The organism is Mesorhizobium sp. 2RAF21 (genome assembly GCF_052115345.1).
Lineage (GTDB): Bacteria > Pseudomonadota > Alphaproteobacteria > Rhizobiales > Rhizobiaceae > Mesorhizobium > Mesorhizobium terrae.
The window spans coordinates 1-112,392 of sequence record NZ_JBFRGM010000017.1; the positions used below are offsets into that span (position 1 = coordinate 1).

106 protein-coding genes (1 of these 106 only partly in view) are annotated in these 112,392 nt (G+C 64.9%); 66 read left to right on the forward strand and 40 right to left on the reverse strand.

All coding sequences use genetic code 11. The features are described 5' to 3' along the window. Nucleotides 1-164: 2-oxo acid dehydrogenase subunit E2 (locus tag AB4136_RS24705; protein ID WP_441931668.1), on the forward strand; the 164-nt coding region annotated here is incomplete at its 5' end. A 231-nt stretch (nt 165-395) separates the two neighbouring features. Here the strand turns inward: AB4136_RS24705 and AB4136_RS24710 are convergent. Both AB4136_RS24710 and AB4136_RS24715 read right to left on the reverse strand, forming a co-directional pair. Beyond that, on the reverse strand, nt 396-1,070 hold the full coding sequence (locus AB4136_RS24710) for an HAD family hydrolase (protein ID WP_024926431.1): 675 nt from the start codon (nt 1,068-1,070) through the stop codon (nt 396-398). Nucleotides 1,071-1,142: 72 nt separating this feature from the next. After that, nucleotides 1,143-1,784 carry a hypothetical protein gene (locus tag AB4136_RS24715; RefSeq protein WP_024926430.1) on the reverse strand — a complete coding sequence of 214 codons (642 nt, stop codon included), beginning with the start codon at nt 1,782-1,784 and terminating at the stop codon, nt 1,143-1,145. A 188-nt stretch (nt 1,785-1,972) separates the two neighbouring features. On the opposite strand from AB4136_RS24715, the gene AB4136_RS24720 reads away from it, so the two are divergent. The 5 genes from AB4136_RS24720 to ptsP all read left to right on the forward strand — a co-directional run bounded on the left by AB4136_RS24720 (nt 1,973) and on the right by ptsP (nt 6,834). Next, the gene (locus tag AB4136_RS24720; RefSeq protein WP_024926429.1) at nt 1,973-2,410 is read left to right on the forward strand and encodes a transcriptional regulator GutM; all 438 of its coding nucleotides are present in this window, start codon (nt 1,973-1,975) and stop codon (nt 2,408-2,410) included. A 52-nt stretch (nt 2,411-2,462) separates the two neighbouring features. After that, nucleotides 2,463-3,224 (forward strand): PTS glucitol/sorbitol transporter subunit IIC, encoded by a 762-nt coding sequence (gene srlA, locus AB4136_RS24725; RefSeq protein ID WP_024926428.1) that lies wholly within the window; start codon nt 2,463-2,465, stop codon nt 3,222-3,224. A gap of 17 nt (nt 3,225-3,241) precedes the next feature. Further along, nucleotides 3,242-4,255, forward strand: a complete 1,014-nt coding sequence (srlE, locus tag AB4136_RS24730) for a PTS glucitol/sorbitol transporter subunit IIB (RefSeq protein WP_024926427.1) — start codon at nt 3,242-3,244, stop codon at nt 4,253-4,255. Between the two features lie 25 nt (nt 4,256-4,280). Further along, complete coding sequence (locus tag AB4136_RS24735) at nt 4,281-4,661, forward strand: PTS glucitol/sorbitol transporter subunit IIA (RefSeq protein WP_024926426.1); 381 nt, start codon at nt 4,281-4,283, stop codon at nt 4,659-4,661. A 193-nt stretch (nt 4,662-4,854) separates the two neighbouring features. Continuing rightward, nucleotides 4,855-6,834, forward strand: coding sequence for a phosphoenolpyruvate--protein phosphotransferase (ptsP, locus tag AB4136_RS24740; protein ID WP_024926425.1), 1,980 nt, complete (start codon nt 4,855-4,857; stop codon nt 6,832-6,834). A 167-nt stretch (nt 6,835-7,001) separates the two neighbouring features. On the opposite strand, the gene AB4136_RS24745 is transcribed toward ptsP, so the two are convergent. Beyond that, entirely contained in the window at nt 7,002-7,799 is a 798-nt protein-coding gene (locus tag AB4136_RS24745) for a hypothetical protein (RefSeq protein WP_024926424.1), read from the reverse strand. 188 nt (nt 7,800-7,987) lie between these two features. Between AB4136_RS24745 and AB4136_RS24750 the strand changes: the two genes are divergently transcribed. Beyond that, a complete protein-coding gene (locus AB4136_RS24750; protein WP_051504904.1) occupies nt 7,988-8,980 on the forward strand; it encodes a sugar-binding transcriptional regulator in 993 nt (330 codons plus the stop codon). Nucleotides 8,981-9,013: 33 nt separating this feature from the next. On the opposite strand, the gene AB4136_RS24755 is transcribed toward AB4136_RS24750, so the two are convergent. After that, nucleotides 9,014-9,982 (reverse strand): AraC family transcriptional regulator, encoded by a 969-nt coding sequence (locus tag AB4136_RS24755; protein WP_036254693.1) that lies wholly within the window; start codon nt 9,980-9,982, stop codon nt 9,014-9,016. A gap of 74 nt (nt 9,983-10,056) precedes the next feature. On the opposite strand from AB4136_RS24755, the gene AB4136_RS24760 reads away from it, so the two are divergent. From AB4136_RS24760 to AB4136_RS24770, 3 genes are all read left to right on the forward strand, one after another. Next, the gene (locus AB4136_RS24760) at nt 10,057-11,277 is read left to right on the forward strand and encodes an MFS transporter (RefSeq protein ID WP_024926422.1); all 1,221 of its coding nucleotides are present in this window, start codon (nt 10,057-10,059) and stop codon (nt 11,275-11,277) included. 147 nt (nt 11,278-11,424) lie between these two features. Then, a complete protein-coding gene (locus AB4136_RS24765; RefSeq protein WP_024926421.1) occupies nt 11,425-12,480 on the forward strand; it encodes a sugar phosphate isomerase/epimerase family protein in 1,056 nt (351 codons plus the stop codon). A 37-nt stretch (nt 12,481-12,517) separates the two neighbouring features. After that, entirely contained in the window at nt 12,518-13,705 is a 1,188-nt protein-coding gene (locus AB4136_RS24770) for a Gfo/Idh/MocA family protein (protein WP_024926420.1), read from the forward strand. Between the two features lie 9 nt (nt 13,706-13,714). Here the strand turns inward: AB4136_RS24770 and AB4136_RS24775 are convergent, their stop codons facing one another. The 4 genes from AB4136_RS24775 to AB4136_RS24790 all read right to left on the reverse strand — a co-directional run bounded on the left by AB4136_RS24775 (nt 13,715) and on the right by AB4136_RS24790 (nt 16,800). Next, nucleotides 13,715-14,656, reverse strand: a complete 942-nt coding sequence (locus AB4136_RS24775) for a TonB family protein (RefSeq protein ID WP_024926419.1) — start codon at nt 14,654-14,656, stop codon at nt 13,715-13,717. Then, on the reverse strand, nt 14,653-15,111 hold the full coding sequence (gene exbD, locus AB4136_RS24780; RefSeq protein ID WP_024926418.1) for a TonB system transport protein ExbD: 459 nt from the start codon (nt 15,109-15,111) through the stop codon (nt 14,653-14,655). Before exbD ends, AB4136_RS24775 begins: the two co-directional genes overlap by 4 nt. Nucleotides 15,112-15,121: 10 nt before the next feature. Continuing rightward, entirely contained in the window at nt 15,122-16,057 is a 936-nt protein-coding gene (exbB, locus tag AB4136_RS24785; protein WP_024926417.1) for a tonB-system energizer ExbB, read from the reverse strand. A 245-nt stretch (nt 16,058-16,302) separates the two neighbouring features. Further along, nucleotides 16,303-16,800, reverse strand: a complete 498-nt coding sequence (locus AB4136_RS24790) for an Lrp/AsnC family transcriptional regulator (protein ID WP_024926416.1) — start codon at nt 16,798-16,800, stop codon at nt 16,303-16,305. 99 nt (nt 16,801-16,899) lie between these two features. Between AB4136_RS24790 and AB4136_RS24795 the strand changes: the two genes are divergently transcribed. Together AB4136_RS24795 and AB4136_RS24800 are read left to right on the forward strand one after the other, a co-directional pair. Then, the gene (locus AB4136_RS24795) at nt 16,900-18,111 is read left to right on the forward strand and encodes a diaminopropionate ammonia-lyase (protein WP_137901134.1); all 1,212 of its coding nucleotides are present in this window, start codon (nt 16,900-16,902) and stop codon (nt 18,109-18,111) included. Continuing rightward, complete coding sequence (locus AB4136_RS24800; RefSeq protein WP_137901133.1) at nt 18,108-19,265, forward strand: M20 aminoacylase family protein; 1,158 nt, start codon at nt 18,108-18,110, stop codon at nt 19,263-19,265. The genes AB4136_RS24795 and AB4136_RS24800 overlap by 4 nt, the downstream gene beginning before the upstream one ends. Before the next feature lie 288 nt (nt 19,266-19,553). Here AB4136_RS24800 and AB4136_RS24805 read toward each other — a convergent pair whose 3' ends face one another. The 3 genes from AB4136_RS24805 to AB4136_RS24815 are packed head-to-tail and all read right to left on the reverse strand — an operon-like array spanning nt 19,554 to nt 22,007. Beyond that, the gene (locus AB4136_RS24805; protein WP_137901131.1) at nt 19,554-20,345 is read right to left on the reverse strand and encodes an SIS domain-containing protein; all 792 of its coding nucleotides are present in this window, start codon (nt 20,343-20,345) and stop codon (nt 19,554-19,556) included. A gap of 19 nt (nt 20,346-20,364) precedes the next feature. Next, nucleotides 20,365-21,135 (reverse strand): GntR family transcriptional regulator, encoded by a 771-nt coding sequence (locus tag AB4136_RS24810; protein ID WP_137901130.1) that lies wholly within the window; start codon nt 21,133-21,135, stop codon nt 20,365-20,367. Next, entirely contained in the window at nt 21,132-22,007 is an 876-nt protein-coding gene (locus tag AB4136_RS24815; protein WP_137901129.1) for an ROK family protein, read from the reverse strand. The genes AB4136_RS24810 and AB4136_RS24815 overlap by 4 nt, the downstream gene beginning before the upstream one ends. A gap of 354 nt (nt 22,008-22,361) precedes the next feature. Between AB4136_RS24815 and AB4136_RS24820 the strand changes: the two genes are divergently transcribed. From AB4136_RS24820 to AB4136_RS24840, 5 genes are all read left to right on the forward strand, one after another. Next, nucleotides 22,362-23,654, forward strand: a complete 1,293-nt coding sequence (locus AB4136_RS24820; protein ID WP_137901128.1) for an ABC transporter substrate-binding protein — start codon at nt 22,362-22,364, stop codon at nt 23,652-23,654. A gap of 40 nt (nt 23,655-23,694) precedes the next feature. Then, nucleotides 23,695-24,585, forward strand: coding sequence for a carbohydrate ABC transporter permease (locus AB4136_RS24825; protein WP_137901127.1), 891 nt, complete (start codon nt 23,695-23,697; stop codon nt 24,583-24,585). Further along, nucleotides 24,582-25,457 (forward strand): carbohydrate ABC transporter permease, encoded by an 876-nt coding sequence (locus AB4136_RS24830; RefSeq protein WP_024926408.1) that lies wholly within the window; start codon nt 24,582-24,584, stop codon nt 25,455-25,457. Before AB4136_RS24825 ends, AB4136_RS24830 begins: the two co-directional genes overlap by 4 nt. A gap of 465 nt (nt 25,458-25,922) precedes the next feature. Beyond that, a complete protein-coding gene (locus AB4136_RS24835; protein ID WP_024926407.1) occupies nt 25,923-27,674 on the forward strand; it encodes an ABC transporter permease in 1,752 nt (583 codons plus the stop codon). Between the two features lie 19 nt (nt 27,675-27,693). After that, nucleotides 27,694-29,004 carry an ABC transporter ATP-binding protein gene (locus AB4136_RS24840; RefSeq protein ID WP_024926406.1) on the forward strand — a complete coding sequence of 437 codons (1,311 nt, stop codon included), beginning with the start codon at nt 27,694-27,696 and terminating at the stop codon, nt 29,002-29,004. A 43-nt stretch (nt 29,005-29,047) separates the two neighbouring features. Here AB4136_RS24840 and AB4136_RS24845 read toward each other — a convergent pair whose 3' ends face one another. Then, entirely contained in the window at nt 29,048-29,920 is an 873-nt protein-coding gene (locus tag AB4136_RS24845) for an undecaprenyl-diphosphate phosphatase (protein ID WP_024926405.1), read from the reverse strand. 136 nt (nt 29,921-30,056) lie between these two features. After that, nucleotides 30,057-30,584, reverse strand: coding sequence for a DedA family protein (locus tag AB4136_RS24850; RefSeq protein ID WP_024926404.1), 528 nt, complete (start codon nt 30,582-30,584; stop codon nt 30,057-30,059). A gap of 287 nt (nt 30,585-30,871) precedes the next feature. On the opposite strand from AB4136_RS24850, the gene AB4136_RS24855 reads away from it, so the two are divergent. From AB4136_RS24855 to AB4136_RS24885, 7 genes are all read left to right on the forward strand, one after another. After that, a complete protein-coding gene (locus AB4136_RS24855; RefSeq protein WP_024926403.1) occupies nt 30,872-31,912 on the forward strand; it encodes an isopenicillin N synthase family dioxygenase in 1,041 nt (346 codons plus the stop codon). A gap of 58 nt (nt 31,913-31,970) precedes the next feature. Continuing rightward, nucleotides 31,971-33,296 carry an O-acetylhomoserine aminocarboxypropyltransferase/cysteine synthase family protein gene (locus tag AB4136_RS24860; RefSeq protein WP_024926402.1) on the forward strand — a complete coding sequence of 442 codons (1,326 nt, stop codon included), beginning with the start codon at nt 31,971-31,973 and terminating at the stop codon, nt 33,294-33,296. A gap of 69 nt (nt 33,297-33,365) precedes the next feature. After that, complete coding sequence (locus AB4136_RS24865) at nt 33,366-34,391, forward strand: isopenicillin N synthase family dioxygenase (protein ID WP_024926401.1); 1,026 nt, start codon at nt 33,366-33,368, stop codon at nt 34,389-34,391. A gap of 503 nt (nt 34,392-34,894) precedes the next feature. Continuing rightward, a complete protein-coding gene (locus tag AB4136_RS24870) occupies nt 34,895-35,929 on the forward strand; it encodes an amino acid ABC transporter substrate-binding protein (protein WP_024927226.1) in 1,035 nt (344 codons plus the stop codon). Nucleotides 35,930-35,942: 13 nt separating this feature from the next. Further along, entirely contained in the window at nt 35,943-37,133 is a 1,191-nt protein-coding gene (locus AB4136_RS24875; RefSeq protein ID WP_024927225.1) for an amino acid ABC transporter permease, read from the forward strand. Next, nucleotides 37,130-38,209 (forward strand): amino acid ABC transporter permease, encoded by a 1,080-nt coding sequence (locus AB4136_RS24880; RefSeq protein WP_024927224.1) that lies wholly within the window; start codon nt 37,130-37,132, stop codon nt 38,207-38,209. The genes AB4136_RS24875 and AB4136_RS24880 overlap by 4 nt, the downstream gene beginning before the upstream one ends. 265 nt (nt 38,210-38,474) lie before the next feature. Then, on the forward strand, nt 38,475-38,696 hold the full coding sequence (locus AB4136_RS24885) for an endonuclease domain-containing protein (RefSeq protein WP_307419008.1): 222 nt from the start codon (nt 38,475-38,477) through the stop codon (nt 38,694-38,696). A 131-nt stretch (nt 38,697-38,827) separates the two neighbouring features. On the opposite strand, the gene AB4136_RS24890 is transcribed toward AB4136_RS24885, so the two are convergent. The 3 genes from AB4136_RS24890 to AB4136_RS24900 form a co-directional block, all read right to left on the reverse strand. Then, a complete protein-coding gene (locus AB4136_RS24890) occupies nt 38,828-39,997 on the reverse strand; it encodes a trans-sulfuration enzyme family protein (RefSeq protein ID WP_024926104.1) in 1,170 nt (389 codons plus the stop codon). Continuing rightward, nucleotides 39,994-41,382: a pyridoxal-phosphate dependent enzyme gene (locus tag AB4136_RS24895; RefSeq protein ID WP_036254931.1), complete on the reverse strand. Its 1,389-nt coding sequence runs from the start codon at nt 41,380-41,382 to the stop codon at nt 39,994-39,996. Before AB4136_RS24895 ends, AB4136_RS24890 begins: the two co-directional genes overlap by 4 nt. Before the next feature lie 620 nt (nt 41,383-42,002). Next, nucleotides 42,003-42,758 carry an MBL fold metallo-hydrolase gene (locus tag AB4136_RS24900; protein WP_024926102.1) on the reverse strand — a complete coding sequence of 252 codons (756 nt, stop codon included), beginning with the start codon at nt 42,756-42,758 and terminating at the stop codon, nt 42,003-42,005. Between the two features lie 632 nt (nt 42,759-43,390). Between AB4136_RS24900 and AB4136_RS24905 the strand changes: the two genes are divergently transcribed. The 7 genes from AB4136_RS24905 (at nt 43,391) to AB4136_RS24935 (ending at nt 51,300) form a co-directional block, all read left to right on the forward strand. Beyond that, nucleotides 43,391-44,182 (forward strand): cyclase family protein, encoded by a 792-nt coding sequence (locus AB4136_RS24905; RefSeq protein ID WP_024926101.1) that lies wholly within the window; start codon nt 43,391-43,393, stop codon nt 44,180-44,182. Between the two features lie 15 nt (nt 44,183-44,197). Continuing rightward, complete coding sequence (locus AB4136_RS24910; protein WP_024926100.1) at nt 44,198-45,766, forward strand: phytoene desaturase family protein; 1,569 nt, start codon at nt 44,198-44,200, stop codon at nt 45,764-45,766. Continuing rightward, nucleotides 45,763-46,248, forward strand: a complete 486-nt coding sequence (locus AB4136_RS24915) for a MarR family winged helix-turn-helix transcriptional regulator (protein WP_024926099.1) — start codon at nt 45,763-45,765, stop codon at nt 46,246-46,248. The genes AB4136_RS24910 and AB4136_RS24915 overlap by 4 nt, the downstream gene beginning before the upstream one ends. Nucleotides 46,249-46,304: 56 nt before the next feature. Further along, a complete protein-coding gene (locus AB4136_RS24920) occupies nt 46,305-46,901 on the forward strand; it encodes a VOC family protein (protein ID WP_024926098.1) in 597 nt (198 codons plus the stop codon). 11 nt (nt 46,902-46,912) lie between these two features. Next, nucleotides 46,913-49,066, forward strand: coding sequence for an indolepyruvate ferredoxin oxidoreductase subunit alpha (locus AB4136_RS24925; protein WP_137901126.1), 2,154 nt, complete (start codon nt 46,913-46,915; stop codon nt 49,064-49,066). Then, nucleotides 49,063-50,634: an indolepyruvate oxidoreductase subunit beta family protein gene (locus tag AB4136_RS24930; RefSeq protein ID WP_024926096.1), complete on the forward strand. Its 1,572-nt coding sequence runs from the start codon at nt 49,063-49,065 to the stop codon at nt 50,632-50,634. Before AB4136_RS24925 ends, AB4136_RS24930 begins: the two co-directional genes overlap by 4 nt. 153 nt (nt 50,635-50,787) lie before the next feature. Continuing rightward, nucleotides 50,788-51,300 (forward strand): MarR family winged helix-turn-helix transcriptional regulator, encoded by a 513-nt coding sequence (locus AB4136_RS24935; RefSeq protein ID WP_024926095.1) that lies wholly within the window; start codon nt 50,788-50,790, stop codon nt 51,298-51,300. A gap of 85 nt (nt 51,301-51,385) precedes the next feature. On the opposite strand, the gene AB4136_RS24940 is transcribed toward AB4136_RS24935, so the two are convergent. From AB4136_RS24940 to AB4136_RS24950, 3 genes are all read right to left on the reverse strand, one after another. Then, complete coding sequence (locus tag AB4136_RS24940; RefSeq protein ID WP_024926094.1) at nt 51,386-52,309, reverse strand: ABC transporter permease; 924 nt, start codon at nt 52,307-52,309, stop codon at nt 51,386-51,388. Nucleotides 52,310-52,314: 5 nt separating this feature from the next. Then, entirely contained in the window at nt 52,315-53,094 is a 780-nt protein-coding gene (locus AB4136_RS24945) for an ABC transporter ATP-binding protein (protein WP_024926093.1), read from the reverse strand. A gap of 176 nt (nt 53,095-53,270) precedes the next feature. Next, on the reverse strand, nt 53,271-54,257 hold the full coding sequence (locus AB4136_RS24950) for an ABC transporter substrate-binding protein (protein ID WP_024926092.1): 987 nt from the start codon (nt 54,255-54,257) through the stop codon (nt 53,271-53,273). 177 nt (nt 54,258-54,434) lie between these two features. Here AB4136_RS24950 and AB4136_RS24955 point away from each other — a divergent pair, with 177 nt between their 5' ends. From AB4136_RS24955 to AB4136_RS24985, 7 genes are all read left to right on the forward strand, one after another. Then, entirely contained in the window at nt 54,435-55,175 is a 741-nt protein-coding gene (locus AB4136_RS24955) for a GntR family transcriptional regulator (protein WP_024926091.1), read from the forward strand. A 221-nt stretch (nt 55,176-55,396) separates the two neighbouring features. Beyond that, nucleotides 55,397-57,721: a bifunctional salicylyl-CoA 5-hydroxylase/oxidoreductase gene (locus AB4136_RS24960; protein WP_024926090.1), complete on the forward strand. Its 2,325-nt coding sequence runs from the start codon at nt 55,397-55,399 to the stop codon at nt 57,719-57,721. Continuing rightward, nucleotides 57,718-58,497, forward strand: coding sequence for an SDR family NAD(P)-dependent oxidoreductase (locus AB4136_RS24965; protein WP_024926089.1), 780 nt, complete (start codon nt 57,718-57,720; stop codon nt 58,495-58,497). Before AB4136_RS24960 ends, AB4136_RS24965 begins: the two co-directional genes overlap by 4 nt. Before the next feature lie 27 nt (nt 58,498-58,524). Further along, a complete protein-coding gene (locus AB4136_RS24970; RefSeq protein ID WP_024926088.1) occupies nt 58,525-58,980 on the forward strand; it encodes a cupin domain-containing protein in 456 nt (151 codons plus the stop codon). Between the two features lie 64 nt (nt 58,981-59,044). After that, nucleotides 59,045-59,887: an enoyl-CoA hydratase family protein gene (locus AB4136_RS24975; protein ID WP_024926087.1), complete on the forward strand. Its 843-nt coding sequence runs from the start codon at nt 59,045-59,047 to the stop codon at nt 59,885-59,887. 2 nt (nt 59,888-59,889) lie between these two features. Beyond that, on the forward strand, nt 59,890-61,083 hold the full coding sequence (locus AB4136_RS24980; RefSeq protein WP_024926086.1) for an acyl-CoA dehydrogenase family protein: 1,194 nt from the start codon (nt 59,890-59,892) through the stop codon (nt 61,081-61,083). 11 nt (nt 61,084-61,094) lie between these two features. Beyond that, nucleotides 61,095-61,532, forward strand: coding sequence for a RidA family protein (locus tag AB4136_RS24985; protein WP_024926085.1), 438 nt, complete (start codon nt 61,095-61,097; stop codon nt 61,530-61,532). A gap of 194 nt (nt 61,533-61,726) precedes the next feature. Here the strand turns inward: AB4136_RS24985 and kynA are convergent, their stop codons facing one another. The 3 genes from kynA to AB4136_RS25000 are packed head-to-tail and all read right to left on the reverse strand — an operon-like array spanning nt 61,727 to nt 65,375. Next, complete coding sequence (gene kynA, locus AB4136_RS24990; RefSeq protein WP_024926084.1) at nt 61,727-62,563, reverse strand: tryptophan 2,3-dioxygenase; 837 nt, start codon at nt 62,561-62,563, stop codon at nt 61,727-61,729. After that, complete coding sequence (gene kynU, locus AB4136_RS24995; RefSeq protein ID WP_024926083.1) at nt 62,560-63,753, reverse strand: kynureninase; 1,194 nt, start codon at nt 63,751-63,753, stop codon at nt 62,560-62,562. Before kynU ends, kynA begins: the two co-directional genes overlap by 4 nt. A 2-nt stretch (nt 63,754-63,755) precedes the next feature. Then, nucleotides 63,756-65,375, reverse strand: coding sequence for an AMP-binding protein (locus AB4136_RS25000; RefSeq protein WP_024926082.1), 1,620 nt, complete (start codon nt 65,373-65,375; stop codon nt 63,756-63,758). 261 nt (nt 65,376-65,636) lie between these two features. On the opposite strand from AB4136_RS25000, the gene AB4136_RS25005 reads away from it, so the two are divergent. Then, nucleotides 65,637-66,467, forward strand: coding sequence for an alpha/beta hydrolase (locus tag AB4136_RS25005; RefSeq protein ID WP_024926081.1), 831 nt, complete (start codon nt 65,637-65,639; stop codon nt 66,465-66,467). An 8-nt stretch (nt 66,468-66,475) separates the two neighbouring features. On the opposite strand, the gene AB4136_RS25010 is transcribed toward AB4136_RS25005, so the two are convergent. Genes AB4136_RS25010 through AB4136_RS25030 form a run of 5 tightly spaced genes read right to left on the reverse strand, consistent with a single transcriptional unit; the run spans nt 66,476 to nt 70,097 of the window. Beyond that, nucleotides 66,476-66,976, reverse strand: coding sequence for a V4R domain-containing protein (locus AB4136_RS25010; protein ID WP_024926080.1), 501 nt, complete (start codon nt 66,974-66,976; stop codon nt 66,476-66,478). Beyond that, the gene (locus AB4136_RS25015; RefSeq protein WP_024927290.1) at nt 66,973-67,734 is read right to left on the reverse strand and encodes an HpcH/HpaI aldolase family protein; all 762 of its coding nucleotides are present in this window, start codon (nt 67,732-67,734) and stop codon (nt 66,973-66,975) included. Before AB4136_RS25015 ends, AB4136_RS25010 begins: the two co-directional genes overlap by 4 nt. Before the next feature lie 13 nt (nt 67,735-67,747). Beyond that, on the reverse strand, nt 67,748-68,284 hold the full coding sequence (locus AB4136_RS25020) for a flavin reductase family protein (RefSeq protein ID WP_024927289.1): 537 nt from the start codon (nt 68,282-68,284) through the stop codon (nt 67,748-67,750). After that, nucleotides 68,284-69,378: an LLM class flavin-dependent oxidoreductase gene (locus tag AB4136_RS25025; RefSeq protein ID WP_024927164.1), complete on the reverse strand. Its 1,095-nt coding sequence runs from the start codon at nt 69,376-69,378 to the stop codon at nt 68,284-68,286. Before AB4136_RS25025 ends, AB4136_RS25020 begins: the two co-directional genes overlap by 1 nt. After that, entirely contained in the window at nt 69,378-70,097 is a 720-nt protein-coding gene (locus AB4136_RS25030; protein WP_024927163.1) for a GntR family transcriptional regulator, read from the reverse strand. Before AB4136_RS25030 ends, AB4136_RS25025 begins: the two co-directional genes overlap by 1 nt. Nucleotides 70,098-70,361: 264 nt before the next feature. Here AB4136_RS25030 and AB4136_RS25035 point away from each other — a divergent pair, with 264 nt between their 5' ends. The 3 genes from AB4136_RS25035 (at nt 70,362) to AB4136_RS25045 (ending at nt 73,310) form a co-directional block, all read left to right on the forward strand. Then, nucleotides 70,362-71,576, forward strand: a complete 1,215-nt coding sequence (locus tag AB4136_RS25035; protein WP_024927162.1) for a pyridoxal phosphate-dependent aminotransferase — start codon at nt 70,362-70,364, stop codon at nt 71,574-71,576. Between the two features lie 74 nt (nt 71,577-71,650). Next, nucleotides 71,651-72,451 carry an ABC transporter substrate-binding protein gene (locus AB4136_RS25040; protein ID WP_024927161.1) on the forward strand — a complete coding sequence of 267 codons (801 nt, stop codon included), beginning with the start codon at nt 71,651-71,653 and terminating at the stop codon, nt 72,449-72,451. A 184-nt stretch (nt 72,452-72,635) separates the two neighbouring features. Beyond that, nucleotides 72,636-73,310 carry an amino acid ABC transporter permease gene (locus tag AB4136_RS25045; protein WP_024927160.1) on the forward strand — a complete coding sequence of 225 codons (675 nt, stop codon included), beginning with the start codon at nt 72,636-72,638 and terminating at the stop codon, nt 73,308-73,310. A 13-nt stretch (nt 73,311-73,323) separates the two neighbouring features. Here AB4136_RS25045 and AB4136_RS25050 read toward each other — a convergent pair whose 3' ends face one another. Beyond that, nucleotides 73,324-74,079, reverse strand: coding sequence for a YbaY family lipoprotein (locus AB4136_RS25050; protein ID WP_024927159.1), 756 nt, complete (start codon nt 74,077-74,079; stop codon nt 73,324-73,326). A 298-nt stretch (nt 74,080-74,377) separates the two neighbouring features. Here AB4136_RS25050 and AB4136_RS25055 point away from each other — a divergent pair, with 298 nt between their 5' ends. Together AB4136_RS25055 and AB4136_RS25060 are read left to right on the forward strand one after the other, a co-directional pair. Then, a complete protein-coding gene (locus AB4136_RS25055) occupies nt 74,378-75,358 on the forward strand; it encodes a sugar-binding transcriptional regulator (RefSeq protein WP_024927158.1) in 981 nt (326 codons plus the stop codon). An 82-nt stretch (nt 75,359-75,440) separates the two neighbouring features. Beyond that, complete coding sequence (locus AB4136_RS25060; RefSeq protein ID WP_137901125.1) at nt 75,441-77,498, forward strand: bifunctional aldolase/short-chain dehydrogenase; 2,058 nt, start codon at nt 75,441-75,443, stop codon at nt 77,496-77,498. Here the strand turns inward: AB4136_RS25060 and AB4136_RS25065 are convergent, their stop codons facing one another. From AB4136_RS25065 to AB4136_RS25085, 5 genes are all read right to left on the reverse strand, one after another. Beyond that, a complete protein-coding gene (locus tag AB4136_RS25065) occupies nt 77,499-77,843 on the reverse strand; it encodes a metalloregulator ArsR/SmtB family transcription factor (protein WP_137901124.1) in 345 nt (114 codons plus the stop codon). Further along, the gene (locus AB4136_RS25070; protein WP_137901123.1) at nt 77,843-78,472 is read right to left on the reverse strand and encodes an SRPBCC family protein; all 630 of its coding nucleotides are present in this window, start codon (nt 78,470-78,472) and stop codon (nt 77,843-77,845) included. The genes AB4136_RS25065 and AB4136_RS25070 overlap by 1 nt, the downstream gene beginning before the upstream one ends. Nucleotides 78,473-78,689: 217 nt before the next feature. Continuing rightward, nucleotides 78,690-79,745, reverse strand: a complete 1,056-nt coding sequence (locus tag AB4136_RS25075) for a substrate-binding domain-containing protein (RefSeq protein WP_137901122.1) — start codon at nt 79,743-79,745, stop codon at nt 78,690-78,692. Nucleotides 79,746-79,792: 47 nt separating this feature from the next. Continuing rightward, entirely contained in the window at nt 79,793-80,788 is a 996-nt protein-coding gene (locus AB4136_RS25080) for an ABC transporter permease (RefSeq protein WP_137901121.1), read from the reverse strand. Nucleotides 80,789-80,861: 73 nt separating this feature from the next. Then, the gene (locus tag AB4136_RS25085; RefSeq protein WP_137901120.1) at nt 80,862-82,373 is read right to left on the reverse strand and encodes a sugar ABC transporter ATP-binding protein; all 1,512 of its coding nucleotides are present in this window, start codon (nt 82,371-82,373) and stop codon (nt 80,862-80,864) included. Nucleotides 82,374-82,511: 138 nt separating this feature from the next. Between AB4136_RS25085 and mtnK the strand changes: the two genes are divergently transcribed. From mtnK to AB4136_RS25110, 5 genes are all read left to right on the forward strand, one after another. Then, entirely contained in the window at nt 82,512-83,783 is a 1,272-nt protein-coding gene (gene mtnK / locus AB4136_RS25090) for an S-methyl-5-thioribose kinase (RefSeq protein WP_137901119.1), read from the forward strand. Then, a complete protein-coding gene (gene mtnA, locus AB4136_RS25095) occupies nt 83,780-84,880 on the forward strand; it encodes an S-methyl-5-thioribose-1-phosphate isomerase (protein WP_137901118.1) in 1,101 nt (366 codons plus the stop codon). The genes mtnK and mtnA overlap by 4 nt, the downstream gene beginning before the upstream one ends. A gap of 155 nt (nt 84,881-85,035) precedes the next feature. Next, the gene (gene deoC / locus AB4136_RS25100) at nt 85,036-86,049 is read left to right on the forward strand and encodes a deoxyribose-phosphate aldolase (RefSeq protein WP_024927149.1); all 1,014 of its coding nucleotides are present in this window, start codon (nt 85,036-85,038) and stop codon (nt 86,047-86,049) included. 21 nt (nt 86,050-86,070) lie between these two features. Next, complete coding sequence (locus AB4136_RS25105) at nt 86,071-88,446, forward strand: aldehyde dehydrogenase family protein (protein ID WP_024927148.1); 2,376 nt, start codon at nt 86,071-86,073, stop codon at nt 88,444-88,446. A 204-nt stretch (nt 88,447-88,650) separates the two neighbouring features. Further along, nucleotides 88,651-88,998, forward strand: coding sequence for an ArsC family reductase (locus AB4136_RS25110; RefSeq protein WP_024927147.1), 348 nt, complete (start codon nt 88,651-88,653; stop codon nt 88,996-88,998). A 10-nt stretch (nt 88,999-89,008) separates the two neighbouring features. Here AB4136_RS25110 and AB4136_RS25115 read toward each other — a convergent pair whose 3' ends face one another. The 3 genes from AB4136_RS25115 to AB4136_RS25125 all read right to left on the reverse strand — a co-directional run bounded on the left by AB4136_RS25115 (nt 89,009) and on the right by AB4136_RS25125 (nt 91,688). Continuing rightward, complete coding sequence (locus AB4136_RS25115; protein ID WP_024927146.1) at nt 89,009-89,365, reverse strand: DUF488 domain-containing protein; 357 nt, start codon at nt 89,363-89,365, stop codon at nt 89,009-89,011. A gap of 63 nt (nt 89,366-89,428) precedes the next feature. Then, nucleotides 89,429-90,685: an aminopeptidase gene (locus tag AB4136_RS25120; RefSeq protein ID WP_024927145.1), complete on the reverse strand. Its 1,257-nt coding sequence runs from the start codon at nt 90,683-90,685 to the stop codon at nt 89,429-89,431. 82 nt (nt 90,686-90,767) lie between these two features. Next, nucleotides 90,768-91,688, reverse strand: coding sequence for a LysR substrate-binding domain-containing protein (locus tag AB4136_RS25125; protein ID WP_036255187.1), 921 nt, complete (start codon nt 91,686-91,688; stop codon nt 90,768-90,770). A 96-nt stretch (nt 91,689-91,784) separates the two neighbouring features. Between AB4136_RS25125 and AB4136_RS25130 the strand changes: the two genes are divergently transcribed. The 3 genes from AB4136_RS25130 to sbmA all read left to right on the forward strand — a co-directional run bounded on the left by AB4136_RS25130 (nt 91,785) and on the right by sbmA (nt 94,651). Further along, nucleotides 91,785-91,988: a hypothetical protein gene (locus tag AB4136_RS25130; RefSeq protein WP_024927144.1), complete on the forward strand. Its 204-nt coding sequence runs from the start codon at nt 91,785-91,787 to the stop codon at nt 91,986-91,988. A gap of 69 nt (nt 91,989-92,057) precedes the next feature. Further along, nucleotides 92,058-93,224 carry a YbfB/YjiJ family MFS transporter gene (locus AB4136_RS25135; RefSeq protein ID WP_024927143.1) on the forward strand — a complete coding sequence of 389 codons (1,167 nt, stop codon included), beginning with the start codon at nt 92,058-92,060 and terminating at the stop codon, nt 93,222-93,224. Between the two features lie 149 nt (nt 93,225-93,373). Further along, complete coding sequence (gene sbmA, locus AB4136_RS25140) at nt 93,374-94,651, forward strand: peptide antibiotic transporter SbmA (protein ID WP_024927142.1); 1,278 nt, start codon at nt 93,374-93,376, stop codon at nt 94,649-94,651. Nucleotides 94,652-94,672: 21 nt separating this feature from the next. Here sbmA and AB4136_RS25145 read toward each other — a convergent pair whose 3' ends face one another. Further along, nucleotides 94,673-95,674, reverse strand: coding sequence for a polysaccharide deacetylase family protein (locus AB4136_RS25145; protein ID WP_024927141.1), 1,002 nt, complete (start codon nt 95,672-95,674; stop codon nt 94,673-94,675). 253 nt (nt 95,675-95,927) lie between these two features. Here AB4136_RS25145 and AB4136_RS25150 point away from each other — a divergent pair, with 253 nt between their 5' ends. The 8 genes from AB4136_RS25150 (at nt 95,928) to AB4136_RS25185 (ending at nt 102,246) form a co-directional block, all read left to right on the forward strand. Next, nucleotides 95,928-96,593 carry a tetratricopeptide repeat protein gene (locus AB4136_RS25150; protein ID WP_024927140.1) on the forward strand — a complete coding sequence of 222 codons (666 nt, stop codon included), beginning with the start codon at nt 95,928-95,930 and terminating at the stop codon, nt 96,591-96,593. 6 nt (nt 96,594-96,599) lie between these two features. Continuing rightward, complete coding sequence (gene der, locus AB4136_RS25155) at nt 96,600-98,036, forward strand: ribosome biogenesis GTPase Der (protein WP_024927139.1); 1,437 nt, start codon at nt 96,600-96,602, stop codon at nt 98,034-98,036. A 124-nt stretch (nt 98,037-98,160) separates the two neighbouring features. Next, nucleotides 98,161-99,348 carry a cell wall hydrolase gene (locus AB4136_RS25160; RefSeq protein ID WP_137901117.1) on the forward strand — a complete coding sequence of 396 codons (1,188 nt, stop codon included), beginning with the start codon at nt 98,161-98,163 and terminating at the stop codon, nt 99,346-99,348. A 240-nt stretch (nt 99,349-99,588) separates the two neighbouring features. Next, nucleotides 99,589-99,984, forward strand: coding sequence for an AtpZ/AtpI family protein (locus AB4136_RS25165; RefSeq protein ID WP_137901116.1), 396 nt, complete (start codon nt 99,589-99,591; stop codon nt 99,982-99,984). A gap of 75 nt (nt 99,985-100,059) precedes the next feature. Beyond that, nucleotides 100,060-100,821, forward strand: a complete 762-nt coding sequence (locus tag AB4136_RS25170; RefSeq protein WP_137901115.1) for a F0F1 ATP synthase subunit A — start codon at nt 100,060-100,062, stop codon at nt 100,819-100,821. Between the two features lie 63 nt (nt 100,822-100,884). Beyond that, nucleotides 100,885-101,109 (forward strand): F0F1 ATP synthase subunit C, encoded by a 225-nt coding sequence (locus AB4136_RS25175; protein WP_137901114.1) that lies wholly within the window; start codon nt 100,885-100,887, stop codon nt 101,107-101,109. 74 nt (nt 101,110-101,183) lie between these two features. After that, complete coding sequence (locus AB4136_RS25180) at nt 101,184-101,744, forward strand: F0F1 ATP synthase subunit B (protein WP_137901113.1); 561 nt, start codon at nt 101,184-101,186, stop codon at nt 101,742-101,744. A gap of 10 nt (nt 101,745-101,754) precedes the next feature. Further along, nucleotides 101,755-102,246, forward strand: a complete 492-nt coding sequence (locus AB4136_RS25185) for a F0F1 ATP synthase subunit B (RefSeq protein ID WP_137901112.1) — start codon at nt 101,755-101,757, stop codon at nt 102,244-102,246. Between the two features lie 69 nt (nt 102,247-102,315). Here the strand turns inward: AB4136_RS25185 and AB4136_RS25190 are convergent, their stop codons facing one another. Both AB4136_RS25190 and AB4136_RS25195 read right to left on the reverse strand, forming a co-directional pair. Continuing rightward, the gene (locus AB4136_RS25190) at nt 102,316-102,984 is read right to left on the reverse strand and encodes a ribonuclease HII (protein WP_137901111.1); all 669 of its coding nucleotides are present in this window, start codon (nt 102,982-102,984) and stop codon (nt 102,316-102,318) included. Between the two features lie 173 nt (nt 102,985-103,157). Further along, a complete protein-coding gene (locus AB4136_RS25195; RefSeq protein ID WP_024927131.1) occupies nt 103,158-104,312 on the reverse strand; it encodes a PA0069 family radical SAM protein in 1,155 nt (384 codons plus the stop codon). Nucleotides 104,313-104,384: 72 nt separating this feature from the next. On the opposite strand from AB4136_RS25195, the gene AB4136_RS25200 reads away from it, so the two are divergent. Further along, a complete protein-coding gene (locus AB4136_RS25200) occupies nt 104,385-104,963 on the forward strand; it encodes a glycosyltransferase family 2 protein (protein WP_373426392.1) in 579 nt (192 codons plus the stop codon). 15 nt (nt 104,964-104,978) lie between these two features. On the opposite strand, the gene AB4136_RS25205 is transcribed toward AB4136_RS25200, so the two are convergent. Continuing rightward, nucleotides 104,979-106,007 (reverse strand): LacI family DNA-binding transcriptional regulator, encoded by a 1,029-nt coding sequence (locus AB4136_RS25205; protein ID WP_024927129.1) that lies wholly within the window; start codon nt 106,005-106,007, stop codon nt 104,979-104,981. Nucleotides 106,008-106,359: 352 nt separating this feature from the next. Between AB4136_RS25205 and AB4136_RS25210 the strand changes: the two genes are divergently transcribed. The 5 genes from AB4136_RS25210 to AB4136_RS25230 all read left to right on the forward strand — a co-directional run. Continuing rightward, complete coding sequence (locus AB4136_RS25210; protein WP_024927128.1) at nt 106,360-107,718, forward strand: ABC transporter substrate-binding protein; 1,359 nt, start codon at nt 106,360-106,362, stop codon at nt 107,716-107,718. Between the two features lie 162 nt (nt 107,719-107,880). Then, entirely contained in the window at nt 107,881-108,894 is a 1,014-nt protein-coding gene (locus tag AB4136_RS25215) for a carbohydrate ABC transporter permease (RefSeq protein ID WP_024927127.1), read from the forward strand. Between the two features lies 1 nt (nt 108,895). Continuing rightward, entirely contained in the window at nt 108,896-110,050 is a 1,155-nt protein-coding gene (locus AB4136_RS25220) for a carbohydrate ABC transporter permease (RefSeq protein WP_024927126.1), read from the forward strand. A 23-nt stretch (nt 110,051-110,073) separates the two neighbouring features. Next, nucleotides 110,074-111,726 (forward strand): beta-galactosidase BglA, encoded by a 1,653-nt coding sequence (bglA, locus tag AB4136_RS25225; RefSeq protein ID WP_137901136.1) that lies wholly within the window; start codon nt 110,074-110,076, stop codon nt 111,724-111,726. A gap of 28 nt (nt 111,727-111,754) precedes the next feature. After that, on the forward strand, nt 111,755-112,392 hold the 5' portion of the coding sequence (locus AB4136_RS25230) for a sn-glycerol-3-phosphate ABC transporter ATP-binding protein UgpC (RefSeq protein WP_137901110.1). 475 nt of this gene lie beyond the right edge of the window; the window shows 638 of its 1,113 coding nt (coding positions 1-638); it begins with the start codon at nt 111,755-111,757; its stop codon lies beyond the right edge, outside the window.

The following is a 112,392-nucleotide window of genomic DNA, read 5'->3' on the forward strand; positions in this document are numbered from 1 at the left end:
CCGGCGAGGAGCGGGCGGTGGTCAAGGGCGGCGAAGTGAAGATCGCCACCGTGATGTCCGTTACCCTTTCGACCGACCACCGTGCCGTCGACGGTGCGCTGGGTGCCGAACTGCTCGGTGCCTTCAAGCGCATCATCGAAAACCCGATGACGTTGCTGGTTTAGGATTGGCGCGACTCTCCCTTCTCCCCTTGTGGGAGAAGGTGGCTCGGCGCGCAGCGCCGAGACGGATGAGGGGTGTTGGAAGAAACGAGGCGGTGCAAAATTCGCCTCGATACCATCCTAAATTCGGAGAGGTTGCACTCCATCCAGCACCCCTCATCCGACCTCACCTTCGGTTCGGCCACCGTCTCCCGCAAGGGGAGAAGGCAAGAGCGCTTATTCCTTCGCCTAACCCTAAAGCTTGAAACCCAGCCCGTTCAGCGTCTGCGCGATTTCAGTCCAGTTCGCGCAAGCGGCATGCGCGCCTTGCGCCTTCAGCTTCTCGCCATGGCCGGCAAAGGTGTGTCCGCCGCCGGTGTAGCCGATCGCGATCATGCCGGCAGCCACCGCGCCCTGCACGCCGAAGGGCGAATCCTCGATCACCACGCAGTTGGCCGGGGCCACGCCCATCTTCTCGGCGGCGTGGAGAAAAATGTCCGGCGCCGGCTTGCCGCGCTTGACCATGGAGGAGGAAAAGATCGCGTCGCCGAAATGCGGCGCCAGGCTGGTCACGTCGAGGCTGTGATGAATGCGTTCCAGCGACGAGGACGACGCCACGCAGCGCCCCGTCTTCAGTGTGCCGAGGAACGGCGCGATGCCGTCGGTCGGGTTGAGCTTTTCGCTGAACAGGTCGCGGGTCACCGTCCACAGGTCGATTTCCTGCTCCGGCTTAAGGTGATGGCCGGTCAGTTCCTTGATGCGGATGATGATGTCGGCCTGCTTCATGCCGACGCATTGGGCGATGATGCCGGGGCCGACGCCGCTCATGCCATGCTTTTCGTAGACGCGCTCATAGGCTTCCGCGGCCAGCGGCTCGCTGTCCACCAGAACGCCGTCGCAATCGAAGATGATCAACTGTTGTGCCGTCACGCCGTGCCTCTAAGCATCCGATGATTTCGGCACATCGCTATCGGCAATGAGACAAATGTTCAAGCTTTGCGTTCAGGCGCGACGACTGATTTCCGGCTTAGTTTTCGTGTCGAGCGCAGTGCGCATCGCCTGCCTCGACTGCGCGCTGTCGGGCATGATCCAGTTCGGCTCGGCGCCGAGGAAGCGGTCGAGGAAGGCCACCGCATAGGCCGGCATCTCGGTCACGTTCTCGCGATAGGACCACCAGGTGCGCAAATCGTCGGCGCACTGGTCGATGGTCGGGGCGTGCCCGAACTCCTGCTCGTGCACGGCCGCGATCGCCGACACGCAATAGTTGGTGTAGAGGAAACCTTCCGGCCAGAACCGCACGATCTCGGCCATGCCGGCGTCGACCGGCGGCAGGTCGGGCCGTTCGCCGGCGCCGACAACCTTGACCGGGTTCTGGCGGATCAGTTCGCGCAGCACCAGCCCGGCGGCGAAGATGATGAAGTCGGCGCGGTTCACCTCGGCGAAGCGCTTCTGCGCGTCCATGATCTCGATCCAGTCGAGAAAGGCCCTGGTCAGCCTGGTCTCGTCGATCTCGAAACGCAGGCCATAGGTCGCTTCCACCGAATGCGCGTTGGCGCGGAACGTCGCCCTGAACCAGCGCAAGCGCCGCAGCTGATGGCCGAGGTCCGGCATCAGCGCCAGTTCGTCTTTGAATCGCAGGTCCATGCACGTTCGTCCTTTGCCAAAGACAGTAGCACAGGCGCCGGCGTCTCCAAATGTCGTGGATCACCGGCCTTCATGCTTTCTCGAAAAATCATACATATTGACATTAAAGAAAACAAATGTTCTCTAACTTCATCCTGACGCCGGCGTAGAAAGTCGCGGGCTTCAGGGGCTTGGGAGGAGACGTCCTGATGGCAATCTGGCAGTGGGCCTTGCTTTCGCTCGCGCTCGTATGGGGGCTGCAGTCCCTCGGCGTATGGCTGCAGATGCGCCACTATTCGGATGTCTTCAAAGGCATCACCCAGAAATATGCCGACGGCTTCGTCGGCGCCGGCAACCATCGCGGCCGCTTCGCCAGGGGCACGATCGTTCTGGTGGTGGTGACGCCCGACCTGATCGTGCGCCGCCTGCTCGTCATGAGCGGCCGTTCGGTGTTCGCCAAGTTCAAGCGACATGAAGAATATGAGGGCGTTGCCCTCGACCGTATCCGGTCCAATCCCGCGATCAAGGGAGAGGGGGAGCCCGGTGTGGCCGAGGCCGTGAAGCGGGCGATCGAACAGATCGACCGGGCACGGTCGGAGCCGGGAAGGAAGCCGGGTCTCGCCGGCTTGAAGACAGTCAGCGCATAGAGCGAACACCACCGCCGTTGGGGACAGACGGCAGGCGGTCCAAGGAGGAGATATGTCTGTAATTTCATTGTTGGCGCAGCACGCCGACATGGCCGTCCAGCACCTGCATGTCGCGGGTGCTGTGGTCCAGGACGCGGCCTTGCACGGCAAGCTCGCGGTTACCCATGCCAGCGACAATCTCGTCGTTCTGGCGCAGGCCGACGCCGGCCCGATCACGGTCGAGCAGTTCAAGGAAAAGCTCAACGAAGTCGCCAAGGAGGAGCAGCTCGGCTGGCTCACCGCCATCGGCAAGTACTTCATCGGCATCTTCCAGAAGGGCGGCGAGGTCTTCGCCGGCTTCGTCACCGGCATCATCCCGACGCTGGTCGTGCTGATGACTGCCTTTTACGCCGTCACCGAGCTGGTCGGCGAAGAGCGTGTGCACGGGCTTGCCCGCGGCGCCGGTCGCATCGCGCTCACCCGCTACACGGTGCTGCCGCTGCTCGCCGTCTTCTTCCTCACCAACCCGATGGCCTATACGTTCGGCTCCTTCCTCGAAGAGAAGCACAAGCCCGCCTTCTATGACGCGGCCGTGTCTTACGTGCACCCGCCGCTCGGCCTCTTCCCGCACATCAATCCGGGCGAATATTTCGTCTGGGGTGGCGTGCTGGTCGCCCTGCTCGAGCTTGAGAAGAAGGGCGCCGTCGTTGCCGGCTACCACATCAAGGTGGCCATCTGGTACGCCATCGTCGGCCTCGTCGTCATCCTGCTCAAGGGCATGCTGACCGAGCGCATCACCGCCATCATGGCACGCCGCCAGGGCGTCGAGCTGTAAGCGGCGGGGAGGACATCATGGCAAAGACCTACAAGGCCGTAAAAATCTCCAGGGGCTCCGGAGGCTGGGGCGGCCCGCTCGTCATCGAGCCGACCGCGCAGCGCAACAAGGTCGTCTCCGTCACCGGCGGCGGCATCCACCCGATCGCCCAGCAGATCGCCGAGATGACCGGCGCCGAAGCCGTCGACGGCTTCAAGGCGCCGCCGATCGAAAGCGAAATGGCTGTCGTCGTCGTCGATTGCGGCGGCACCGCGCGCTGCGGCGTCTATCCGCGCAAGCGCATTCCGACCGTCAATCTGACGCCGGTCGGCCAGTCCGGGCCGCTCGCCCAGTTCATCCAGGAAGACATCTATGTTTCGGGCGTCAAGCCGGCCAACATCGTCATGGCCGACGGCTCCGAGGCGGTAACCACTGCAGGGGGAGCAGCGGCCATGAATTCGAGCAACAGCAATTCGCCTTCGGCGGCCGCCCGGTCCACCGAGATCGAAAACGGCGGCGGTCTTGTCGGGCTGATCTCTTCGATCGGCCGCGTCATGGGCCGTGTCGTCGGCATCTTCTTCAATGCCGGCCGCCGTACCATCGACCAGGTGGTGCGCAACGTCCTGCCGTTCATGGCCTTCGTCACCATGTTGATCGGCCTGATCCTCTATACCGGGATCGGCGACGTTCTGGCGCAACCGATGGGTCCGCTGGCCAACAACATCGTCGGCCTGCTGATCATCTCGGCCATCTGCGGCCTGCCGTTCCTGTCGCCCATCCTGGGGCCAGGCGCGGTCATCGCCCAGGTCATCGGCGTCGCCATCATCGGCCCGCAGATCGCCAATGGCACGATCTCGCCCGCAATGGCGCTGCCGGCGCTGTTTGCCTATAACACCCAGGTCGGCTGCGACTTCGTTCCGGTCGGTCTGGCGCTCGGCGAGGCCAAGCCCAAGACGATCGAGATCGGCGTGCCGGCGGTCCTCATCAGCCGCCAGATCATGGGTCCCGTTTCCGTGCTGCTTGCATGGGTAGTCAGTCTGCTGGTCCTGTAACGAAAAGAAGGAGTTTCGCCGCATCATGACGGTTCTGTTGGAAACGCGGGTAACCGCAGTTGGACCCGAAGTGGCGGATCTCGCCGAGGGCGGCGTGGTCATCCTGTTTGCGGATGGCTCGCCGCCGGAGCTCGCCGAGGTTTCGGTGATGCATAAGGCCGTACAGGGCCCCAGCGACGGCGCGCCGCAGGTCGGCGCGTCGATCGCCATCGGCGCGGTGTCGGCAACGATCACCGCGGTTGGCTCCACCGCGTGGAGCAAGGTGCGCGAAATCGGCCATGTCGTCATCTCGTTCAACGGTGCGACACATGCCGAACGGCCGGGCGAAATCTGCGCCAGTGCCGTCGATGCCGGCGCGCTCGTCCAGGCCCTGAAGCAGGATGCGCTGATCACCATCGCCGCCTGATACGCCTGGCGTCGCGGCCTGCGCAGGGCTCGCGGCGCTTTTTCTTTTGCTGCGCGCCCATTCCGGGTCGGAGCAATTCCAGGAAAAGTGTGTAGCGGTTTTCCGTCCGGAATTGCGTCAAGACAAGAAGAAGGCGCGTTTCACCGTTTCGGTGAAACGCTCCGGGTCCGGAATATCTGATAGGATTGCCCGTATGGAACGCTCGACCATCGTCAGAGTGCATGAAGGTTTGCACGCCCGCCCCGCCACCCGCTTCGTCAGGCTCGCCAAGAGCTTCGAATCGGAAGTCGAGATCGTGAAGGCGGGCAAGGCGGTCAGCGCCAAGAGCTCGGTCAAGCTGATGCTTCTGGGCGTCAAGGAGAACCAGGAAGTCACCGTGCGCGCCAACGGCGCCGATGCGGTCGAAGCCGTCGAGGCGCTGATCGGCTATCTGGAAAACCCGCGCGCCGGACTTGACGAGGACGATGCCACCAGTGAGCACAAGGAGATGAATGGCGAGGCCGCGAAGCCGGTCGTTGCCACCACCCCGATGCAAGTGGCCGCGCCCGCTGGCGGCCTGCGCGGCGTTGCCGCCAGCGAGGGCGTCGCGGTCGGCCAGGCCTTCGCACATTTCCCACCCGAAATCCGCCCGCAGGCGCGCACACTGTCACCTGAGGAAGCCGAAGCCGAGATCGTGCGTTTCGGCCATGCCGTCAAAGTTGTGCAGGCGCGCATGGACAAGGCATTGGCCAGCGAAGGGCTTGCCGGTGGCGATCGTGGCATTGTCGCCGCGTTGCGTGACCTTGCCGCCGACGACACCTTGATTGGCGACGCCGAGGCGATGATCCGCAGCGGCTCCGATGCCGTCGCCGCCGTCATTGCCACCGCCGCCAAACTCGCCGCCGAATTCGGTTCGGTCGACGATCCTTATCTCAACGCCCGCGCCGACGACGTGCAGGCGGTCGGCCGCCAGATTTGTCTGGCCCTGCTCGGCCAGGACGATGTCAGCCTTGAGGACATTCCGCAGGGCGCCATCCTGATCGCCGACGACATCGGCGCCTGGGACCTGTCGCGCGCGCCGCTGAAACGCATCGGCGGCATCGTCTGCGGCCACGGCGGCGCCACGTCCCACATCGCCATCATCGCTCGTTCGCACGGCATTCCGGCGGTGCTCGGGCTTGGCGCCCGCGTCTCGGAGTTGCGGACGGCGAAGGAAATCGCCCTCGACGGCAATGGCGGCACGGTGGTCGCCGATCCGGCCGATGCGGTGAAGGCCGAGCATCTCAGCCGCATCGAGGAGGCGGCGAAGGAACGCCACGCGCTCGACGTGTTCAAGGACGTGACGCCGAAGCGCGCCGACGGCACCGTCATCGAGGTGGCCGCCAATATCGGCTCGCTGGAAGAGATCGAGGCCGCGCTAGCCGCGGGTGCAATGGGCGTCGGCCTGTTCCGCACCGAGCTCCTGTTCATGCGCCATATGCACCTGCCGTCCGAGGACATGCAGGCCGAAACCTATGCTGCGCTGGCGCGGGCTTTCGCACCGCACCCCGTCATCGTGCGCACGCTGGATATCGGCGGCGACAAGCCGGTCGCCGGCATCGAATTCCCCGAGGAGGAGAACCCCTTCCTCGGCTGGCGCGGCATCCGCATGTGCCTCGACCGCCCGGATATCTTCAAGCCGCAGCTGAGAGCCCTGCTGCGCGCCGCCGTGCACGGCAACGTCAAGGTGATGCTGCCGATGGTGTCGGATATCGCCGAGGTGCGGCGGGCGCGGGCGCTGATCGATGAATGCGCGGCCGAGCTTGCGCGCGACGGCGTGCCGTTCGCCCGTTTCCAGCTCGGCGTGATGATCGAGACGCCGGCGGCGGTGCTGATCGCGCCGGCACTCGCCAGGGAGGTCTCGTTCTTCTCCATCGGCACCAACGACCTTACCCAATATGTCATGGCCGCAGACCGCCTGAACCCGACGGTGGGCGCCCTCAACGATGTCGCCAATCCGGCGGTGATGGTGGCGATCGCGATGACGGCGAAGGCCGGCGTCGAGGCCGGCATCATGGTCGGCATGTGCGGCGAGGCCGCCGCCCGGCCGGACCTGATCCCGGAATTCCTGCGCATGGGCCTGACCGAACTGTCGATGAGCCCGGCCTCGATCTCGCGCGCCAAGAAGCGCATCGTCGAGCTGGGCAAAGCGTAAGAGCCTTCGTCGCGCTGCGTTGAAGCTGCTTCTCTCTCCCTGTTTACGGGGAGAGATGTCCGGCAGGACAGTGAGGGGCAGAGCCAGCTTTTGCTCGCTTCGAGCCGCCCCTCATCCGGCCCTTCGGGCCACCTTCTCCCCGTGAACGGGGAGAAGGGAGAGAGCGCCTACGGCAGATGCGCCAGCAGCGTCGCGAACACCGTCGTCAGCTCGTCCAGCGGATCGTTGCCGTTGCAGGCCGCCAGGATGCGGTCGAGCCGGGCATCGGTGGCGAGCAGCGCGATCTCCAGTAGGTCGGGCTCGGGCTTGGCGCCGGTGTCGACGCTGGAAAGCCCGACCGCCAGCGCTACCGGCGCCAGGCAGGAGATGACAAAGCTGCGCCCCGGGCCGACCGCCGCCGTCGGCGCCTCGCTCTGCCGCAACGGGTCGTGGTTCAGGAATTCGATCAGCAGCGCCGCGCTCAACGCGGCGACCAGCGCCACGCGACCGGCCCAGTCGTCCTCGCGGGCGAGCCTCGAAAAAAGCTCGGCGTGCTGCCTTGCCATGGCGGTGTGGACGGCGGCGAAATTCGCCTCGCGCAGCCGGGCGCCGTCGGCCTTCTTTTCGGCAAGCACCGCCTTGGCCAGGGCGTACATGTCGCGCCGGAAAGCACGTTCGCCGGCAAGCGCTGCCTCGCCGGTCGCGAAATAGGTGCCGATCGGCTTTGGCGCCAGCCCGCTCATGCGGCCGCTGCGCTCGCCCGGCACGAAGGTCTCGGCGATCGACATCATGTCGTCGAAGGCGCTGGCGGCATGGCCGAGCAGCCCTTCGATCTCGCGGATGGGGAAGGGCTGGCGCGCGCTGTCCTCGCCCGGCCGGCCGGGCTGGGCCGGGCTGTCGTGCCGGTGCCTGCGGATGACGCGGCGCACGTCGCGCAGCCGGTCCTTCAGGTTGACACGGACCTCTTCGGAGATTTCACGCAGCATCGTGTGCTCTGCCCCTTATGCTGAAGCCGGTATAGGCGGCATGGTCGTATGAGCCAATTGTTTATATCGTGCAGGACCGGTCAAAAGGCGATAGTGGCCGTATGGCGAATCGCTGAACGGTTCGGCGGCAGCGCATTCGGGGAGGGATTGCATTGGCTAGGAAGCCGCAGCGGCAGGCAGCGTCGGGAATGGCGGCTGGCGGGGCAGCCGAAAACGGAGCAGTGGCGGCCGAAAGCAAGGCCGACCGCCTGCGCATCCGCGCCGCCTGGATGTATTTCATCGAGCAGATGACCCAGAACGAGATCGCCGATGTGCTCGGCGTCGGCCGTGTCACCGTCGTGCGCATGCTGGCCGAGGCGCGCGCCCGCAACGAGGTCAAGATCGCCATCGAGAGCGACTTGTCCGAGATCGTGCGGCTGGAACGGTCGCTGGAAAAGGTCTTCGGCCTCGAACAGGCGCTGGTGGCGCCGTTGTCCAGCCCCGACGCAGACCCCATCCCCGGCATCGCCGCCAAGACGGGTGCCTATCTGTCGGAGGCCATGCGCTCCGGCATGCGCGTCGGCGTCGGTTGGGGCCGCACGCTGTTTTCGACGCTGCCCTTCATCGGCGCCAAGTCGCTCAGCGACTTCAAGGTCATCTCGCTGCTTGGCGGCGTCGGCGTGGCCCGCCGCTACAATCCGGCCGAGTTCGCCTGGCGTTTTGCCCAGGTCTTCCAGGGCGACGGTTATCTGATCCCGGCGCCGGCGGTGGTCGACAGCGTCGAAACCAAGGTCGCGCTGGTGGAGCGCTGCGGCCTGCAGGAAATCTTCGAGATGGCCGACGCGCTGGACGCTGTGCTGTTGTCCATCGGCGGCATCGCCTCGGCCACCACCTTCTATCGCGGCGGCTTCCTCAAGGAGGCGGACCGCGAGGCGCTGGTGGCGCGGGGCGCCGTCGGCGATCTTCTGTTCCACTTCTTCAACCGCAATGGCGACCTCGTCGACGATCCCGTCAACGACCGGGTGATGTCGGTCGAGGTCGACCGCTTGCGCCGGGCGCCGCTGCGCATCCTCACCTCCGGCGGGCAGGAGAAGATCGAGGCGCTGCTCGGCGCCATGCATCTCGTCCAGCCGACGGTGCTGATCACCGACGAGGAAAGCGCGCGCCGCATGCTGGAGATGAAGGTGGCCGGCACACGCTGATCCGAGCAGCGTTTGGACCTCGCTCAGTCCGGTTCAGGCTGCCTCGTCGCCGCGGTAATGGCTGGGCGGCGCGCCGATCACCCGCTTGAAGGCGCGGCTGAAGGCGGCTTCCGATTCATAACCCAGTCGGTTCGCCACCACGGCGATCTTGAGGCGGTCGTGCACCAGCCATTGCCTGGCCTGGTGCATGCGAACCTGCGTCACATATTTGGCCGGCGTCTCGCCGACGATCGTCGCGAAACGTTCGGCGAAACCGGAGCGCGAGGCGCCCATCGTGCGCGCCAGCGTTTCCACGCTCCAGTCGCGGTTCGGTTCCAGGTGGATCGCCGCCAGCACCTTGCCGATCTCGCGGTCGCGCACCGCCGCGATCCAGCCCTTGGAATCGCCGCAGCCGCGTTCCACCCATGACCGGATGATCGAGGCCGCCAGTACATCGGCCAGCCGCGCCACGATGCCGCCGGAGCCGACGCGTTCCATCTTCACCTCGCGCGCCATCGCTTCCAGAAGATGCGGGATGGAGGGCTCGTAGGCTTCGAGTTCATGCGTGCGCATGGCGTCGGGCATCATGCCGAGCAACGGGTGCAGGCTGTCGAGGTTGAAATACATCGTGCCGCAGAACAACAGCGTGCCCGGCGTGCAGCCTTCATTCTTCATGCCATAGACGTTCTTGCAGATTTCGGTGACCTGGTAGCCCTGCAGCGGTGCCGTCGGCACGTCGGGCGCGCTCGCCAGCGCATGCGGCGCGCCGCGCGGCACCAGCACCGCGTCGCCGGCCTTCATCTCGACCCATTCGCCCGACGGCATCCGCATCCAGCACGCCTTCTGGCCGATGAAATAGAAGCGGGCGGCGCTCTGTTTCGGAAATTCCAGCCCCCACGGCTCCTTCATCTCGCAGCGCCCGTACTGGACGCCGTCGAGCCTCAGGCCGCGCAGGATGTCGGTTAGCGCATCGCCGGTCAGGGAAGAGGCGGCGAGGGGAGTTTTGGACGAACGGTCAAGCATAATGGGGTTTCTAGCATGGAAACTCCAGGCGGTCATCTCCATTTTTTGCACTGCAACCAAATCGGAGACTGACTATGACCGACCCCGCGACAGCGGCGCTGGACGCGCCCGTGCTGTCTTCAGCACTGCCCGAGGAACGAACCGCACCGGCCTGGGGAGCCGTCGTCTCGCTGGCGCTCGGCGTCTTCGGCCTGGTGACCGCCGAATTCCTGCCGGCCAGCCTGCTCACGCCGATGGCGCATGATCTTGGCGTCAGCGAGGGTGCCGCCGGCCAGGCGGTGACCGCCACCGCCATCGTCGGCGCCATCGCCGCACCCTCCATGGCGATCATGACCCATAGGCTCGACCGCAAGGTCCTGATGTGGGTATTGACGCTCCTGCTCATCGTTTCAAGCCTCATCGCCGCTTTCGCCTCGTCGCTCACCATGCTTCTGGGCGCGCGCGTCGTGCTCGGCATCGCGCTGGGCGGTTTCTGGGCGATGTCGGGTGCCATGACCATGCGTCTGGTGCCCGCCTACCTGTTGCCGCGCGCCATGTCGATCGTGCTTGCCGGCGTGTCGGTCGCCACCGTCTGCGCCGCGCCCATCGGCGCCTATGTCGGCGACATCTGGGGCTGGCGCAGCGCCTTCCTGATCGCCGCCATCGTCGGCGCCGTCACGCTGCTCGTTCAGGTGGCCACCATTCCCAGCCTGCCGCCGGCCGGTGTCGCCGGACTGCGCACGCTGCTGGACGTGGCCAAGCGCCCCGCCATCCGCGTCGGCCTGCTCTTCATCCTGCTCATCGCGTCGGGGCATTTCGCCGGCTTCACCTATGTCCGCGCCTTCCTCGAAAAGGTGCCGGTGTTCGATGTCGAAAACGTCTCGCTGGTGCTGCTGGCTTTCGGCATAGGCGGCTTCTTCGGCAATCTTGCCGGTGGCTTCCTGGTCGAACGCAGTCTGAAGCTCGCCGCCGGCCTGGCGCCGCTCTTGATCGCCATCTCCTCGCTGCTCTTGCTCGTCTATGGCGCTTCGCCGGCCATGTCGGCCATCGCCGTCACCACCTGGGGCTTCGCCTTCGGCGCGATCCCGGTGGCGGTGCAGACCTGGATGGTGCGTGCAGCGCCCGATCATGCCGAAAGCGCCGGCGGCCTGATGGTTGCCGCCTTCCAGGTGGCGATCGCCATGGGCGCCATCTTCGGCGGCCTGCTCGTCGACAATGCCGGCGTCGCCAGTGCCTTCGGCTATGCCGGTCTCGCCACGCTGTTGGCGGCGGTCACCGCCTTCCTGCTCGGGCCGAAGAAGGGCACCTTCGCCTGAACCTGAAATCGGCGGCGCGGGCACCTGTCCGCGCCGCTTCGGCGTTGCCCTGCCCAGGCGGCGCAAAATCGCGTCATCCTTTGGCCCCGGGCTGGCCCCGCCCGAAATCGAGGTTATGCTGCGGCGCTGAATCAGGGAGAGTGCCGAATGCCGACGACCATGAAGGGGCCAGCGATTTTCCTGGCCCAGTTCGCGGGCGATGCCGCGCCGTTCAATTCATTGGGCCCGATCGCCAAATGGGCCGCCGGCCTCGGTTACAAGGGCATCCAGATCCCGACTTGGGACGCGCGCCTGTTCGATCTCGCCAGGGCTGCTTCCTCCAAGGCCTATTGCGACGAGGTCAAGGGCATGTGCGCCGACGCCGGCGTCGAGATCACCGAACTCTCCACCCATCTGCAGGGGCAGCTCGTCGCCGCGCACCCGGCCTATGACAGCCAGTTCGACGGTTTCGCTCCGGCCGCCCTGCACGGCAAGCCGAAGGCGCGGCAGGAATGGGCGGTCGAGCAGATGCGGCTTGCCGCCGCCGCCTCGAAGAGCCTTGGCCTGAAAGCCTCCGTCTCCTTCACCGGCGCTCTGGCTTTCCCCTATTTTTATCCCTGGCCGCAGCGTCCGGCCGGGCTGATCGAGGAAGCCTTCGCCGAGCTTGGCCGGCGCTGGAAGCCGATCCTCGACGTCTATGACCAGAATGGCGTCGATCTCTGCTATGAGCTCCATCCCGGCGAGGATGTTTTCGACGGCGCCACCTTCGAGTTGTTCCTCGAAGCGGTCGGCGGCCACAAGCGCTGCAACATCAATTACGATCCCTCGCATTTCCTGTTGCAGCAGCTCGACTATCTCGCCTTCATCGACATCTATCACGAGCGCATCAAGGCCTTCCACGTCAAGGACGCCGAGTTCAACCCTACCGGCCGCCAGGGCGTCTATTCCGGCTATCAGGGCTGGCTGAACCGGGCCGGGCGCTTCCGTTCGCTGGGCGACGGCCAGGTCGACTTCGGCGGCATCTTCTCCAGGCTGGCGCAATATGGCTACGACAGCTGGCCGGTGCTGGAATGGGAGTGCTGCCTGAAACATCCCGAGGATGGCGCCGCCGAAGGCGCTCCCTTCATCCAGCATCACATCATCCGCGTCACCGAAAAGGCTTTCGACGATTTCGCCGGCGGCGGCACCGACAAGGCGCAATTGCGCAAGATGATGGGTTTCTGAGCCTAGAGGCGGCGCGCAACGATCAGGGAGGACAAAAATGGTCAGCGGCACGAAGATTGAATCGGGGGCCGGCCCCATCCGCTACGGCATGGTCGGCGGCGGGCAGGGCGCCTTCATCGGCGCGGTGCACCGCATCGCCGCCCGCATGGATGGCGATTTCCAGCTCGTCGCCGGCGCGCTGTCGTCCAGCCCCGAGCGTGCCCGCGTCTCCGCCGCCGAACTCGGCCTCGATCCAGAGCGCAGCTATGGTTCCTATCTCGAAATGGCCAAGGCCGAGGCGAAGCGTGCGGACGGGATCGAGGCCGTTGCCATCGTCACGCCCAACAATGTGCACTTCCCGGCCGCCAAGGCCTTCCTGGAAACCGGCATCCACGTCATCTGCGACAAGCCTTTGACGGCAACCCTGGCCGAGGCCAGGAAGCTGGAGGCGCTGGTCGAGAAGACCGGCAAGGTCTTCGTGCTCACCCACAACTACACCGGCTATCCGATGGTGCGGCAGGCGCGCGAGATGGTGGCCAGGGGCCAGCTCGGCGACATCCGCCTCGTCCAGGCCGAATACCCGCAGGACTGGCTGACCGAGGACCTTGCCGCCACCGGCCAGAAACAGGCGTCGTGGCGCGCTGACCCGAAGCAGTCCGGCGCCGGCGGCGCATTGGGCGACATCGGCACCCATGCCTATAACCTCGCCCGTTTCGTCTCCGGCCTGGAGCTGGACACGCTGTCCGCCGACATCGATGCCTTCGTGCCCGGCCGCCTGCTCGACGACAACGCCCATGTGCTGTTGCGTTTCAAGGCGAAGGGCAAGGAACACCCCGCCAAGGGCATGATCTGGGCAAGCCAGGTGGCGCCGGGCCATGAGAACGGGCTGCGGCTCAGGGTCTACGGCTCGAAGGGCGGTCTCGAATGGGTGCAGGCCGATCCGAACTATCTCTGGTACACGCCTTTCGGCCAGCCCAAGCAATTGCTGACGCGTGGCGGGGTCGGTTCGCTGCCGGCTGCCGGCCGTGTCACCCGCGTGCCGTCCGGCCATCCCGAAGGCTATCTCGAAGGCTTTGCCAACATCTATCAGGAAGCCGCCAGGGCCATCCGCGCCGCCCGCAGGAAGGGTGGCAAGCCGGGCAAGGACGTGGTGTTCCCGACCGTGCAGGACGGCGTCGAGGGCTTGGCTTTCATCGAAGCCTGCGTGCGCTCGGCCAAGAAGAACGGCGCCTGGACGAAGCTATAGGCGCTGCCCCTAACGCCGGCGCATCTCGATCGGTATGTCCAGATTGATGGCCGCGCTGGCGATCGAAGCCGGCGGCGCGGGAACGGGTGAGGCGCGGCGCACCAGCGCCACCGCCGCCTCGTCGACCGCCGCGTCGCCGGAGCCTCTGGCAAGCGAGGCCGATATCACCGTTCCGCTGGAATTGACGGCGAAGCGCACATAGGCGACGCCGCCGCGCCTGATGCCGGACGGCATCCTCAGATAGCGCCGGATATGGGCGACCACCTGCGCATTCCATTGTCTCGGCGATATCGCGCCGCCGCCGTTTTGCGCCGCTCCCTTGCGCTCTGTGGCGCCGTTCTGGGCGGATTTCTGCGCGGCGGCACTGTTGGCCGCCACCTTCTTTTGCGGCTTTTCAACCTTCTGCGGCGTCTCGGCCTTGGCCTGTTTCACCGGTTCGGGTTTCTTTTCGACCGGCTTTTTCTTCTCTACCGGCTTGGCCACCGGTTTCGGCTTTTCCGCCACCGGGCGCGGTTCCGGAATGGCCATCGCCACCTCGGGCAAGGGCTGCTCGACCAGGTCCGGCACGACCTCCTGCGCCGCCTGGTTTTCGGCCACCCGTTCCATCGGTTCCGGCGTCGCCTCGACGGTCTCTTTGGTCGGTTCGGCCGCCTCCGGCTCGATGGGCTTTATCTGTTCCGTGACCTGTTCAGGCGTCTCCGAAGCGGTGGAATCGACGAGATCGGCGGCGTCGAGCGGCACGGCCTCCGGCGCCACGGCCATCGGCGGCAGGTCGATCATGATGGCGTTCTCCGCCGGCGGCGCCGAAAGCTCGATGGGTGCCTGCCGGCCCAGATACCAGCCGCCGGCAGCGTGCAGCGATACCACGACGAGCGCGGCGCCCGACCACAGCGTCAGCTCGCGGCGGCTGATGCCGCCAAGCACGCCGCCAGGCAGGGCCAGGGCCGTCATTGGGCTGCGCCCGGCAAAGCGGGTGCGCCTGCCGGCACCGTCTCCAGCCCGACCAGTGCCACCTTCAGATAACCGGCGCCGCGCATCAGGTTCATCACTTCCATCAACTCGCCATAGACGACGCCTCGGTCGGCGCGCAGGAAGATGCGCCGCTGCTTGTCGCCCTTGGCGATGACATCCAGCTGCTGTTGGAAAGCCGACCGCGCCACCGCCTCCTGGCCGATCGCCAGGCTGAGATCGTCCTTCAGCGTGACATAGAGCGGTTCCTCCGGCCGTGGCGCCGGCGTCGCCGTCGAGGCCGGCAGGTCGACATTGATGTCCACCGTCGCCAGCGGCGCCGCCACCATGAAGATGATGAGCAGCACCAGCATGACGTCGATGAACGGCGTCACGTTGATCTCGTGGTTCTCCTGGAGATCGTCGTCGTCGAACGATTGTTTGATGCCGCCGGCCATCCTGTCGGTCCTAGGCCGCGGTTGCCGGGGCGTGGTGCCCGTTGGCCGATTTGGAGACGGGCAGGCGCTCGATAAGCGCATGCGGCGCGGTGCGGTCGAGATCGCGGCTCACCAGCTGCTGCACGCCGGCCGCCGCATCCGCCAGCCCCTGGCGATAGCCGGTGATCGAGCGCGCGAAGACATTGTAGATAACCACGGCCGGGATCGCCGCCACCAGGCCCACCGCCGTTGCAAGCAGCGCTTCGGCGATGCCGGGTGCGACGACGGCTAGGTTGGTGGTCTGCGCTTCCGAAATGCCGATGAAGGCGTTCATGATGCCCCACACCGTGCCGAACAGGCCGACGAAGGGCGCGGTGGAACCGATCGTTGCGAGCACGCCGGTGCCGCGGCTGAGCCGCCTGCCGGCCTGCGCCTGGATGCGCATCAGCCGGGATTCGACGCGTTCCTTGATGCCGGCCTTGATGTCGGCGACATCGCCGTTCCCGTCATCCTGCCGCGACAGTTCCAGTTCTTCGACGGCGGCCCGCACCAGCACGCCGCCGATGCCGGCATTCTTGCCGAGCACTTGCGCGGCGTCTTCCAGTCGGCGCGCGCCCGTTATTACGCGCAAGGCTTTGCCGAGCCGCGCCTTGGCGCCGGCGACCTCCAGCGATTTGGCCAGCCACACCGTCCACGTCACCAGCGAGGCGAAGGCGAGGCCGATCATCACCGCCTTCACCACCCAGTCGGCCGCCATGAACATGCCCCAGGGCGACAGATTGTGCGGCAGCGTCGCCTTGGCGACCGGCGCGGGGGCGACGGTTTTTGCCACGGGTGCAGTGGCCTGGACGGGAGCCATGGCCGGAGCGGTATTTTTGACGGGAGCGGTCGCGGGCGCCGCCTGCTGCGCTAGCGCCGGGCCGACGATCACCGCCACGAAACCGGCCAGGGCAACGATACGGGCCATCCGGCCGAAGGGGGGCTTCCGGCCGGTCCGGCTCGCAGCATTGGGGCGCATGGCATCTCGCAAGGTCTCGTCTCCCGATTGTGGAACCGGGAGAGCTGGCGGCCAAAGGCCGTCCGTTCGACATCCCGGCTCATACGAGCGAGAGCGGCCTATCATTGTTGACTGCGATTATCAAGAAATAGCGGCTTCACATTTCGCGCCTTTTCCCGGCGAAATGGGTGAACCGCGCGGCCGGGGGAAATTGTTTAAGCCGGCACCGCCGTCGTCAGCGGCACGCCAAGCCCCACCTTGACCCTGTCCATGGCCACGAAAGTGCGGAATTTCTTGACGTTGTTGTTGGCGAAGAACAGGCGCCGCGTCAGCGCCTCGTAATCGGCCATGGTGGCCACGGTTATGACGAGGATGAAATCCGCCTCGCCGGTCACGTAGTAGCACTGCTGCACCTCGGGTGCAGCGGAGAACTCCCGCTTCGCAGCGTCGAGCAGCGCCGCCGTCTCGCTGACCACTTCCACCTCCACGAAGATGGTGATGGCCTGGCCGACCTTGGTGGGGTCGACGATGGCGACATTGGCCTGGATCACGCCGGTTTCCTCCAGCCGCTTGATACGGCGCTGCACGGCGGGCGCCGAAAGGTTGACCGCTTCGCCGATCAACCGCTGCGGCGTGGCATTGTCCTTCTGCAATATGGCGAGGATCGCCAGGTCGAAACTGTCGAGATCGATCTGGGGTAAAGGCTTGGCCATGTCTCGCCTCACGAAAAAAACTTGCGCGCTAACCGCCGGAATACAGCGCAATTTGCGCCGTTGATGCAATACGGTTTCAGCCAACCTGCCGGAGGTGCCATGTTTCTGCTGAACACCCATCCCGACCACAATGCACCGCTAATGCCGGCCGATGCCGATTGCCTCGGCCCCGCCGGCGTCGCACAGGTCGAGCGTTTCCTGGCCTTTCGCGACAATGCCGCCGCGACGCCGATGCCGGCGCTGCCGTCGCTGGCGAAGGCGCTGGGCGTCGGCACCATCCACGTCAAGGACGAGGGCCAGCGCCTCGGCCTCGGCTCCTTCAAGGCGCTCGGCGGCTCCTATGCGGTGATGCGGCTTGTGCTGGAAGAAGCCGCGCGGCACCTCGATTGCGAGGTCGGCTTCGCCGATCTTTCCCGCCCGAGCGTGCGTGCTGTTGCTTCCAGGATGACCTTCGCCTGCGCCACCGACGGCAACCATGGCCGCTCTGTCGCGCAGGGCGCCCAGCTGGTCGGCGCAAAATCCGTCATCTTCGTCCATGGCGGCGTCAGCGACGAACGTGTCGCCGCCATAGCTCGTTTCGGTGCCGAAATGGTCCGTTTCGAAGGCAGCTATGACGAGTCCGTCGCGGAAGCCGCGCGCGTTGCCGAACGCGAGGGCTGGACGATCGTTTCGGACACGTCGTGGCCGACCTACGAGCGTATCCCCGGCCTCGTCATGCAGGGTTACACGGCGATTGCGCACGAGGCCTTGCGCCAGATCGACCGGCCGCCCACCCATGTCTTCGTGCAGGCCGGCGTTGGCGGCATCGCCGCCGCGCTCGCCGCGCATTTCGCGCTCACTCTGGGCGCCGACCGTCCCACCTTCATCGTCGTCGAGCCTTCCCGCGCCGCCTGCCTCCTGGCCACGGCGCGCGCCGGCCGCCTGGCCAAGGTGGCGCATGACGAGCCGACGGTGATGGCGATGCTCGAATGCTACGAGCCGTCCATGATCGCCTGGCGGGTGCTGGCGCGCGCCGCCGACGCCTTCATGGCGGTCGAGGAAGAAGATGCCGTCGCCGCCATGAACCGGCTGGCGCGGCCGCTGGGCGGCGATCCGGCGATCGTCTCCGGCGAAAGCGGCTGTGTCGGCCTCGCCGGCCTGGTCCGCGCGCTCGCCGACCCGGCCCACAAGCGCGCGCTCGGGCTCGACGCATCCTCCCGCATCCTCCTGGTCAACACCGAGGGCGCCACCGATCCCGGCCTCTACGAAAAGCTGGTCGGCATCAGCCCGACCGAGGTCGCCCGCCGCAATATGGAGGTTACGTCCGCATGACCGACCTGAGCACCCTGGAACGCGACATGACGGCATGGCGGCGCCACCTGCACGCCCATCCCGAATTCGGCTTCGAGGAGAAGCGCACCGCCGCCTTCGTCGCCGCCAGGCTACGCGAATTCGGGCTCGACGATGTCACCGAGAGCGTCGGCGGCACCGGCGTCGTCGGCACGTTGAAACGCGGCACCAGCAACCGCGCCATCGCCCTGCGCGCCGACATGGATGCCTTGCGCATTACCGAGCAGGGCGCGGCCGACTACCGCTCCCGGACCGCCGGCACCATGCATGCCTGCGGCCATGACGGCCACACCGCCATGCTGCTCGGCGCCGCCCGGCGGCTGGCCGAGGAGGGCGGTTTCGACGGCACCGTGCGTTTCATCTTCCAGCCGGCCGAGGAATGGGGCAAGGGCGCGCTCGCCATGCTCGACGACGGCCTGATGCAGCGCTTTCCGTTCGACGAGATCTACGGCCTGCACAATATGCCGGGCCTGCCCGTCGGCCATTTCGAAACCCGTGTCGGCGCCTTCATGTCGGCGGAGGACAATTTCGAGATCGTGCTGAACGGCGTCGGCGGCCATGCCGCCCGGCCGCATTGGGGCAATGAGGTGCTGGTCGCCGCCTGCGCGCTGGTCACCAATCTGCAGACCATCGTCGCCCGCCGCCTGAGCCCGACCGACATCGGCGTCGTTTCGGTAACGGAACTGATCACCGACGGCACCCGCAACGCGCTGCCGGGTCTCGCCCGCATCCTCGGCGATGCCCGCAGCTTCCGCCCGGAAGTCTCGGCCGAGATCGAGCGCCAGATGCGCGTCATAGCCGAAGGCACCGCGCGGGCCTACAATGTCGATGCCGAGGTCACCTACTCGCGCGAATTCGTGCCGCTGGTCAACGACGCGGCGCTGGTCAAGGAGGCCTTCGCCGCCGCCGCGACCATCTACCGGCCGGAAGCGATCGCCACGGCCAGCGAACCGATGACCGGCTCGGAGGATTTCGCCCGTTTCCTCGACCATGTTCCGGGCTGCTTTGTCTTTCTCGGCAATGGCGAACAGTCGGCGCCGCTGCACAACCCGACCTATGATTTCAACGACGCCGGTCTCATCCCCGGCACCGGCTTCCACGTCGCCATCGTCAGGCGGCGCCTGGCGGAAAGGTGACGCGGCTGGTTCCCTTCTCCCCTTGTGGGAGAAGGTGGCTCGGCGCGCAGCGCCGAGACGGATGAGGGGTGTTGGACGGAGCGTTGCTTTCCAGGATGGAGTGGTGTCGTTGAACCGAGGCGCTTGTTCTCACACGCCTCGTTTCTTCCAGCACCCCTCATCCGACCTCGCTCATGACGGCTTCGCCGCCATAGGCTCGGCCACCTTCTCCCTCAAGGGGAGAAGGTAAGATGCACGTGCCCCTTGCAGAGAAGAAGGCCGGTCGAACCGGCCTTCTTGCTCTTGCCTTTACTCGCCCCGCATCGTCGCCTGGAAGGTCGGCAGGTGCTTCTTCTGCGCTTCCAGCATGCGCTCGCGATAGACGCCGTAGATGACGTCGGTGTCGTGCAGCGTCACGCCGGCGATGGTCGGCGAGGCGAATACCGGCAGCTCCACGCCGCGCTTCGACAACTGGTCGGCGGTGCGCGCGATCAGTTCATGCGCCAGGATCATGGCCAGCACCGTCGACGAGCCGGAAACCGGGCGGCTCCAGCCGTCGATCGGCACGATCGCGTCCTCGATCGGCGAGCAGGTGTCGATCACCAGGTCGGCGGCGTCGGCCAGCCGCTTGCCGGACGAATGCGTGGCCGGCTTGTCGAGATTGTTCTTCGAGGTCACCGCCACCACGAAGATGCCGCGCTTCTTGGCATAGAGCGCGGTGTCGATGCCGGAAGCGTTGCGGCCGCTATGGCCGAAGATGATGATGGAATCGCCCTTGTTCAGCGGCTGGTGGTCGAGGAATTTCTCGGCGTATTTTTCAGTGCGCTCCAGCCACAGCAGTTCGCGCACGCCGCCGGCGCCCAGCACATTGTGCCACATCACGCGCGGGTCGGTCAGCGGGTTGAAGCCGACATAGGTGCCGTAGCGCGGGAACATTTCCTGGCAGGGCAGCACCGAATGGCCCGAGCCGTAGAGATGGACCAGACCGCCATTCTGCAGCGAATCCGCGAAGCGGCTGGCCGCCTGCTCGAAGGCATCGCTATTTGCTTTCGATGCCTGCTCGATGAGGGCGGCGAGGCGGGGGATGTAGAAATCGGACACTTGGATACTCCTGCTGGTGTCAGTTTCGATTGTTGGCGGCAACGCGGCCGGCGCGCAGCGTCGAGCGGATCTCGTAGCGATCGCCGCGCATCACCGAGACGGTGAATTCGAACGGGCCGCGCTCGTCGGTGGTGATGCGTTCCACGACGAAGGCCGGCATGCCGGCGGCAAGGCCGAGCAATTCGGCGTCCGCGGTGGCAACGGTGCCGACGCGATAGTTCTCGCGCGCTTCGACCGGCACGATGCCGTAGCGCTTCTCCAGCGCTTCGTAGAGCGAGCCTTGCAGCAGTCCGGAATCGAGGAAACCCGGCATGCGCGCACCGGCAAGCAGCGCGGTCTGGATGCCGATCGGCTCGTCATTGCCGAGCCGCAGCCGGCGGATGCGCACCACCGGGTCGCCTTCCTCGATCTCCAGCGCCGCCGCCGCGACCGCGTCCGCCTTGCTCAGGCTGCAGTCGAGCAGGCGCGAGCCGGCGACCACGCCCATATGGCCCATTTCCTGGGTGAAGCTGGTCAGCTCGCGCGTGCCGGCCACCAGCGTTGTCGAGCGCACGAAGGTGCCGCGTCCGTGCTCGCGCCGCAGCAGGCCGCTTTCCTCCAGATTGCGCAGCGCGTGGCGCAGCGTGATGCGGCTCACCCCGAACAGCGCGCACAGCCGGTCCTCGGCCGGTATCTGGTCGCCCGTTGCCCATTCGCCGCTTTTCACGATGGCGCGGATCGCCTCCTCCACCTGGAACCACAGCGGTTCCGGGCGGCGGCGGTCGGGTTGCTGAAAGCTGGTTTCGCTCATCGTATCTGCCTCCACAGAGGACCAGTCGCGCCGGCAAGTGCCGCCCCGGCCAGCCCGGCATGCGAACCGAAGGCGCCGGGCCGGATGTCGATGCCGCGCAGATGCGGCGGCAACTGGCGGCGCAGCGCGGCCAGAAGCGGCTGCCGTATTGTGTCGAGCGCGTCGGCGATGCCGCCGGAAATCAGGATCGCCTGCGGGTCGAGCAGGGCGACCGCGCCGGCCAGCGCGGTGCCGAGGCTGCGCATCGGCGCCTCGAGCGCCGACACGGCCCCGGCGTCGCCGGCTCGTGCCGCCGCGACCAGCGCTGCGCCGTCGGCCAGGCTGAGGCTCCGCGCGATCGCGTCCAGCGCCCGGCCCGACGCGGCGCGTTCCAGCCAGCCGCTGCGGTCCTCGCCCGTGTCGCCAAGGTCGGCGCAGGCCCAGCCGAACGAGCAGGCGCCGCCCTGCGCGCCGGCAACGATGCGTCCGCCGGCCAGCACCGCCGAGCCGATGCCGGTGCCGATGGCCAAAAGCAGCGCGTCGGTCAGCGTCTTCGCGCCGCCTTCCACCGCTTCCGCCAGCATGGCGATCTGCGCGTCGTTGCCGACGGCGACCGTCAGGCCGGCGAACGGCTTCTGCAGGTCGAGGCCGTCGAGATAGGGCAGGTTGGGTATCCAGCGGCAGGTGGTGCCTTCGACCAGTCCCGGCACCGCGAAGCCGATCGCCGCGATGTCGCCGGCCTCGGTTGCCACCGCCCGGATGCGGGCAAGGAAACCGTCCAGCGTCGTCGGCGCCGCCTCGCGCGTCAGCACCCGCATCGCCCGCACGTCGCCGTCATGCAGCGCCGCGCGCAGATTGGTGCCGCCGAGGTCGATGGCCAGGGTGCGCGTCATGCCGGCGTCTCGCTGTCGCGGCTCAATCCCCTGTCGGTTGTCTGTGGCGTGGGACGGATCATTCGGCCTCTTGGCGGAAGGCCTGTTCCTGATTGGCCGCCGCGTCGAACAAGTCATTATAACGACATGCCGCAAATCGCAAGACCTCCGTCGACGGGTTTTCGTCGCTTTCGTATCCGCATGTCCGGCGTAATGGCATTTATCGATATGATTTATAAAGATAATACCTAGAATATCGATTGTTCTCGCGGTCTCGAACACTCCCCGTTTGGTCGATTTCCACGGAAGGGGCTTGCACAGTCGTTATAACTTGTCATAACGTCGCGTCGCTCGGCAAACGATGGGAGGGAGAGAATGTCGTTGGCTTGGACTTCGAAACTGGCGTTGGCCGCGGGCCTCGCTTTTGTGCCCGGCTGGGCTTCGGCCGCGGCGGTGAACATCTCTTACCTGACGCATTGGTCGCCGGAGACAGTCGCGCTCTTGGAAAGCGCGGCGAAGGATTACGCCAAGACCAATCCCGACGTGTCCGTCACCGTGCGCGCCGTGCCGTTCGGCGATCTGTTGACCACGCTGCGCTCGCAAGGCGGCAGCGCCGACGGCCCGACCATCGGCGGCATCTATGATCTCTGGCTGCCCGAACTGGTGCGCGACAAGCTGGTGGCGCCGGCGCCCGAGGCCGTGGCCGCCGAGGTCAAGAGCGCCTGGCCGGCGGGCGTCGTCAGCGCCGCTTCGGTCGGCGGCGCACCCTATGGCATTCCCAACGAGATCGACGTCTACGCGCTGAACTACAACAAGGACCTGTTCAAGCAGGCCGGCATCGCCGCCGCGCCCAAGACCTGGGACGAGTTCCGCGCGGCGGCCAAGAAGCTCACCAACAAGGATGCCGGCCAGCAGGGTTTCGGCATGATCAATTCCTGGGCCGCCGGCGTGGTCCACCCCTTCGCCTCGCTGCTGGTTTCCAATGGCGGCGAACTCGTCGCCGACGGCAAGCCGGTGCTCGACAGCAAGCAGGCGGGCGAAACCTTCGCGCTCTACGAAGGCCTGATCAAGGACGGTTCCAGCGATCCGTCCATGGCCACCGCCGACGCCAACACCACCGGCCCGTTCCTCGACAATTTCGTCTCCGGCAAGACCGGCATGATCATCATGGCCAACTGGTGGGAAAGCGCGCTGAAGACCGGCATGGGCGACAAGTTCTCCAACATCGCCACCGCTCCCATTCCGGTCGGCCCGAGCGGCGACAAGCCGCATTCGATCTCCTATTCCTGGATGACGGTCGTCAACGCCAAGGCGGGTGCCGCCGAGCAGAAGGCGGCGTGGGATTTCCTGGCCTGGCTGAACAGCCCGAAGTCGGGCAAGAACGGCGCCTCGGCCATGTCCGACATCCTGATGTCGATGGGCATCCTGCCGTCGCGCAGCTCCGACATCGAGGCGCACAAGGCAAAGCTCGGCACCGAGTTCCTGGCCGGTTATGTCAGCGTGCTGGCCGACGCCAAGCCGTTCCCGGTGGTGGCCGGCGGACAGGAGTTCTCGGAATCGCTGCAGCAGACGCTGGAAGCGCTGCAATACGGCCAGGTTTCGGCCAGGGACGCGCAGGCCAAGGCGCAGGCCGACGCGGTCTCGATCCTCGAGCGCGCCGCCAAGTGACGGCGGCCGCTGGCAAGCGACGCGCGGCGGAAGGCGGCCGATGAGCAAGGGTTATCGCGCTTCGGCGGGCATCATGCTGGCGCCCGCCGCGACGCTGATCGGCGTCTTCATCCTCGTGCCGATGCTGCTCACCGTCTGGCTGTCCTTCCAGGACTGGTCGACGCAAACGCCGTTTTCCGAAGCGCGTTTCGTCGGCCTCGCCAACTTCCAGGATATTTTCGGCTCGACATCGATCGGCCGCGATTTCAAGGGCGCTCTGGTCAATACGGCGATCTACACCGCCCTGTCGGTCGCCATCATCCTGCCTCTGTCGGTCCTGTTCGGCCTGCTTGTCCATCAACGCGACGTTGGCGGCGGTACGCTGCTCAGGACCGTTCTCTTCTCCACCTACATGGTGCCGATGATCGCGGTGGCGCTGGTCTGGTCAAAGCTCTATTCGCCGAGCGAGGGGCCGTTCAACCAGATGCTCGGCTTCATCGGCATCGGCCCGCAGCCCTGGCTGTCTTCGCCGCGCTCGGCGCTGGTCTCGATCGTCCTTCTCAATGTCTGGCAGCAGGTCGGCTATTTCACGGTGCTGGCCATCGCCGGCCTGACCCAGATCCCCGGCAGCCTCTACGAGGCCGCGACGCTCGACGGCGCCAGCCGCGCCGAGCAGTTCCGCTTCATCACCTTGCCGCTGTTGCGGCGCACGCTTCTGTTCAGCGCCGTCATCGCCATCATCAACGCCGTCCAGGTGTTCGAGCCGGTGGCGCTCATCACCCAGGGCGGCCCGGTCGGCTCCACCAATGTGCTCACCTACCACATCCGCCGCGTCGGCATCGAACGCGCCCAGGGCGGGCTGGGCTCGGCCATGGCGGTGATGCTGATGCTCACCCTCATCGTCGTGGTGTGCGCGCTGTTTGCCTTCATGAACCGGAAGGACGACGAATGAGCGCCGCCGTCCAGGCTGGGTCGTCCAGCGCGCTGCCGCGCCGCCATCCGTCGGGGCGCAAGGCGCTGGTGGTCACGATGATGCTTGTCGTCGCCGTCGCCTCCGCCTTCCCGCTGGTGTGGATGGTGCTGTCCAGCCTGAAGACCGTCGCCGAGAGCATGCAGGTGCCGCCGGTTTGGCTGCCGCGCACGCCGAGCCTCGAGGCTTATGAAAAGGTCGCCGGCGTGGTCAATGTCGGGCGCTCGATGTGGAATTCGCTGGTCATCGCCACCATCACCACGGCCGGCATCCTCATCACCAGCCTGATGGCCGGCTACGCCTTCGCCAAATACAGTTTTCCGGGCCGCTCGCTTCTGTTCTCGGTGCTGATCGCCACCATGTTCCTGCCGCCCATCGTCACGCTCATTCCGCTCTACCGCATGGTCGGCTCCATCGGCCTCGGCGCCAGCCTCGCCGGCATCATCGTGCCCAATCTCGCCAACGCCTTCGGCATCTTCCTGATGCGGCAGTTCATCGCCGGCGTGCCCGACGAGTTGATCGACGCCGCCCGCATGGACGGCGCCTCCGAACTGCTCATCCTGTTCAAGATCGTGGCGCCAACCGTGGCGCCGGCCATCGCGGCGCTGGCACTGTTTGCCTTCGTCTATCACTGGAACAGCTATCTGTGGCCGCTCACCGTGCTGCAGGGCAATGCTGACAGCTACCCGATCGTCATCAGCCTTAGCCGGCTGTTGAGCTACAATCGCGGCGCAATGAACACCGGCCTGGTCATGGCCGGCGCCACGCTCGCCGTTCTGCCGCCGCTCATCCTGTTCGTCTTCCTGCAACGTTTCTTCGTCGATTCCATCGTGAGTTCGGCGGTCAAGGGGTGAGAAGCGGTCCGCGTAGCGGACGAAAAGCCAACTGCTTGGCTTTTCGAGCTTCGAACGCCCGAGGCTATGCGGAGGGCCGGGGCGGCAGTCCGCGTAGCGGACGAAAAGCCAACTGCTTGGCTTTTCGAGCTTCGAACGCCCGAGGCTATGCCGAGGGCCGGGCGGCGGTCCGTGTGGAACTCCGTCATTCCCGACCTCGTGAGCGACCGAAGGGAGCGGAGAGTGTCGGGAATCCATGCCGGAACATGGGCGACGACAAAACCGGTCGAAGCCGGGACACGCAAAGCAAAGAAGGGCATAGCGCCACTGTTCACGATCTTGTGATCGATCCGCCGACGCACTCCGGATCGCGCTGTCACAATGGCGACACACGCTTGAAAATATGGCTTGCTGTAATGCTTCGACGGTGAGACGAAGCGTTTTAACCGACTTCGTCCTTTACCCCTTCGCGCCGGGGGCACCCGCATGGCAGTCCAGAAACACGCTCCGCTGGCCATCCGGCGCTCGGTCCTGCCGAGTGTCTGGGATTTGATGGCGCTTTTGTTGGTGGTCGGCGTCATCGTGCTGATCGCCTATGGCGCGGAAGTCACCACGGCACCGCTGTCGACGCTGGATACCACGCCGCTGTCGCTCGATCCGGCCAATCTGCCGGTCTACGCCTTGCGCACCACGCTGCGCATGCTGCTCGCCATCGTGCTGTCGCTGATCTTCACCTTCATCTACGCGGCGGCGGCGGCCAAGAGCCGGCGCGCCGAGATGGTGCTGATCCCCATTCTCGATATCCTCCAGTCGGTGCCGATCCTTGGCTTCCTGACCTTCACCGTCACCTTCTTCCTCAACCTGTTCCCCGGCAGCGTGCTGGGCGCCGAACTGGCCTCGGTCTTCGCCATCTTCACCAGCCAGGCCTGGAACATGACCTTCTCCATGTACCAGTCGATGCGCAATGTGCCGGGCGACCTCGAGGAGGCGACGCGCAGCTTCCATCTCAGCGGCTGGCAGCGCTTCTGGCGGCTCGACGTGCCTTTCGCCATGCCGGGCCTGGTGTGGAACGCCATGATGTCGATGTCGGGCGGCTGGTTCTTCGTCGTTGCTTCCGAGGCGATCACGGTGGGTAACACCACGGTCACGCTGCCGGGCATCGGCTCCTATGTGGCGCTCGCCATCCAGCAGCAGAACATCGCCGCCATCGCCTATGCGGTCATCGCCATGCTGGTGGTCATCATCCTCTACGACCAGTTCCTGTTCCGGCCGTTGGTTGCCTGGGCCGACAAGTTCCGTTTCGAGACCACGGCTTCCGCCGAGGCGCCGGAATCCTGGATGCTCGACCTTCTGCGCCGGGCCCGCCTCGTGCGCGTCCTGTCCGCACCCTTCGCCTGGGCGATGCGCACGGTGTGGAACCTGCGTCTTCCTTCCTTGCCGTCGCTGCCGTCCTTCGATCTCGGCGGCCTCGGCGGCAGCGATGCCGCCCGCTCGCGCCTCGTCGACCGGCTGTGGATCGGCCTGATCGCCGCCGGCGCCGCCTACGCCGCCTATGTCTCGATCTCCTATCTGCGCACCGGCATCGGCTGGTCGGACGTGCCCGTCGTCGTCGGCGACGCCTTCATCACGCTGTTGCGCGTCATCGTGCTGATGACGCTGGCAACGCTGATCTGGGTTCCGGTCGGCGTCTGGATCGGCCTGCGGCCGAAGCTTGCCGAAAAGGTGCAGCCGCTGGTGCAGTTCCTCGCTGCCTTCCCGGCCAACATCGCTTTCCCGATCTTCGTCGTGCTCATCGTGCACTACGACCTCAGCCCGAATATCTGGCTCTCCCCGCTGATGATCCTGGGCACCCAGTGGTACATTCTGTTCAATGTCATCGCCGGCGCCTCGGCCTTCCCGAGCGACCTGAAGGAGGCGGCGCGCTCCTTCCATATCGAAGGCTGGCGCTGGTGGGTGAAAGTCATCCTGCCCGGCATCTTCCCCTATTATGTCACCGGTGCCATCACCGCCTCGGGCGGTTCGTGGAATGCCAGCATCGTTGCGGAAGTGGCGAGCTGGGGCTCGGAGCAGCTCACGGCGCGCGGCCTCGGCGCCTACATCGCCCAGGCCACCAGTAGCGGCGATTTCCCGCGCGTCGTGCTCGGCATCATCGTCATGTGCGTTTTTGTTACCCTGTTCAACCGTCTGGTCTGGCGCCCGCTCTATGCGTTCGGCGAGCGCCGGCTGCGTCTGGCCTGATCCAAAGGAGATCGTCGCCATGCTTGATCTCACCGCAAAGAAGCCGCTCATCGACATCCGCCAGGTGTCGCGTTCCTTCCCGAAGGGCAGCGGCAAGGACGTGACGGTGCTCGAAAATGTCGACCTGACCATCCGCGAGGGTGAACTGGTCGGCCTGCTCGGTCGTTCCGGTTCCGGCAAGTCGACGCTGCTGCGCATCATCGCCGGCCTCGTCGAGCCGTCCTCGGGCGTCGCGCAATGCCGCGGCGCCGAGATCGACGGCCCGCCGACCGGCATCGCTTTGGTGTTCCAGTCCTTCGCGCTGTTTCCCTGGCTCACCGTGCTGCAGAATGTGGAACTCGGCCTCGAGGCCCAGGGCGTCGACCGCGCCGAACGCCGCTCGCGCGCCTTGGCCGCCATCGACTTGATCGGCCTCGACGGTTTCGAAAGCGCCTTCCCGAAGGAGCTCTCCGGCGGCATGCGCCAGCGCGTCGGCTTTGCCCGTGCGCTGGTCGTCCACCCCGACCTTCTGTTGATGGACGAGCCGTTCTCGGCGCTCGACGTGCTGACCGCCGAAACGCTGCGCACCGACATGATCGATCTGTGGGTGGAAGGCCGCCTGCCGATCAAATCGGTGCTGATGGTCACCCACAACATCGAGGAGGCGGTGCTGATGTGCGATCGCATCCTCGTCTTCTCCTCCAATCCCGGCCGCGTCGCCCGCGAACTGAAGGTCGACCTGCCGCATCCGCGCAACCGTCTCGACCCGGTGTTCCGCCAATTGGTCGACAGCATCTACGCGCTGATGACGCAGCGCGCCGAAACCCGTACGCCGGCCATGGAAGGCATTCCCGGCACCGGCATCGGCCTGGTGCTCAACCACGTCTCCACCAACATCCTGGCCGGCCTGATCGAGGCGCTGGCCGGCGCGCCCTATGACGGGCGGGCCGACCTGCCGGTGCTGGCGGGCGCGTTGCAGATGGAGGCCGACGAGATCTTCCACCTCGGTGAAACGCTGCAGCTCTTGCGCTTCGCGCAACTGAGCGAAGGCGACATCGTGCTGACCGAGGCAGGCAAGCGCTTCGCCCATATGGAAACCGACGAACGCAAGAAGCTCTTTGCCGAACACATCTCGGCCTATGTGCCGATCTTCGGGTTGATCCGCCGTGTGCTCGACGAGCGTCCCTCGCACGCCGCGCCCGCCGCCCGCTTCCGCAACGAGCTGGAAGACTACATGACCGAGGACTATGCCGACGAAACCTTGAAGACGGTGGTGTCCTGGGCGCGTTACGCCGAGCTGTTCGCCTATGACGAACAGACCGAGCTGTTCAGCCTGGAGAACCCGCAGTAACAAGCAGGATGCGCGGCGCTGGAGCGCCGCGCTGTATTCTGGCTTAGGCCAGCCAGCCAGCAGCGGCGCCGGCGAGAAGCAGGATGCCGATCGCCGCGCGATAGAACACGAACGGCCAGGTCGAGAACCGCTCCAGGAACCGCATCAGGCCCCAGATCGCCGCGAAGGCCGACAGGCTGGCGATGATCAGGCCGAAGATCAGCACGTGCCAGGCTTCCGAAGGGATGTGCGCCTTGTGCAGCACCCAGATCTCGTGCAGCCCGGCCAGCGCGATCGCCGGAATGCCGATCAGGAAGGAGAAGCGCGCCGCTTCCTCGCGCTTCAGGTCGCGGAACAGTGCGGCCGTCAGCGTCGAGCCGGAGCGCGAGATGCCGGGGATGAGTGCGCCGGCCTGGGCCACGCCAACGATCAGCGCGTCGCGCAGCCGCATGTCCTCGACGCTGCGGCGGTGCTTGGCGATGCGTTCGGCGAGACCCAGCAGCACCGCCAGCGCCACCATCGACACGCCGATCACCACGATGCCGCGCAGCGGCGAATCGCAACGATTGAGCAGCGGCGACAGCGCGAGGCCGACAACGACGATGGGGATGGTCGCCAGCACGATGCCGACCGCCAGCCGCCAGGTCGGGCTGGAATAGTTGCCGGTGCGCACCGCGGTCACCGTGCCGCCGACCAGCCCGGTGACGTCGCGCCAGAAATAGCTGATCACCGCGGCCAGTGCTGCCAGCTGCATGGCGGCGGAAAAGGCCGAGCCCGGATCCTGCCAGCCGAGCAGCGCCGGCACGATGCGCATATGCGCGGTCGACGAGATCGGCAGCAACTCGGTTATGCCCTGCACCACGCCGAGCACCGCGACCTTCGCGTAACCCAGCGTCGCAAAGCCGATGTCGACGCCTTCCGAACAAGCATTCGCCATTAGTGGTCCCTCTCCACACCGCCGAAACCGCACAACGCAGGCCCCGGGCGCCTCAGTTCTAGCTTCTCTCGCGAAGCAGGCTGGCCGGATTAAGTCACGGTCTGTTGAACTTTCCGTGATCGTGGCTGTGGAAAGGTCAGATCCAGCCTTGCAGCCATTTGAGGCCGAAGGCGCCGGGCGCCAGTATGCCGGCCGCCCAGATCATCGCCGAGGTCACGTTGGCAAGCTGGAAGGCCATCGGCGACATGTCGCAAATGCCGGCCACCAGCGGCATGGAGGCGCGCAGCGGCCCGGAAAAGCGGCCGACGAAGACGCCGAGCGTGCCCCAGCGCTCGAAGAAGCGGTGGCCGCGCTGCAGCAGGTCAGGATTGCGCGACAGCGGCCAGTAGCGCACCACGTCGCCCTTCAGCTTCAGGCCGATCCAGAACGACAGCCAGTCGCCGAAGAAGGCGCCGATCGCCGCCGCCGCCCAGAGCGGCCAGAACGAGATGCCGCTTTCGCCGACGAGGAAGCCGACGCCGAGCAGGATGACGGTGGCCGGCACCAGCAGCGAAATGAACGCCAGCGATTCGCCGAAGGCGAGCAGCATGACGACGAAGAAGCCCCAGCCCTGATGGGCCCTGATGAACTCGACGGCGGTCTGGGTGAGTGCTTGAAGATCCATGCCTTGCACCTAGCCGATGGCGTCGCCTTGCGAAACCGGTTTCGGCGGGCGACGGCGGAAATCCGGCCGGTGAATGGTTTCCGGAACGTCGCTGGCGACAAGCTGTAGCGGGAGCAGGACCGACCTCCGCCAATGTCTACAAAATTAGTGGCATTAGCAAAAATTCACACCATCGGCCCGCCCGCCGTCGCGGGATTTTCTTGAAGCTTGGTCCGAAAGGTCGCTCATTCCTTTGTTTTCGCCCTGGCCGCTGCGAGGCTGATGATGTCAGCCAGAAGGGCCTATCCATGAGCAAGACCACCATCCAATCCATTCCCGTTCTCGACTTTTCCTTGTTCGAGACCGATCCGAAAACCTTTCTGGACGCGCTCAAGCCGGCCGCCCGCGACGTCGGCTTCTTCTACCTCACCGGGCATGGCATCGCGCAAAGCCTCATCGACGACGTGCTGTCGGCGTCGCGCCGCTTCTTTTCGCTGCCCGAGGCCGACAAATTGAAGATCGAGATGGTCAACTCGCCGCATTTCCGCGGCTACAACCGCGTCGGCCAGGAACTGACCAAGGGCCAGCGCGACTGGCGCGAGCAGATCGACATCGGCTCGGAGGCGGCGGCACTTCCCGTCGACGGCGGCCAGCCGGCCTGGACCCGCCTGCAGGGCCCCAATCTGTGGCCCGACGCCTTGCCGGAGCTGAAGCCGATCCTGCTCGAATGGCAGTCCGAGCTGACCAAATTGTCGACGCGCCTTCTGAAAGCCTTCGCGGTGGCGCTGGAGCAGGACCGCGACATCTTCGAAACCATCTATGCCGGCACGCCCAACCAGCTCATCAAGATCATCCGCTATCCCGGCCGCGACGCCACTGGCAGCGAGCAGGGCGTCGGCGCCCACAAGGACAGCGGTTTCCTCACGCTGTTGCTGCAGGAAAAGCAGAAGGGCCTGGAGGTGGAGACCGAGGACGGCCGCTGGATCGAGGCCGAACCCAGGCCCGGCACCTTCGTCGTCAACATCGGCGAATTGCTGGAACTGGCCACCGACGGCTATCTGAAGGCGACCGTGCACCGCGTCGTCACCCCGCCGGCCGGCACCGACCGGCTGTCGGTGGCGTTTTTCCTCGGCGCGCCTTTCGACGCCGAAGTGCCGTTGCTTGATCTCGCGCCGCATCTCAAGGCACAGGCCGGCGGCGTCACCCGCGATCCGCACAACCCGCTTTTCCGCAATTCCGGCCAGAACGCGCTGAAGAGCCGCCTGCGCTCGCATCCCGATGTCGCCGCCCGCCACCATGCCGACCTGTTGGTCGCGCAGGCGCGCGCCGAGGCCGTGCCCGTCGCCTGAACCGAAACGCCGACCCTCCCATGCCTAACCATCGAGATCGACCGAAGGAGCAAACGCTATGACGCTGGAAAACCTCTCCGCCGAAACGCTCGCTTTGCATGGCGGCGGCTGGCGCGCCGACCCGTCCACCGGCGCCGTCGCCGTGCCGATCTATCAGACCACCTCCTACCAGTTTCAGGATACCGGCCATGCCGACCGGCTGTTTTCGCTGGACGAGGTCGGCCACATCTACACCCGCGTTTCCAATCCCACCCAGGACGCCTTCGAGCAGCGCATCGCCGCGCTCGAAGGCGGCGCGGCGGCTTTGCTCTTGTCGTCGGGGCAGGCGGCTTCGGCCTATTCGGTGCTGAACCTTGCCGGTGCCGGCGACAACATCGTCTCCTCCACCGGCCTCTATGGCGGCACCTGGGCGCTGTTCGCCGCCACGCTCAAGCATTTCGGCGTCGAGGTCCGCTTCGTCGATCCCGCCGATCCGGAGAATTTCCGCCGGGCGACGGACGAGCGCACGCGCGCCTATTACGCGGAATCGCTGCCCAATCCGAAGCTGCAGGTCTTCCCGATCAGGGAGGTGGCCGATATCGGCCGCTCGCTCGGCGTGCCGCTGATCGTCGACAACACGGCGGCGCCCTTGATCATTCGCCCGTTCGACCATGGCGCGGCCGTCGTCATCTATTCGGCCACCAAATATATCGGGGGCCACGGCACCTCGATCGGCGGCGTCATCATCGATGGCGGCAATTTCCCCTGGGAAGAGCACACCGCGCGTTTCCCGACGCTGAACGAGCCGGACCCCAGCTATCACGGCAAGGTCTGGGTGGAGGCGGCCAAACCGCTCGGCCCCGTCGCCTATGTGCTGCGCATCCGCACCGTGCTCCTGCGCGACGTCGGCGCCGCCATCAGCCCGTTCAACGCCTTCCAGCTCCTGCAAGGCCTGGAGACGCTGCCGCTGCGCATCCGCCAGCACAACGAGAACGCGCTGAAGGTGGCCGAATTCCTGCGCGGTCACCCCAAGGTGAAATCGGTGATCTTCCCGCGGTACCAGCTGGGCGAAGACAAGCGCCGGGCCGAGGCCTATTTCCAGCCGGGCAGCTATGGCGCGCTGGTCGGTTTCGAGCTGAAGGACGGGCGCGAGGCAGGCCGCGGCTTCATCAACGGGCTGAAGCTGTTCTACCATGTCGCCAATATCGGCGACGCGCGCTCGCTGGCCATCCACCCGTCCACCACGACGCATTCGCAGCTGTCGGCGGAAGATCAGCTCGCCTCAGGCGTCACCCCCGGCTACGTGCGGCTGTCGGTCGGCATCGAGCATCCCGACGATATCATCCGCGACCTCGAACAGGCGCTCGACGGCGCGGTGGGCGAGGAGAAGCTCAAGGCTGCCTGACCACAGCGGCTTTGTGCATCCGGGGGCGGGGGCGCAACGACAGCATGGACAGATCGGAGGAACCCGAACATGACCAGAATTGTACCCGTCCTCGACCTCAGCCGTCTGGAGCAGGGTGCTTCCGAGCGGCGCACCTTCCTGGCCGATCTGCGCTCGGCAGCCCGCGATGTCGGCTTTTTCTATCTGGCCGGGCACGGCATCGCCGTCACCGAGATCGATGGCGTTCTGGCCGCCGCCAGACGCTTCTTCGAATTGCCGGAGGACGAGAAGCTCAAGATCGCCATGGTCAACTCGCCGCAGTTCCGTGGCTACACCCGCACCGGCGGTGAGTTGACGCGGGGCAGGGCCGACTGGCGCGAACAGCTCGACATCGGCGTCGAGCGCCCGGCGATCGCGCAGCGGCCGGGCCTCGCCCCCTGGGCGCGCCTGCAGGGACCGAACCAGTGGCCGGCGCTTTATCCTGATCTCAAACCCGCGCTGTTGTCGTGGCAGGCGCAGGTGACCGCGGTGGCGATCCGCCTTTTGAGAGCCTTCGCGCTGTCGCTTGAACAGCCGGAAGACGCCTTCGACGCCATCCATGTCGGCGAGCCTAATCACCGCATGAAGATCGTGCGTTATCCCGGCCGCGATCTCACCGGCGGCGACCAGGGCGTCGGCGCCCACAAGGATGGCGGCTTCTTGACCCTGCTATTGCAGGACCAGCATGAGGGTCTGCAGGTCGAATATGACGAGCGCTGGGTGCCGGTCGATCCCATTCCCGGAACGCTGGTCGTCAATATCGGCGAACTGCTCGAACTCGCCTCCAACGGCTATCTGCGCGCCACCGTGCATCGCGTGGTCACGCCGCCGGCCGGGGTCGAGCGCCTGTCGGTGCCGTTCTTCTTCGGCGCCAGGCTGGATGCCACCATCCCGCTGCTCGACCTGCCGCCGCATCTTTCGACGGAAGCGCGCGGCCCGGCCAGCGATCCCGAAAATCCGCTGTTTCGCGATGTCGGCACCAATGTCCTGAAAAGCCGGCTGCGCTCGCATCCCGACGTTGCCAAACGGCATTATTCCGACCTCATCGAAAGCGGCTTCGCCCCGGTCGCGGCCTGAGCTTTCCGTAGGGTTCCTCTGCTCTCGGCCGGGCGTTCGCCCGGCTTTCTTTTTCGCGCCCAACGCCCGTCATTCCGGGCAAGCGAGCAAAGCGAGCGCCGACCCGGAACCCAATGGTCATGGCGCGTCGAGCACGGCCCGGTCCTCATCTTGACACGTTCGGGCTACTCAAGCCGCCCGCTTCATCGATGCTCACGCGAAATGAGGACCCGGCTGCGCTGCTCAATAGGTTCCGGGTCGGCGCTCGCTTGCCCGGAATGACGGGGTTCCACCGCGCGGCTTCTCCTTCTCCCGCAAGGGGAGAAGGGAAGGTGCGCACCCCCTCCGCTCCTTCAACCTCCAAACCCGGCCCTTCGCGGCAAAGCGCTTCCCGAACGACGGCAAATTTGGATTGCCGTTCCTTAGTCTACAAATCTTATAGAGTTACCGTCTGCCTGGGTCGGCGAAAGGGGCTGAGCGCGATCGTTTCGGATCGGCCCGATTGGGAACCAGGAGTTATCGAGATGACATTTCTATCGCAACCAGGCAGCCTTTGGCGACGCGCGGTCGCGGCCTCGCTGATCGTCGCCACCGGTGCGTTCGCCACCGTGGCCGAGGCCGGCCCGACGCTGGACAAGATCAAGCAGCGCGGCGCCATCAAGGTCGGCGTCGGCACCACGCCCGGCTTCTTCGCGCCCGACGACGCCGGCAAGTGGAAGGGCTTCTTCGTCGATTACGGCAAGGCGCTCTCCATCACCGTGTTCGGCACGCCCGACAAGGTCGAGTTCACCAATTCCTCGCCGCAGCAGCGCCTGCCGGCCTTGCAGGCCGGCGAGTTCGACATCCTGCTTTCCGGCGTGACGGTGACGATCGCCCGCGCGCTGCAGCTAGGCTTCCATTTCGGACCGACGGTGTTTTATGACGGCCAGGGCATCCTGGTGCGTAAGGACCTCGGCGTGACCAAGGCCGCCGAACTCGACGGCGCCACCATCGGCGTGCAGAGTGGCACCACCGGCGAGCTCAACATCGCCGATTTCTTCCGCAAGACCGGCAAGAAGTTCACGCCGGTGACGATCGAGGAGACCGGCGAGTTCATCAACGCGCTGGAATCGGGCCGCGTCGACGCCATCACCCAGGACAGTTCCGACCTCGTCGGCAAGCGCACCCAGCTGAAGAAGCCGGACGATTTCGTCATCCTGCCCGAGCGCCTGTCCAAGGAGCCGCTGGCGCCCGCCGTCGCCGGTGGCGACGACCGCTGGCTGGAACTGGTCAACTGGACCGTCAACGTGACCATCCAGGCCGAGGAATGGGGCATCACCTCCAAGAATGTCGACGAATTCCTGAAGTCGCCCGACCCGGCCGTGCAGCGTTTCCTCGGCGTCGATCCCTCGCTCGCCCAGGCCACCGGCCTCGACCCGAAATGGGCCTACACCATCATCAAGACGGTGGGCAATTACGGCGAGATCTTCGACCGCAACCTGAAGCCGCTCGGCTGGGAGCGCGGCTACAACAATCTGTGGACGCAAGGCGGCCTGCTTTATTCGCCGCCGTTCCGCTGAGCCGTCCTCCGTCATGGCGGTGATCGAAACCGTGCCGGGCCCTGGGCGGCCCGGCCCCTTGCGGCGGCTGGTCGGCTGGTGGGGCGACCGGCCGTGGCTGCAGCTCGCCATCGTCGCGGCTGTCGTCGCGCTTTTCTGGCTGCTCGGCGCCAACATCGCCGAGACGATGCGGCGCATCGGCGTCACCCCTGGCTTCGACTTTCTCGGCCGCTCCGCCAATTTCGAGATCGGCGAGACGATGATCGCCTTCAAGGCCGGCGATCCCTATGTCCAAGCGATCCTCGCCGGCCTCTTGAACACGCTGAAGGTCGCGCTGCTCGGCTGCGTCTTCGCCACCATCCTCGGCGTGGCGCTGGGCGTCGCCGGCCTGTCCGGCAACCTGCTTCTGGCCGGGCTGATGCGTGGATACATCGAGCTCATCCGCAACACGCCGCTGCTCTTGCAGCTGTTCTTCTGGATCGCGCTGGCCAAGGCGTTTCCGCCGCCCCGGCAGGCATTGTCGGCCTTCGGCGCGCTGTTCCTCTCCAACCGCGGCGTCTTCGTGCCGGCCCTCGCCGTCGACGGTTTTTCCGCCGCGACCCTGCTGCTTTTGGCCGCCATCGGCCTGTCCTACGGCCTCTTTCTCTACACGGCGCGCCGACAGCGTCGCCTCGGCCTGAGCCGCGCCCTGCTTGCAACGCTGGTTCTCCTGGTCGCCGCCGGTCTCGCTTTGCCGGCCACCGGTGCTGCGATAAGCTTCGACCTGCCGGTTCTCGCCGGTTTCAACATTCGTGGCGGCCACAGCCTGACGCCGGAATTCGCTGCACTTCTCGTCGGCCTCACCGTCAAGTTCTCGGCCGCCATCGCCGAGATCGTGCGCGCCGGCATCCAGTCGGTGCCGTCGGGCCAATGGGAGGCGGCCCGCGCGCTCGGCCTGCATCCGGGCCAGATCATGCGGCTTGTCGTGCTGCCGCAGGCGCTGCGCGTCATCACGCCGATGATCACCTCGTCCTATCTCGACCTCACCAAGGATTCTTCCCTCGCGGTCGCCATCGGCTATCCCGACCTCGTCTCCATCATCAACACCACCGCCAACACCACCGGCCAGTCCTTCGAGGCGCTCGCCATCCTCATCGGCGTCTATCTCGTCCTGAACCTGTCGGTGTCGGCCCTCATGAACATCTACAACCGCAAGGTCGCCCTGCGCGGCGGAGTGCTGCGATGAGCCTGGTCGATATCGCTTCCTTGCCGCTGATGCGCCGCCCGGTCGATCTCAAGCCTCTGTGGAACGGCCTGTTCGGCACCAAGCTCAACACGGCGCTGACGCTGCTGACGCTCGCCTTCCTTGCCTGGATCGTGCCGCCGCTGCTCAGATGGCTGGTGCTCGACGCCATCTGGACCGGCACCGCGCAGGATTGCGCCGCCGCTTCCGGTGCCTGCTGGGCCTTCGTCACCGCCAAAATGCGTTTCATCCTCTTCGCTTTCTACCCGCAGGATCTGCAATGGCGGCCGCTGGCGGCGTTGCTCCTTCTGCTCGGCCTGCTTGCGGTCACCGCGCAGCCGAGGTTCTGGCGGCGCGAATTGCTCATCGCCTGGCCGCTCGGCGTCGGTCTCGCCTGGGCGCTGCTGTCCGGCGCGCTGACCGGCTCTCCGGTCGCCTCGAACCAGTGGGGCGGCCTGCCGGTGACGCTGCTGGTCTGGGCGGTGTGTTTTGGCCTGTCCGTCCCGCTCGCCGTGCTGCTCGCTTTGGCGCGGCGCTCGAAGATGGGCGGCCTGCGCACGCTCTCCGTGCTGTTCATCGAGCTGATGCGCGGCACGCCGATGGTCGCCATCCTCTATGTGGCGATGCTGATCCTGCCGATGGCCATCCCCGGCGGCCAGTTCCTCGACAAGACGCTGCGCGCCATCGTCATGATCAGCCTGTTCTGGTCGGCCTATGTCGCCGAGGTGGTGCGCGCCGGCCTGCAGGCCATCCCGCATGGCCAGGAGGAGGCGGCCAAGGCGCTCGGCCTCGGCTACTGGCGCACCATGCAGCTCATCGTGCTGCCGCAGGCGCTGCGCAAGGTCATCCCCGGGCTGGTCAACCTCGCCATCGGCTTCCTGCTCGCCACCTCGCTGCTCGCCGTCATCGGCATCCTCGACCTGCTCAACGCGGCGCGCGCCTCGACCACCGACCCGAAATGGCTCGGCTTCTACGACGAAGCCTATCTCGTCGTCGCGGTCATCTATTTCGTCTTCTGCTTCGGCGGCTCCCGCTACAGCCGCTGGCTGGAGCGGCGGCTGGGGGCGGTGCGGAATTGAATTTCACCGACCCTTGAAGTGATGAGTGCCGACGCCTCTATCTCCCCCCTTGCGGGGGAGAAAGCGATTTCAGCATCTTAGCGAGCACGCCCGCAGGGCGGCACAGTCTAAGTGCTAGAAATCGCAAGAGAGGGGATTTGTCGGCAATGCGCCAGCCAGTCAGACCGTCACATCGCGGCTTTGCCCGCTCTATGCGCGCCGACGCGACCATGCTTTGCAGGCTTTGCGCAACCGCCAACTCAACGGCTTGAAGTTCAAGCGACAGGTGCCGCTCGACGGCTATATTCTCGACTTCGCCTGTTTCGAGGCCAGGCTGATCATCGAGGTCGATGGCAGTCAGCATGCAGATTCACAAGGTGATGTCGCTCGCGATCGGCATTTCGAGATGCGAGGATTCCGCATCCTACGTTTCTGGAACGAGGAGGTGGAGAGGAACCTCGACGCGGTCTGCGAGGCGATCTTGCTGGCTGCCGACGGTCGCGGCTGAACATCCCCTTTCTTGCGATTTCTAGCACTTAGTTGCGCCACCCTGCGGGCGTGCTCGCTAAGACGCTGAAATCGCTTTCTCCCCCACGAGGGGGAGATAGAGGCGCGTTCGCTCACCCGTCTCCGGGCTCGTTACACCCCTAGCGCCTGCGTCAGATCGGCAATCAAATCATCCGCGTCCTCGATGCCGGCCGAAAGCCGGACCAGCGAATCCGAGATGCCGATTTCGGCGCGCTTCTCGGCCGGGATCGAGCCATGTGTCATCAGCGCCGGGTGCTCGATCAGGCTCTCCACCCCGCCCAGGCTCTCGGCCAGCGCGAACAGCCGCGTGTGTTCCAAAAAGCGCTTGGTGCCGGCGAGGTCGCGGTCGAGTTCCACCGTGATCATGCCGCCGAAGGCGCTCATCTGCGCCTTGGCGATTGCGTGCTGCGGGTGGCTTTCGAGGCCGGGATAGATGACGCGGCGCACATCGGAGCGCGCCTCCAGCCAGCGCGCGATCTTCAGCCCGTTGGCCGAATGCCGCTCCATGCGCAGCGCCAGCGTCTTCAGGCCGCGCAGCGCCAGGAAGCTGTCGAATGGCCCGGAAATGGCGCCCACCGCGTTCTGCAGGAATTTCAGCTGGTCGCGCAGTTCGGTGTTCTCGCCAACCACGACGACCCCGCCGACCATATCGGAATGGCCGTTGAGATATTTGGTCACCGAATGCACGACGAGATCGATGCCGAGCTCCAGCGGCCGCTGGATATAGGGGCTGCAGAAAGTGTTGTCGGCCACCGCGATCAGCCCCTTCCTGCGGGCGAGAGCGGCGACGGCGGCAAGGTCGACCACGCGCAGCAGCGGGTTGGTCGGCGTCTCCACCCACAGCATCTTCGTCTCCGGCCGGATCGCCGCTTCCACGGCGGCCAGGTCGGTGAAATCGACGAAGCTCACCTTCAGCCCGGCCGAGCGCTTGCGCACCCGCTCCAACAGGCGGAACGTGCCGCCATAAATGTCGTCGGTGGCCACGATATGGGCGCCGGAGTCCAGCAGTTCGAAGATGTTGGCGATCGCCGCCAGCCCCGACGCATAGGCGAATGCCGCCGTGCCGCTTTCCAGATCCGCCACCGCGCGCTCGAAGGCGAAGCGGGTCGGGTTCTGGCTGCGGGCATATTCGAAACCCTTGTGCACGCCGGGCGACTGCTGCGCATAGGTCGAGGTGGCGTAGATCGGCACCATGACGGCGCCGGTCGTCGGGTCGTGGCTCTGCCCGCCATGGATGGTGCGGGTGGAAAAGGCAAGCCGGTTGCGGCCCTGTATGGTCATCGGTTGCGCCTCAGATGGTTGATGAGATCGATGCGGGTGATGAGGCCGACGAATTCGTCATTGTCGAAGACGATGGCCACCTCGTTGCGGTCGAAGACGGGCAACAGCGCATCCAGCGTCTGGCTGGCCTGCAGCGTGTGCAGTTCGGCGCTCATCGCGCTGTGCACCGGCTGGTCGAAACGTTGCCAGCGGCCGTCATAGGGGCCGTCGACCTGGGTGAGTATGTCGCTTTCGTCGATGATGCCGACCAGCCGGCCTTCGTCCAGCACCGGCAATTGCGAGACGTCGCCGCGCCGCATGCGGCCATAGGCGGTCAAAAGCGTGTCATCCGGCCCGACGAACACCGTGCCGCCCTCGCGGTGCGAGCGGGCGACAAGGTCGGAGAGGTCGCCATGCTGCTCGCGTTCGGCCAGGCCCTGTTCGGCCAGCCAGAAATCGTCGAACACCTTGGACAGATATTTGTTGCCGCTGTCGCACACGAAGGTGACGACGCGTTTGGCGGTCTTCTGCTCGCGGCAATAGCGCAGCGCCGCCGACAACAGCGTGCCGGAAGACGAGCCGGCCAGGATGCCTTCCTTGGACAAGAGGTCGCGCACCGCCAGCATCGAATGCCGGTCGGAAATCGAATAGGCCTTCTTCACCAGCGAAAGATCGCAGTTCGGCGGCACGAAATCCTCGCCGATGCCTTCCACCGTCCAGCTGCCGGCCTCGATCATCTCGCCGGTCTTGACCAGCGGCGCCAGCACCGAGCCGACCGGGTCGGCCAGCACCATTTCGGTCTTGGGCGAGACCCCGGCGAAGAAGCGGCCGAGGCCGGTCAGCGTGCCGCCGGAGCCGACACCCACCACCACCGCATCGACATCGCCATCCAGCTGGCGCCAGATTTCCGGGCCGGTGGTGATCTCATGCGCCAGCGGGTTGGCCGGGTTGGAGAACTGGTTGGCATAGAAGGCGCCGGGAATCTCGGCGGCCAGCTTTTCGGCCATGTCCTGGTAATATTCGGGATGGCCCTTGCCGACGTCGGAGCGGGTCAGCCGCACCTCGGCGCCGAGTGCCCTGAGATGCTGCACCTTCTCGCGCGACATCTTGTCGGGCACGATCAGGATGATGCGGTAGCCGCGCGGAATGCCGACCTGCGCCAGCCCCAGCCCGGTGTTGCCGGCGGTGGCCTCGATAATGACGCCGCCGGGTTTCAGCCGTCCGTCGCGCTCTGCCTGGTCGATCATCGAGCGGGCGATGCGGTCCTTGATCGAGCCGCCGGGGTTCTGGCTCTCCAGCTTGATGAAGAGGCGGCACTTGCCGGTGTCGAACTTCTTCAGTTCCACCACCGGCGTCTCGCCGATCAGGTCCAACACCGAGGCGACCGGCGGCTGCAGCCGCTTCATCGCCTCGACCGGTTCTGCCTGCACTTTCGTGTTCATCGGGGGGCTCCCTCTCGGGGTCGCCGGATCGCTGTCCGGCATGCGTCCTGATCGCAGAAGCGACCGCTCTTTGTCGAAGGAAGAAATTTCCTTTGAAAGGCGATCAGTAGAATGTCGTTTCAGTTCTCCGGAATTGATCTGCCTTGTCGCCGTCTCCTGCCTGCGCATGAGAATGGTTTTCGCCGGTCGTGTCCATTCAATATGGTGCGCCGGTGGCGTCGGGGAAGTGGGGGAGGCCAATTGCACCATGGAGATCAAGGCGAGCGCGGCGCGCCTTCCTTCTCCCCTTGCGGGAGAAGGTGGATCGGCGCGCAGCGCCGAGACGGATGAGGGGTGTTGGACGGAGCGCTGCTTTGCGAATGTACGGCGGTGTCGATAGGGGATGCTGATTTTGAAACGTCTCGTTTCTTCCAGCACCCCTCATCCGACCTCGCCCAAGGCGGCTGCGCCGCCAGGGCTCGGCCACCTTCTCCCACAGGGGGAGAAGGGGAGGCGAGTTGTCGCCGTCAGCGCGAGTTTCAGCCCCGAGCCATGCTTCCCAACGGGTTGAGGGCTTACCCGGAATGAGGGCGTCAGAACATCCCTCAGCCTTTATCGACCCGCACCGTCTCGCCATCGGCCGGGACCAGCAACCGTTCCGGGCCGATGCCAGCCGCGTCGGCGGTTCTGCGCAGCGTTGCGCGGTCCACCGTTGCGTGGTCGAGCGCTTCCATATGCACGGCAATCACCTTGGCCTGCGGCGCCGAACGCGCCACCTCGACGGTCTGGCTATCGTCCATCACGATCAGCTCGCCGTCCCAGCGCGCGCCGCAGGAATGGGTGACGATGATGTCGGGCCTCGTCCTGGCGATGGTCTCAACCACCGGCGGATAAAGCACCGTGTCGCCGGCCCAGTAGAGTGACGGCTCGCCGGCCGCTTCCAGCGAAAAGCCGATCACCTGCCCCATCTTCTCCACCACCGGCCCCAGCCCGTGGCTGCCGTCGCGGCGGGTCAGCCTGATGCCGTTCCAGGTGAGTTCCGAGGTGAGCGGCGTGACGTCCTTGAAACCGAAGCCACGGATCTTGTCCTCGTCGCCGGGCTGGCAGATCAGCGGCAGGTCTTTTGGGATCACCGCCTGCGCCACCGTGTCGAAATGGTCGGCGTGCAGATGCGAGACGATCAGCAACTCGACGCCGTCGAGGATGTCGTCGACGCTGGCCGGCAGGTCGACCATCGGGTTGGGCGAACGACCGGTAAAGGAAGGCCGGCTGTGCTTGGCGCCAAGGTCGGGGTCGACCAGCAGCGTCCTGCCGGCGACCTCGATCTTCAGCGCGGCGTTTCGGAAGAGACGAATTTTCATGATGTCCTCGGCTGGGTCTGGGGCGTCGGCCTTGCCGAACGGGTCGGCTTTACCGAACAGCTTGGCTTGGCAAAACAGGTCGGCGGGCGGAAGGCGATTCCGGCATCTTAACCGCGCGTGTCGTCATGGCGAGGACCAGCGATAGGGCCAGCAACGCGGCATGGATGTTTCTTCGTGAAAACCGGCGGGACGTTAAGAAGTCGAGGGCCATTTTGAGGGCAGATCGCGGCCTGTGAATAAAAACAGGGGCCTCGCAGACGCCGTTTCCCGCGAAGCCTTGATGGCGCGTGCCAAAATTTTTTGACTCCGGCGCCGCCACCAGCTTCGTGTTCACATCGCGCGGTCGCCGGCGCGCCGGACGACTGCGGCGATCCGGTTCGCCACGGGACGGGCGCCGCCGGAAAAATACATGCAAACACATGTTTTCACGCGGGTTTCCGATTGGCGGGCGCCGCCACGAAGCTACCGCATCGCAGCAAAAGCAGCCTGCGAGGCCAATTATTTTAGCCTTAAAATGATATTTGCAAACGCATTTAAACTGCGCTAGCCTCCCCTTGGGAGAGCCGGTCTGGGCGCGATTGTCGAGCAACCGGTCGAGAAGATCAAGAATACGCAATCAGGAGGAACCGTCCATGACCGCAGCCGCCGCGCTCGCCAATTTCGCCGAGCTTTTGTTGAGTGGAAAGATCGAGGTCGTCGATCTCTCGGCCCCGCTCGGGCCCGACACGCCCTTGCTCAAGCTGCCGCCGGAATTCGCCGTCGACACGCCCAAGATCGAGATTCACACCATCTCCGAATACGACAAGAACGGCCCGTTCTGGGCCTGGAACTGGCTGAAGATCGGCGAGCATTCGGGCACCCATTTCGACGCCCCGCACCACTGGATCACCGGCAAGGAATATTCGGACGGCTATACCGACACCATCTCGGTGCAGAACTATGTCGCGCCAGTCAATGTCATTGATTGTGCAGCGGAATCCACCGCCAACAACGACTATCTGCTCACCGCCGACGCCATCAGGGCCTGGGAAGCCAAGCACGGCGCCATCGGCAAGGGTGAGTGGGTGGTGATGCGTTCCGACTGGGACAAGCGCAACGGTTCGGAGGCCGCCTTCCTGAATGCCGACGCCAATGGCCCGCATTCGCCGGGACCGACGGTCGACGCCATCGAATACATCATCGAGCGCGGCGCCATCGGCTGGGGCACGCAGTGCATCGGCACCGACGCCGGTGCCGCCGGCGGCATGAACCCGCCATACCCGGCGCACAATCTGATGCACAAGGCCAACCGCTACGGCCTCGCCAGCCTGTGCAATCTCGACAAGTTGCCCGCCAAGGGCGCGATCCTGATCGCCGCGCCGCTCAAGATCGTCAAGGGCACCGGCAGCCCCGTGCGTGCCATGGCCCTGGTGCCGAAGGGCTGATTGTAGAGGCCGATCATCGTGGCTTACGATCACGTCATCATCGGCAGCGGCATCAACGGCCTCGTGGCGGCGGCGATGCTGTCGAAACAGGGCGCGCGGGTGCTGCTTCTGGAGCGCGAGCAGCGCCTCGGCGGCTGCATGTTCAGCACCGAGGCGACGCTTCCGGGCTTCACGCATGACGTGATGGCGGCCACGTTCGTTCTGTTCCTGACCGGGCCGGCTCACGCTGCGCTCGGGCAGGACCTTGCCCGCCACGGCCTGGAATTCTGCCACACGCCGCATCCGACGGCGGCGCTGCGTCCCGACGGATCGAGCGTGGTGTTGACCACCGACCGCGCCGCCAATGTGAAGGCTTTCAATGCGCTTTCGTCCGGCGACGGCGACCGCCATGCCGTCGATGTCGGTTCGATCGAGGCCAGCGCCGAACTGCTGTTCGGCTTGCTCGGCGGACAACTGTGGAGCTTCGCCACGGCGAAGCTTCTGGCGCGCGAGGCGTGGCGGCGCGGGTTGCGTGGGCTGGTCGACTATTTCGGCGGGGCCCTGGCGCCGGCACGCGGCTGGCTGGAAACAAACTACAAGTCGCCGCGGATACAGGCCCTGCACGCGCCGTGGGCCCTGCATTGCGGGCTCTCTCCGGAAGACACCTATTCCGCCCAGATGGGCAAGGTCATCGCCTTTGCCCTGGAGGCGGCTGGCGCGCCTATCGTCAAGGGCGGTGCCGGCAAGGCGGTCGAGGCGTTCCGCGCGCTGATCGAGGAACAGGGTGGCGTGATCCGGACCGGTGCGGATGTCGAGCGCATCCTGGTTCGCGGCGGCAAGGCTGCCGGCGTTCGGCTGGCCGGCGGAGAGGAAATCGATGCCTCGAAATCCGTCATCGCTTCCGTCGCGCCGAGCCAGCTCTATGGGCGCCTGCTCGATACCGATGCTCCATCTCCGGCAAAGGATGCGACACGCGCCTACCGTCATGGCCGCGGCAATTTTCAACTGCACTATGCGCTGGATCGTGCGCCGCGCTGGCGGACCGAGGGTCTGGAAAAGGTCGCGCTCATCCATCTCACCGACGGCATCGACGCGGTTTCCAAATCGCACAACGAGGCGACCCGCAGCCTGCTACCGGCAACGCCGACCATGTGTGTCGGGCAACCGGCTTCGCTCGATCCGTCGCGCTGCCCGGAAGGCAAGGCGATCCTGTGGATCCAGGTTCCGGATGCGCCGCGCGCCATCAAGGGCGATGCGGCCGGGCAGATCGCCACGCAAGGCACATGGGACGAGGCGACGCGCGAGGCCTTCGCCGACCGCCTCGAGGCGATCCTGGCTAATCATATCGAAGGTTTCCGCGAAACCGTGCTGGCGCGACGCGCCTATTCGCCGGCCGATCTCGAAGCGATGAACATCAATTTGGTCGGCGGCGATCCCTATGGCGGCGCTTGCACGATCGACCAATTCTTCGTGTGGCGGCCGTTCGCCGGTTCGGTCAATCACCGCAGCGCGATCAAATCGCTGTATCATATCGGGGCCTCGACGCATCCGGGCCCTGGTCTCGGTGGTGGATCGGGTTTCCTCGTGACCAAGGAGTTCCGGTGAACGAACGCACGACCATCAGCGACGACGTCGACGGCCCGCGCCTCGGCGAAATCGGGTTGCAGCAATTCGCGCCCTACCTGATGAACCGCATCATGGGCCGCTACAACGCTTCGCTGCGCGAGGATCTGGCCAAGCTCGGCCTGACCACGCCGAAGATGCGCGCGCTGGCCGTATTGTCGGTGATCGACAATCTGGTGATCGGCAGGCTTGCGGTCTACGCGGTGGTCGAACAATCGACATTGAGCCGTGCGCTGGATGCGCTCGAGGCCGACGGGCTGGTCCGCCGCACCGTCGATCCCGAAGACAGCCGCGCCACGCGCATCTCCATCACCGAAGCCGGCCGTGCCGCCTTCGAGACGCTGTGGCCGACCATGCGCCACTCCTACAACCATATGTTCGCCGGCATCGACGCGGCCGAGCAGGCAGCCTTCGTGGCGACCCTGCAGAAGATGCTGGTGAATGTGCGCAAGCACGAATTCTAGGCGCGGCAAACCGGAAACGGCCGTTGCTGGCGCGTGGCTTCAACAAGGGGAACGACATGGGCAAACAATTACTGATCGCCGTTTTGCTGGCTTCTGCCGCTTGCGTAACGAATGCTGCCGCCGAGCCGATGCCGGGGGTTCGCGGCATCAACCACATCGGTCTCACCGTGCCGGACATAAAGGCGGCCGAGGCCTTCTTCGTCGACGTGATGGGATGCCAGAAGGCGATGAGCTTCGGCCCCTTCCGCGACGACAAGGGCGAATTCATGAAGGACCTGGTCGATGTCGACCCGCGCGCGGTGATCAACCAGATCACGCTGCTGCGCTGCGCGTCAGGTTCGAACATCGAGCTGTTCGACTACAGCGCACCCGACAAGAAGGAGGTGCGGCCACGCAATTCCGACGATGGCGGACACCACATCGCCTTCTACGTCGACGACATCGACGCTGCCGCGAAGTATCTGGCCGCCAAGGGCATTCGCACGCTGAAGGGGCCGCTGCCCGTCAATGACGGCCCCGCGGCAGGCCAGTCGATACTTTACTTCTTCGCGCCGTGGGGACTGCAACTCGAGGCCATCTCGTTTCCGAAGGGCATGGCCTACGAGAAGAATGGCGGCCCGGTGTTGTGGTCGAACACGGACCCGGCCAAGTAGAGGTTACCCCAATGGCAGAGCGCTCATTCGCCAAGGAAGTCCAGAAACTCAAACTGGGCGGCGGCGAGGAATTCACCGGCGAGGGGATTCTCGCCATCACCAAGGCGCTGCTGCAGTGCGGCGTCGGTTATGTCGGCGGCTATCAGGGCGCGCCGATCAGCCATCTGATGGATGTGCTGGCCGACGCGCAGGAAATCCTCGGCGAACTCGGCGTGCATTTCGAGGCGAGCGCCTCGGAAGCCACCGCGACCGCCATGCTGGCGGCCTCGGTGCATTATCCGATCCGCGGTGCCGCCACTTTCAAGTCGACGGTCGGCACCAATGTCGCGTCGGACGCGCTGGCCAATCTGGCCTCTGGCGGCGTTACCGGCGGCGCGCTGATCATCGTCGGCGAAGACTATGGCGAAGGCTCCTCCATCATGCAGGAGCGCAGCCACGCCTTCGCCATGAAGAGCCAGGTCTGGCTGCTCGATCCGCGCCCGAACCTGCCGTCCATCGTCGCGGCGGTGGAACATGGTTTCGAACTGTCGGAAGCCTCCAACACGCCGGTCATGCTGCAGGTGCGCATCCGCTGCTGCCACGTGCATGGTTCCTTCACGGCTAAGGACAATGTCCGGCCCGCCATGACGGTCGCCGACGCGCTGGACAATCCGCGCCGCGACACCCAGCGCATCGTGCTGCCGCCAGCCTCTTTCCTGCATGAGAAGGAAAAGATCTCCAAACGCCTGCCGGCGGCGATCGACTACATCAAGCGCCACAGGTTGAACGAGACTTTTGGCGGTTCCGGCAAAGTCGGCATCGTCATGCAGGGCGGCATGTACAACGGTGTCATCCGCGCGCTGCAGCGGCTCGGCCTCGCCGACGTCTATGGCGAGACGGAAGTGCCGCTGCATGTGCTCAACGTCACCTATCCGCTGGTCGAGGACGACCTCACCGCCTTCTGCGCCGACAAGGACGCGGTGCTGATCGTCGAGGAGGGCCAGCCCGACTATATCGAGCAGGCGCTGGGCTCGATGCTCTACAAGGCCGGCGCCACGGTGAAGCTGGAAGGCAAGGGTGTTTTGCCGATGGCCGGCGAATATTCCGGCGACGTCATGTTGTCGGGCATCGGTGCCTTCATGCGCAAGCACGCCGGCGACATGCTGGCGCCGGAAATCCGCGCGCCCAACGTGCCGGCGCCGCCGATCTTCGACGATCTCGCCAAGACAGTGCCGATGCGCCCGCCGGGCTTCTGCATCGGCTGTCCCGAGCGGCCGATCTTCGCCGCCACCAAGCTTGCCGAGCAGGAGCTTGGCAAGCATCACATCGCCTCCGACATCGGCTGCCACCTGTTCTCGATCATGCCGCCTTTCGAATTGGGGGCAACGACGATGGGTTATGGTCTGGGGCCCGCTTCGGCGTCGGCCTTCAATTCGCCCGACGCCAAGCGCCGCTCCATCTCCTTCGTCGGCGACGGCGGCTTCTGGCACAATGGCCTGACGTCTTCGATCGGCAATGCCGTGTTCAACAAGAACGACGGCGTCATCGTGGTGGTGGACAATTATTATTCGGCGGCGACCGGCGGGCAGGACATCCTGTCGTCACGCGCCTCCAACCGCACGAAGTCGACCAAGCATCCGATCACCGATGCCATCAAGGGCATGGGCGTGAAATGGGTGCGTCACATCGAGCGCACCTACGATGTCGGCGCCATGCGCGAGGCGCTGAAGGAGGCACTGACGACGGAGGAGAAGGGACCGAAGGTCATCGTCGCCTCGTCCGAATGCATGCTCAATCGCCAGCGCCGCGAGGCGCCGCTGAAGAAAAAGGCGATCGCCGACGGCAAGCGCATGGTCAAGACCAAATTCGGCGTCGACGAAGACGTCTGCACCGGCGATCACGCCTGCATGCGCCTGTCCGGCTGTCCGTCGCTGACGGTCAAGCATCTCGACGATCCGCTGCGCGACGACCCGGTGGCGGCGATCGACGAGAATTGCGTCGGCTGCGGCAATTGCGGCGAGGTGGCGGACGCCGCTGTGCTCTGCCCGTCCTTCTATCAGGCTGACGTGGTTTCGAACCCGACCGGCTGGGACCGCTTCTGGTTCGGTCTGCGCCAGCGCGTCATCGCGGCGCTGCAAGGCTGGCGCGAGCGCAGGCGGCCCGTCTTCGGAGATGTCTCGGCATGAAATTCGGTTTGCCGGAAGGTCCGGATACCACCGGCCGTATCGTCAAGATCTGCATCCTCGCCGTGGGCGGGCAGGGCGGCGGTGTGCTCTCTGGCTGGGTGACTGACGTTGCCCAGCGTTCGGGCTGGCATGTGCAATCGACCTCGGTGGCCGGCGTCGCCCAGCGCACCGGCGCCACCATCTATTATGTCGAGATGCTGCCGCGCGATCCGGCGCGGCCCAACGACCGTCCGGTGCTGTCGCTCAGCCCGTCGCCGGGCGACGTCGATATTCTGATCGCCGCCGAGCTTGCCGAGGCGGGCCGGGCTGTGCTGCGCGGCTTCGTAACGCCTGACCGCACCGCCTTGATCGCCTCCAGCCACCGCATGCTGGCAGTGTCGGAAAAGATCGTGCCGGGCGATGGTCGTGCCGATTCCGACACGGTGTCGCGTCGCGCCGGCGAGGCCGCCAGGCGGCTGATCCATTTCGACATGGAAGAGATGGCCAAGAAAGCCGGCAGCGTTGTTTCGGCGAGCCTGTTCGGGGCGCTGGCAGGCTCGGGTGAACTGCCATTCTCCCGCGAGGCCTTCGAGGCGACGATCCGGGCCGGCGGCAAGGGCACCGAGGCAAGCCTGGCCGCCTTCGCGCTCGGCTACGACCGCGCCACCGGCGTCGAAGCGCCGGTTGCCGCGACTGGCGCGAAACCGAAGCAAGCCGAAGGCACCGCTCTGCCCAAGTCTCTGGAGCGGGGATGGCAGGCCTTGTCCGCGCGCGCCGCGGCGTTGCCGCAGCCCGTTCGTGAAATGGCGGAACCCGGCCTGCGCAAGGTGGTCGATTTCCTCGACCTTGCCTATGGCGATGAATATCTTGATCGGCTTGAAGGCATCGTAGCCGTCGACACCGAGGCCGACGGCTACGCGTTTGCGCGGGAAGCGGCGAAATACGTTGCCAACGCCATGGTCTATGACGACATCATTCGCGTCGCCGACCTGAAGACCCGGTCGGAGCGCTCGCGGCGCGTACGCGACGAGGTGCATCTGCGCAAAAACCAGACGCTTGCCACCACCGAATATTTCCACCCGCGCATGGAGGAAATCTGCGGCGCGTTGCCCGCCGGCCTCGGCGCCGCCATCGAGGCGCGGCCAAGGCTGATGAAGGCGCTGAACCGCTTCGTCGACCGTGGCCGGCGCATCCGCACCGACAGCGTCTTCGGTTTCGGCATGTTGTGGACGGTTGCCGGCATGCGCCGCTGGCGGCGCGGACTGTTGAGGCACAGGGTCGAGACCACGCATATGCAGGCATGGCTCAATGTCGCCGAGACCGAGCGCAGCGGCGACTACGCGCTGGGCGTCGAGGTGCTGAAATGCCGGCGGCTGGTGAAGGGCTATTCCGACACGCATGCGCGCGGCCAGTCCAAGTTCGACAAGGTGCTGGCCTGCCTGCCCATGTTGCGCGGGCGCACCGACGCCGCCGACTGGATCAGGCGGTTGCGCGAAGCGGCCTTGGCCGACGCCGACGGCGTGGCGCTCGACGGCGCCATCAGGACGGTGCGGTCCTTCGCCGACGATCCCGGCAAGCTGGCGGGCTGATCGCCATCGAGGCCGACCTGATTGACGGACCGGGCAGTTACTTTATGCTTTGATCATCGCGGATGGAGTCGAGGCCATCCGCTGGTCGTGCGGGATGCGCGGCCGCACGAGTGGATAAGGACGCCCGCATCATGCGGCAGGGGCGGTTCATCAATGGCTGAAACGGATATCCAGGGCTGGGTCGACAGCGAGACCAAGGCGGTCGAGGCGCCGGCCGATCATGGCGACGAGACGCGGCTATGGCTGCGGCTGTTGACGTGCACGACGCTGATCGAGGCCGAAATCCGACGCCAGCTGCGCGAGGAATTCGACTTCACCTTGCCGCGTTTCGACCTTCTGGCGCAACTCGAACGCGCCGAAGACGGCATGGTGCTGGGCGAGGTCTCGCGCCGCATGATGGTTTCGGCCGGCAATCTCACCGCGCTGGTCGAGCGACTGGTCGAAAGTGGCCATATCAGCCGCACCACCTCGCCGACCGACCGTCGCGTCCAGATCATCGCGTTGACCGAGTTCGGCAGGAAGGAATTCCGCAAGATGGCCGACCGCCACGGCGACTGGATCGGCGCGCTGTTCAAGGATTTGTCGGCGCGCGATCGGGACGTGCTGATGAAGGAACTCGGCAAGCTGAAAGGTTCGATCCGCGGCGCGCTGGCGGATGACGCCTGACTGGAAATCTTGGACACGCTGGCGGATGACGCCCGCGTCCCAGACATGAAAAACGGCCGCGCAGTTCACTGCGCGGCCGCCTTTGTCACTCCCGCATCACCTCGCGGGCGGCACCGGGCACTCGGCCGCGCTTCAGGCTGGGCAGCGCCAGCATCAAAAGCACGAACAGGCCGGTGGCGAGCTTGAGGTCGGGCGGCGGCATGCCGGCGGCAAGGCACAGCGAGACCAGCTGGTAATAGACGACGGCGCCGACGAAGGGCGCCGCGAGTTGCCGCAGCACTGTCTGCTTGCCGGTAATCGCCTCACCGATCATCAAAGCGGCCAGGCCGTTAATGAGGATGCCGAGGCCCATATTGACGTCGGCGAAGCCCTGGCTCTGCACCATCAGCGAGCCGCTGAGCGCCGAAAACGCGCTGGCCAGGCCGACGCCGCCGATGGTGGCGGTCCACACATTGATGCCTTGCGCTTCGGCCATGTCCGGATTGGCGCCAACGGCGCGGATGGCGGTGCCGCGTTCCGTCTTGAAGAACAGATAGAGCAGGACGAGCACGAGAAGACCCAGCGCCCCGGCGATGACGATCTTGGTGCTCGGGAAACCGGGCTGGCCGACGGGCGACCACTCGAACAGCGAAGGCATGCCGAACACCGAAAGGTTCGAGCGGCCCATGATGCGCAGATTGATCGAATAGAGCATCGTCATCATCAGGATGCCGGCGAGCAGCGTGTGGATGCGGAAGCGCAGGTGGATGAAGGCGGTGCAGCAGCCTGCGATGAAGCCGGCGATCAGCGCGGCGGCGATCGCCGTCAGCGGCGACTGGCCGGCGGCGAGCAGCACGCCGGCGACGCAGCCGCCGAGCGGGAAGGCGCCTTCGCTGGTCAGGTCGGGGAAGGAGAGCATCCTGAACGGGATCATGATGCCGAGCACGACGAAGGCCAGAATGAGGCTCTGCGCCAGCGTGACGGGAACGAGCGCGACGAAGCTCGAAAAGATATCCTGGATCATGGCCATATCGGTCAGCTCGCCAGCAGCATGCGGTCGCTCTTGACGGCGAAGTGGCCGATCAGGTCCGCGACGGTGGTTTGTTTTTTCTCATCGCCGCCGATTTCAAGGCGGACCTTGCCGGCGTCGAGCATGAGGATGCGATTTCCGTAGTCGACGGCGTGCTGCATGTTGTGTGTCACCATCAGCGTGGTGAGTTTCAGCGCTTCGACGGCACGGATGGTCGCCTTCATGACGATGTCGGCGGTGCGCGGGTCGAGTGCGGCGGTGTGTTCGTCAAGCAGCAGGAGCTCCGGCTCGCCGCCCACCGCCATGATCAGCGAAAGCGATTGCCGCTGGCCGCCGGAAAGCAGTTCGACGCGCGTGTCCAGCCGGTTCTCGAGGCCGAGGCCGAGCAGCGAGAGACGCTCCTTGTAGGCGGCCAGGCGCGTGGCGTTGAGGCCCTGGCGCAGCCGGCGCTTCTGGCTGCGCAGATCGGCCAGTAGCATGTTTTCGGCCACCGTCATCGAGGCGGCGGTGCCTTTCATCGGATCCTGGAAAACCCGGGCGAGCTTGGTCGCACGCTTGTGGACGGGCATTCCCGTCACGTCGGTCTCGTTGATCTGGACACGGCCGGAATCGAGCACTAGTGCGCCGGAAATGGCGTTGAGCATGCTCGACTTGCCGGCGCCGTTGGAGCCGATGACGACGCCGAAATCGCCCGTCTTGAGCGACAGGCTCAAGCCATCGAGTGCGATCTTCTCGTCAGCCTGTCCCTTGAAGAATATCTTGCGTGCCGATTTGATTTCCAGCATCCGCGCCCTCCTGGCGCAAGGCTTCGGCAGTCGTCCTGGATTGCCGGATGCGATGCGCAGATGAAATCTGTCAGGCGTTGTCGTCCGTCCCGATCGGCCGCCGCCCGGTTGTTATGAAGAAGCGGCGCCCGAGCGTTCAGTTCAGGCGCCGCCATGCAGTCCTTACCTTGCCGAACTCAGTCGGCGAAGCACTTGCAGCCGTCGAGCGCGGCCGGGATCTTGATGCCGAATTCGCCGGCGACCTTCTTCGAGATCAGCGGGCTGTGGTCCGAATAAGCCGGACGGAACGGCGGGATTTCCTTGGGGTCCTTGCCCTTCAGGATCTCCGCAGCGATCTTGCCGGCGGCCATGCCGACCTGCTCGTAGTTGACGGCGAAGCTCGCCGGAACGACACCCTTGCGCACGGCGCCGTCGTCGGAGTTGACGATCGGGATGCCGGCCTGGCGGGCGGCGGCCGAGACGGCGGCAATCGCCGGCTGCAAGAGGTTCGAAGCCGGCGTGTAGATTACGTCGGCCTTGCCCTTGAGCGAAGCGATGCGCTGCTGGATGTCGTTGACGTTGTCGACGCCGACGGGAACGACCTCGAAGCCGGCCTTGGGGGCTGCTTCCTTGATCTTCTCCAGCACGGCCACGTCATTGGCTTCGCCAGGATTATAGGGCACGCCGAAACGCTTGGCTTCCGGCAGAAGCTTCTTGGTGAATTCCATCACGGCCGCCACGTCCTGCAGGTCGGACGAGCCGGTGATGCCGGTGTCGCCGGCTTCCCACGACGGGACCAGCTTGGCCGCGACCGGATCGGTGACGGCGGTGAAGACGATGTTGATGCCGCTGCCGGCAAGCTGCTGCTTGGCGATCTGCGAGACCGGCGTGGTGACGGTGTAGATCAGCTTCGGCTTCTCGGCCTTCAGCTTTTCGATCATCTGCGGTACCAGCGTGGCGTCGAAATTGGTGTGGCTCTCGGTGAACACCACATCCTTGCCTTCAACGAAGCCGTTTTCGGCCAGCGCCTTCTTGAAGCCGGCGATCGAGGCGTTGAGCTGCGGATGCTCGCCGAAATTGGCGATGCCGATGCGGATAGGGTCGGCTGCCGCCGCGACGACGCTGGCGATGAGCGAACCCGCAAGTACTATTCCGGACAACCAGCCGGACTTCGACAAAATCATGTTTTCCTCCCAGATTTGGCAAGCCGCCGTCTCTCCCCGGCGCCCCAGACTGCATCATAACGGGTCGGCAAACCTTGTCAAAAGGTTTATATATAAACTATCCCCTGTGGATGTTTGATATATTATTTTGCCGATAGGTCCGCCAAATATATGATCCTTGCGTGGAGGAAAAGTGCGATGCGGGGTGAGGAGCCTTCGACCAAGACGGAAGCGGCCTATTCGCGGTTGAGGCGTGACATCCTCACCACGCGGCTGGAGCCCGGCTCGCCGCTGAAGCTCGGCGCGCTGAACCAGGCTTACGGCTTCGGCTGGACGCCGCTGCGCGAGGCCCTGTCCAGGCTGGAAGCGGAAAAGCTGGTCACCGCCGTCTCCAACCGCGGCTTCGCCGTCGCGCCCGTGTCGCGCGCCGAACTGGAGGACCTCATCCGGGCGCGGGAAGTGGTCGAGCTGCCGCTGCTGCAGGAATCGATCGAGAAGGGCGGGGCCGAATGGGAATCGGCCGTGGTCACCGCGCATTACCGGCTTTCGCGTTGCAAGTTCACGCCGGACGACCCGTCCGAGGCGGCGGTCGAGGAGTGGGACGAGCGTCACGCCGCCTTTCACGCCGCGCTCGTCAGTGCCGCCAGTTCCGCCTGGCTGCTGCGTTTCCAGGCGATGGTCTACGACCAGTTGCGCCGCCACCAGCATTTTCTCAGTCTTGCGCCGATGCTGCGCGCCGCGCGCGGCCGTGGCGGCAATTTCGAAATGGCGGTCGCTGCCTTGCACGATGCCATGGGCATCGACCATCACACCGCGCTGATGGATGCCGCCTTCGATCGCGACATCGAACGCGCCCGCGGGCTGATGACCGAGCACATCTCCTTCACCCTGCAGGCTTTCGTCACCTTCGAAGGTGTCGACGCCGGCAAGGCGGCGTAGCGTTTCCACCACGATTTTTGCAGTTCGCTCCCCGTTCTCTTCAGGTCCTGGGCCGAAGGCCTGCGCTTTCGTTTCGCCCTTTCCCTGTGGGGAAGCCTTCATCGGCGATGACTATCGCGGCATTCCAATAACTTTAAGCTTGAAATATCTTTCGATCCAGACCACACTCGTCTCATGGTTGACGCGCGGTCCGCTGGACCGTGAAGCAAGCGGAGATGGCCATGAAGATCGTATGCATCGGCGGCGGACCGGCCGGGCTCTATTTTGCCCTGCTGATGAAGAAGCAGAACCCCGAGCATCAAGTCACCGTGGTCGAGCGCAATCGGCCCTACGACACTTTTGGCTGGGGCGTGGTCTTCTCCGACGCCACCATGCAGTCGATGCGCAAATGGGACCCCGAGACAGCGGCCACCATCGAGGACGCCTTCAATCATTGGGACGACATCGAACTGGTGTTCAAGGGTCGCAAGATCCGCACCACCGGCCATGGCTTCGTCGGCATCGGCCGCAAGAAGATGCTCAACATCCTGCAGGACCGCTGCATCGAACTCGGCGTCGAGATGGTGTTCGAGCGCGAGGTGACGGGCGATCAGGAATTCCCCGACGCCGACCTCATCATCTCCTCGGATGGCGTCAATTCGCGCATCCGGGCGAAATATGCCGACGTCTTCAAGCCCGATATGGTGGTCCGGCCGAACCGCTTCATCTGGCTCGGCACCAACAAGGCCTTCGATGCCTTCACCTTCGATTTCCAACGCACCGAGCATGGCTGGTTCCAGGCGCATATCTACCGTTTCGACGACACCACCTCGACCTTCATCGTCGAGACCACCGACGAGGTGTTCCAGGCGCACGGCATCGACAAGATGGATCAGGACCAGTCGATCGCCTTCTGCGAGAAGCTGTTCGCCGAGACGCTCGACGGCCACAGCCTGATGACCAATGCCCGCCATATGCGCGGCTCGGCCTGGCTGAATTTCGGCCGGCTGATCTGCGGCAAGTGGAGCCATTTCAACGGCAACAGCCATGTCGTCTTGATGGGCGACAGCGCCCACACCGCGCATTTCGCCATCGGCTCGGGCACCAAGCTCGCCATCGACGACGCCATCGAACTGACCAACCAGTTCAACATTGCCGGCCACGACGCCAAGAACATCCCGGCCGTGCTCGAGGCCTATGAAGAGGTGCGCCGCGTCGACGTCGCCCGCATCCAGAACGCGGCGCGCAACGCCATGGAATGGTTCGAGGTGGTTGGCACGCGTTATGCCGACACGCTGGAGCCGGAACAGTTCATGTATTCGATGCTGACGCGCTCGCAGCGCATCAGCCACGAGAATTTGCGCCTGCGCGACAAGGACTGGCTGGAAGGCTATGAGCGCTGGTTCGCCGAGCGCGCCGGCGCGCCCGCCCAGCCCAATGGCAGGCCGGTGCCGCCGATGTTCACGCCGTTCAAGGTGCGTGGCATGACCTTGCACAACCGTGTCATCGTCTCGCCGATGGCGATGTATTCGGCCAAGGACGGCATGCCGAACGATTTCCATCTCGTTCATCTGGGTTCGCGCGCCATGGGCGGTGCGGCACTGGTGTTCCCGGAAATGACCTGCGTGTCTCCCGACGCGCGCATCACCCCCGGCTGCCTTGGCCTGTGGAACGAGGAGCAGAAGCAAGCCTGGAAGCGCGTGGTCGAATTCGTTCACGGCGATACGCCGGCCAAGATCGGCATCCAGCTTGGCCATGCCGGCCGCAAGGGCGCGACCAAGCTTGCCTGGGACGGCATCGACCAGCCGGTGACCGAGGGTGGCTGGCCGCTGATCTCGGCTTCCGCCATTCCCTATCTCAAGCATTCCGAGGTGCCGCGCGCGGCCACGCGCGAGGATATGGAGCGGATCAAGGGCGATTTCGTCCGGGCCGCGAAATGGGCCGACGAGATCGGTTTCGACATCCTCGAACTGCATTGCGCGCACGGCTATCTGCTGTCCGCCTTCCTGTCGCCGCTGACCAATCGCCGCCAGGACGAGTATGGCGGCGATCATGCGGCGCGGGCGAAATATCCGCTGGAAGTGTTCCACGCCATCCGCGCCGTCTGGCCGGAAGAGAAGCCGATCTCGGTACGCCTTTCCACCAACGACTGGTCCGACGGCGGCAACACGCCGGAGGATGCGGCGATCTTCGCCCGCATGTTCAAGGATGCCGGCGCCGACCTGATCGACTGCTCGTCGGGCCAGGTGGTCAAGGAGGAGGCGCCGGTTTACGGCCGCCTGTGGCAGACGCCGTTCTCCGACAAGATCCGCAACGAGGTGCAGGTTTCGACCGTCGCCGTCGGCGCGATCTCGGAGGCCGACCACGCCAACTCGATTATCGCCGCCGGTCGCGCCGACCTCTGCGCCATCGCGCGCCCGCATCTCGCCGACCCGGCCTTCGTCATGCACGAGGCCGCCAGGATCGGCTATGCCGGGCAGCTCTGGCCGAAGCAGTATTATTCGGGCCGCGCGCAATATGAGACCAATCTGGCGCGCGCGGCGGCCGAGGCGGCGGGCCGCAAATGAGCCAGCCGCGTCACGCCCTTGTCACTGGCGCCGGCAGCGGCATCGGCCGCGCCATCGCGCTGGCCCTGGCGGCCCGTGGCCATGTCGTGTCGCTGGCCGGCCGTCATGCCGCGCCGCTGGACGAGGTTTCCAGGGAGATCGCGGCGACGGGCGGCAAGTCCGTGGTGATCGATGGTTTCGACGTGACCGATGCGGCGGCGATTGCCGTCGGCAGCGCCAGGGCGATCGCCGCTTGCGGCGAGGTGGCGGTACTGGTCAATTGCGCCGGCGAGGCGCCGTCGGCGCCGTTCGAACGCACCGACGCGGCGCTGTGGAACCGCGTCATCGGCATCAACCTGACCGGCACGTTCCTGGTCACGCAGGCATTGCTGCCGTCGATCCGCAAGGCCGGCAAGGGCCGCATCGTCAACGTCGCCAGCACTGCGGGCCTGACGGGTTACGCTTACGTCTCCGCCTACTGCGCCTCCAAGCACGGCGTTGTCGGGCTGACCCGGGCGCTGGCGCTGGAACTGGCGCGCAGCGACATCACCGTCAACGCCGTCTGCCCCGGTTTCACCGACACGCCGCTGCTCGATGGCGCGGTCGAGACCATCGTCGGCAAGACGGGGCGCACCGCCGACGAGGCACGCGCCAATCTGGCACGCTCCAATCCGCAGGGAAGGCTGGTCGCGCCGCAGGAGGTCGCCGACGCCGTGCTGTGGCTGGTGTCGGAAGGCGCCAGCGCCATCACCGGCCAGGCGATCGCGGTTGCCGGCGGCGAAGTCATGACCGGCTGACGATAAATCACAAAAGGGGAGGAACGGATGACCGACAAGGCACTGGAAAAGGGCATTACCGAACACGGTACCGGGTTCGGCGGCACCGAATGGAACATTCTTGGCCAGCGCTATTTTCCAAAGGCGACCTGCGCTTCCAGCTTTGCCTTCGAGACCAACAGCGATCCCGGCCAGTTCGTGCCGGTTCACATTCACCCGATGCAGGAGGAATTCATCCTCGTGCAGGAGGGGCAGCTGGAATTGAAGCTCGACGGCAAGTGGTTCACGGCAAAGGCCGGCGATCTGGTGCGCATGCCGCGTGGCATCCCGCACGGTTATTTCAACAAGTCGGACAAGCCGGCGCGCGCGCTGTTCTGGGTCTCGCCGGCCGGCAGGCTCGAGGATCTGTTCAAGAAGCTGCACAAGCTGACCGATGTCGAGGAAGTGGTGAGGCTTTCGGCCGAGCACGACGTGGATTTCCTGCCGCCGTCGGCCAGCGACTGACGGCGAGACAAAAATCGGGCGACGCCTCTGCGGCTCGCCGAACCAAGCCAAGGATGGATGAGTGATGACCAACGCGATGCTGGACAAGAAGCGCCCGTTCAAGGGCCACAAGGCCAAGCATTTCCTCTTCGAGACCGACGAGGACGGTCGTGTGGCGACGATCACGCTCAACCGGCCGGAGCGCAAGAACCCGCTGACCTTCGAAAGCTACGAGGAACTGGGCGACCTGTTCCGTTCCTTGCACAAGGCAAGCGATGTGCGCACGGTGGTGTTGACCGGTGCCGGCGACAATTTCTCCTCGGGTGGCGACGTGTTCGAGATCATCGAGCCGCTGACTAGGATGGCGATGCCGGAACTCTTGTCCTTCACCCGCATGACCGGCGATCTGGTGCGCCAGATCCGCGCCTGCCCGCAGCCTGTCATCGCCGCCGTCGACGGCATCTGCGCCGGCGCCGGCGCCATCCTGGCGATGAGCGCCGATTACCGTGTCGCCACGCCCGAGGCCAAGACCGCCTTCCTGTTCACCCGCGTTGGCCTCGCCGGCGCCGACATGGGCGCCTGCGGCATTCTCCCGCGCATCATCGGCCAGGGCCGCGCGGCGGAGCTTCTGTTCACCGGCCGCTCGCTGTCGGCGGCCGAAGGCCACGCCTGGGGTTTCTACAATGCCCTGCATGAGCGCCCTGTGATGTTGGCCGAGGCGCAGCGCTTCGCCCGCAATCTCGCCGACGGCCCCTGGTTCGCGCATGCCATGACCAAGAAGATGCTCGACCAGGAATGGTCGATGGGCATCGAGGAACTGATCGAATCGGAAGCGCAGGCGCAGGCCATCTGCATGGCCACCGGCGATTTCCGCCGCGCTTTCGAGGCTTTCGCCGCCAAGTCGAAGCCGGTCTTCGAAGGAAACTGACGATGGACAGCCAACAGCGTTCCAGCGGCCCGACGCGCGACCATCTCGACTGGCCGTTCTTCGCCGACAGTCACAGGGCCTTGGCCGCCGATCTCGATCGTTTTGTCGCCGGCGGCGGCCTTGGCCATGTCGACCATCACGATGCCGATACCGCCTGCAAGGGCCTGGTGCGCAAGCTGGGCGCCGGCGGCTTCCTGCGCCACTGCGTGCCGGCCGAATTTGGCGGCGCCGCGACGGAGATCGACAGCCGCTCGCTCTGCCTGATCCGCGAAACGCTCGCCTATGCCGACGGGCTGGCGGATTTCGCCTTCGCCATGCAGGGGCTGGGCACCGGCGCCATCAGCCTGTCGGGCTCGCCTCAGATCAAGCAGGCGATCCTGCCGAAAATCGCCAAGGGTGAGCTGATCTCGGCCTTTGCATTGACCGAGCCGGAGGCCGGTTCCGACGTTGCGGCGATGAGCACGTCAGCCGAACGGCGGGGCGAGGAATTCGTGCTCAATGGCGAGAAGGTGTTCATCTCCAACGGCGGCATCGCCGATGTCTACACTGTCTTTGCCCGCACCGGCGAGGCGCCGGGCACGCGCGGCATTTCGGCCTTCGTGGTTTTCGCCGACACGCCGGGTTTCCACATCGCCGAGCGCATCGAAACCATCGCGCCGCATCCGCTTGCCCGCATCCGCTTCGACAATTGCCGCGTGCCGGCGGCGAACCTGCTCGGCCAGCCGGGCGAGGGATTCAAGATCGCCATGCGCACGCTTGACATCTTCCGCCCGTCCGTCGCCGCCGCCGCTCTGGGTTTCGCCCGCCGCGCGCTGGATGAAGCCGTGGCGCATGCCAAATCACGAAAAATGTTCGGGGCGACGCTGGCCGACCTGCCGACCGCGCAAAGCACGCTGGGCGAGATGGCGACGGCCATCGACGCTGCATCGCTGCTCACCGTGCGCACCGCCTGGCGGCGCGACGTGCAGAAATTGCCGATTACGCGCGAGGCCGCAATGGCCAAGATGACCGCCACTGAGAACGCGCAATGGGTGATCGACCAGGCGCTGCAGATGTTCGGCGGTCGCGGCGTGCGCGTCGGCGAGATCACCGAGAGCCTTTACCGCGAAATCCGCGCGCTGCGCATCTATGAGGGCGCCACCGAAGTTCAGAAGCTGATCATCGGCCGTGAGTTGATGAAAAGTGCCGGGAAATGACTGGAGTAGACATGAACGTGACCGTTAAGCCCGAACACAAGGCCGCCACGACGCCGCACCGGGTGCTGCAGCCGGAAGGCTGGGCCAAGCCCATCGGCTATGCCAACGGTATGGAAGCACGCGGCCGCACCATTTTCGTCGGCGGCCAGATCGGCTGGAACAGTCAATGCAAATTCGAGGCGCATGATCTGCCCGGCCAGATCAGGCAGACGCTGGAAAACATCGTCGCCATCCTGCGCGAGGGCGGCGCCGGCCCCGAACACGTCACCACCATGACCTGGTATGTGCTCGACCGCAAAGCCTATTCGGCTTCGCTGAAGGAGATCGGCGCGGCCTGGAAGGCGACCATGGGCCGCAATTTCCCTGCCATGGCAGTCGTCCAGGTCTCCGGGCTGGTCGAGGACGAGGCGCTGGTGGAAATCCAGGCGACGGCGGTGGTGCCAGACTAAACAGGTTCGACGTTTTTTGCTCGGCCGTGGGCGCTGCCCCTCACCCTTACCCTCTCCCCGTGAAGAACGGGGAGAGGCGGCGGCGGCGTTGCGGCCAATCTCTCTTCTCCCCGTTCTTCACGGGGAGAAGATGCCGGCAGGCAGATGAGGGGCGGCGTCATCTTGGCAATGCTTAAGCCAACAGCTCAAGCGTTCTACAGCCGGGTGCGAACGTTCCAAAGTTCCGGGAACAGCACCACCTCCAGCATCTTGCGCAGATAGGAGACGCCGCCTGTGCCGCCGGTGCCGCGCTTCAGGCCGATGATGCGCTCGACCGTGGTGACGTGGTTGAAACGCCAGCGCCGGAAATAATCCTCGAAATCGACCAGCTTCTCGGCGAGCTCGTAGAGATCCCAATATTTCTGCGGTGCCGCATAGACCGCCTTCCAGGCTTCCAGCACCTGCGGATTCTCTTCGCGGGTCTCGCGCCAGTCGGTGCGGCTCGCATCGGGGCCGATATCGAAGCCGTTGCGTGACAAAAGCTGCAGCGCCTCGTCATAGAGGCTGGGTTCGGCCAAGATGCCCTCAAGCTTGGCGATCAGCTCCGGGTCATGGGCGTGCGGGCCGAGCATCGCCGTATTGCGGTTGCCGACCAGGAATTCGACGGCCCGGTATTGATAGGACTGGAAACCCGACGACTGGCCGAGCGAATTGCGGAACTCGGTGTATTCGCTGGGTGTCATCGTGCGCAGCACGTCCCAGGAATTGTTGAGCTGTTCGAAGATGCGCGCCACCCGGGTCAGCATCTTGAAGGCAGGCTGTGGCCGGTCGGCCCGGATCGCGCGCATGGCCGAGCGGATCTCATGGATCGCCAGCTTCATCCACAGTTCGGACGTCTGGTGCTGGATGATGAACAACAGCTCGTCATGCGCGGTCGATAGCGGCTCCTGCGCATCCAGCACGCGTTCGAGATGCAGATAGTCGCCATAGGACATACGCTCCTTGAACGACATCTCAGCGCCTTCCTTGGAAGGGTCGTAAGGCTTGCTCATGTCACCAGGGCCTTCTTGCGGTATTGCGGTTCGTCCCAGCGCCGGTTGGTCATGACGTCCTCCAGCACACCGACCGCACCGAGCACTTCCTGCTCGCCTATATAGAGCGGCGTGAAGCCGAAGCGGATCGCGTCGGGCGCACGGAAATCGCCGATGACGCCGCGTGCGATCAGCGCCTGCATGATGGCGTAGCCTTCCGGGTGCCGGAACGAAACCTGGCTACCGCGTTCGGCGCCATTGCGCGGCGAGGCAAGCGTCAATTCCGGGCAGCGTGTCTCGACCTCGCGGATGAAGAGGTCGGCGAGCGCGATCGACTGCTTGCGGACATCCGCCATCGAAACACCTTCCCAGGCGTCCATCGCGGCATCAAGTGCTGCCATGGCGATCACCGCCGGCGTGCCAACGCGCATGCGGTCGATGCCGGCACCTGAGCGGTAGTCGAGGTCGAAGGCGAAGGGGCTTTCATGGCCGAGCCAGCCGGAAAGGGCAGGGCGCACCTTGTCGGTGTGTTTTGGCGCGACATAGATGAAGGCCGGCGCGCCCGGGCCGCCATTCAGATATTTGTAGGTGCAGCCAACGGCGAAGTCCGCCTTGGTGCCTTCAAGGTCGACGGCGAGCGCGCCGGCCGAATGCGCGAGGTCCCAGACGGTGATGACGCCGGCGGCATGGGCCTTGGCCGTCAGCTTCTTCATGTCGTGCAGGCGGCCGGTGCGGTAATCCACTTCGGTGATCATCAAGACGGCGACGCTTTCATCGATCGACGCCTCGACCGCTTCGGGTTCCACCACCTTCAGCTCGTAACCCTTGTCCAGCGAGCCCAGCAGGCCTTGCGCCATGTAGAGATCGGACGGGAAATTGCCGCTGTCGGACAGCACCACCCGTCGCGACGGGTTGAGATCGAGTGCAGAGGCCAGCGCCTGATAGACCTTGATCGACAGCGTGTCGCCGACGACGACGGTGCCTTGAGGCGCGCCGATCAGCCTGCCGATGCGGTCGCCCAGTTTGCGAGGCTGCATCATCCAGCCCGAAGCGTTCCAGCCGCGGATCAGCTGTTCGCCCCATTGGGCGGTCATCATGTCCTGCACGCGCTGGACGGCACTTTTCGGCAGCGGCCCCAGCGAGTTGCCGTCGAGATAGAAGACGCCTTCCGGCATGTGGAATAGGGCGCGTGTTCTGGCGAAATCGGTCATGGTCAATGGGCGTCTTTCAGGCGGAAGCGCTGGATCTTTCCAGTCTGGGTTTTCGGCAATGCGTCGATGAACTTCATCGAACGCGGATATTTGTAGGGCGCGATCGTCGCCTTGACGTGATCCTGCAGCCGTTTGCGGGTCAATTCGTCCGGCGCCACTCCCGCCATCAGCACGACATGCGCCTGCACGATCTGCCCGCGCTCCTCATCGGGTACGCCGATCACCGCGCATTCCTTGACGTCGGGGTGCGAAAGCAACGCCGCTTCCACTTCCGGGCCCGCGATGTTGTAGCCGGCGGAAATGATCATGTCGTCGGAGCGCGCGGCGAAATGGAAATAGCCATCCTCGTCCTGGATGAAGGAATCGCCGGTCAGGTTCCAGCCGTCGCGCACATATTTGCGCTGGCGTTCGTCGGCAAGATAGCGGCAGCCGGTCGGGCCGCGTACGGCCAGCCGGCCGACCTCGCCGCGCGGCACTTCGTTCATGTCGTCGTCGACGATCTTTGCCTGGTAACCGCTCACCGGCTTGCCGGTACAGGCCGGCTTGGAATCGCCGAAGCGGTTCGAGATGAAGATGTGCAGCATCTCGGTGGCGCCGATGCCGTCCAGCATCGGCTTGCCGGTCTTTTCCATCCATTCTTCGTAGACCGGCGCCGGCAGCGTTTCGCCGGCCGAGACCGCGGCGCGCAGCGAGGACAGGTCCGCGCCCTTGTCCATCGCCACCAGCATGGCGCGATAGGCGGTCGGCGCCGTGAAGCAGACGGTGGCGCGATAGGTCTGGATGATCTCGATCATGTTGGGCGGCGAGGCGTTTTCAAGCAGCGTCGCCGCCGCGCCAAAGCGCAGCGGGAAAATGGCCAGCCCACCCAGGCCGAAGGTGAAGGCGAGCGGCGGCGACCCGACAAAGATGTCGTCCGGCGTCACGCCCAGCACCTCCTGGGCATAGCCGTCGGCGATGATCAGCAGATCACGATGGAAATGCATCGTCGCTTTCGGCTCGCCCGTCGTTCCCGAGGTGAAGCCGAGCAGGGCGACATCGTCGCGCCCGGTGTTGACCGCCTCGAAACGCACGTCCTTGTCCAGCGCGACACGGTCGAGTTCGGCGTCGTGGTTGGCGGTCCCGTCGAAGCCGATGACCTGTTTGAGGAAATGGCTCTGCTTGGCGCAGGCCACCATTTCTTCCATCAGCCGCGTGTCGCACAGCGCCAGGCTGATCTCGGCCTTGTCGACGATCTGGGCGAGTTCGCCGGCGCGCAGCATCGGCATGGTGTTGACCACCACAGCGCCGGCCTTGGTCGCCGCCAGCCAGCAGGCCACCATGGCCGGGTTGTTCGCCGAACGGATCAAGACGCGGTTGCCCGGCTTGACGCCGTAATTCTCGACCAGCGCATGCGCCAGCCGGCTGGTCCAGTCGGCCAGTTCCTTATAGGTGCGGCGGCGTCCGTTGCCGATCAGCGCGGTGTGGTCGCCGAAACCCTTCTCCACCAGCCGGTCGGTCAGCTCGACGCCGGCATTGAGGCGGTCGGGATAATCGAAACGGTCGAGGAGAAAGTCGGGCCAAAGATCCGGAGGCGGGAGGTTGTCGCGCGCGAACGTGTCGATATGCGCCGTCGGCCCAAGCATCTCGTTCGATCTCCCAGCTTCCATATGATGTGCGCCGGCCGTCTTCATGCGGGTTTTGGTCATATCCGGCGTGGCGGTGCCGGTTCTTGGCCCGAACGGCCTTCGCCGCACGATCCGGATCGATCCCGCCGGGACGAACGCTCGCATAGGGCATGGGTTATTTCAAGCATAAAGTTTATCGTTGAAGCCTGCCTCCATGTGGCTATTGTACGGCACGACGGGATCGGCCAAACAGCCGGTGGTGGGCAGGAGACGCTTCGGATGATCGTTCGCAAAGTGCAGGATTGGGATGGCGCCTATTCCAACGGTGTCAACATCGCCGGCGGCGATCGGTGGCCGGAGGCCTGGGTGGCGCCGGCGGCCGCCTATCGCAAGGAACTCTCGGCCGCTGGCCGCGCGCAACTCGACATCGCGTATGACGGAGGCGAACGCAACCGCCTCGACCTGTTCCTGCCCGCCGGGGCTCCCAAGGGCCTGGTCGTCTTCGTGCATGGCGGCTACTGGATGGCGCTCGACAAGAGTTTCTGGTCGTATCTGGCGCGCGGCGCCGTTGAAAGCGGCTATGCGGTGACAATGCCGTCCTATACGCTGGCGCCGCAAGCGCGCATAACCGACATCACCGCTGAGATCGGCAAGGCCATTGAAAAGGCGGCGGAACTGGTGAGCGGCGACATCCGCCTCACCGGCCATTCCGCCGGCGGCCATCTGGTCACGCGCATGATTTCCACGACATCGCCGCTATCGGACGGCGTCCGTCGCCGCATCGTCAACACCGTCTCCTTGTCCGGCGTGCATGACCTGCGGCCGATCATGAAGACGGGGATGAACGACACGCTGAAGATCGATCAGGCCGAGGCCCTCGCCGAGAGCCCGGCTCTGCTGCCGCCGATGGATGGTGCGCGCCTGGTTTGCTGGGTGGGCGGCGGCGAGCGCTCCGAATTCATCCGCCAATCGGAATTGCTCGCCAACATCTGGACCGGCCTCGGCGCCGCGACCGGCTTCTACGCCGAGCCGGACCGCCACCATTTCAATGTCATCGACGGGCTGGCGGATGCCGCGCACCCGCTGACCCGAACCCTGCTGGAAGGCTAGCGCCTGTCTCAGGCCTGCCGCGTCTCGAAGCGACAGGCGGGCGCGCCGCAGGCCGCGCATTCGGTTTCGCGCGCGACAACATCGTCGCGGCCAAGCACCATGCGGCCGACCGCTGTCGCCATGCCGGCGATGGCGTGGCAGACGGGCTGCGATGAAGGACCGTAACCGGCGGCGAAGGGACTGTTGCGCACAGTCAGTTCGATGCCGGCCGCATCGCGGCTGAACGACCAGACACCCCAGCCGAGATCGGGGGCGGTGCCGGCCACTGTCGAGAGCAGCGCGTCGGCGTCGCCGCCGCCATGCGCCTTGTAGGCGCGGGCGCTGTCGCCGCCCATCTCGATGACCGAGGCGGCAAGCGCCTCGAAGGCGTTCCGTCGCCCCGTATCGTCGAGGCGGCGGAACAGGCCCATCAGGGCTTCCGGCCGCATCAGCATGTAGCGGCGGCTCTCGTCGAGCACCTGGCCGTTGGCGCTGTCGAAATCCAGGCGCTGGCGAAAGGGCGCCTTCACGATGCCGCCTCGGCGAAGCCGCGAACCGCTCCGTCGAACGCGTCGCGCACGACGTCGACATCGCTGGCCAGGACGACGAGGCTGTAGCCTTCCGCCCGCCGCTGCCGCGCCTTGTCGAGGCTGCCGGTGAAGATACCGCAGGGCACGCCGGCCCTGCTGCAGGCATCCTTCACCAGCCGGCAGGCGTCCTCGATGGCGCTGGCGTCCTTGCCGCGCGCCGCATAGGAGATGCCGAGATCGCCGGTGCCGATCAGCACAAAGTCCAGTCCGGGAACCGTCATGATCTCTTCGACATTCTCGACGCCCTTGGCGGTCTCGATCATGATGCCGACCGCGACCCGGTCCGCCCGTTCGAGATAGGTGCCAAAGCCGATTGCCAACGGCCTGACGCCACCACCGGAACGATGGCCGTGCGGCGGAAAGCGGGAGGCCGCGACCGCCTGTTCGGCCTGTTCGCGCGTCTCGATCAGTGGCACCAGAACGCCGTCGCATCCGGCGTCCAGCGCCGAACCGATCGCCGTCGTTGAACAGTCGGCGACCCGCGCGATCGTCGGCACGTCGCCGCCGGTGATGCCCACCGCCGTTTCCAGGGAGCGGCGATCCCACAGCCCATGCTGCAGATCGATGACGAGGGCGTCGGTGCCGGTTCGCGCGGCCATCTCGACGATGGAGGCGTGACCGAGCGTCAGCCAGACCACGCCGAGCTTTTCGTTGGCTGCAAGCCGTGCCTTCAGCCGTCCGGACAGGACAATGGACATCCGTTGATCTCCGCTACTGGAAGTTCGAGGTGACGAAGCGCCCATGCGCGTAGAAGATCGGCTCCCGCTCGGCGCGGTCGAGCGTGACGCCCGTGACCAGGCCGATGACGATGAGATGCGAGGCGCGCGCGATGATTTCACCGACGCGGCACTCGAAGACCGCGCGGGCGCCGACCAGCAATGGCGCACCGGCTTCTCCACGCACCCACGAGCCCGCCGAAAACCGGGCGACGCCCTTGGCAGTGGTCATGCCGCCGAAAACCCGCGCGACATTCTCCTGGTCCGCCGCCGGCAGGTTGACCGAAAAGGCCATGTCCTGGCTGGTCAGCGAGGCGAAGGTGCTGTTCCTGTGCACGCAGGCCAGAAGCGACGGCGGCTCGGCGCTGAACGAACAGACGGCGGTGGCCGTCAACCCGAAGCAGCCATGCTCGGTATCTTCCGCCGCCAATATGGCGACCGCGCCGGCCATGGCGCGCATGCCTTGCTTGAAGCCGCGCGGATCGACCGTGCCGTGCGCTGGCAGCGTGCCGGCGGTGGTCGTGGCGTCCATCAGTTCATCCTCAGGCCGGCCTGCCGCATCAACGGCAGCACGCGGTCGCAGAAGAACGGCAATTCGTAGGTGTAGTTGACGAAGGAAAGGGCGGCGCCCGCATAACCCTGCTCCATGATGCGGATCAGGTCGTCGACGATTTTCTCCGGCGTACCGACCAGCGGATAGGTGCCGGCGCCGCCAGCGAAGCGCTGGCGATATTCGGTGAACGCCTTCTCGTCATGCGAATGCGCGAATTCCTTCTTCTTCTTCATATGCTCGTCGACGGCGCCCTGGTCGGCGAGCTCCAGCGCATAGCGGCGGTAGTAGTCTTCCGCTTCCTGCTGCGTCTCGCGGCACACCACGTGGCAGACGGTGTAGACGCCGACATCGCGGCCTACTTCGGCGGCGCGGCCGGCAATGTCGACGACATGGGCGCGGCCCTCGGAAATTTCCGAGAAGGTCGAAAACAGATAGTCGCAATGTCGTGCCGCGTAGTTGCGGCCCGGCGCCCCGAATGCGGCGTTCATCGTCACAGGGCGCGGCGCCTGCAGGCTCGCCGGCCGGCTCACCACGCCCTTCAGATCATAGAAGTCGCCGGCGAAGTCGAACGGCTCACGCGATTTGTAGGCGCGCTCGATGATGGTGATCCACTCCTCGGCCTGGTCATAGGTGCGTTCGCCGACCGTCTGGCCGAACATGGCGAACTCGTCGGGATTCCAGCCACAGACGATGTTGAGGCCGGCGCGACCGCCGGAGATATGGTCGACGGTGGCGAGCGCCTTGGCCGCTTGCAGCGGATGCACCAGAGGCACGTGCACGGTCATGAACAGGGCGATGTTTTCCGTCGCCGTCGCCAGCCCCGCCGCCCAGGTGAAGGTCTCGAACGACCATTCTCGGGCATGGGTGACGCCGCCGAAACCGCGCCAGCGCGCGATCGGCAGCAGGAACTCCATTCCCGCGCGGTCGGCGATGCGGGCGGCATTCAGATTGTCGTCCCAGCGGGCGCGCCAGCGTTCCGGCGCGGTGGTCATCGCCAGCCCGCCATCGGCGTTCATCGAAAAGACGCCAAGCTTGAACTTGTTCGGCCCTTTTAGCGGATGCGGCTTCAACATCATGGCTGTCCCTGGCCGGCGGCGCGGCCCTTGTCCTGGCTGGAGTTTTCCAACTCTCTGCTGAGAGCGACGAACCTGTCTTCGGCGTGCTGGATGAAGGTGGTCATATGGTCGAAGGCGGCCATGGCGTCGCGGCGGATGAAGGCGTCGTAGAGCTTGCGCATGCCGGCAAGCACGACGGCTTGGGTCGGCAGGTGCGAGAGGGTACCGAGACGCACGACCTGAACGTGGTCGGCGAAGCGGGCGATGGCTGAGGCCAGCCGGTCGTTGTCGACGGCTTCCAGCCATGAACGGCGGAAGCTGACATTGGCCTGGAACAGCAGGTCCGCGTCGGCGGTGGCAACCGCCGTTTCGGCATCGGTAAGCGCAGCAGCCAGCCTTTCCATGCCGGCGGCGTCGAGATTGCGGGCTGCGTGGGCCGCCGCGCGCGGCTCCAGGCAGCGGCGCACCTCGAAGATATTGGCGACATCGGTCGGGGTCAGCGTCGGCAGCATGAAGCCGCGCGTGGTTCCCACCAGATAGCCTTCATGGGTCAGCTGCAGCAGCGCTTCGCGCACCGGCATGCGCGAGACGCCGAGATTGCCCGCGATCTCGACGTCGACGAGCCGGTCGTTGGGGCCGAGCCCGCCATGATGAATGCGGTCGCGAATGTCCTGATAGATCTGCGCGCGCAGGCTGCCGCCGCCATTCTTGAACGGCCTGGACACGTCATTGGACATCGGAACCTCCGCATATACGGTATACTGTTTCTCGCGTATCTATCATCGTATCGGCGGCGTTCTGTCGTGTCGTGATACGAACAATATGGAGAAACAGGGCAGTTTTTCGAAACTACGCCCCATTCCGATCAAAGCGCAAGCGTGCGGATAAAAAATTTTAGGCTTGAACGGTATACTGTTTCATGCGTTACTGAGGCAACAAGAAAGCGAGGCCGCTTGCCGTCCGGCAAACAGGCGCGCGGGAATCTGGGAGGTATCGCGAGCATGACCTTGAGCAGCCGTCGTGCATCCGCCTATCCGGCGAATGTCCGGCCTTTTCCGCCGCTGGAAGGCATCCGGCCGCAGATCCAGGATCTCCGCACGGAAAACATCGCCCAGCTGGCGGCGAAGGCGCAGAGCCTCGGCGACGTCATCCCGCTCTGGTACGGCGAGGGCGACATGGTCACGCCGGCTTTCATCAACGATGCGGCAAAGGCCGCGCTCGATGCAGGCCAGACATTCTACATTCCCAACATGCGCGGCATGGGTGCGCTGACCGAGGCGCTATCCGAATACCAGTCAGCACTTCATGGCCGACCCATCGCGGTCGACCGGTCGACAGTGACACCGGGTGGCATGCACGCGGTTCTTTTGGCCATGGAACTCCTGGTCGATGTCGGCACCAACGTTGTCTACATCGAGCCGCAATGGCCCAACATTCACAATGCCATCCACTTCGTCGGTGGCGAGCCGCGGCCGGTGGCGCTCGCCTTTGACGGCGAATGGCGGCTCGATCTCGATGCGGTTTTCGCGCGTTGCGACGCGCGCACCCGCGCCATCTTCCTGTCGACCCCGAGCAACCCGCTGGGCTGGACCGCCACGCGAGAGGAACTGCAGGCGCTGCTCGATTTCTCGCGGCGCACCGGCATCTGGATCGTCTCCGACGAGGTCTATGGCCGTCTCTATTTCGACGGCAAGGTCGCGCCGTCCATCCTGCAGATCGCCGAGGACGACGACCGCGTCCTAGTGGTGAACAGCTTCTCCAAGGCCTGGGCGATGACCGGCTGGCGCGTCGGCTGGCTGTCGCATCCGACCGGCGTCGCCGATCAGCTGGCCGCCATGACGCAATATGCCAACAGCGGCACCGCCGCCTTTGTCCAGGCCGGCGCCGTCGCCGCGCTGCGCCAGGGCGAGCCGTTGGTGGCGGAGATCCGCGACCGCGCCAAGCTCGGTCTCGACATCGCCTATGAGGCGCTGGTCAAGCTGCCGGGCATCATCCTGCCTTCCAAGCCGAAGGGCGGCATGTACGCCTTCTTCGCCTTTGAAGGGCAGGAGGATTCCCGCGAGGCCTGCGCCCGCGTCATCGAGAAGGCCCGCGTCGGGCTTTCGCCCGGCTATCTGTTCGGCAATGCCTCGCGTTCGTTCCTCCGAATGTGCGTGTTGCGCGATCCCGAACAGATCCGCATCGCCGCCGACCGCATGGTTTCAGAACTTGCATGACGAAGGGTCGCGTCCGGACAGACCCATGACAAACGCAGCCGGCCGAACCGGCGCACCAGGATAAGGGGAACCAAATGCTTCTCAACCGCCGCAATTTGATGGGCGCCTTCGCGGCGCTGACGATCGGCCTCGGCGTCGCCGGCGCCGCCCATGCCGAAACGCTGCTCGTCGGCGCCTATCCGGCCAACCCGCCATGGGAGAACAAGCTGGAGAGCGGCGAGTTCCAGGGCTTCGAGGTCGATCTGGTCAAGGAAGTCGGCAAGCGCCTTGGCGCCGAGGTCGAAATCCAGGATCTCGGCTTCCAGGCCCTGTTCTCGGCCACCGCCTCGGGGCGCATCGATCTGGCGATCTCGTCGATCACCATCAACAACGATCGCCTGAAGAGCCAGTCCTTCACCCAGGGCTATTATGACAGCGACATCGCCTTGGTCGCCAAGAAGGACACGCCGCTGAAGACGCTGGACGACATGAAGGGCAAGACCGTCGGCGCCATCTCGGCGTCGGTCGGCGAGGCCTGGATCAAGGCCAACACCGAAAAGTACGGGATCAAGGAATATCGCGGCTACGACACCCAGCAGAACCTGATCCTGGACGTGCAGTCGGGCCGTCTTGACGGCGCCATCGGCGATATCGCCGGCTTCCAGTTCGCCTTCATGAAGATGCCCGACATGGCCGTGGTGACGGCCATTCCGACCGGCGACAAGTTCGGCATCATGATGAAGAAGGGTTCGCCATGGCTCGAAAAGGTCAACGGCGCCATCGACGCCATCAAGAAGGACGGCACCATGGCTACCCTTCACAAGAAATGGCTGGGCAGCGAAGCAGCTGCCGATTCCTCGGTCAACAAGATCCTGCCCATCCCACAAGCACAATAAATCAGGGCAGGGCTTGAGCGATGCCGGCGACACGTTGGATGCCGCCGGCATCGCATTTTCGGAACCATTGCAAGCACGGCCCGCAGGCCGCAATCATGACCCGGCCGGCCGATGCCGGCGACAAGCGCGGGCCGGATGAAGATCGATCCGGCGGCAGCCGTATAAAGGCAGGCGGATCGTCACGATGGGATTGTTAGAGACCTTCTTCAACTGGGACGTTCTGGTCCGCGCCTTCCCGATGCTGTTGCGGGGGCTCGGCAACACGCTGCTGCTCGGCTGCGCTGCCATCATCTTCGGCGGATTGCTCGGCCTTGGTGTCTGCCTGATGCGTCTCTATGCGCCGAAGCCGTTGCGCCTCTTGGCCGTCGGCTTCATCGACATCTTTCGCGCAACGCCGATCCTGGTCGTGTTGATCATGATCTACTACGCGCTGCCTTTCGTCGGCGTCCGCCTTTCGGCCTTCACCTCGGCGACGCTGGCGCTGTCCCTGGTGTTGGGCGCCTTCACGGCGGAAGTCTGCCGCGCCGGCATCGAGAACATCCCGAAGGGACAGTTCGAGGCCGCCGCCGCGCTCGGTCTGCCGTTCTGGGCCGCGATGCGCAAGGTGATCCTGCCGCAGGCGCTGCGCATCGTCGTGCCGCCGCTGACCAGCAACGCGGTCTCCATTTTCAAGGATACCGCGCTCGCTTCCGTCGTCGCCATGCCGGACCTCTTGAAGCAGGCCACCGACGCCCAGGCATTGATGGCCAACCCGACGCCGCTGGTCGGCGCGGCGTTGATCTACCTGGTCTTCCTGTGGCCGCTGGTCAGGCTGGTCAGCTATCTGGAGCAGCGCTCCAAGGCGGAACCGCGCGCCTGAGGCGCGCCGGTCCTCACCCCATGCGGGCGAGGATCACCACCGGCCGGCCGCGCCTGTCGAGCAGCTGCAGCTTGCGGCGTGCGCGGTCGATGCGCCACGAGCGCACCTCGCCAAGTGCGGACAGGAACTTGGTTTCCTGGTCCATCACCGCCGGCGTGCAGGCCATTTGCGTGCTCATCATCGAACCAAAGCGAATACGGTTGCCCGCGATCGCCGCCTTGCCGCCATAGCCGTTGCAGCCGCCCTTGCCCGAAACCGTGCCGGAGCGATCGATCTCCAGCGTGGTCTGCGCATTGTCGATTACGCCGCGGCCGCGAATGTCCTCGGCCAGCCATTTGCCGGTCAGGCCGATTTCGGCTTCCGGCTCCGCCGCGACCCGCTCGACGCGGATCTCGGTGTTGTCGGGACCGCCGTCGAAGACGGTGTGGCGGGTGGTGTTGATGAACAGCAGGCGTTTGCCCTGCGTGATCCGCGCCTGCAACGCATAGGTATTGCCCTTGCGGATGCGGCTGTCGTCGAAACTCAGCCGAAAGCGGATCGGGCTGGCCGTTGCGCCCTTGATGACCTGGCGGGCAAGCGTGCGCGCCGGCGCGTCGGCGAGCGAAATGTCCACCAGCGTGACCTCGACCGTGGAATTCGGCGGCAGCATCATGCGCTCGCGATAGGTCACCGTCCCTGTGAGCGTGCGGGGGCGGGCCTGCGCATAGGTTGCGGGCACGACGAGGGCCGCCGCCATCAGTCCGATCATGTTGCGCCGGTTCAAGGTCATTTTGCTTTCCTTTCCATCGGTCGGTCCGCTTCCGTTTGTCTTACGAGGCAGTCCGCTGTTCCAGTCTGGTGCCGGTCATAGAAAGCCGAGCATGAACCCGCGCTGAACGGGTCGGCAAGACCGCGGCTGTGTTTCGATGACGGGCCGTCCCGCCGTTTTGAAATCCCGCCACGTCGCCTCTCCCCTTTGTCGGCCTGGCCGGATCGGCTATCATCGCACGAGGCCGCATCCCTGGTGCGATTGCCCTGTTTGACTTTTGTCAGTCGTCGTGAATAATGTCGAAAACGAGATTTCGACCATGGCGATCAGGGCAGCGGACCAGATCATACACAAGGCGGCGTGGCTTTATTACACGCACGGGCTGCGTCAGGACGAAGTGGCGAAGAAGCTCGACATTTCGCGTGCGTCCGTCGCCACCTATCTGCGCAAGGCGCGCGAGACCGGCATCGTCAACATCTCTACGTCGACCCAGCTTTTCACCGAGGATGCGCTGGCGCGGGAAGTCGAGGATGCGTTCGGGCTGAACACCGTCTGGATCGTGCCGCTAGACCTTCAGGCGCTGGACGCCGGCGCCGAAGTGCCGGCTCTCGCCGCCAGCGTTTTTGTCAGCCTCGTCAACCGGGGCGACCGTGTCGGTGTTGCCTGGGGCCGCACCGTCTATGCGGTCGCCGACGTCATGTCCTTCGCCGATCTGCAGGATGTCACCGTCGTGCAGCTGTGCGGCAATCTCGGCGCGCCCTACACTCAGCGCCCCGACCAGTGCACGATGGAGATCGCGCGGCGTCTCAACGCCAAGGGTCTCAATTTCTATGCCCCGCTGGCGCTCAGCTCCGAACGGCTGGCGCGCGAGTTGCGCGACGAACCCGTCATCCGCGAGCAGCTTTCGCTGGTTGCCGGCTGCGATCTCGCGCTGTTTTCGGTCGGCACCATCGATACCGAAAGTCACATCGTCAAATGCGGTGCCCTGACGCCTGCCGAGATGTTTGCGCTGCGTGACCAGGGTGCGGCGGGCGTCATCGCCGGCCAGCTCATCGACGCCACCGGCAACCTGCTCGACTGCGACTACAATCGCCGCGTCATCTCGGCCGATCTCGGCTCGATGCGCGCCATCCCCAAGCGCATGATGGTGGTGCAGGAGGACAGCAAGCTGGAACCGCTACAGGCCGCCCTTGCCGGCAGCCTCTGCTCCCATCTCGTGCTCACCGCCGCCATGGCCCGTCGCTTGCTCGATGCCAACTCCTCCGGCCTGTCGCAAAAGCAAGACCGGCCTAGCCTATAGAGAAAAACGATGGCCGTGCGGCGAGCGGAAATGTTCGCCGGCGGCCGATGCCTGTAACTCGAACCGGAATGTGGACGACCCGATGAAGAATCTCTGGAATGACGCCGAAGCCGAAGCCGTCGTCAAAACCTATGCAGCCAAGGGTGTTGGTCGCGATCTGGCGCTACGGGTCTACACCACGCGCCTGCTCGGCGGCGAGCCGCGGCTTGTCCTGCACGGCGGCGGCAACACCTCGGTGAAGACCAAGGTCACCGATTTCGTCGGCGACGAATGGGACGTGCTGTGCGTCAAGGGCAGCGGCTGGGACATGGCGGTGATCGAACCGCAGGGCCTGCCGGCGGTGAAGATGGCGCCGCTGCTTAAAGCGCGCAAGCTGAACAGCCTGGGCGATGAGGACATGGTCGCCCTGCAGCGCGCCAACCTCATCGACCCGTCCTCGCCGAACCCGTCGGTGGAAACGCTGCTGCACGCCTTCCTGCCGCACAAGTTCGTCGACCACACCCATTCCACCGCGATCCTCGCCATCGTCGACCAGGGCGCCGACAGCGAGGCGCTGTCGAAAAAGGTGTTCGGGAACAAGATGGGCTTCGTGCCCTACATCAAGCCCGGTTTCGACCTCGCCAAGGTGGCCGCCGACGTCTACGACGCCGATCCGTCCGTCGAGGGCCTGATCCTCGACAAGCACGGCATCTTCACCTTCGGCGACGATGCCAAGCACGCCTATGACCTCATGATTCATTATGTGACCATGGCCGAGGACTATGTCGCGAAGAACGGCGCAAATCCGCTGAAGCCGGCGGCGCTGCCGGCCAAGCTGGCAAAGCCGGAGGAGATCGCCTCGATGCTGCGCGGCGCCGTTGCCGTGTCCAGGGGCGAGGGCCGCTTCGACCGCATGGTCAGCGATTTCCGCACCTCGGATGCCATCCTCGAATTCGTCAATTCCGCCGCGATCGCCGATTATGCAGCTGCCGGCGTGTCGACGCCGGACCTGTCGATCCGCATCAAGACCGGGCCGATGGTGCTGCCGGCACCGGACGCGGGCGATCTCGTTGCCTACAAGGCCGAGGTCGGCAAGCGTGTCGCCGCCTACATGGCCGACTACACCCGTTATTTCGAGGAGAACGACGCGCTGGACGACGTCAAGCGCACCATGCTCGACCCGATGCCGCGCCTGTCGCTGGTGCCGGGGCTCGGCATGTTCGGCCATGGCCGCACGCTGAAGGACGCAAAGATTGCGTCGGACGTCGGCGAGATGTGGATCGAGGCGGTGAGGGGGGCGGCAAGCGTCGGCACCTTCCGTCCGCTCGCCAAGTCCGATCTGTTCCCGCTGGAATACTGGTCGCTGGAGCAGGCCAAGCTCGCCTCCAACAAGCCGAAGCCGCTGACCGGCCAGGTCGTGCTGGTCACCGGCGGTGCTGGCGCCATCGGCGCTGCCACCGCCAAGGCTTTCGCCCGCGAAGGCGCCCATGTCGTCGTGGTCGATCTCGACGGCGCCAAGGCTGCTGAAGCAGCCAAGGCAGCCGGCAACAACTCGATCGGTGTAGGCGGTGACATCACCAAGCCGGCGGAAGTACGGGCGGCCTTCGACCAGGCGGTGAAGACCTTCGGCGGCATCGACATCATCGTTTCCAACGCCGGCGCGGCCTGGGAAGGCATGATCGCCGACATCGACGATGCGCTGCTGCGCAAGAGCTTCGAGCTCAACTTCTTCGCGCATCAGAACGTGGCGCAGAACGCCGTGCGCATCATGCGCGAACAGGGCACCGGCGGCGTGCTGTTGTTCAACGCCTCCAAGCAGGCCGTGAACCCCGGTGCCAAGTTCGGCGCCTATGGCCTGCCCAAGGCGGCGACGCTGTTCCTGTCGCGCCAATATGCGCTGGAATACGGTCCGATCGGCATCCGCTCCAACGCCGTCAACGCCGACCGCATCCGCTCCGGCCTGTTGACCGACGCCATGATCGCCAGCCGCTCCACCGCGCGCGGACTTTCGGAGAAGGACTACATGTCCGGCAATCTGCTCGGCCAGGAAGTCACCGCCGAGGATGTCGCCCAGGCCTTCCTGCACCAGGCGCTGGCTGAGCGCACCACCGCCGACGTCACCACCGTCGACGGCGGTAACATCGCGGCCGCGCTGAGGTAATCAGCCTTCGCCGCCGAGTTCGCCGCGCGCCTTGCGGCCGCGCGCGATCTCGGTGTCGAGCGCCGCGAGCTTCGGCTCCCAGAAGGCGCGAAAGCGACCCAGCCAGCCATCGACGTCGCGCAGTGGTGCGGCGTCGATCGTATAGAGGCGGCGCGCGCCGTCGACACGCACGGAGGCGAACCCGCCTTCGCGCAGAACGCGCAGATGTTGCGACACCGCGGCCTGGGTGATGCCGAACTCGGCCTGGATGATTTCGACGACCTGGCCGGAGCGCCGCTCGCCCTCGGCAAGCAGTTCGAGGATGCGCCGCCGCACCGGGTCGCCGAGGATGTCGAAGGCGTGCATCAGGCGCCCTCCGCCGTTTCGCCGGTGTAGAAAGCCGCCGTCTGCCGCGCCGCGTGCGTGGCTTGGCTTTCCGCTTCGCCGGAAGCGATATCGGCCCGGCGCCAGCCCTCCGCGCTGCCGCGCATATAGGCCTTGCCTTCGGAAGAGGCCGAAAACGTCGCCTCGTCGAACGGTGTTCCGGCGAGATACCCCACCAGGCCAAGCAGGCCGAGATCCCAGCCTATGCCGACGGCGCCGGGGCCGAATTTTGTCCAATGATCGTTGATCGGACAGATGTGGACGAGTGTCAGCTCGGCCTCCTGGCCCTTGGGCTCCAGTCGAAGCTCGACCCAGCTTACCCCGCCACCGAATTCCCACGTCACGTAAAGATGCCTGGGCGGTTCGCAGCGTTCGATCGTGCCGCCGGCATTGCCCTCGAGCTGATAGTGTCCGCCAAGCTTCAGGTCGCCGGAGATCGGCAGGAACCAGCGACGCGACCGTTCGGGGTTGACGATCGCATCCCAAAGGTCCTCGGCCGTCGTGGCGTAGCTCCGGCTGAGCGTGACGGCGCGCATCGGCTCGCCTTGGCGCTCCAGCGTCTCGACCGACCGCGTGACCGCCCCAAGATAGGTTTCGACATCGAATTTCATCGGAAACCTCGTAGCAAGCTTTCACTTATATAAGTGTAAGTTTATATCTTTGGCCGGTTCCGTCAACGGCGTTTGGGAACTGCATCGACGTCATGGCTTGAACGGGCACCGCCTCTGGCCGGCACTTGGCGATGAGGTACGAAATGCGGATTTCGAGCGGCAATAAAAAAGCGGCCCGCCGAAGCGGGCCGCCGTCCAACAAATCTTTGCCTGGCGCTTACTTGGCGTTCGGGTTCGGCATCCACTTCGGCATGGCGACATCGGCATGGGCGAACTGGGGCAGCTTGGCCGACAGATCTTCCATGTTCTTGATGTCCTTGTCGATCAGCTCCTTCTGGGTGATCAGCGTCGGCGGCACGACGACGCTCTTGCCCGGGTCTTCGCCGGCTAGAAGCTGCGCCAGCGCGCGCACCGAGACCTGGCCGACGACGGCCGGGTTGGTGGCGGCAGTCGCTGCCCAGGCGCTGTCGGGCTCGCGCATCGCCGCGATGTCCGAGGTCGAGATGTCGGCCGAGTAGATCTTGACGCCCTTCGAGAGGCCGGCCTCGTCAACCGCGATCTTCACGCCCTTGGCGAATTCGTCGTAAGGCGCGAACATCACCTTGATATCCGGGTTCGCCGACAGCACCGAACGTGCCTGGTTGGCTACTGAATTGGCGATCGGGTTGTCCAGCGTGCCGAACTGCGCGGCTTCCTTGATGCCCGGATACTTCTTCTTGAAGTCGACCCAGGTCTCGTTGCGGCGGTCGAGCGGCGCGATGCCGGCGACATAGACATAGCCGGACTTCCAGCTTTCGCCATTGTCCTTGATCGCCTGCTCGAGCGCGAGGCGGGCAAGGTCGCGGTCCGACTGCTCGATCTGCGGGATCTTCGGGTTTTCGACATTCACGTCGAAGGCCACCACCTTGATGCCGGCGTCGACCGCGCGCTGGGCCGCGTCCTTCATCGATTCCGTCAGGCCGTGCTGGATGATGATGCCGTTGACGCCAAGCGCGATGGCCTGGTCGACCATGTCGGCCTGCAGGGCTGCGTCCTGCTTGGAGTCCAGCACGCGCAGGTCGACGCCGAGCGCCTTGGCCTGCGATTGAACGCCGGCCAGATAGGCCTGGAAGAAGTCGCCGGTCGACAGGTAGCGCACCAGCGCGATCTTGACCTGGCCCGGCTTGTCGAAGGGCGCCGGCTTGTCCTGCGCCAGCGCTGGCGAGAAGCCCAGCACCGTGGCGCCGAGCAGGCCGACGGCCAGCTTGGCGAGTGTTCTACGATCGAATTTCATTTAAGTCCTCCGCTTGGTTGTTGGTTATTGGTTGTTGGTTGCCGCAATTACCGCTTCGCCTTGGTCGACAGGGCGAAGGTGAAGACGAGCGCGATCACGAGCACAGCGCCCTTGACGAAATCCTGCGTGTAATAAGGGGCGTTCATCATGGTCAGTCCCTGCAAGAGCACGCCGACGAACAGCGCGCCGACAGCAGTGCCGAACGCATTGGGTTTGGAAGCACCCAAAACGGCGAAGCCGATCAGCGCCGCCGCCACCGCGTCGAGCAGCAGATTGTTACCCGAGGCGATGTCGCCGCGTCCAAGCCGGGCGGCGAGCAAAATCCCGCCGATTGAGGCGAATATGCCGGAAATCACATAGGCCCAGATCTTGTATGCCTTGACAGGCGCGCCGGCGAGTTCGGCCGCCCGTTCGTTGGAGCCGACGGCATACATCATGCGTCCGAAACGCGTGTATTCGAGGAAGAACCAGATCGCCACCGCCAGCACCACCAGTACCACGACGGAAACCGGCACCAGGTTCGGCGCGAAGAAATCGAAGCGGTAGCGGCCGAGCGCCAGGAACGCGTCGCTGAACTTGCCGGGCGCGACCGAGCCGTCGGGCATGGTCATGCCGGTGGCAATCGAGCGGCCTTCGGTCGGGATGCGCTGCAGGCCAAGCAGCAGGAACATCATGCCGAGCGTCGCCAGAAGATCCGGCACGCGCATATAGACGATCAGGAAGCCGTTGATCAGGCCGATCAGCACGCCGATGGCGAGGCAGACGAGCACCGCCACCAGCGCATTCTGGTTCAGCACCACCATGACATAGGCGGCAGCCATCATCGAGCTCGTTGCCACCGAACCGATGGAGAGGTCGAAACCGCCGACCACCAGTGTGGCCGTCACGCCCAGCGCCAGGATGCCGGTGATCGCCACCGACTGGAAGATGAACACCGCGCTCTGCGGCGACACGAAGCCGTCGGCGGTGGAGGCGAAATAGGCCACGAGCGCCACGAACAGCACCAGGAAGCCGTAGCGCACGGCAATGTCACGCAGGCTCATCTAGGCGCGACCTTCGCTGCCAAAAAACATGCCGGATTGCCGCGCCATTTGCGCCCCCTTCAAACTGTTCATTTCAGGCCGCGCCTCGCACCGTCTGGCCGGCGACTTCCGCCAGCAGCCGATCCATGTCGACGCGTTCGTTCTTGTGTTCGCCGACGATCGTGTGCTCGGACATGACCAGGATGCGGTCCGCCGTCTCCAGCGCCTCGTCGATTTCGGTGACGAAGACCAGTGTCGCGCGGCCGGCGGCACTTGCCCTGAGCTTGGCGGCGATGTCGCGGCGCGCTGCGATGTCCACGCCCTGGAACGGCTCGTCCAGCATGAACAGCGCGGAGGGCTGCGCCATCCAGCGCGCCACCATCACCTTCTGCTGGTTGCCGCCCGACAGGGTCGACATCTCGTCCTTTTCGGTGCGGCAGACGATGCCGAGTTCGTCGATCTGCCGGCGGGCGATGGCACGCTCGGTACCCCGGCGCAGCACGCCGAAGGCCGAAATCCGCTTCAGGAACGGCAGGCTCATGTTCTCGAAGATGTTGAAGGCGCCGACGATGCCGTTTTCGGCGCGGTCCTTGGCCACCAGGAAGGCGCCGGCGCCGACTGCCTCGGCCGGCGAACGCGGAGCATAGGCGCGTCCGTTCAAGGTCATCGTGCCACGATGCGGCCGGCGCAGTCCGAACAGCGTTTCGGCGAGCGCCGTCTTGCCGACACCGACCAGGCCGGTCACCGCGACGATCTCGCCGTCGCCGAGTGATAGCGAGATCGGTCTGGCGCCGTCGGCGATGACCAGATTGTCGGCGCTGAAGATCGTGTTGCCGCCGGATTTGGCGGCGAAGGCGTTCTGATGGACCTTGCGGCCGAGCATGGCGTTGACCGCGCCCTCATAGTCGAGCGGCGCCTTGTCGAATGTGCCGACGATCTGGCCGTCGCGCAGCGAAACGATGCGGTCGGCGAGGCGGCGGATGTCCGACATGCGGTGCGAGATATAGAGAATGGCTACGCCGTGCGACTTCAGCCGGTCGACCAGCGAAAACAGCCGGTTGGCCTCGGCGCTGGACAGCGACGACGTTGGTTCGTCGAGGATCAGAACCTTGGGCTCATGCGCCATGGCGCGAGCGATTGCCACCATCTGGCGGTCGGCCAGGGTTAGATCGCTGATGGCGGCGCTGAGATCGATGTCGAGGCCCATACGCTCAGCCACGGCACGCGCCTCGCGTTGCACGCGGCGCGGGCTGAAGAGCAAAGGCTGGCCCTTGCCGCTCAGTCGGTCGAGCGTCAGGTTGGTGCCGACATCGAGCGCGGCGACGACGCCGTCATTGATGTTCTGGTGCACGGTGACGACACCGGCGCGGATCGCCTCCGCCGGGCTCTTCGGCGCGAAGTCGGCGGCGCCCAGTGTCATGGCGCCGCCATCACGCGAGTGCACGCCGCTGATCACCTTCACCAGCGTCGACTTGCCCGCCCCATTGGCGCCCATCAGCACCGTCACCTCGCCTGGATGCAGGTCGAGGCTGACGCCGCCGAGAACTTGGATCGAGCCGAAGGATTTTTTCAAATCCGCAATGCGGAATACGGCTTCTGCGGCCATTTTCTCCTCCTTGACCCCGACGCTAGGAACAATCTCGTCATTTGTCAACACGATTGACAAATGACAGAACCACTCCTAGCCTTTTACCTGTCATGACCGTTCGCTAACAGAAACGGCGACGCGGATCGGGAGGCCGACATGGCAAAAAATGCTTCTTTCGAGGCTCTGACGGTTGAAACATTGCCCGCGAGGCTCGGCGCGCTGGAAACGCTTGCCGGACATCTCGGCAAGGATGTTTCGGCATGGCGCGTTCGCGAGGTGGGCGACGGCAATCTGAACCTCGTCTTCATCGTCGAGGGCGAGAAGGGCTCGGTCGTCGTCAAGCAGGCTTTGCCCTATGTCCGGCTGGTGGGCGAAAGCTGGCCGCTGCCGCTGAAGCGCTCCTTCTTCGAATATCATGCGCTGGTCAGGCAGGAAGCGCGCGCCGGCAAGGGCTCGGTGCCGGCCATTTTGCATTTCGACGAGGCGCAGGCGCTGATCGTCATGGAATTCCTGACGCCGCATATCATCCTGCGCAAGGAACTGATCGCCGGTCGCCAGCCGCCGCGCATCGCCGAGGACCTCGGCCTGTTCGTGGCGCGCACCCTGTTCCGCGGTTCCGACCTGCATATGACCGCACGCGAACGCAAAGTCGATCTGGCGTTGTTCGCCGACAATGTCGAACTGTGCGACATCACCGAGAACCTGGTCTTCACCGATCCCTATTTCGAGGCGACGCTGAACCGCCATACGCCGGCGCTCGACCCGCTGGTTGCCGAGTTGCGCGCCGACCGCGACCTGAAGGTCGAGGCGCAGCGTCTGAAGCACCTCTTCGCCGCCAATGCCGAGACGCTGCTGCACGGCGATCTGCATACCGGCTCGATCATGGTGACGGACGCCGATACGCGCGTCATCGATCCCGAATTCGCCTTCTATGGGCCGATGGCCTTCGACGTCGGCATGCTGCTTTCCAATTTCTGGATGTCCTATTTCTCGCAGTCCGGCCATGAACAGGGTGGTTCGCGCGAGGCGATGCGCGCTTACCTGCTCGAGACCGTCACCGGCATCTGGTCCGTCTTCCGCGCCGAATTCTCGCGCCTGTGGCGCACCGAGCGCACCGGCATGCTCTATGCCCGCAGCCTGTTCGAGGATCGCAGCGACGCGCTCGGCGCCGAGCAGGCGCTCGACCGGGTGCTGCACGACCTCTGGCAAGACCTTCTTGGGTTCGCCGGGGTCGAGGCGCATCGCCGTATTCTCGGTCTCGCCCATAATGCCGATTTCGAGACCATCGAGAACGAGGCGAAACGCGCCGTCTGCGAGGCCAAGGCGCTGCGCTTCGGTCGCCATATCGCGGTCAACCGCCGCACCATCCACAGCATTGAAGAGGTCAACGCGCTGGCCGCGCTGATCGAGAAGGGAGCATATTCGTGAACGTTGGCGGCAAGCATTTTCGCACCATCTGGCTGAACGACGACGGCCGCTCGGTCGACATCATCGACCAGCGCTGGCTGCCGCACGAGTTCCGCGTCGTCACCCTGTCGACGGTGGACGATGTCGCCGTCGCCATTCGCGACATGTGGGTGCGCGGCGCGCCGTTGATCGGCGTCACCGCCGCCTATGGCATGGCCATCCAGATGCGCCAGGATGCGTCCGACGCCGCCCTCGACGATGCCTGGGAAAAGCTCAACGAAACGCGTCCGACCGCGATCAACCTGCGCTGGGCGCTGGATGAAATGCGCAAGCTCCTGAAGCCGCTGCCCGTGGCCGAGCGCGTCGCCGCCGCCTACAAGCGCGCCGCCGAGATCGCCGACGAGGATGTCGAACTCAACCGCTCCATCGGCGGCAACGGGCTCGCCATCATCAAGCAGATCGCCGCCAGGAAGAAGCCGGGCGAACGGGTCAACATCCTCACCCATTGCAACGCCGGCTGGCTGGCGACGGTCGATTACGGCACCGCCACCGCGCCGATCTATCTGGCGGTCGAGGCCGGCATTCCGGTCCACGTCTATGTCGACGAAACGCGCCCGCGCAATCAGGGCGCGCAGCTCACCGCCTGGGAAATGGCCGGCCATGGCGTGCCGCACACCTTGATCGTCGACAATGCCGGCGGCCACCTGATGCAGCATGGCGAGGTGGATATGGTCATCGTCGGCACCGACCGCACCACCGCCAATGGCGATGTCTGCAACAAGATCGGCACCTATCTGAAGGCGCTAGCCGCCAAGGACAACGACATCCCCTTCTATGTCGCGCTGCCGTCACCGACCATTGACTGGACCGTCTCCGACGGGCTGACGGAAATCCCGATCGAGGAGCGCTCGGGCGACGAGGTTTCCTACGTTCAAGGCAAGGCCGCTACCGGTGAGATCGTCCAGGTGCGCGTGTCGCCGGAGACGTCGCCGTCCGGAAATCCCGCCTTCGACGTGACGCCGGCGCGCCTCGTCACCGGCCTCATCACCGAACGCGGTGTTGCCAAGGCTTCGCGCGACGGGCTGGCGGCTTTGTTCCCGGAACGCAGGCAAGGCTGACCCCGGCCGCCGGCCGGTATCTCCCGTTCAACTCTGCCCCGACGAAAGCCCGCCATGGCTGATTGAGCCTTGGCGGGCTTCGCGATTCGCGCAATATGGGCGTTTCGGCGCGGTTGCCGCTTCGCGATCGTGGCCGGGCGTATGGGAGGTGTGAGATGAACGTCGTCGACAAGCACAGGGGTAGCCAGCCCACCGGCGCTGCCGCCTTTGCCAACCAGCCGCACCCCTACAATCCACCGGTGCCGTTCTCGCTCGACCCGATCGAGGCTGTCCGCGTCAATCTCTCCGCCGCCGAGCGGCGCACTGCGTCGCTGGCCGGCCGCCGCACGGTCAAGAAGGAATGGCAGGCCGCCTGGCTGGTCCGCGCCTTGCAGTGCATCGATCTCACCACGCTGAGCGGTGACGACACCGCCGGCCGTGTCCAGCGCCTCTGCGCCAAGGCACGTCAGCCGCTGCGCGCCGACCTGCAGGAGGCGCTCGGCCTTGGCGGGCGCACCATCACCACCGGCGCGGTCTGCGTCTACCACCGTTTCGTCGCCACCGCCGTCGAGGCATTGCAGGGTTCCGGCATTCCGGTCGCCGCCGTCTCCACCGGTTTCCCGGCGGGGCTGTCGCCGCTCGACACGCGGCTGAAGGAGATCGAGGCTTCGGTCGCCGACGGTGCCGAGGAAATCGACATCGTCATCACCCGCGAGCATGTGCTGACCGGCAACTGGCAGGCGCTCTACGACGAGGTGAAGGCCTGCAAGGAGGCCTGCGGGCCTGCCCACATGAAGACCATTCTCGCCACCGGCGATCTGCAGACGCTGCGCAATGTCGCGCGCGCCTCGTGGGTTTCGATGATGGCCGGCTCCGATTTCATCAAGACCTCGACCGGCAAGGAAGCGATCAACGCCACGCTCCCGGTCACGCTGGTGATGATCCGCGCCATCCGCGAATACCGCGAAATGACCGGCCATGTCGTCGGCTACAAGCCGGCCGGCGGCATCTCCACCGCTAAGGATGCGATGGCCTATCTGGCGCTGATGAAGGAAGAGCTCGGCAACGACTGGCTGCAGCCGAACCTGTTCCGCTTCGGTGCGTCGTCGCTGCTTGCCGACATCGAGCGGCAGCTCGAACACTATGTCACCGGCCGTTACGCGGCCTTCAGCCACCACGCGATGGCTTAACGGGCCGGACGGGGATCCTGCATGTCGATTGCTGAGATATTGGACACGATGGAATATGGCCCGGCGCCGGAGAGCGACAAGGAAGCGCGTGCCTGGATCAAGGGTCTGGGCGGCGAGACCAAGCTGTTCATCGGCGGCGCCTGGAAGAAGGCGAAATCAGGCGAAAGCTTCGAGACCATGTCGCCGTCGAACGGCGAGGTGCTGACACGGCTGGCGCAGGCCAATGCCGCCGACATCGACGCCGCCGTCAAGGCAGCAAGCAAGGCCCAGCCAGCCTGGGCGGCACTTCCCGGGCATGTCCGCGCCCGCTACCTCTATGCGATCGCCCGTCTCGTCCAGCGCCACAGCCGCCTGTTCGCCGTGGTCGAAACGCTCGACAACGGCAAGCCGATCCGCGAGACCCGCGACATCGATATCCCGCTGGTCGCCCGCCATTTCTACCATCACGCCGGCTGGGCACAGCTGATGGACGGCGAACTGGCCGACAAGGAACCGCTCGGCGTCTGCGGCCAGATCATCCCGTGGAACTTCCCGTTGCTGATGCTCGCCTGGAAGATCGCGCCAGCCATTGCGCTCGGCAACACTGTTGTTCTGAAGCCCGCCGAATACACATCGCTCACCGCGCTGCTCTTCGCCGAAATCTGCCAGAAGGCCGGCCTGCCCGAAGGCGTGGTCAACATCGTCACCGGCGATGGCGCGACAGGCGAGGCGATCGTCAATCATCCGGGCGTTGCCAAGATCGCTTTCACCGGCTCGACCGAAGTCGGCCGCCGCATTCGCGAGGCGACCGCCGGTTCGGGCAAGAGCCTGACCCTGGAACTCGGCGGCAAATCGCCTTTCATTGTCTTCGACGACGCCGATCTCGATGCGGCGGTTGAAGGCGTGGTCGACGCCATCTGGTTCAACCAGGGCCAGGTCTGCTGCGCCGGCTCGCGCCTGCTGGTGCAGGAAAGCGTGCAGGAGCGCTTCATCGCCAAGTTGGTGAGCCGCATGGAGACGCTGCGCGTCGGCGACCCGCTCGACAAGGCCATCGACATCGGCGCCATCGTGCACCCGGTTCAATTGGCGCGCATCCGCGAACTGGTCGATGTCGGCGTCAAGGAAGGGGCGATCCTGCATCAGCCCAAGGCGGGAGTGCCGGCCAAGGGCTGCTTCTATCCGCCGACGCTGCTCACCGGCGTGCATCCGGCCGCCACCGTCTCGCGTGTCGAGATTTTCGGGCCGGTGCTGGTCGCCACAACCTTCCGCACCCCGGCGGAGGCGATCGAGCTCGCCAACAACACCGAATATGGCCTTGCCGCATCGATCTGGTCGGAGACGCTGTCGCTGGCGCTCGACATCGCCCCGAAGCTGAAATGCGGCGTCGTCTGGGTCAACGGCACCAACATGTTCGACGCCGGTGTCGGCTTCGGCGGTTACAAGGAATCCGGCTATGGCCGCGAAGGCGGCCGTGAGGGGCTGGCCGCTTATTGCAAGCCGAAATGGCTGGCGAAGGCCAAGCCGATTGCCGTCTTGCCAACAGTCGAAGCCAATGGCGACGTCGTCTCGACCGGCTTCGTCGATCGCACCGCCAAGCTTTATGTCGGCGGCAAGCAGGCGCGGCCGGATGGTGGTTATTCGCGCCCCGTCGTCTCGCCCTCCGGCGCGCTGGTCGGCGAGGTCGGCGAAGGCAACCGCAAGGATATCCGCAACGCCGTCGAAGCCGCGCGCAAGGCGACCGGCTGGGCGACGACCGCGGAGCACAGCCGCGCGCAGATCCTCTATTACATCGCCGAAAACCTCGATGCCCGATCGGGCGAGTTCGCCGACCGTCTCGCCGCCATGACCGGCCGGCGCAAGCAGGATACGGCCAGGGAGGTCGCCGCCTCGGTTTCGCGGCTGTTCGCCTACGGCGCCTGGGCCGACAAGTTCGAGGGCGCGGTGCACAAGCCGCCGCTGCGTGGCGTTGCACTCGCCATGAACGAGCCACTCGGCATCCTTGGCATCGCCTGCCCGGAAGAGCATGGCCTGCTCGGCTTCGTCTCCACCTTCGCGCCGGCGATCGCCATGGGCAACCGTGTCGTCGTGGTGCCGTCATCGCGTCAAGCGCTGGCCGCCACCGACTTCTATCAGGTGCTGGAGACTTCGGATGTGCCGGACGGCGTCGTCAACATCGTCACTGGCGACCGCGACGCGCTGGCGCTGGAGCTGGCCAAGCACGAGGAGGTCGACGGCATCTGGTATTTCGGCGGCCGCGAAGCCGCAGCCAGGATCGAAAAGGCGTCAACCGGCAACCTCAAGCAGGTCTGGGCGGAGACCGTACAGCGCGACTGGTATGACGCACGCCAAGGCGAGGGCAGGGAGATCCTGTCCCGTGCCGTCCAGGTGAAGAACATCTGGGTGCCGTACGGCGAGTAGGGCATCGTCGAAGCTGCCTTTCTCGGCCCGCTTGCGGGGAGAGATGCCCGGCAGGGCAGAGAGGGGCAGAGCGAATCTTCGCCAGCCTGGCGCCGCCCCTCATCCGCCCTTCGGGCACCTTCTCCCCGTAAAACGGGGAGAAGGAAGAGAGCGCCATCGCTCCGAATCGGCTACCCGGTTCCGGACGAACCGAGGAACATCGCCTTGACCATCACCATGTACGGCATCCCGAACTGCGACACGATCAAGAAGGCGCGCGTCTGGCTGGAAGGCCGCAAGGTCGCCTACGCCTTCCACGACTACCGCGCCTCGGGCCTCGAAGCCGACCGCCTGCAGGGCTGGATCGACCGGCTCGGCTGGGAAGTGCTGCTCAACAAGGCGAGCACCACCTTCAAGGAATTGCCCGACGACAACAAGCAGGGCATCGACGCCAGGAAAGCCAAGGCGCTGATGCTGGCCAACCCGACCATGATCAAGCGCCCGGTGCTCGATCTGGGCGACCGGCTGCTGGTCGGCTTCAAGCCGGATGTCTACGAGCGCGAGCTCGGCTGAGGCGAGCTTCCTAGGCCTGCTTTCGTAGATAGTCCGCAAGCGCGACCGCATTGTTGAAACGCTCTTCATGGGCGCCGTAGAGCAGGGTGACGCGGCCATGTTCCAAAAGGCTGGCGAGTTCGCTGAGCGGCTCTTGCCTGCCGGACAATTCTTCATGATAGCGCGCCTGGAATTCATCCCAGCGTTCGGGCTTGTGGTCGAACCATTTGCGCAGGGCATCGCTCGGTGCTATGTCCCTCAGCCATAGCGTCAGCGCCGCCTTTTCCTTGGTCATTCCGCGCGGCCAGACGCGGTCAACCAGCACGCGCTGGCCGTCGGAAGCCGCCGGCGGCTCATAGACCCGTTTGACCGCAATATCGAATGCCATGGCCGTTTCCCCATGGCACCGGGCAGCATAACCGCCCGGTTGCCGTTCAGGCTGCCCGGCGCGTCAGGCCCATTCGCCCTTGCGCATCACCGGCACGGTCGAACCATCCTTGTTGACGCCGTCGATGTCGACCTTGCCGGAGCCGATCATCCAGTCGATATGGATGAAGCTCTTGTTGCCGCCGCGCGCCGCGATCTCGTCCTGGCTGAGTTTGTCGCCGCCGACAAAACACTTCGAATAGCACTGGCCGAGCGCGATGTGGCAGGAGGCGTTTTCGTCGAACAGCGTGTTGTAGAACAGGATGCCGCTGGCCGAGATCGGCGAGGAATGCGGCACCAGCGCCACTTCGCCCAGCCGGCGCGCGCCAGCATCGGTGTCCAGCACCTTCTGCAACACGTCTTCGCCCCTGGAGGCTTTCGCCTCGACGATGCGTCCTTCCTCGAACCGCACCGAAATCTCGTCGATCAGCGTGCCCTGGTAGGAGAGCGGCTTGGTCGAGGACACGTGGCCGCTCACGCGCATGGCATGCGGCGTGGTGAACACTTCCTCGGTCGGGATGTTGGGGTTGCAGGTGATGCCGTTCTTGGCGGTCGAGGCGCCGCCCATCCATTCGTGCCCGTCGGCGAGACCGACGGTGAGGTCGGTGCCCGGACCCCTGAAATGCAGGGCATGGAAATTGTGACCGTTCAGCCAGGCCGTGCGTTTGGCCAGCGCCGCATTATGCGCCTTCCAGGCACCGATCGGATCGTCATTGTCGACTCGGCTTGCCGAAAAGATCGCGTCCGCCAGCTTGGCCACCGCGACATCGTCGGTCTCGCCCGGAAACACTTGGCGTGCCCAGGCCAGTTCCGGATAGGCGATGATGTTCCAGTTGATGTCGAAGCCGGTGATCTTCTCCAGCGCTGGCTGATAGGCAATCGAATTCGCCTTGTTGGCGCGCGAAACCTTGGCGGGGTCCTGGGCTGACAAAAGCGACGGGTCGTCGCCGCGCACCGCAAGCCGCGCCGCATTGTTGGCGAAGGCCTTGGCCATGCCTTCATAGAGCCAGCCGGCGGCGCGGTCGAAACCGGCGTCGGCGCCATAACGGAAGCGCGCCAGCGTGATCTCGTCGTCGTTGAAGATCGGCGTCACCAGTCCGGCCCCGGCCTTGTAGGCATGCTCGATGATCTTGCGGGTCAGCGGAAGTGCCGCGATCGACGATGTCAGCACCAGGTCCTGGCCGGGCTGCAATTGCAGGCCAACCTTGATCGCGACCTCGGCCATGCGGTCGAGCTTCACCGGGGCGATGGCTGCGGAAAAATCGCGGGCGTGGCTGGTCATGGTCTGGCCTCGGCTGTTGGTGACATTGTTTCTACATAGACCGCCGGGGCCGGGCTTTCCACAACAAGCCATTGGTCCTCGGTCAGGCGAAGGCCGGTTCTGTCGGGGTGACGAAGGTGGCCATGGTCGCCGCGATCTCCTCGCGCAGCCATGCCTTGAAGTCGCGCACCTTGCGGCTCTCGGGGTCTTCAGTCGCGGTTACCATCCAGTAGCCGAGGCCGCTCGGCGCCCGCACGCCAAACGGCGCCACCAGGCGCCCGTCGGCCAGCGCGTCGGCGCACAACAATTGCCAGCCCAGCATGACGCCGTGGCCGGCGATGGTCGATTCCAGGCACAGCATCGGGTCGGTGAACGAGGCGCCCTTCAGCAATGTCAGCGGTTCGACGCCGGCGGCCCTGAACCAGCTCTCCCAGGCGATCATCGTGCGCTCGTCGGTGATCGCATAGGCGTTGGCGAGGTCGGCGACCGTCTTCAGCTTCGCCGCGATCGCCGGCGCGCAGACCGGGAAGATTTCCTGCTCGATCAGCAATTCGGCGCGCAGCCCCGGCCATTTGCCGTTGCCCAGCCGGATGCCGATGTCGACTTCCGAATTGCCGGGATCGACCAGCCGCACCGAGGCGTCGATGCGCAGAAGCACGTTGGGAAAGCGGGTGAAATGACGCGACAGTCTCGGCATCAGCCATTTCGAGGCAAAGGCTGGGGCAGCCGACACCACCAGCGTGCAGCGCGAAGCTTCGTCCGCCAGTGCCACCGCCTGCGTCAGCTCGCGAAAACCCTTGCCCAGCCGCGTCGTGAACTGGTCGCCGAAATCGGTCAGCGCCAGCCCGGCCGGCGTGCGTTCGAAAAGTGCGAGCCCGAGCTGCCGCTCCGTCCGGTTGATCTGTTGGCTGACGGCGCTCGGCGAAACACCGAGCTCGGCCGCTGCCGCCGACAATGAGCCCAGCCGCGCCACGGTTTCGACGGCGCGCAATCCGTTGAGATGGATTCGGTTCAAGGGGGCCATGAAGTTTTTCTAAACCGTGCGCACGTAAATCTCAATTGAATCCAAAGCGCATAGTGGCAAAATCGCCGGCAGAAACAGATCGAGGGATCTGCGGCCATGAAGCTTTTCTCCTTGCTGAACCCGTTTCGGGAAATCGGGCTGTACCGTCTGGCGGACGGTGACGTCGCCGGCTGGGTTCGCGACCCGCTTTCGCATCCCGTTCTCGACACGATGTCGGAACGCGAATTGGGCGACATGCCGTTCAGGCTGACCGCGCGGCGCACCACGTTCGAGACCACGCCGCGCTGCTGCGGCGCCTGACGGGCGCCGGCCAACTGGCCCAAGCGAAACGCATTGCTTCGCAAGCGCACGGTTTTATTGTGCGCTGCAATGAACACGACCTCGCCATCGCCGCTGCGGTTTGCCTTCGCCGGCATGATCGCGATGGCCGTCGCCATGGGCATCGGCCGCTTCGTCTATACGCCGATCCTGCCCGGCATGATGGAGGCGCTTCACCTTTCCCCCGGCGATGCCGGCCTGATCGCCTCGGCCAATTATCTCGGCTATCTGTTTGGCGCCTTTGCCGCCGCCGGCGGCTGGGCGCATGGTCGCGAGCGGGCGCTCATGCTGGGCGCTTTGGGCGCCAGCGCGGTCCTTGCCGGGCTCATGGGCCTCACCGACGCCATCTGGGTCTTTCTCGTGGTGCGCTTCCTGGCCGGCGTCGCCAGCGCTTTCGTCATCGTCTTCCTGGCCTCGATCGTCTTCAGCCATCTCGCGGTTACCGGCCGCAACGGCTTGCAGGCGCTGCATTTCGGCGGTGTCGGCCTCGGCATCGCCGCCTCGTCGCTGATGATGGCGATCCTGGTTTCGGCTCATGCCGGCTGGCAGGCGGGCTGGCTGTGGTCGGCGGCGCTGTCGGCGGCGGGTTTCGCCGTCGTAGCGCTGATGATCGATCGCGGCCCGGCGGCAAGCGTTTCCTCCGCCCGCGAGCCCGCCTTGCCGTGGAACGCGCCGCTCATCAAGGTCATCGTCGGCTACGGCCTGTTCGGTTTCGGCTACATCATCACCGCCACCTTCCTGGTCGCCATCGTGCGCCAGGGCGGTGGCAGCCGGCTCTTCGAGGCGATGGTGTGGATGGTCACCGGCATCGCCGGGGTGCCGTCGGTCTGGCTCTGGCAGAAGGTTGCCCAACGCAGCGGTCTTTATGTCGCTTATGCCGTGGCCTGCCTGGTCGAGGCTGCCGGCGTCACCGCCAGTGTCGCCATGAGCGCGCCGCTCGGGCCGCTGCTCGGCGGTTTCTTCCTCGGCTTCACCTTCATCGCCATCACGGCGCTCGGCCTGCAGGCCGGCCGGGTGCTGGCACCGCAGGCGCCGCGGCGTGCTTTCGCGCTGATGACCACCGCCTTCGGCCTCGGTCAGCTCATCGGCCCGCTGGTCGCCGGCGCGCTCGCCGAACGCGCCGGCGGCAGCTTCTTCGTGCCGTCGATCGCGGCTGCGGTCGTTCTTGTCGTCTCCTCAGCGATCGTCTGGTCGGCCGGCAGACACGCCAGGCGGTAAGGCCAAGAAGAAGCCGGCGCCGCAACGTGACGAAAAAGTAATTCGGCAGCCGGATCAGTCACCATTCCTTTGCCGCAAAAACTGTGACTTGATGCAGGCGAATCGCAACAGCGGCGCGCATATGCCGCGCCAGCAAGGAATTCGCCGCCGTGTTCGTATCCTTCTTCCCGAAGCCGAAGCTGTTCTTCCTTTCGGCGGCGGCGTGGAGTCTCTTCCTCGTTCTGCTGTGGTTCTTCGGTGGTCAACAGTTCGGTTCCGTCTTCGGTCTCGGACCGGCTGATCCGGCAGCCCCACCGAACATTGGCATTAGCGTATTTTGGTCGAACCCGTTCCTTTGGTTCTATATTTATTACACGGCAAGCGTACTGATATTCTATGCATTTTGGGCATGGTTCTCTCCGCACCCTTGGCAAAATTGGTCTATTATTGTCGCTTCTGTTGTCTTGTTCTTGATCTATTTTACTGTGCAAGTCAGCGTGGCAGTTAATAACTGGTACGGGCCGTTCTACGACTACGTGCAAGGCCTTATGTCAGGAACCAGGAAATCGACCAGCACCGAATTTTATTGGGGGGTCGCCAGTTTTGCTTGGTTGGCGCTACTCGGCATGAACGTGCAGGTGGTCAACGCCTTTGTCGTTCAACATTGGATCTTCCGCTGGCGCACGGCCATGAACGACTATTTCATGGCGAACTGGGACAAGCTGCGTCATATCGAGGGCGCCTCGCAGCGTATTCAAGAAGACACGATGCGCTTTTGCCAGATCATGGAGGATTTGGGCGCAACTTTCGTAAGATCGATCATGACGCTTATTGCGTTCCTGCCGGTCCTGATCCAGCTGCAGGTTCACATCACCGAGTTGCCGATCGTCGGAGTCATTGCTCATCCGCTCGTTGTTGCAGCGTTGGTCTGGTGTTTCTTCGGTACCATTGTGGTGATGCTGGCCGGTGTTAAGCTGCCCGGCTTGCAGTTTCGCAATCAGCGTGTCGAAGCCGCCTACCGCAAGGAACTTGTCTATGGCGAGGATCATGCCGACAGGGCGCAGCCGCTGACCACCAAGGAATTGTTCAACAACGTCCGCCGCAACTACTTCCGGCTCTATGGCCACTACATCTATTTCAATGTGGTGCGTTATACCTATCTGCAAGCCGATGGCATTTATTCTCTTTTGATCTTGGGACCTTCGTTGGTGGCAGGTAAGATTACGTTTGGCATATTCAGTCAGATTTCGAACGCCTTTGACCGAGTGGCCAACTCGCTGCAGTTCCTGCTGAATTCTTGGTCGACCATCGTCGAGCTGCAGTCGATTCATAAGCGCCTGCGCGCCTTCGAGGCGACGCTGGAAGGCGAACCGCTGCCGGATATCGACCAGCATTATCTCGATCGCCAGCAGGCCGGCATGGAGCCCAAGGACCAGCCGGTGCACTGACCGGCGCGTGTGGTGGGCGGCTCAGCCGCCCACGGCGGCGGGCTTGGTGGGTTTGCCTCTGCCCAGATAGTCGCGGTAGCTGATGCACTCGACGTCCGATTTCACGCAAACCTCGCCGGCGAAACGCTCCAGCGCGTTCCAGTAGGTGCCGTCGTTCATCAGCGTGAAGTGGAAGCCAAGCTCGAGCGGCACGCGCTCGCCGGCATATTGTTTGTCGAAGGCGGCGCGGAACGCGTCATAGGTGCGCTCCTCGAATTCCTTGGCCTGGCTCGGCCGCTCGAAGCCGCCGGAATGACGCACGAACAGATTGTAGTCCATCGCGATCACCGGCCGCCGTTTCGGCCCCTCGGGAATGAGCGGGAGCGAGAAACGCGTCAGGCCGCCGGCCGTGGTTGGCACGGCGGGGCCTTGCGAGACGCCGCTGGCGTCATAGGCGAAGCCGGCTTCCGGCAGCGCCTGGTAGAGGCCCTTGCCGGTCGACAGATACGGGGCGCGGAAACCGGTCACTGCTTTGGCAAGGTCGCGCCAGCCGGCCGGCTCGGGCGAGATGCCGTTGATCGCATAGGCGTTTTCCAGGATGCGCCGCGATGCCGCCAGTTCCGCCTGCCAGTCGGCCTTGCTCCAGTCCTTGCCGTCGAAATGGCCGCAGGCATGGCTGCCGAGATCGTGGCCCTCGGCGACCGCCAGGTTGATCTGTTCCAGCCGCTCGGCCACCTCGTCCTTCGAGGCGGCGAAACCGATATTCGACTTGCCGCTGCCCTTGGTCGGCGTGACATAGTCCTTGCGGGTGTCCTTCGACAAAAGGAAGACGCAGGACAGGAAATAGCTGAAATGCGCACCGGTGCGCGCCGCCAGCGCGCGGCTGCGTTTCCATTGCGCGATGTCGCGCGCATTGTCGAAGGAGATGATGACGATCTGCTTCGGCTTGGCCGGCACGGGCGACCGCGGCGGGTCCGCGAGGGCCGCCGTCGTCGTGGCAAAAGCCAGGCTGGAATACGCAAGCACGCGGAACGAACGGAACATTCTCGGACAATCGAAACGGGATTTCACAGGGCCAGACAGGCGCCAGATAGGCCATACGCCGCAGTCGGGCAACCGCGACTGGACTTCGCGCTAGCCTTCAAATGTGGCGCCGATAGGTCGCCAAAGCCAGTGCGCGAACGCGCCGTCCCGCCGATTTTCCGGCTCCCCCCTTCCATGCCGACAAAATTTCGCTACAAGGCGGGGCTCATCTTTAGGCTCGGTCCGCTTGGACTGGGCGGCAACGGTTTGATCGATGTCCGACGACAGTTTTATCCGCGAAGTCAATGAAGAGATCCGTGGCGACCGCGCCCGGGCGCTGTGGGATCGTTACGGCCCCATGCTGATCGCGGCCGCCGTGCTGATCGTGCTCGGCACCGCCGCCTTCGTCGGCTACCGTTATTGGGACACCTCGCGTGCCAACCGTTCGGGTGACGCGTTCTCGCAGGCGCTGAAACTCGCCAATGACGGCAAGCAGGACGATGCGCTGGCCGCCTTGGCCGCGCTCGAGAAGGACGGTTACGGCGCTTATCCGCTACTGGCGCGCATGCGCGCCGCCACCGTCAAGGCCGACAAGGGCGATTTCGCCGGCGCCGTGAAGGATTTCGACGAGGTCGCCGCCGACAGCGCGATCCCGGCTTCGATCCGTGACATGGCGCGGCTTCGCGCCGGCCTCATCCTGATCGACCACGGCTCTTTCGCCGATGTCTCCAGCCGCGTCGAGGCATTGACCGCCGACACCAGCGCGCTGCGTCATACAGCACGCGAGGCGCTCGGACTGGCCGCCTGGAAGGAAGGCAAGTCGCAGGACGCTTTAAAGCTGTTCGACCAGATCGCCGCCGACGAAGGCGCGCCGCGCAATGTGCGCGATCGCGCCACGCTGATGGCCGAGCTGATCCGCGGCACCGGCAACGCGTCGTGATGGGCAATGAGCTTCAAAGTCGCCATCATCGGCCGGCCTAACGTCGGCAAATCCACGCTTTTCAACCGCTTGGCCGGTCGCAAGCTGGCTCTTGTCGACGATACCCCCGGCGTCACCCGCGACCGCCGCGTTCATCCCGCCAAACTCTACGACATCTTTTTCGATGTGATCGACACGGCCGGCTTCGAAGACGCGCCGGCTGGGTCGCTGCCTGGCCGCATGCGCCTGCAGACCGAGATCGCCATCGAGGAAGCCGATCTCATTTTCTTCCTGATGGACGCCAAGGCCGGCTTGATGCCGGACGACCGCACCTTCGCCGAAGTCGTGCGCCGGTCCGGCAAGCCGGTGGTTCTGGTCGCCAACAAGGCCGAGGCGCGCGGCGCGCAAGGCGGCATGCTGGAGGCCTGGGAACTGGGCCTCGGCGAACCCGTGCCTGTTTCGGCCGAGCACGGCCAGGGCATGCCGGATCTGCGCGATGCCGTCATCGAGGCGCTCGGCGAGAAACGTGTGTTCGGCGAAGAAGACGACGCCGACGAAGAGATAGCCGCCTCCGAGGTGCTGATCGGCGAGGACATCGCCGATCCGGACGCCGAGGAAATCCCGGCCTATGACGAGGCTAAGCCGCTGCGCATCGCCGTGGTCGGTCGGCCCAATGCGGGCAAGTCGACGCTGATCAACGCGCTGATCGGCGAAGAGCGTCTGCTGACCGGGCCGGAAGCCGGCATCACCCGCGATTCGATCTCCGTCGACTGGGACTGGCGCGGCCGGCGCATCAAGCTGTTCGACACCGCCGGCATGCGCCGCAAGGCCAAGGTCCAGGAAAAGCTGGAGAAGCTGTCGGTCGCCGACGGCTTGCGCGCCATGCGCTTCGCCGAAGTGGTCGTCATCGTCTTCGATGCCACCATCCCGTTCGAAAAACAGGATCTCCAGATCGTCGACCTCATCGTCCGCGAGGGCAGGGCGCCAGTCATCGCCTTCAACAAGTGGGACCTGATCGATCACCCGCAGGAGGTTCTGGCGGACCTGCGCGAAAAGACCGCGCGGCTGTTGCCCCAGGTGCGCGGCATCCAGGCCGTCACCGTGTCGGCCGAAACCGGCCGCGGCCTCGACAAATTGATGGACGCCATTGTCAGGACGCACAGGGTCTGGAACAGCCGCGTCTCCACCGGCAAGCTGAACCGCTGGCTGGAAGGCATTCTGGCGCATCACCCGCCGCCCGCCGTCGCCGGTCGCCGGTTGAAGATCAAATATGTCACCCAGGCCAAGACCCGTCCGCCGGGTTTCGTCGTCTCGTGCTCGCGGCCCGACGCCATGCCGCAGTCCTATGTTCGCTATCTGGTGAACAGCTTGCGCGATGCCTTCGACATGCCGGGCGTGCCGATCCGCATGGCGCTGCGCACCTCCGACAATCCTTTTGCCGGCCGGGCCAAGAAGAAGAGCTGAGCCACCGCTACCAGCCTCGCTGCCGTTAACCTCCCGTCAAGGTTAATGCCGTTAACCGACCATCAAGGTTAATGCCGCATTGTGACCCTTCAGAATGGGGTTCCGTAGCGTCCTGGAGAGTTCAGTGCATCGACGTCTCGTAAAGCGGCTCGTGGCCGCCGCCGGTGGTCAAAAACGCTCCTTGCTCTCGCCGCTCGCCGTTGGTCTTGGCATCTGGATCGGCTTCCCGACCGCGGTCGCCTATCAGGACATGACCAGTCTGGTCTCCGGCCTCGAATCCTCAACCGTCCGCTGGAACGCCTATGTGCAGAAGTCGGCTGCCGGCTCGATTCACGCCGCCGAACTGCCCTTTGTCGACAAGGACGCGGTCACCGGCTCGCTCGCCGGTTCGGGTGTGCGCTTGCCTGGCGTCGGCACCGTCGCGCTGAGCGGCAGGGTGGCCAAGACCGGCGAGACCTCGGACGAGGTCAGGGTTTCCCGCGCCGGCAAGAAGGACCGCATCGTCAAGATCGTACCGGTGGCGCCGCCGAAGAATTTCTCCGCCGGCTCCATTTTCCAGCGCACCTCCTCGCTGTTGCGTCCAAGCATGGACAGCGGCCTGAAACTCGGTTTCGCCAAGCCCGACATCAAGGGCAAGGAAGTGCAGATCGCGGCGGCCTTCCACCTGCGCGAGGACAAGAAGCCGGACACCGGCGTGCCGACCATGCTGGCCAGCCTCGTCAACAATGACAGCGCCGACATCCTGGCCACTGCCTATGCGCCTTCCGCGCCCGACTACGCCAAGGCGTCTCCGTTCGAATCGCTGCTGCAGGACGAAAAGCCCAGCGGCGGCCGCTTCATTCCGCCGATGTCGAAGGGCGATCATGCCTGGATGAAGAACCCGCTGCCGGCCTCGGTGTTCTCCAAGCCGGAACAGAAATGCCTGGCCAACGGCATCTATTTCGAGGCGCGCGGCGAATCGTTGCGTGGCCAGGCGGCTGTCGCCCAGGTCATCCTCAACCGCGTCCGCAATCCCGCCTATCCCAATTCCATCTGCGGCGTCGTCTACCAGAACGACGACTGGCTGAATCGCTGCCAGTTCTCCTTCGCCTGCGACGGTCGCCGCAAGCGCATCGAGGATCCGGCGCGCTACAAGATCGCGCAGGACGTGGGCATGGCCGTCACCGCCGGCAAGATCTTCATTCCCGAGGTCGGTTCCTCGACCCATTATTACGCCGCCTATGTGAATCCGGGCTGGGCGCGGGCGATGAAGAAGATGACCAGGATCGGCCTGCACATCTTCTACCGCACCTATGGCGGCGGCTGGAGCTGAGCCGGCGATATACGCGCCGGACGCGCCGCGAAGGCGGGCAGAGAGCGGAGATTCTCTCCGTCGACGCCACGCTCTACACCGGGCACGATGTCGCACTTATTCAAGCTATTGATTTATAAGGCAAAAATACTTGCCGACAAAGCTTCCCCCTCGGCTTGACGGGGGAAGGGCCTCTAACTATGTTGCCCGCGACTTGGAAGCGGGCGAACGGCGACGTTTTGGCCGGGCAGGGAGGTTGCGATGGCCGACAAGAACGGGCCAGACGGAACCGGACGGACAAGCGGCAAAGATACGCCGGGCTTCCACGACGACGATCTTGAGCGCCGCCGGCGCGAGCTTGGAGCAGTTCTTGCGACAAGGCGCCCGGACCGGAGCCAGGGGAAAGAGGCTGAGGGAGCCGGACGTGCCAGCGGGTATGGCCAGGCTTTCAAGTTGTCCAGCGAGTTCATTGCCGGCATCGTTGTCGGCGTGGTGATCGGCTGGACGATCGATCGTCTGGTGGGCACATCGCCCTGGGGGCTGATCGTCTTCTTGCTGCTGGGCTTCGTAGCCGGCATATTGAACGTGCTGCGCTCGGTTGGCGCGGTCGCGGAGCTGGATCAGCGTGGCGGCAAGCCGCCTGAGCCGAAAGAATGAGATCCGGCGCCCGTTTGCGGCGTCAGGGATAAGATGCAAGAAGCCGTATTTGCGGTTTTGGAGAGGGTTTAGAAAGTGGCAGCTGCTGACAAGGTCGATCCGATCCATCAGTTCCATATCAACAAGCTCATTCCGCTCGAGATCGGCGGTTATGACATCTCCTTCACCAATTCCGCGCTGTTCATGGTCGCGACCGTGGTTCTGGCGTCGGCATTCCTCTACTTCTCCACCTCCGGCCGCGCGCTCGTTCCGTCGCGCCTGCAGTCGGTTGGCGAAATGTCCTACGAATTCGTCGCTTCGATGCTGCGCGATTCCGCCGGCTCGCACGCCATGAAGTTCTTCCCGCTGGTGTTCTCGCTGTTCATGTTCGTGCTGACGGCGAACCTCCTCGGTCTGTTCCCTTATTTCTTCACCATCACTTCACACATCATCGTCACTTTCGCGCTGGCGGCGTTGGTTATTGGTACGGTCGTTGTCTATGGTTTTTACAGGCACGGTTTCGGTTTCCTGAAGCTGTTCGTGCCGAGCGGCGTGCCGTTGGCGTTGTTGTTTATTGTGGTCCCGATTGAGATCATTTCATTTCTCTCGCGTCCGATCAGTCTCTCTGTTCGTCTTTTTGCCAACATGCTGGCAGGCCATATCACGCTCAAGGTCTTTGCCGGTTTTATGGTGTCGCTGACTTCGCTCGGCGCGTTCGGTATCGTTGGCGCCGTTCTGCCTCTGACCATGGCAGTTGCGATAACCGCGCTTGAGATATTAGTCGCCTTCCTGCAAGCCTATGTCTTCGCCATGCTGACCTGCATGTATCTCAGCGATGCCGTCCACGGCGGGCACTAGTGAATACCCGGCGCAACCCGCCGGCCAACTAAGCAATCTAGATTCATCAAGGAGTTAAATGAAATGGACGCAGAAGCAGCTAAGTACATCGGTGCTGGTATCGCATGCCTTGGCATGGGCGGCGCGGGCATCGGCGTCGGCAACATTTTCGGCAGCTACCTGGCGGGTGCCCTGCGCAATCCGTCGGCAGCCGACGGCCAGTTTACCCGTCTGGTCTTCGGCTTCGCCGTGACGGAAGCTCTGGGCATCTTCTCGTTGCTCATCGCCTTCCTGCTGTTGTTCCGCTGATGCAGGCGTGATGCTAGCCGGTTGCGTTCGGGCTGCCGGCTTGAATTCTAGGCCAGAACGACAGGAACCACGTGATGTTCGTGACATCAGCCTATGCTGAAGAGGCGACGACTGCTGGCACCGCAGTGCCAGTTGAGGGCGGCCATGGAGGCAATACCTTCCCGCCTTTTGATCCAACAACCTTCTCTTCTCAGCTCGTCTGGCTGGCGATCACTTTCGGCCTGTTCTACCTGTTCTTGAAGAAGGTGGCGATGCCGCGCATCGCCTCCATTCTCGACGTGCGTTCCAACCGGATCGCGCAGGATCTCGACCAGGCAGCCAAGCTGAAGGGCGAGGCGGATACCGCGGTCGCCGCTTATGAGCAGGAATTGGCCGAGGCCAAGATCAACGCCAACTCGATCGGCCAGAAGGCCCGCGACGAAGCCAAGGCCGAAGCCGACGCTGCCCGCAAGGATGTCGAGGCAGGCCTTGAGAAGAAGCTTGTCGAGGCCGAGGCGCGCATCGCCACGATCAAGGCCAGCGCCATGAAGGATGTCGGTGCCGTCGCTGAAACGACCGCCACCGCCATTCTGGAAAGCCTGGTCGGCAAAGCCGACAAGGGCGAAGTGGCCGCTGCCGTCAAAGCCGCGCGCTGAGGAGACCGCCATGGACGCCACATCTCTCGCGACAGTCTGGGCGACGGTAGCGCTCTTTATCCTGATCGCCTTGATGATCTACCTGAAGGTGCCGGGCGCGATGTCGAAGTCGCTCGATGCCCGCGCCGACAAGATCCGCTCGGAGCTGGATGAAGCCCGCAAGCTGCGTGAAGAAGCGCAGGCGCTGCTGGTCGAATACCAGAAGAAGCGCAAGGACGCCGAGAAGGAAGCCGCCGACATCGTCGAGGCCGCCAAGCGCGAAGCCAAGGCCCTTGCCGAGGAAGCGCACAAGAAGACCGAGGATTATGTCGCGCGCCGCACCGTCGTCGCCGAGCAGAAGATCGGTCAGGCCGAGCGCGAGGCAATCGCCGAGGTTCGTGCCAGAGCCGTCGATCTGGCGGTCGAGGCTGCCCGCAGCGTGCTCGCTTCCAAGGTCGACGCCAAGGCCGCGGCCGACCTGTTCAAGGCCTCCGTGCAGGACGTGAAGTCCAAGCTCAACTGAGCGCAGCGTCTCGTTTGATTTGAGAAAGCCGCTGGGGAAACCTGGCGGCTTTTTCGTTGGGGGATGTCCTTAGTCTTCGGCTGCAACGTCCTTGCGGAACGGCGCGAAGGATACGCGGTGCAGGCGATGCAGCGGCCCGTGCGAGGCGATGGCCGAGCGGTGGCGGGCGGTGGCGTAGCCCATATGCACCTCGAACCCGTAATGGGTGTGGCATTGGCCGCAGCCGGTCATCATGCGGTCGCGCATCACCTTGGCGACGATCGAGGCCGCCGCGATCGACTGCGAGCGCTGGTCGCCCTTGACCAGCGCGCGTCCTGCGCAGGGCAGGCCGGGCGGCACGTCGCGGCCGTCGGCCAATGCCAGCTTGGGCTCAAGCGAAAGGCCGCACAGCGCCCGTCGCATGGCTTCCAGGCTGGCGCGCAGGATGTTGGTGTCGTCGATGCCTTCCGCCGAGATCGAGGCCATGGAGACGGCCTGGGCCCTCGCCAGGATCGTCTCGAACACGGCTTCGCGCTGGGCATGCGTCAGTCGTTTGGAATCGTCGAGACCGTCGGGGATGTCGTTCGGATCGAGCACCACGGCGGCGGCCACCACCGGGCCGGCCAGCGGCCCGCGCCCGGCCTCGTCCATGCCGGCCACCGGCCACAGCCCTTCGGCGATGGCCTTCCTCTCGATGGAGAAATCCGGCCGCTCGAGGATTTCAAACAGAAGCGGAGAATCGGAACGCGCGCGAGCCATAATGCGGCGAAACTCGCATCGGTCCCGATTCTCCGCAAGCCCTCCCGGCCGGCTGGGGCGGCGGGCCGGAGGGTACCGTCTGACGGCCGGGGGTCAGGGCCGGACGGGATCTTGTGTCGGGTGCCGGAGATGGTGCCGGCACCCGATAGGGCAGGGCGATCCTGCCCACCGGTCTACAGCAGCATCAGCTGCTCGAAGGGTCGTGTGGCCGGCGTGAACAGGTCGGTCCTGAGCTGCCTGCGCTCGACGTTGAGACCGAGCCGCTTGGCGGCGATCTCGAAGCGGCGGCCGATCTGCCAGGCATAGGGACCCGCGCCTTTCATGCGTTTGCCCCATTCCGAATCGTAGTCCTTGCCGTCACGCATCGACCGGATCAGCGACATGACGTGCCGGTAGCGGTCGGGATAGTGGCGCAGCAGCCAGTCCTTGAAGATCGGGCTGACTTCCAAAGGCAGCCGCAGCACCACGTAACCGGCTTCGCGGGCGCCGGCGGCGCGGGCGGAATCGAGAATGCGCTCGACCTCCGGATCGGTAAGGCCGGGAATGATCGGGGCCACCATCACCGAGGTCGGGATGCCGGCATCCGTAAGCTGCTGGATCGCCTCCAGCCTTTTGGTCGGCGTCGACGCGCGCGGCTCCATGGTGCGGGCCAGCATGCGGTCCATCGTCGTCACCGACAGCGCCACCTTGGCCAGCCCGCGTTCGGCCATGCGCGACAGGATGTCGATGTCGCGGGTCACCAGCGCCGATTTGGTGACGATGCCGACCGGATGGCCGCGCGCCTCCAGCACTTCGAGAATCTCGCGCATGATGCGGTATTGCCGCTCGATCGGCTGATAGGGGTCGGTGTTGGTGCCAATGGCGATGGTGCGCGGCTGATAGCCTTCCTTGGAAAGCTCCTTGTCCAGCAGCCGCGCCGCATCCGGCTTGGCAAACAGCTTGGCCTCGAAATCCAGCCCCGCCGACAGGCCCATGAAACTATGCGTCGGCCGCGCGAAGCAGTAGACGCAACCGTGCTCGCAGCCGCGATAAGGGTTGATCGAACGGTCGAAGGAAATATCGGGCGATTCATTGCGCGTGATGATGGTGCGCGGCTTCTCCACCTGCACTTCGGTCTTGAACGGCGGCAACTCCTCGAGCGATTCCCAGCCATCGTCGAACACATGACGGCTCACCGGTTCGAAGCGGCCCGACGGATTGATGCCAGCGGAACGGCCGCGATTGCGATCCGGCCGCACGCGCATACCGCTCTGTTCCATGATCGCATTGGCCATCTCGGCCCGTCCGGCGCCGAAGGCGGCAATGTCGGCACGCACGACCTGTTCCATTTTGGCTCTTTCCCAAGGGCTGTCTGCTGGGCGTCGAATCGCTGTTCTCATGAAATTATTCCTATTGCCTCCATGAGAACAAATCAAGAACTTTCGTCATCGAACTCGAAACTGGCGCGCGGCGCGGCTTTCCGCTATTCGGCAAAGATGCTCAGTGTGCTGATCGAAACCCGCAACGACGAGGAAGGGCTTGCGCGCACGCTCGCCTCGCTCGTCGGTGGCGTCGTCGAGGGCATGGTGCGCGAAGTGATCGTTTGCGATCTCGGCTCCACCGACCAGACCGCCAAGGTGGCCGAGCACGCCGGCTGCCGCTATCTGGCAACCGGTGGCATCAAGGCCGGCATCGGCGTGGCCAAGGGAGACTGGCTGCTTCTCTTGGAGCCCGGCGCCAGGCTGGTCGAAGGCTGGACGGATACCGTTGCCGATCATATCGGACGCCTTTCCACGCCGGCCCGTTTCGCGCCGACGCGCGGCGCGCGCCAGCCGCTGCTGCGGCGCCTGTTCGGCCGGCGGTCGCCGCTTGCCCATGGGCTGGTGATCGCCAGGAAGCAGGCGGCGGCGCTGGCCGGCACATCAGGCGAGGTGGAAGCGATTGCGCGCGCCGCGCGGGCGACGACCCTGCCGGCGGAGATCTGGCCCGCCGCCAGGTAGGTAGATACCACCGGCTCAGGCGCCGGGCGGTGCCCCGGCGATCGAGCCTCGCACCACCAGGTCGACCGGCCACACTTCGCCGCGGGCGCCGTCTTCCAGTTCCGAAAGCCGCGCCACCAGCCGCTCGGCCACCCGCGCTCCAGCGGCGCGGATCGAGGAGCGCGTCGTCGTCAGCGGCACCGAAAAATTCTCCGGTTTCAGCCAGGGAAAGACGTCATCATGCGCAATGACCGAAACGTCGGCGGGAACCGCTAAATTGAGGTCGCGCAGGGCTCGCATGACGCCGAGCGTCATGAACAGGCTGGAGCAGATGATCGCCGTCGGCTTGTCGTCCTGCTCGAACAGCCGCCGCGTCGCGCGGTAGCCGTTCTCGTCGGTCATCGCGTTGGAGATCAGCCGATGGTCCGGCAGCGCGAGGCCGCCGGCGTTCAGCGCCTTGCGCACCCCGCGCTCGCGATGGATGGCGAAGGTCTTCCAGTCTTCGCCGTTGACCAGCGCGATGCGGTTGTGCCCCAACTGGATCAATAGCCGTGCCGCTTCGTGGAAGGCGCCTTCATTGTCGATGTCGAGGAATGGATAGGCAAAGTCCAGCCCCTCGGAGCGGCCGTGCACGATGTAGGGAATGTGCAGCTGGTCGAGCAGCGTCAGGCGCTTGTCGGCCGGGCATGGCGACGAGACATAGACGGCGTCGACCTGCTTGTTGGCGACGATACGGCGATAGGTCGTCTCTTCCTCGTCGGCAGCCGTCGGGCTCAGCACCAGGTCGAGTTCGTGCGAGCGCGCGAAATCGCCGAGCCCCGACAGGAACTCGACGAAATGCGGGTCGATATCAACCGTCGCCCCTGTCGGCATGACATAGCCGATCATGCCGGTCTTGCCGGTCGCCAGCCTCCTTGCCGACGGGTTTGGCCGGTAGCCGTGACGCTTGGCGGCGTCGGCGACGCGCCGGCGCGTGTCCTCGTTGACCTCGGGATAACCGTTCAGCGCGCGGCTCACCGTGGTCTGGGACAATTGCAGCATCTGCGACAGCTGCTTGAGGTTCACAGGCGCCTCCGGTCTTCAAAGCGCTTCGAATCCGATGCTGGCCTTTGCCGCCGGCATCGTCGGGGAAAATCAGCATAAGCTTGAAAAAGTCCGGTTTGAAGAAAATTTGCTGCTGCACTGCCAAAAAATAATGCTGCACCGCGATTTTCACCATGTCTTTCACCTATTTAAATCGATTTATTAACCGTGCCCTTGACTCTTCGCGGATTCGATGGCGAGATGCGGGAAGCCAAAGCGCTTTGAGTACCGGTTTCGAAAGGTTGCAGTCCCTTTCTTGCTCGGGCACAGTCGAGGTGATGTCGGCGGCGGAATGGAGGTTCCGTCGGTATTTCGATCCATTGGGAGGATTGCAATGAAGAAGACGTTTTTGCTGGGTACGGCGCTTGTGGCGCTGGCCTTTGCCGCATCCGCCGGGGCAGCCGAACTGAAGTTCAAGCCCGGCGAGGATTCCAAATTTCACTGGGCCAATTTCGATGACCTGAAGAAGGTCGACCTGAAGGGCGAGACGCTGACCATTTTCGGTCCGTGGCGCGGCGAGGACGAGGCCCTGGCCCGTTCGGTGCTGGATTATTTTGCCGCCGCCACCGGTGCCGAGGTCAAATACTCCTCGTCGGAGAACTACGAACAGCAGATCGTCATCGACACGCAGGCGGGCAGCCCGCCCAACGTCGCCATTCTGCCGCAGCCCGGCCTGATCCAGGATCTCGCCTCCAAGGGCCTGTTGTCGCCGCTCGGTGACGACACCGCCAAATGGGTCAAGGACAATTATGCCGCCGGCGATTCCTGGGCGGCGCTCGGCACCTTCAAGGACAAGGACGGCAAGCCCGGCTTCTACGCCCTGCCGTACAAGATCGATGTGAAGGGTCTGGTCTGGTATTCGCCGGACAATTTCGACGAGGCCGGCTACAAGGTCCCCAAGACCCAGGAAGAACTGACCGCGCTCGAGCAGAAGATCATCGCCGACGGCCACAAGCCCTGGTGCATCGGGCTCGGCTCCGGCGGCGCCACCGGCTGGCCGGCGACCGACTGGGTCGAAGACATCATGCTGCGCACGCAGACGCCGGACGTCTACGACAAGTGGGTCTCCAACGAGATCAAGTTCAACGACCCGCGCGTCGTCAACGCGCTCAGCATTTTCGCCAAGGTCGCCACCGACGACAAAATGGTCGACGGCGGTGCCGCCGCTGTCGCCGCGACCGACTTCCGCGACAGCCCGAAGGGCCTCTTCGCCGTGCCGCCGAAGTGCTACCTTCACCATCAGGCGTCGTTCATCCCGTCCTTCTTCCCGGAAGGCGTCAAGCTCGGCCAGGATGCGGATTTCTTCTATTATCCCGCCTATGCATCCAAGCCTGAACTCGGCACGCCGCTCGAGGTTGCCGGCACCCTGGTGATGATCACCAAGGATTCCAAGGCCTCGCGCGAATTCATCAAGTTCCTGCAGATGCCGCTCGCTCACGAATTGTGGATGGCACAGAAGAGCTTCGTCACCCCGCTCAAGGAAGCCAACAAGGAAACTTACGGCAGCGCCGCGCTCAAGAAGCAGGGCGAAATCCTGACCGAGGCGACCACCATCCGCTTCGACGGGTCCGACATGATGCCCGGCAAGATCGGTGCCGGTTCCTTCTGGACCGGCATGGTCGACATGGTCGGCGGCAAATCGCCGGAGGCGGTCGCCAACGACATCCAGAAGAGCTGGGACGCGATCAAGTAAAAATCCAGGAGTGCGGCCTCCCAGGGCAGGCCGATCCGGGCGAATAGGTCCCGGATCGGGCTCGGGGAGCCTGGGAAGGGGAACCGGCAATCAGCCCGGGTGGCGTCCATCGCGCTGCCCAGGTCTGGCGAAGTCATCGATCCGCAGCGAGGGGAGGAACCCATGGCGGCTCAGATCTTATCGGCCATTCTCGTCATAGTGATCGGCGTCGGCGGCTGTGTCGCCTATTTCTGGGGCGCCAACAAGCTCGTCGACCTCATCTTTCCTTCACGCGGCGTCTCCGGCGCGGCTGCCATCAACAATCTGCGTCGGCAAGGCATGGTCCGGCCCTGGCTGTTCGTCGGCCCGGCCATGATCATCCTCACCATCTACCTGATCTACCCGGTCATCGAGACGCTCAGGCTCTCCTTCCTCGACCGCGGCGGCACCTCCTTCGTCGGGCTGGCCAACTATCAGTGGGCGCTCGGCGACCGCGAGTTCCGCAACTCTATCCTCAACAACATCTTGTGGCTGGCCGTGGTGCCTGCGGCCTGCACCTTCCTCGGCCTCATCATCGCCGTTCTCACCGACCGCATCTGGTGGGGCACCATCGCCAAGAGCCTGATCTTCCTGCCGCTTGCCATCTCCTTCGTCGGCGCCAGCGTCATCTGGAAGTTCATCTACGAATTTCGCGGCGATGGGCAGACGCAGATCGGCATCCTCAACTCCATCGTCACCGGCCTGGGCGGCGACCCGCAAGTGTGGATCTCGCTGCCGTTCTGGAACAATTTCTTCCTGATGATCATCCTGATCTGGATCCAGACCGGCTTTGCCATGGTCATCCTGTCCTCGGCGCTGCGCGGCATTCCCGAAGAAACCATCGAGGCCGCCGTGATCGACGGCGCCAACCCGTTCCAGATTTTCTGGAAGATCATGATCCCGCAGATATGGGGCACCATCGCCGTGGTGTGGACCACCATCACCATCCTGGTTTTGAAGGTCTTCGACATCGTGCTGACCATGACCAACGGTCAATGGAACAGCCAGGTGCTCGCCAACCTGATGTTCGACTGGATGTTCCGCGGCGGCGGCGATTTCGGCCGTGGCGCCACCATCGCCATCATCATCATGATCGCGGTCATCCCGATCATGGTCTGGAACATCCGGCAGGCCAACAGGGAAACGGGAGGGCACTGAGATGGCCGGCGCATCCGGAAAATCCTTCATCGGCCGCTTCGGCGTCCACCTTGCCGTGCTGTTTTTCGTCGCCCTGTGGACGGTGCCGACGCTCGGCATCCTGATCTCGTCGCTGCGCGACAAGGATCAGATCGTCGTCTCCGGCTGGTGGACGGCGCTCGCGACCTCCAGCCAGACATCGGCCGGCCGCCTCGGCACCGCCAAGGACCAGGCGCAGAAGGACGGCAAATACATCATCACCGGCAATTTGCTCGCCGCCGGCGACGCCGGCACCGTCACTTCCTTCGGCACCCGTTCGCAGGAACCCGGCAAATACCAGGCCGGCGCTCCGGCCGATCTCGGCGACGGCGTGACCCTGCAGGTGAACGCCGACGGCTCCTACTTGTTGTCCTCGCCCAAGGCCTTCGAGGGCGATCGCGGCCAGCGCGTCTATTTCGAAGCCTCGGCGCCGCCGAAGTTCACCACCGACAACTATCGCAACGTCCTGTTTTCCGAAGGCATCGGCCGTTCGTTCCTGAATTCGCTGACGGTGACGATCCCGGCGACGATCATCCCGATCCTGATCGCGGCCTTCGCCGCCTACGCCTTGGCCTGGATGCGTTTTCCCGGACGTGCGCTGCTGATCGCGGTGATCATCGGCCTGCTTGTCGTGCCGCTGCAGATGTCGCTGATCCCGCTGTTGAAGCTCTATAACGGCGTCGGCCTGTTCTTCGGCGTGCCGTCGAAGACCTATCTCGGCATCTGGCTGGCGCATACCGGCTTCGGCCTGCCCTTCGCCATCTATCTGCTCAGGAGCTACATCGCCGGCCTGCCGCGCGAGATCATGGAATCGGCCCGCATCGACGGCGCCAGCGACTTCGAGATCTTCGTCAAGATCGTGCTGCCGCTGTCCTTCCCGGTGCTTGCTTCCTTCGCCATCTTCCAGTTCCTGTGGGTATGGAACGACCTTCTGGTGGCGATGGTGTTCCTCGGCACCGACGCCGATCAGATCGTGCTGACCGCCAAGCTCAACGCCTTGCTCGGTTCGCGCGGCGGCAATTGGGAAATCCTGACGACATCGGCCTTCGTGACCATCATCGTGCCATTGTTTGTGTTCTTCTCGCTGCAGCGCTACTTCGTGCGCGGCCTGCTCGCGGGCTCGGTCAAAGGAGGTTGATGGTGAAGCAGGCAGTGCAGCGCATGGCCGAGATGCCGGCACCGGCGGTCGATCGCGACTGGTGGCGTGGCGCGGTGATCTATCAGGTCTATCCGCGCTCCTACCAGGACACCGACGGCGACGGCATCGGCGATCTCAAGGGCATCACCTCCCGTCTCGGCTACATTGCCTCGCTGGGCGTCGACGCGATCTGGATCTCGCCTTTCTTCAAGTCGCCGATGAAGGATTTCGGCTACGACGTCAGCGACTATTGCGATGTCGACCCGATGTTCGGGACGCTAGCGGATTTCGATGCGCTGGTGACCGAGGCGCATCGTCTCGGCCTCAAGGTGATGATCGACGAGGTGCTGTCGCACACCGCCGACATCCATCCCTGGTTCGTCGAAAGCCGTTCCAGCCGCTCCAATGCCAAGGCCGATTGGTATGTGTGGGCCGACGCTCGGCCTGACGGCACGCCGCCCAACAACTGGCTGTCGATCTTCGGCGGTTCCGCCTGGCAGTGGGACACGCGCCGCCAGCAATATTATCTGCACAACTTCCTGGCCGAGCAGCCTGACCTCAACTTCCACAACGCTGAGGTTCAGGACGCGCTGCTTGAGGCCACCCGCTTCTGGCTGGAGCGCGGCGTCGACGGTTTCCGCCTCGACACCATCAATTTCTATTTCCACAGCCAGGGCCTGGAGAACAATCCGGCGCTGCCGCCCGAGGAGCGTAACGACCAGACCGCGCCTTCGGTGAACCCTTACAACTATCAGGACCACATCTACGACAAGAGCCGGCCGGAAAATCTCGGCTTCCTCGAACGTTTCCGCTCGCTGCTGGACGAATATCCGGCCGCCGCTGCCGTCGGCGAGGTGGGCGATTCACAGCGCGGCCTCGAAGTGGTCGCGGCCTACACCGCCGCCGGCAAGCGCGTGCACATGTGTTATTCCTTCGATTTCCTGGCGCCTGAAAAGATCAGCGCGGCCAAGGTGCGCGCCGTGCTCGAAGCATTCGGCCGCGTCGCCAGCGATGGCTGGTCGTGCTGGGCCTTCTCCAATCATGACGTGGTGCGCCACGCCTCGCGCTGGGCCGCCGGCGAAGCCGACCCGGTCTCTTATCTCAAGGTGGTCTCGGCGCTGCTCTTTTCCCTGCGCGGCTCGGTCTGCATCTATCAGGGCGAGGAGCTTGGCTTGAGCGAAGCCAACCTCGCTTTCGAGGACCTCCAGGACCCCTACGGCATTCGCTTCTGGCCGGAATTCAAGGGCCGCGACGGTTGCCGCACGCCAATGGTGTGGGACGCGGCCGCGGCCAATGGCGGCTTCTCCAAGGCCAGGCCCTGGCTGCCGGTGCCGGGCGAACATCTTTCCAGGGCGGTCAATGTGCAGGAAAGCGACGAGGCGTCGCTGCTGCAGCACTACCGTCGTTTCCTCGCCTTCCGCCGCACCCATCCGGCGCTGGCCAGGGGGGAGATCGAATTCATGCCGAGCGACGGCGACACCGTGGTGTTCGCGCGCCGCGAAGGCAATGAACGCATCGTCTGCGCCTTCAATCTGAGCGGTCGTCCGACCGAAGTCGACCTTGGCGCGGGACGCGCCTTGCAACCTTTGCCGGGACATGGTTTCTCATCGCAGTCTGGAACAACCGGCAAGCTTCGCCTCGGCGGCTATGGTGCGTGGTTCGGGCGTGTCGCCTGAGTGGAAATGAACTGAACGGGAGGAAATAATGGCCGATCTGACGCTGAGGCAGGTGAAGAAGTCCTACGGCAACATTCACATTCTTCATGGCATCGACCTCGACATCAAATCGGGCGAGTTCATTGTTTTCGTCGGCCCGTCGGGTTGCGGCAAGTCCACCCTGCTGCGCTCCATCGCCGGGCTGGAGGAGATCACCTCGGGCGATCTCAGCATTGCTGGCGAGCGGGTCAACGACGTGCCGCCGTCGAAGCGCGGCATCGCCATGGTCTTCCAGTCCTACGCGCTCTATCCGCACATGACCGTCTACGACAACATGGCCTTCGGCATGAAGATCGCCAAGGAGAACAAGGCCGAGATCGACCGCCGCGTGAAGCAGGCGGCTGAAATCCTGCAGCTGACCAAATATCTCGACCGCCTGCCCAAGGCGATGTCGGGTGGCCAGCGCCAGCGCGTCGCCATCGGCCGCGCCATCGTGCGCAATCCCAAGGTCTTCCTGTTCGACGAGCCGTTGTCGAACCTTGACGCCGCATTGCGCGTCGCCACCCGCATCGAGATCGCCAAGCTGAAGGAATCGATGCCCAACACCACGATGATCTACGTCACCCACGACCAGGTCGAGGCGATGACGCTGGCCGACCGTATCGTCGTTTTGAAGGACGGCCATAT

Excerpts from the sequence above, each read along its gene's own strand:
- AB4136_RS24715 (WP_024926430.1), bottom strand. The coding sequence starts at position 1,784 with ATGGACCTGCGATTCAAAGACGAACTGGCGCTGATGCCGGACCTCGGC.
- AB4136_RS24720 (WP_024926429.1), top strand. The coding sequence starts at position 1,973 with ATGGCAATCTGGCAGTGGGCCTTGCTTTCGCTCGCGCTCGTATGGGGG.
- srlA (WP_024926428.1), top strand. The coding sequence starts at position 2,463 with ATGTCTGTAATTTCATTGTTGGCGCAGCACGCCGACATGGCCGTCCAG.
- srlE (WP_024926427.1), top strand. The coding sequence starts at position 3,242 with ATGGCAAAGACCTACAAGGCCGTAAAAATCTCCAGGGGCTCCGGAGGC.
- AB4136_RS24735 (WP_024926426.1), top strand. The coding sequence starts at position 4,281 with ATGACGGTTCTGTTGGAAACGCGGGTAACCGCAGTTGGACCCGAAGTG.
- ptsP (WP_024926425.1), top strand. The coding sequence starts at position 4,855 with ATGGAACGCTCGACCATCGTCAGAGTGCATGAAGGTTTGCACGCCCGC.
- AB4136_RS24745 (WP_024926424.1), bottom strand. The coding sequence starts at position 7,799 with ATGCTGCGTGAAATCTCCGAAGAGGTCCGTGTCAACCTGAAGGACCGG.
- AB4136_RS24750 (WP_051504904.1), top strand. The coding sequence starts at position 7,988 with ATGGCGGCTGGCGGGGCAGCCGAAAACGGAGCAGTGGCGGCCGAAAGC.
- AB4136_RS24755 (WP_036254693.1), bottom strand. The coding sequence starts at position 9,982 with ATGCTTGACCGTTCGTCCAAAACTCCCCTCGCCGCCTCTTCCCTGACC.
- AB4136_RS24760 (WP_024926422.1), top strand. The coding sequence starts at position 10,057 with ATGACCGACCCCGCGACAGCGGCGCTGGACGCGCCCGTGCTGTCTTCA.
- AB4136_RS24765 (WP_024926421.1), top strand. The coding sequence starts at position 11,425 with ATGCCGACGACCATGAAGGGGCCAGCGATTTTCCTGGCCCAGTTCGCG.
- AB4136_RS24770 (WP_024926420.1), top strand. The coding sequence starts at position 12,518 with ATGGTCAGCGGCACGAAGATTGAATCGGGGGCCGGCCCCATCCGCTAC.
- AB4136_RS24775 (WP_024926419.1), bottom strand. The coding sequence starts at position 14,656 with ATGACGGCCCTGGCCCTGCCTGGCGGCGTGCTTGGCGGCATCAGCCGC.
- exbD (WP_024926418.1), bottom strand. The coding sequence starts at position 15,111 with ATGGCCGGCGGCATCAAACAATCGTTCGACGACGACGATCTCCAGGAG.
- exbB (WP_024926417.1), bottom strand. The coding sequence starts at position 16,057 with ATGGCCCGTATCGTTGCCCTGGCCGGTTTCGTGGCGGTGATCGTCGGC.
- AB4136_RS24790 (WP_024926416.1), bottom strand. The coding sequence starts at position 16,800 with ATGGCCAAGCCTTTACCCCAGATCGATCTCGACAGTTTCGACCTGGCG.
- AB4136_RS24795 (WP_137901134.1), top strand. The coding sequence starts at position 16,900 with ATGTTTCTGCTGAACACCCATCCCGACCACAATGCACCGCTAATGCCG.
- AB4136_RS24800 (WP_137901133.1), top strand. The coding sequence starts at position 18,108 with ATGACCGACCTGAGCACCCTGGAACGCGACATGACGGCATGGCGGCGC.
- AB4136_RS24810 (WP_137901130.1), bottom strand. The coding sequence starts at position 21,135 with ATGAGCGAAACCAGCTTTCAGCAACCCGACCGCCGCCGCCCGGAACCG.
- AB4136_RS24815 (WP_137901129.1), bottom strand. The coding sequence starts at position 22,007 with ATGACGCGCACCCTGGCCATCGACCTCGGCGGCACCAATCTGCGCGCG.
- AB4136_RS24820 (WP_137901128.1), top strand. The coding sequence starts at position 22,362 with ATGTCGTTGGCTTGGACTTCGAAACTGGCGTTGGCCGCGGGCCTCGCT.
- AB4136_RS24825 (WP_137901127.1), top strand. The coding sequence starts at position 23,695 with ATGAGCAAGGGTTATCGCGCTTCGGCGGGCATCATGCTGGCGCCCGCC.
- AB4136_RS24830 (WP_024926408.1), top strand. The coding sequence starts at position 24,582 with ATGAGCGCCGCCGTCCAGGCTGGGTCGTCCAGCGCGCTGCCGCGCCGC.
- AB4136_RS24835 (WP_024926407.1), top strand. The coding sequence starts at position 25,923 with ATGGCAGTCCAGAAACACGCTCCGCTGGCCATCCGGCGCTCGGTCCTG.
- AB4136_RS24840 (WP_024926406.1), top strand. The coding sequence starts at position 27,694 with ATGCTTGATCTCACCGCAAAGAAGCCGCTCATCGACATCCGCCAGGTG.
- AB4136_RS24845 (WP_024926405.1), bottom strand. The coding sequence starts at position 29,920 with ATGGCGAATGCTTGTTCGGAAGGCGTCGACATCGGCTTTGCGACGCTG.
- AB4136_RS24850 (WP_024926404.1), bottom strand. The coding sequence starts at position 30,584 with ATGGATCTTCAAGCACTCACCCAGACCGCCGTCGAGTTCATCAGGGCC.
- AB4136_RS24855 (WP_024926403.1), top strand. The coding sequence starts at position 30,872 with ATGAGCAAGACCACCATCCAATCCATTCCCGTTCTCGACTTTTCCTTG.
- AB4136_RS24860 (WP_024926402.1), top strand. The coding sequence starts at position 31,971 with ATGACGCTGGAAAACCTCTCCGCCGAAACGCTCGCTTTGCATGGCGGC.
- AB4136_RS24865 (WP_024926401.1), top strand. The coding sequence starts at position 33,366 with ATGACCAGAATTGTACCCGTCCTCGACCTCAGCCGTCTGGAGCAGGGT.
- AB4136_RS24870 (WP_024927226.1), top strand. The coding sequence starts at position 34,895 with ATGACATTTCTATCGCAACCAGGCAGCCTTTGGCGACGCGCGGTCGCG.
- AB4136_RS24875 (WP_024927225.1), top strand. The coding sequence starts at position 35,943 with ATGGCGGTGATCGAAACCGTGCCGGGCCCTGGGCGGCCCGGCCCCTTG.
- AB4136_RS24880 (WP_024927224.1), top strand. The coding sequence starts at position 37,130 with ATGAGCCTGGTCGATATCGCTTCCTTGCCGCTGATGCGCCGCCCGGTC.
- AB4136_RS24890 (WP_024926104.1), bottom strand. The coding sequence starts at position 39,997 with ATGACCATACAGGGCCGCAACCGGCTTGCCTTTTCCACCCGCACCATC.
- AB4136_RS24895 (WP_036254931.1), bottom strand. The coding sequence starts at position 41,382 with ATGAAGCGGCTGCAGCCGCCGGTCGCCTCGGTGTTGGACCTGATCGGC.
- AB4136_RS24900 (WP_024926102.1), bottom strand. The coding sequence starts at position 42,758 with ATGAAAATTCGTCTCTTCCGAAACGCCGCGCTGAAGATCGAGGTCGCC.
- AB4136_RS24905 (WP_024926101.1), top strand. The coding sequence starts at position 43,391 with ATGACCGCAGCCGCCGCGCTCGCCAATTTCGCCGAGCTTTTGTTGAGT.
- AB4136_RS24920 (WP_024926098.1), top strand. The coding sequence starts at position 46,305 with ATGGGCAAACAATTACTGATCGCCGTTTTGCTGGCTTCTGCCGCTTGC.
- AB4136_RS24925 (WP_137901126.1), top strand. The coding sequence starts at position 46,913 with ATGGCAGAGCGCTCATTCGCCAAGGAAGTCCAGAAACTCAAACTGGGC.
- AB4136_RS24930 (WP_024926096.1), top strand. The coding sequence starts at position 49,063 with ATGAAATTCGGTTTGCCGGAAGGTCCGGATACCACCGGCCGTATCGTC.
- AB4136_RS24935 (WP_024926095.1), top strand. The coding sequence starts at position 50,788 with ATGGCTGAAACGGATATCCAGGGCTGGGTCGACAGCGAGACCAAGGCG.
- AB4136_RS24940 (WP_024926094.1), bottom strand. The coding sequence starts at position 52,309 with ATGGCCATGATCCAGGATATCTTTTCGAGCTTCGTCGCGCTCGTTCCC.
- AB4136_RS24945 (WP_024926093.1), bottom strand. The coding sequence starts at position 53,094 with ATGCTGGAAATCAAATCGGCACGCAAGATATTCTTCAAGGGACAGGCT.
- AB4136_RS24950 (WP_024926092.1), bottom strand. The coding sequence starts at position 54,257 with ATGATTTTGTCGAAGTCCGGCTGGTTGTCCGGAATAGTACTTGCGGGT.
- AB4136_RS24955 (WP_024926091.1), top strand. The coding sequence starts at position 54,435 with ATGCGGGGTGAGGAGCCTTCGACCAAGACGGAAGCGGCCTATTCGCGG.
- AB4136_RS24960 (WP_024926090.1), top strand. The coding sequence starts at position 55,397 with ATGAAGATCGTATGCATCGGCGGCGGACCGGCCGGGCTCTATTTTGCC.
- AB4136_RS24965 (WP_024926089.1), top strand. The coding sequence starts at position 57,718 with ATGAGCCAGCCGCGTCACGCCCTTGTCACTGGCGCCGGCAGCGGCATC.
- AB4136_RS24970 (WP_024926088.1), top strand. The coding sequence starts at position 58,525 with ATGACCGACAAGGCACTGGAAAAGGGCATTACCGAACACGGTACCGGG.
- AB4136_RS24975 (WP_024926087.1), top strand. The coding sequence starts at position 59,045 with ATGACCAACGCGATGCTGGACAAGAAGCGCCCGTTCAAGGGCCACAAG.
- AB4136_RS24980 (WP_024926086.1), top strand. The coding sequence starts at position 59,890 with ATGGACAGCCAACAGCGTTCCAGCGGCCCGACGCGCGACCATCTCGAC.
- AB4136_RS24985 (WP_024926085.1), top strand. The coding sequence starts at position 61,095 with ATGAACGTGACCGTTAAGCCCGAACACAAGGCCGCCACGACGCCGCAC.
- kynA (WP_024926084.1), bottom strand. The coding sequence starts at position 62,563 with ATGAGCAAGCCTTACGACCCTTCCAAGGAAGGCGCTGAGATGTCGTTC.
- kynU (WP_024926083.1), bottom strand. The coding sequence starts at position 63,753 with ATGACCGATTTCGCCAGAACACGCGCCCTATTCCACATGCCGGAAGGC.
- AB4136_RS25000 (WP_024926082.1), bottom strand. The coding sequence starts at position 65,375 with ATGCTTGGGCCGACGGCGCATATCGACACGTTCGCGCGCGACAACCTC.
- AB4136_RS25005 (WP_024926081.1), top strand. The coding sequence starts at position 65,637 with ATGATCGTTCGCAAAGTGCAGGATTGGGATGGCGCCTATTCCAACGGT.
- AB4136_RS25015 (WP_024927290.1), bottom strand. The coding sequence starts at position 67,734 with ATGTCCATTGTCCTGTCCGGACGGCTGAAGGCACGGCTTGCAGCCAAC.
- AB4136_RS25020 (WP_024927289.1), bottom strand. The coding sequence starts at position 68,284 with ATGGACGCCACGACCACCGCCGGCACGCTGCCAGCGCACGGCACGGTC.
- AB4136_RS25025 (WP_024927164.1), bottom strand. The coding sequence starts at position 69,378 with ATGTTGAAGCCGCATCCGCTAAAAGGGCCGAACAAGTTCAAGCTTGGC.
- AB4136_RS25030 (WP_024927163.1), bottom strand. The coding sequence starts at position 70,097 with ATGTCCAATGACGTGTCCAGGCCGTTCAAGAATGGCGGCGGCAGCCTG.
- AB4136_RS25035 (WP_024927162.1), top strand. The coding sequence starts at position 70,362 with ATGACCTTGAGCAGCCGTCGTGCATCCGCCTATCCGGCGAATGTCCGG.
- AB4136_RS25040 (WP_024927161.1), top strand. The coding sequence starts at position 71,651 with ATGCTTCTCAACCGCCGCAATTTGATGGGCGCCTTCGCGGCGCTGACG.
- AB4136_RS25045 (WP_024927160.1), top strand. The coding sequence starts at position 72,636 with ATGGGATTGTTAGAGACCTTCTTCAACTGGGACGTTCTGGTCCGCGCC.
- AB4136_RS25050 (WP_024927159.1), bottom strand. The coding sequence starts at position 74,079 with ATGACCTTGAACCGGCGCAACATGATCGGACTGATGGCGGCGGCCCTC.
- AB4136_RS25055 (WP_024927158.1), top strand. The coding sequence starts at position 74,378 with ATGGCGATCAGGGCAGCGGACCAGATCATACACAAGGCGGCGTGGCTT.
- AB4136_RS25060 (WP_137901125.1), top strand. The coding sequence starts at position 75,441 with ATGAAGAATCTCTGGAATGACGCCGAAGCCGAAGCCGTCGTCAAAACC.
- AB4136_RS25065 (WP_137901124.1), bottom strand. The coding sequence starts at position 77,843 with ATGCACGCCTTCGACATCCTCGGCGACCCGGTGCGGCGGCGCATCCTC.
- AB4136_RS25070 (WP_137901123.1), bottom strand. The coding sequence starts at position 78,472 with ATGAAATTCGATGTCGAAACCTATCTTGGGGCGGTCACGCGGTCGGTC.
- AB4136_RS25075 (WP_137901122.1), bottom strand. The coding sequence starts at position 79,745 with ATGAAATTCGATCGTAGAACACTCGCCAAGCTGGCCGTCGGCCTGCTC.
- AB4136_RS25080 (WP_137901121.1), bottom strand. The coding sequence starts at position 80,788 with ATGAGCCTGCGTGACATTGCCGTGCGCTACGGCTTCCTGGTGCTGTTC.
- AB4136_RS25085 (WP_137901120.1), bottom strand. The coding sequence starts at position 82,373 with ATGGCCGCAGAAGCCGTATTCCGCATTGCGGATTTGAAAAAATCCTTC.
- mtnK (WP_137901119.1), top strand. The coding sequence starts at position 82,512 with ATGGCAAAAAATGCTTCTTTCGAGGCTCTGACGGTTGAAACATTGCCC.
- deoC (WP_024927149.1), top strand. The coding sequence starts at position 85,036 with ATGAACGTCGTCGACAAGCACAGGGGTAGCCAGCCCACCGGCGCTGCC.
- AB4136_RS25105 (WP_024927148.1), top strand. The coding sequence starts at position 86,071 with ATGTCGATTGCTGAGATATTGGACACGATGGAATATGGCCCGGCGCCG.
- AB4136_RS25115 (WP_024927146.1), bottom strand. The coding sequence starts at position 89,365 with ATGGCATTCGATATTGCGGTCAAACGGGTCTATGAGCCGCCGGCGGCT.
- AB4136_RS25120 (WP_024927145.1), bottom strand. The coding sequence starts at position 90,685 with ATGACCAGCCACGCCCGCGATTTTTCCGCAGCCATCGCCCCGGTGAAG.
- AB4136_RS25125 (WP_036255187.1), bottom strand. The coding sequence starts at position 91,688 with ATGGCCCCCTTGAACCGAATCCATCTCAACGGATTGCGCGCCGTCGAA.
- AB4136_RS25130 (WP_024927144.1), top strand. The coding sequence starts at position 91,785 with ATGAAGCTTTTCTCCTTGCTGAACCCGTTTCGGGAAATCGGGCTGTAC.
- AB4136_RS25135 (WP_024927143.1), top strand. The coding sequence starts at position 92,058 with ATGAACACGACCTCGCCATCGCCGCTGCGGTTTGCCTTCGCCGGCATG.
- AB4136_RS25145 (WP_024927141.1), bottom strand. The coding sequence starts at position 95,674 with ATGTTCCGTTCGTTCCGCGTGCTTGCGTATTCCAGCCTGGCTTTTGCC.
- AB4136_RS25150 (WP_024927140.1), top strand. The coding sequence starts at position 95,928 with ATGTCCGACGACAGTTTTATCCGCGAAGTCAATGAAGAGATCCGTGGC.
- der (WP_024927139.1), top strand. The coding sequence starts at position 96,600 with ATGAGCTTCAAAGTCGCCATCATCGGCCGGCCTAACGTCGGCAAATCC.
- AB4136_RS25165 (WP_137901116.1), top strand. The coding sequence starts at position 99,589 with ATGGCCGACAAGAACGGGCCAGACGGAACCGGACGGACAAGCGGCAAA.
- AB4136_RS25175 (WP_137901114.1), top strand. The coding sequence starts at position 100,885 with ATGGACGCAGAAGCAGCTAAGTACATCGGTGCTGGTATCGCATGCCTT.
- AB4136_RS25180 (WP_137901113.1), top strand. The coding sequence starts at position 101,184 with ATGTTCGTGACATCAGCCTATGCTGAAGAGGCGACGACTGCTGGCACC.
- AB4136_RS25185 (WP_137901112.1), top strand. The coding sequence starts at position 101,755 with ATGGACGCCACATCTCTCGCGACAGTCTGGGCGACGGTAGCGCTCTTT.
- AB4136_RS25190 (WP_137901111.1), bottom strand. The coding sequence starts at position 102,984 with ATGGCTCGCGCGCGTTCCGATTCTCCGCTTCTGTTTGAAATCCTCGAG.
- AB4136_RS25195 (WP_024927131.1), bottom strand. The coding sequence starts at position 104,312 with ATGGAACAGGTCGTGCGTGCCGACATTGCCGCCTTCGGCGCCGGACGG.
- AB4136_RS25200 (WP_373426392.1), top strand. The coding sequence starts at position 104,385 with ATGAGAACAAATCAAGAACTTTCGTCATCGAACTCGAAACTGGCGCGC.
- AB4136_RS25210 (WP_024927128.1), top strand. The coding sequence starts at position 106,360 with ATGAAGAAGACGTTTTTGCTGGGTACGGCGCTTGTGGCGCTGGCCTTT.
- AB4136_RS25215 (WP_024927127.1), top strand. The coding sequence starts at position 107,881 with ATGGCGGCTCAGATCTTATCGGCCATTCTCGTCATAGTGATCGGCGTC.
- AB4136_RS25220 (WP_024927126.1), top strand. The coding sequence starts at position 108,896 with ATGGCCGGCGCATCCGGAAAATCCTTCATCGGCCGCTTCGGCGTCCAC.
- bglA (WP_137901136.1), top strand. The coding sequence starts at position 110,074 with ATGGCCGAGATGCCGGCACCGGCGGTCGATCGCGACTGGTGGCGTGGC.